Genomic DNA, 112,639 nt, shown 5'->3' on the forward strand with positions numbered 1-112,639 from the left:
CTAGGATAAGCAGCCGCCTCGTCGTCCCCGGCCCACGCAAAGCCGAGGACGGGCCGAGTCCGGCTGCGTACGATTAAGGGCCTCGATCGGCCGCTATTTTCGAGCCAGATCACTTTTCGGTGGTCGAGGGAATGGCCCGGTCTCAGGTGTCGTAGATTACTGGCGAGTAAAACCACGTGGAAGGGCACTGATGCGAGAGTTCGAAGTCCCGGCTTCCTACACCATTCCGGAAGACGCGAACAATTCCGATAACGTCTTTCGGCACGCCGAGCAGTCGCCGGGCGCGGTGCTCTTCAACATTCCGAACGGCAACGGCGGATTCGCCGATGTGACCGCCGCGGAATTCGCGAAGACCGTCACCAGCGTCGCCAAGGGCTTCATTGCCTCGGGTATCGAACTCGGCGACCGCGTCGCCATCATGGCCCCGACCCGCTACGAGTGGGCCGTGCTCGACTTCGCCATCTGGGCTGCCGGTGGCTGCACCGTCGCCATCTACGACAGCTCCGCGCCCGAGCAGGCCAAGTGGATCCTGCAGGACTCCGCCACCAAGCTGCTCGTGCTCGACAGCGACAAGCACCGCGCGGTCATCGACGAGATCGACGCGGGCGCACTGACCGATCTGAAGGAGACTCTGCAGATCGACAAGGGTGCAATCGAGGAGCTCACCACTCGCGGCGCCGACCTGGACGACGAGGCCGTGCACGCGCGCCGCGCACAGGTCAACGCGGCCTCGCCCGCGACCCTGATCTACACCTCCGGCACCACCGGTCGCCCCAAGGGCGTCATGCTCTCGCACTCGAATCTCTACGCCGAGTCGAAGTCCGACCGTATCGCGCTGAGCAAGTACGTCACCGCCGGCAAGAAGACGCTGATGTTCCTGCCGCTTGCGCACGTCTTCGCGCGCGGCGTCACGCTGGCCGCCTTCGACGCCAAGGTCATCGTCGCCTTCACCTCCGACTGGTCCACCCTGGTCGACCAGTTCGGCAGCTACCGCCCGCACTTCATCCTCGCGGTGCCGCGCGTGTTCGAGAAGGTGTTCAACAGCGCGAAGCAGAAGGCGCACGACGGCGGCAAGGGCAAGATCTTCGACGCAGCCGCCGAGACCGCCATCGCCTGGAGCGAGTCGCTGGACAACGGTGGCCCCGGCCTGGTGCTGAAGCTCAAGCACACGCTGTTCGACAAGCTGGTCTACAGCAAGCTTCGCGTCGCGCTCGGCGGACAGTGTGAGGCCGCGGTATCCGGCGGTGGACCGCTCGGCGCACGTCTGGGCCACTTCTTCCGCGGCGTCGGCGTCACCATCTACGAGGGCTACGGGCTCACCGAGACCACCGCGGCGATCACCGTGAACACGCCGGAGAACATCCGGGTCGGCACCGTCGGCAAGCCGACCGAGGGCCACGCCGTCAAGATCGCCGAGGACGGCGAGCTGCTGCTGCGCGGTTCGGTGGTGTTCAACGGCTACTGGGGCAATGCCACGGCCACCGAGGAAGCGTTCGCCGACGGCTGGTTCAAGACCGGTGACCTCGGCGCGATCGATGCCGACGGCTACGTCACCATCACCGGCCGCAAGAAGGAAATCATCGTCACCGCGGGCGGCAAGAACGTCTCCCCTGGGCTGATGGAGGATTCGCTGCGGGCGCATCCGCTGATCAGCCAGGTGATGGTCGTCGGTGACGGCCAGCCGTTCATCGGCGCGCTGATCACCCTCGATCCGGAGGCGCTTCCGGGCTGGAAGGAACGCCACAACCTGCCCGCGGACACCCCGATCGAGAAGCTGATCGAGAACCCCGAGCTGGTCGCGGAGGTCGATGCCGCGATCGCCGACACCAACAAGAAGGTGTCGCACGCCGAGGCGATCAAGAAGATCCGCATCCTGCCCGTCGACTGGACCCAGGAGACCGGCGAACTGACCCCGAAGATGTCGCTCAAGCGCGCGGTGGTCATGAAGCAGTACGCCTCCGAGGTGGAGAAGATCTACAGCTGAGGTAGTTCCAGACGAAGCGTGGCCCGCGACAGATACCTGTCGCGGGCCACGCTTTTTGTGCGGCGTCAGCGGTGTGGCGGCCGGCTGGAGTCGAATGCCTCGGCGGCCTTGTCGAGCGGCACCGAGACAGCTGCGTCGAGACACCGCTCGCGACGGTGAGATAGGCCGGGTGTGTGAGCTGCTCGCGGAGCGCTGCCGTGGCGCTGCTGGGCGCGTTGGGCCGGGCGGCAGCGTCTTTCGCCCAGGGAAGGCACTGGCCCACACATCTGTGTGGGTGAAACCGGCCCGAGTGGCGCGGAGACCGGCACTCACCCTGAACTGGTGTGAGTGGAGGACGTCCGAGAAGGACGGTGTCCACCGATCTCACCGATCGGGAGACACGCTGTAGTCGGGGAGCTTGTCGAGGAAGTCGGCGATCAGCGGCGCGATGTCACCCAGGTGCGTTTCCAACGCGAAGTGACCGGTGTCGAAGAGGTACAACTCGGCATCCGGGAGATCGGCGAGGTAGGCGTGCGCCCCGGGAGCGGGAAAGAAGGGGTCGTGCGCGCCCCAGGTGATCAGGGCCGGTGGGGTGTACTTGCGCAGCCAGGCCTGCCATTCCGGATAGGCGGCGACGTTGGACTTGTAGTCGAAGGCCAGGGCAACCTGTGCTGCCTTGCGGCCGGGCAGGTCTAGGAAGTGCTGATCGAGGGTCCAGGACTCCGGCGAGATCACGGCGGGGTCTGCGACGCCGTGCTCGTACTGGCCGCGGGTGCCTTCCAGCGTGAGCAAGCCGCGAATGGTGTCCTCGGCGCCCGCCTGCTCCGGTGTCAATGCGGTGAATTCCTTTGCGCCATCGGACAAACCTGCCTCGTAGGCATTGCCGTTCTGCACCACGAGGCCCGCGATCCACTCCGGGTGGCGGGTAGCGATGCGGAAGCCGACGGGAGCGCCGAAGTCGAAGACATACATCGCGAAACGGCGCAGGCCGAGGCGTTCGACGAAGCCCTCCACCACGTCGGCAAGCCGATCGAAGGTGTACTCGAAATCGGATGGGGAGACGGTGTTGCCGAAACCGGGGTAGTCGGGGGCGATCAGCCGGTATCGGCTGCCGAGCACGTCGATCAGCCTGCGGAACTGGTGTGAGGCGGAGGGAAAGCCGTGCAGTAGCAACAGCACCTGCGCGTCGGCGTGGTCCGGGATCGACTCCCGGTAGAAGACCTGGACTCCGGCGACATCGGTGCTGCGGTACTCGACTCGAGGCAAGGCGTTCATCTGTTCACATGCTTTCTTGATGAGATGTTGCATTAGTTTTAGCTCGAGGCATACTAATGTGTCAATCCATTGGAGTAGCATTAGAATCATGAGCGATTCCACCCCGCTGATCGGCGAGCCGCTGGCACTGGACTTGGTCAACACCGCACCGGACGGGCCCGACCTGCTCGGCACGGCGGAGCAGCTGGCGAAGTGGCTTGCGCGGCAAGCAGATCGGTTGCACGGCGTCGGGATCGAGCGGCCGACCGCGGCCGACCTGATTGCCGTCCGCGCAGTCCGCGAAGACACTGCCGCCGCGCTGGAGGCCATATTGGCGGGGCAGCAGCCGCCCACCACCGCCCTGCGTGGATTGGAAAAAGCCCAGGCCGGGGCGCCGCTCATCCGAGAGCTGACCTGGAACGGCGACGCCGTGGTCGCGACCGCTCGCCGCGACGGCCCACTCGGCGCTGCCGCCGCGGCGGCGCTGGCCGAGTCCGCCATCGACCTGCTCACCGACCCATCGATCGACAAACTCAAGCGCTGCGAAGCCGACGACTGCGTGCTGCTGTTCCTGCCCACCCACCCTCGTCGGCGCTGGTGTTCGGCACAGCGATGCGGCAATCGGGTGCGTGTCGCCCGCTACTACCAGCGGCACAAGCCTGAGGGCTCGGCGAACTGAATCCACTCGGGCCTCGCGAAACACGGGGTGTACAGCGGCACGGCCGGCCGGGATACGTCACCAAGTGGTCATACTTTTGCCCTAAATCCGGCAGTAGGCTCGCTTCATGGCCGACCTGCGGGTACAGCGTGTAATAGCGGGGATCGTTTCGGCCGGGCTGGCACTCGGCGTCGCCGAACTGCTCGCCGCCTTCATGGGCCCCGAACGCGCACCGCTGGCCGCCCTCGGCAACACCGTCGTCGACCACACTCCCGATGGCCTGCGCGAATGGGCGATCTCCACCTTCGGAACCAACGACAAGACGGTGCTGTATCTCTGCATGGCGGCGGTCGCGATCATGGTCGCCGCAGGCGCGGGCGCGATCGAGCGCACCACCCGGGCCGCAGGCTCCATCCTGCTTGCCCTCTTCGGTCTCCTTGCCGCCGTAATCGCCGCCGATCGCACCGGCTTCGCGGGCGCTATTCCCACCGTAATCGGCGTCGCCGCAGGCATTTACGCATTGCGAGCGCTGACCCGGCGCATCGACGAGGCCGCCGAATCGATGGCCCCCGAATCTTCCTCGGCCGCCATCGGCGCCTCCGGACGCACCCCGGGCGCCGGTAGCCCAACCAGTTCGGCAGATCCCGCCTCAACCGAGCAAAATGACCACGCCGCAACACAATCCACAGATCTCACCGGCGCAGCTACTCCGCCCGGATCCAGCGTGCGGTCGGTGAATGCGCGCACAGACGATGCCGGACGCACCGGGCTGGGTGCAGCGACGACCTCGGAGCGGCGGCAGGTATTGCGCGGGCTTGCCATGACCGGCGGGTTGGCGGTGCTCGCCGGAGTGGGTGGGCGGTTGCTCGGTGCTCAGCGACACGACGTTTCGGGTGAGCGGGCCGGGGTGCAATTGCCGGAACCGATCGAGCCGCAAGCGCCGCTCGCGCCAGGTGTGGATCTACGCTTGCCGGGGCTGACACCGTATGTGACGTCGAATACCGACTTCTACCGCATCGACACCGCGCTGATCGTTCCACAGGTGTCCATCGATGATTGGTCGCTGCGCATCCACGGCATGGTGGATCGCGAAATCCACATCACCTGGGCCGATCTTGCGAATCGGACGGCTGTCGAAAGCCTGGTGACCTTGGCCTGCGTCTCGAATCCGGTCGGTGGCGATCTGATCGGCAATGCCCGCTGGCGCGGTTACCGCCTCGACGCGCTGCTCGCCGAGGCAAGCCCGCATCCCGATGCCGACATGGTGCTCTCGCACAGCATCGACGGCTTCACCGCGGGCAGCCCGCTTGCCCTCCTCACCGACGGCCGCGATGCCCTGCTCGCGGTCGGCATGAACGGCGAACCACTACCGGTCGCGCACGGCTATCCGGCCCGGCTCGTGGTACCCGGCCTCTACGGCTACGTCTCCGCCACCAAATGGGTCACCGAACTCGAGGTCACCCGATTCGACCGCGCCACCGCCTACTGGACCCGCCGCGGCTGGTCGGCCTACGGCCCGATCAAGACCGAGTCTCGCATCGATGCCCCGCGATCCCGAGCCCGTATCAAGGCGGGCCCCACCCCGATTGCCGGCGTCGCCTGGGCCCAGCACCGCGGCATCAGAGCCGTGGAGATCCAAATAGACAACGGCGACTGGCAACCCGCCCGCCTGTCCACCGAACAGTCCTTCGACACCTGGCGCCAATGGGTCTACGACTGGAACGCCACCCCCGGCACCCACACCCTCCGCGCCCGCGCCACCGACGGCACCGGCGAAACCCAAACCGCCGACCGCCGCGACGTAGTCCCCGACGGCGCCACCGGCTACCCCACCATCACCGTCCAGGTGAGCTGATCGCGACTCACTCTGCCGCTGAGCACCGCGAGTACGCCTCCCCGATCCGCGCGCGCTTTCCGTCGGCGTGCCACTACAGACCTCATGCCCAGTTGACGCCAGGCGGGCCTCGAACGACTATCGACCTGCCGATTCGAATGTCGATCGACTGGGATCGACTTACTGGGCTCGCGCGCTGACATAGCGGTGCCCCGTGCGCGAATTGCTCACGGGGCACACGCAAATCAGGCCGCGACGGTGTCGGCTTCGGCGGGTGCGGACTTGGGGCCCGCGGTGGCGCCGTCACCGTGGCGGATGAACAGCGCCGAGGCGATGACGCCGATCAGCAGGATGCCCGCGGGGAGCAGGATGGATTGGCCGAGGGCGGTGCTGAAGGCGTCCTTGACCACCTCGGGGACCGGGCCGCCGGCACCCTCGGTGACCTTGCCGCCGTGCAGGCCGTTGGCGGTCATTCGCGCGGCGATCAGAGCGCTGATCGCGGCGCTGCCGAGCACCGAGCCCACCTGGCGGGTGGTGTTATAGACGCCCGCGCCCGCGCCCGCCAACTGCACCGGCAGGTTGTGGGTCGCGGTCGAGGCCAGGGGCGCCCAGATGCAGGCATTGGCGACGCCTGCGAGTGCGGCCGACAGCAGGAACCACACGATCGACGAGTGCGGTGTCATGACGGCCGCGAACCAGAAGACCGAGGCCGCGAAACCGATGAAGCCGATGGTCGGCACGATGCGCGGATGGAACCTGTCGGAGTACTTGCCGATCACCGGCGCGAAGATACCGGTGACGATGGCCATCGGCGCAAACACCAAGGCGGACCTGGTCGGTGACATCTCGCGCACCGCCTGCAAGTAGAAGTACAACGGCACCATCATCGAGGTGACCGCGGCGCCCATCGAGGCGATGGCCAGGTTGGACAGCCCGAAGTTACGGTCGCGGAACAGGCGCAACGGCAGCAGCGGCTCACCGGTATTGCGCGCCTGGTTCACCAAGAAGGCCACCAGCACCAGCACACCGGCACCGATCATCAGCCAGATGCGCAACGACCAGTCGTAGGTATTGCCCTCCTGGATTCCGAACACCAGCAGGAACAGACCGACTCCACTGAGCAGCACGCCGGGAATGTCGAACTTGTGCTCGTTCGTCGGCAGCGCGGGCACCAGCCAGACCGCCAGCGCAAAGGCGACGATGCCGACCGGGACGTTGACGATGAAGATCCACTCCCAGCCGAGGCCGTCGACCAGCACGCCACCGAGGATCGGACCGACGAGAGTAGCGAGTCCGGCGACACCGCCCCACAGGCCCATGGCCGCGCCGCGCTTGTCCGGCGGGAAGGTCCTGGTGATCACGGCCATGGTTTGCGGCGTCATCAGCGCGGCGCCGAGGCCCTGCACGGCGCGCGCGGCGATCAGCATGGTGATGGTTCCGGACAGACCGCACCACAGCGACGCGGCAGTGAAGACCGCGAGTCCGATGAGATACATGTTCTTGGGACCGTATCGATCACCGAGACGGCCGGTGACCAGCAGCGGCACCGCGTAGGTGAGCAGGTAGGCGCTGGTGACCCAGATGACCTGGGAGATATCGGCGCCGAGGTCGACCATGATGGCCGGGTTGGCGACCGCGACGATCGTCATGTCCAGCAGGATCATGAAGAAGCCGACGACGAGCGCGAAGAGCGCCAGCCACGGATTACGTTGGGTGGACATGGTTTTCGTTCCTATCTCGGAAGTCTCTGGATGACGAACCTTCGATGAAATGACTGGTTCACGGCGACGGGCTCGTCCGCGCCGCGGGCCGCGGCATCGGCGGCAGGGCGGCTTCCGCGCCTTCGGACCAGGCGTGCTGATGGTCGGAGATCCGGGCGCCGGTCGCCGGATCGAATTCCTCCCATTCCATCTCCCCGCTGTCGAGCTCGGCGGTGAGGTCGTTGACCCAGGCGATCTCGGCGGCGACGGTGGCGCGCAGGTACGGGAGCACGATCCAATAGCGGCGCGGCACCGCGTTCATGCCTGCCCATCGGCCGATCATCTCGATGTCGGCCAGGTCGTGTTCCAGGTGCTCCACGCGCTCCCGCAGCAGCGCGAGCACGTCCGCCTTCGGCAGGTTGTGCGCCTCCGCGAGCGCGACGGGGAACATCGGATACTCCGGTGCGGGATTGCGCAGAATCTCGGTGATCCTGGTGCGCAACGCCGTTCGGCCGCTATCGCTGATTCGATAGGTGGTTCGTTCCGGTCGATTACCCGCTCGGTCGACGCCTTCCGCCGACACCAGTTCCTGATCGGCCAGCCGCGCGACCGTGTGATAGAGCGAGCCCGGTCGCACCTTCACCAGCCGGTCTTCGCGACGGGCGATCAGCAATTGGTACATCTCGTAGGGATGCATGGGCCGCTCTTCGAGCAGTGCGAGCACGGCGATCGCCAGGGGCGTCACCGCGGAGCGCGCCTGCTGACCCATCCGTTACCTCCTACTGATTCTCGAGACCACGCACGGTAGTCGCCGCTACCGACATGCTCCCTGTTGCAATATTCCACGTGGAATATACGGCGCGGAACAGCGCAGTCGCAAGACGCCTCGGTCGATCGGAAATGTGATCGGCGACATAGCGGATACGGCGACAGTCAGGCCCAAGCCGAACCAGGTGGTCCGGTGCGGGTGTCCGCTCCGAGTGGGCGGCAATAGTCGAGCGGTGGCAATCCACCGAACGCGATCCGGGAGCTACACCGGACGGAAATTACAGAGCGTGGCTATCGAGCCAGTCGCGCGCCACATCGGCGGGGACCGCACCACCGCGGATCCGGCCGATCATGGCGACGAGGTCATCGGTGGTCAGCTCGCCCGCAACATAGTTCAGCTTCCGAATCTGACGGTCGCCGAGCTCGCCCTTGCGGTACACGGCCAGCACATTCTCCGCGCGAAATGCGTAGTCGTCGTCGGAAAGGACAGCCAGGCCGTCGGTCGCTCCAGGAACGAGTGCGGGCGGCCCGCCCAGGATTCCGGCCTGGACCTCGCCGTCCAGCAAGGCCTTTCGCAGGGCGGCGGCATCGTGGAACAGCTTGGTCCGGGCGAAGCCGCAGCCCGAAACCCGCAGCGTATCGGTGGACGCGCGCAACACCTCCGGCACCGGAGCCACTCCGACCTCGAGTTCGCCGCAGCGGGCCGCGAGATCGCCGATCGACCGGACTCGATCGCGGGTCGCCGCCTCGGTCAGCAGCATTCGCGGTCGCATGTCCGTGCCGTCGGCAGGATCCGACACCGCGAGCCCCTCGGGCAGCGACCCGTTCACCGCCTTGGGCACCGACGGTTCGGTCACCCCGCCGGTCGCCACCTCGGTGGCATCCGCCGGCTTGCGCGCCTTCGAATTGGCATCGAGAAATGCGAGCAATTCGCCGGTGTGTTCACCGACCACCGTGACGGTGCCCGCGTCCAATGCGGCGAAATAGTCGGGGCGATTGCCGAGATGCGGTGCGACGGAGGTGGACACGCCGGTACGGGAGAGCGCTCCGGAATAGATTTGCGCAAGCAGATTTGATTCCATCGAATCGCCCGCGCCGACCACTATTGTGGGGCCCTGGTCATCGTTTCCACAGGAAACAGCCAGCGTGACGGCCGCGACGACCAAACCTCGAGCCAACACTCGCCTCGACACGGCCAGCAACATCCGGCGACACCAACTCTCCGTAGCCAACAGGAACACCACGAACCGGGCAGTATGAACAACAAACCAGAATGTACCGGTGGCCGTTGAGGCACGGCCCGTCGCACCGCTCGCCCTTGCCGGAAGGACCCCAGTGAAAACCACGATCTCCCCCGATGCCGCGCGGCACGGGCGGTCGGCGCTGCGCATGGCGCTGCGCGCGACCCGGTTCCTCGTCGCCGCCGCAGCGCTGGCCGCCGCCATGATCCTGTCCGCATGTGGCAATTCCGACCCGCTCGCGGCAACGGGCAGCTGCGAGGGGGACGGGCTGACCGTCGGCTCCGCCAACTTCCCCGAGTCCGAGACTGTCGCCAATATATATGCGGAAGTGCTGCGGGCCAACGGATTCAAGGTGGACACCCGGCTCAATATCGGCAGCCGCGAGGCCTACATCCCGGCGCTGCGCCAGTGCGCCATCTCGGTGATCCCGGAGTACAACGGCAACCTGCTGCAATACCTGGACAAGGGCGCGGCCGCGACCAGTTCCACCGACATCGACACCGCACTCACCAAGGCGCTCGGCTCCGATCTGGCCATCGGCACCCCGGCGCCCGGCCAGGATTCCGACGCCGTCGTCGTCACCAAGGCGACCGCCGAGCGTTGGAACCTGCGCACCATCGCCGATCTGGCCGCGCATTCGGCCGAGGTGAAGTTCGGTGCGCCCGCCGAGTTCCAGGAGCGCGCAGGCGGACTGCCCGGATTGAAGAAGAACTACAACCTCGACATCGCCGCGAACAACTTCGTGCCGATCGCCGACGGCGGCGGGCCCGCCACGGTGCGCGCGCTGGTCGACGGCCAGGTGACCGCGGCCAACGTTTTCACCACCTCGCCCGCGATCGCGCAGAACAACCTTGTGGTGCTCGAGGATCCGAAGCACAACTTCCCGGCCCAGAACGTGGTCCCGCTGTTCAATGCGGCCAAGAAATCGGACAAGTCGCTCGCCGCGCTCAACGCCGTTTCCGCGAAGTTGACCACCGACGAACTGATCAAACTCAACGAAGCGGTCTCCGGTAGCAGCAAGACCGAGCCCAAGGCCGCCGCCGCGGCATGGGTCGCCGCCCAGGGACTGAATAAGCCGACCGGATAAGCGGTGGCCGCGCCTGTGCTCGTCCGTGTGCGGGGCAGGCCCCGCCGCGCCGAACACAGGAGTACGCGTGTCCGATATCGAATTCAGCGGTATCAGCAAGACCTATCCGGACGGCACCCATGCCGTCACCAATCTCGACCTGCGCATCGAATCGGGATCGTTCACCGTGTTCGTCGGTCCGTCCGGCTGCGGTAAGACGACTTCGATGCGGATGATCAACCGGATGATCCGCCCGACCGGTGGCACGATCACCATTGCCGGGCAAGATATTTCGACAGTCGATCCGGTCGAGCTCCGACTCGGTATCGGGTACGTCATCCAGAGCGGCGGGCTGCTGCCGCACCGGACCGTTGTCGACAATGTCGCGACGGTGCCGGTGCTGCGTGGCGATTCGCGCCGCGCCGCGCGTGCGGCGGCGCTCGACGTGCTGGACCGGGTGGGTCTGGACCGCTCGCTGGCCGGGCGGTATCCGGCCCAGCTCTCCGGTGGGCAACAGCAGCGCGTCGGGGTGGCGCGGGCGTTAGCCGCCGACCCGCCGGTGCTGCTGATGGACGAGCCGTTCAGCGCCGTCGACCCGGTGGTGCGTGCCGAACTGCAAGTCGAAATGCAAAGGCTGCAGGCCGAATTGCACAAGACCATCGTGTTCGTCACCCACGACATCGACGAGGCGATCACCCTCGGCGATCGGGTCGCGGTCTTCGGTCGCGGCGGCGTGCTGCAGCAATACAATCCGCCGCAACACGTCCTCGCCCAGCCCGCCACCGACTTCGTCGCCGACTTCGTCGGCCGCGATCGCGGCTATCGCGGCCTGTCCTTCCGCACCGCGAACAACGTTCCGCTGCACGAGATCCGGACCGCGACCGCCGATGACGTGGTGAAACTGCGGCTGGAACGCGGCGACTGGGTGCTGGTGATCGACACGGACAAGCGGCCGGTCGGCTGGGTCGATGTGACAGGGGTCGAGGCGGTGCGCGCCGGCAGGGAACTACACAACAGCATGTCGGCGGGGGGCTCGCTGTTCACGCCGTCGGGAGACCTGCGCCAAGCGCTCGACGCGGCCATCTCCTCACCGGCTGGAGTCGGTGTCGCCGTGGATGATTCGGGGGCGGTCCGCGGCGGGGTGCTCGCCACCGAGGTCCTCGAGCAACTGGCAGGCCAACGGGCCGCCGAAGACGCCGAACGCAACCGGCACTACTTCGAACAAGAAGCCGCGCAATGAGTACCGCACCGAACGTCACGTCGGTCTCGTCCCGCCGGCGGGAGGCGATCTCGTGAAGTACTTGATCGACAACTTTTCGGAGATCATGGGGTTCACCAAGACTCACCTGTACTTGGCGCTGGTACCGCTGGCGCTGGGTTTGGTGATCGCGATTCCGGTGGGGGCGTTGGTCCGTCGGGTGTCCTGGCTGCGGCGTGTCACTGTGACGGTGTCGAGCCTGGCCTACACGGTGCCATCGTTGGCATTGTTCGTGATCATCCCGCCGCTGGCCGGGATTTCCACCATCGATCCGATGAATGTGATCATCGCACTCACGGTGTATTCGACTGCGCTGCTGGTGATTGCGGTGCCGACGGCACTGGATTCGGTGCCGGCCAACGTGATCGATGCCGCGGATGCCGTCGGATTCGGTCCGCTGCGACGGACCTTGACCGTCGATATGCCGCTTGCCGTACCGGTTTTCATATCCAGTCTCCGAGTGGTGGTCGTCTCCAATATCGCCATGGTTTCGGTCGGCGCCCTGATCGGTGTCGGCGGCCTCGGCAAGCTGTTCACCCAGGGCTACCAGCGCGACTATCCGGACGAGATCATCGCGGGCATCATCGTGACCCTCGCGCTGGCCTTGATCTTCGACCGGCTGGTGTACGCGCTCGGCCGCTGGTGGACGCCATGGGCGCGCGCCGACGCCAGGGCCTCGAAAGCGAAAGGCGCTGCCTCATGAACCTTTTCCTCGACGCCTGGCACTACCTCACCGACGGCGCGAACTGGAGCGGGCCGACCGGCATTCAGCACCGTATCGCCGAACATCTGTGGTACAGCTTCCTCGCGGTCGCCGCGTCGGCCGTCGTCGCCGTGCCGCTCGGTTTGATCATCGGCCACACCAAGCGCGGTGCGGCCGTGCTCGTCGGCTTCGCCAACGCCATGCGCGCCCTGCCGACCCTCGGCCTGCTCACCTTCCTGGTGCTGCTGATGGGCCTCGGCCTTGTCCCACCGCTGCTGGCCCTCGTCACCGTCGGCATCCCGCCGCTGCTCGCCGGCGCCTACGCCGGAATCGCCAATGTGGCTACGGATGTGGTCGACGCTTCCCGCGCCATGGGGATGACCGAAACCCAGATCCTGTTCCGGGTGGAAGTCCCCAACGCACTGCCGATCCTGCTCACCGGTCTGCGCGGCGCGACCCTCCAGGTGGTGGCCACCGCGACCATCGCCGCCTACGTCAACCTCGGCGGCCTCGGTCGCTACATTTTCGACGGCATCGGTCTCTACCGCTACGACCGCGTTCTCGTCGGGGCCCTGCTGGTGGCTGTGCTCGCCATGTTCCTCGACGGCCTGCTCGCCTTCACGGTCTGGGCAAGCGCGCCGGGAACCGGCCGCCTGCGCCGCTCGAATCAGGTCACGGTGACACCGGCGGGCATCCTGCAGACCGCGGACTGAGTTTCTTTCCCCGAACACATGCGAAGGCGCCCCGCTCGAGATGAGCGGGGCGCCTTCGTATCTGTCTCGACTACACCTGGATCAGGCGACACCCTCGGCGCGCGCGGCGGCGGCGACGGCTTCGGCCACTGCCGGTGCCACACGCGGGTCGAGCGGGCTCGGGACGATCTTCTCCGGGCCCAGTTCGTCGGCGACCACGCTGAGGATGGCGTCCGCGGCGGCGATCTTCATGCCCTCGGTGATGCGGCGCGCACCCGCGTCGAGAGCGCCCTTGAAGACACCGGGGAAGGCGAGCACGTTGTTGATCTGGTTCGGGAAATCGCTGCGGCCGGTGGCCACGATCGAGGCGTACTTGCGAGCCACCTCGGGGTGGATCTCCGGATCCGGGTTGGACATGGCGAACACGATCGACTCCGGCGCCATCGAAGCGATGAGCTCCTCGGCGATCAGTCCGGCCGACAGGCCGAGGAACACGTCGGCGCCGGCCAGCGCCTCAGCGGCGCCACCGGTCAGCCCGCGCGGGTTGGTGCGCTGGGCCAGTTCGGCCTTCACGTCGTTGAGGTCGCTGCGATCCCGGCTCACGATGCCCTTGGAGTCGAGCACGGTCACGTCCCGCACACCCGCGGCGAGCAGGATGTTCGTGCACGCGACACCCGCGGCACCGGCGCCCGACACCACGACCTTCAGGCCCGCGATGCTGCGACCCTGCACCTTGGCCGCGCCGTTGAGGGCGGCGAGCACCACGATGGCGGTGCCGTGCTGGTCGTCGTGCATGACCGGGCAGTCGAGCGCCTCGATCAGCCGCTTCTCGATCTCGAAGCAGCGCGGGGCGGAGATGTCTTCCAGGTTCACCGCACCGAAGCTCGGGCGCAGCCGGATGATCGTCTCGACGATCTCGTCGGAATCCTTGGTGTCCAGCACGATCGGGATCGAGTCGAGCCCGGCGAACTTCTTGAACAGCGCCGCCTTGCCCTCCATCACCGGCAGCGAGGCGCGCGGGCCGATGTCACCGAGACCGAGCACCGCGGTGCCGTCGCTGACCACGACCACTAGCCGGTCGGTCCAGGTGTAGCGCTTGGCCAGCGCCTCATCGTTTGCGATGGCGCGGCTGACCTGAGCCACGCCGGGGGTGTAGGCGATCGAAAGGTCGCGCTGAGTCTCCAGCGGCGCGGCGAGTTCGACCGAGAGCTTACCGCCGAGGTGACCCGCGAAGATCTCTTCGTGAGTGATCTCAGAAAGGCTGGCAGTGGCATTCGGTGCGTCAGTCACAGGTGACACGATTTCACTCCTGCTCGGGTCGGGCACAACCGGGAAACGGTTACCGCCGGGTATTTAGGTAATAGGTGACTCATACCGCTCATCGAGTGCGCTGACCGGTCCGTATCGCGGCGGCTTACACAGAAGCAAGGGATGCCGATATCTCGATCACGTGGCGCGGCACTGATCCGCAGAGCGGGAGCCGGACGGGTAGGTCCGGACAGAACATGCGGAGAGATCTTCGAGTCGCAACGGTGCGTTACGAGGCGTAGATCTCCATTATTCCCGAACCCGGCGGTGGCATAGGCGGGTAATCCGACACATTCTGCCAGCCGGGTCGACGACTTGCCAAACCGGTGTGTCGGAATCCGGTCGAGCGCCATATAGCCAGGATAGGTCGGCGGAATTACCCCGACGTAAGGGGAAACTCGCACGTCCCAGTGGCGCGGCGGTGAGCTGTCACAAGGGCAGCGGGTCACCTGCGGTGAGGTCGGGGTCGGCCACCACCGACGGTGGCACGACCGGGGTCGCCGCCCGCGTGCCGGGTACCGCCGCGCGCACGCCTGCCGTCACCTCCCTGACGATCGATGCTTCGTCCGGTGTGATGATCTGCTCCCGCCGCGCGGGCGTCGCCGGCACGGTCGGAGTCGATTCGTCGGACGCCGACCGACGGGCGTCCGCGCGCACCCACACCGTGTCGAGGCCGCCCGAGGTCAATCGCACGCGCCAATCGGCGGCGACGTCCGGGTGGTCGGTGCGCCGATGCATGCCCCGGCTCTCGGTGCGCGCCAGCGCGCTGTACTTGGTCCACCGCGCCACCGCGAGCAGTGCTGCCGCCTGTCTGGCCCGCAGTCGATCCGCACCGACGCCGCCGAGGCCGAATTCCGCGCCCGGCCACATGCCGTCGAGTTCGCCGATGCTGTCGCGCAGGCTGCCTGCGCTACGCCAGTAGCTGCGCCGCAGCGGCAGCGTGTGTTCCTGCACCAGTCCGACGACCGCGCGCGGGTCGATCCGCGCCTCCGGGTTGAGCCCGGCCCCTGGCACCGCGTGGGCCTGGCCAACCCTGCCTCTGGCGCGCGCGAAGCAGGCAGCGCCCGCGCCTGCCCATACACCCGAGGCGATGGCCCACGCGCCGCCCTGGCCACCGAATCCGCTCACCGCTCCGGTGATCGGCTCCCGCGTTGTCACGTCACCGGCGCCGTACAGTCCGGCCACCGTGGTCGCGCAGTCGGCGCCGGCGATGCGGAGGCCGCCGGTCCCCCGCACGGTGCCCTCGAGCACCGCGCGCAACGGGACCCGCTTGGTGTTGTCAACCACGCCTTGCTGCGACAGCCTGCACCGCACGGCGTAGGGCACGTCTTCGAGTGCGGCGTACACGCGGCGGCCGTCGGCGATCGCCGCGAAGGCCGCAGCGCGATGACCGGTGATGGCCGCGCCGGATTCGTCGTAGAGCGTGGCGAAGTGCAGCGCGAAGCCGGAAGTGAACGCCGAGTTCAGCACCGGCTCCAGCCCGTAGGCGCTCGAGAACTCCATGCCGGACAATTGCGCGCCCACCTCGGCGGCCAACAACAGTCCGTCGCCGGTGTCGACGTCGGTGCCCGCGCCGCCGGACAGGAAGGCGCAGCCGCCGGTGGCCACCACCACCGCGCTCGCACGGACCGTCCAACTGCGAAACCTATTGTGCTGCTGGACGCCGATGGCTCCGGATACCACACCGTCGCGATCGACGAGCAGTTGCAGCGCGGGATGGTGATCGAGAATGCGGACACCGGCGTCGAGCAGGCTGCGGCGCATCCGGCGCAGGTAGCTCGCGCCGTCCAGGCACACCCGCAGCGAGGTTCGTCTTTCCGCCGGCGCGCCGCCGCGCGGCTCGCCGGGTATCAGTCCACGGTCACCGGCATTGCGGCCCTCGCCGGGAAACCGATACCCCCATTGCACCAACTGCTCGACACGCAGATGGGTCTCCTCGAGCACCCGATGCATCCAGTCCGGGTCGCCGAGGTAACCACCATGCGCGTAGGCGTGCCGCACCGCCTCGTCCCTGGCCGGTCCCGGCGGGATATTCCACAGCGAGGTCGTCCCGAAGGCGGTAGGACCGCTGGTGCCGCAGCGTCCCTTGTCGACGAGCACGGTGCGGGCTCCCGTTGCTGCGGCCGAGACGGCGGCCCAGGCGCCGGCGGGGCCGCCGCCCAGAACCAGTACGTCCGTCTCGATTTCACCCACAAAGAGAAATGTTCGACCACAATTCACCCGGCCGCAACCATTCCCGGAAATTCAGCTCCACCACTGTGACCACAGCAATAATCCGGCAGCCAGAAAAACAACCATCGATCCGGAAAAAGCGGCAAAACCCCGATGCCTGTCCGAAAAAATCTGTGCCGCAATGGCAGTCACGGACGCGGTCAGATGCCAGGTCACCGATACACCGCCCGGACCGGGAAACTCCCGCCTGGCAGCAATGATCGCAGTGCCGATGACAACGAGCGTGAGCACAAACGTCCCGGCGGCCACCACACCGCTCAGCCCGCGCACCAGTCTCACGAGGCGATCACCGGCACTCCCGTGGCTTTGCCCGCAAGTTCCTCGAATTGTGCTGGGTCGGTGGTGAATTCACCGAGCCGGATGGTTTTGTTCGCGCCGTGGTAGTCCGACGAGCCGGTGGTGAGCAGACCGAGTTCGGCGGCCAGCCCACCGAGCAGCGCACGGTCGGCCGCGGAATGGTCGGGATGGTCGATCTCGAGCCCGCCGAGACCGAGCGTGGCGAGTTCTCGAATATCGTCCAGCGCCAATAGCCGTCCGCGCTTGCGCGCCCTTGTATGCGCGAGCACGCTCACGCCACCGGCGGTGGCAATCATTTCGACCGCGCGACGCAACGGCGTGTCGGCCTTTTCCGCGTAATACGGCCCGTGTGGCGCCAGCAATTCGATGAAGGCCGCGTCGACGCTCGGCACCACACCCGCCTCGACCAGCGCCCGTGCCAGATGCGGCCGTCCGGCCGACGGTCCGGCCGAGGCCAGCACCGCGTCGGGATCGATGGGTAGGCCGTCGGCCCGCATGCGCTCGGCCATCGCGCGCAGCCGATCGACACGTTCGGCACGCAGCCGCTCCCGCTCGTCGGCGAAACACCGATCGGCCGGGTCGAAGAGGTACGCGAGCAGATGCACAGGAACGGGCCAGCCGTCCTCACCCAGACCGATGCACGACATCTCCATGCCGCGCACCAGCGTCATGCCCTTCGGCAGCGCGTCCACCGCTTCGGACCACCCCGCGGTGGTGTCGTGGTCGGTGATCGCGACGACGTCCAGGCCTGCGGCAGCGGCGTTCCGAACAAGTTCGGCAGGGCTGTCGGTACCGTCGGACGCGGTCGAGTGGGTATGCAGGTCGATGCGCACGCCTTCCAGTCTTACAGTGCGCTCGTCGCGGCCCCGCACGCGACGTAGCATCGACCGGTGCCATCCATTCCGCCGCTGCCGTCCTTCCGCGGCCAGGGTCGAGCGCGTACACCGCTGCCCCGTATTCCCGTTCCCACCGCACGTGCGGTGGTCGACTGCGCGATCTACCTCGACGGCAAGCGGCTGCCCGGCCGGTTCAGCCATGCCGATGCGATGGCCGAGGTCCGCAATCGCGGCAATGGGTTCGTGTGGGTCGGGCTGCACGAACCGGACGAGTATCAGATGGCTGATATCGCCAAGACCTTCGACTTGCACCCGTTGGCCGTCGAAGACGCGGTCAAAGCACATCAACGACCGAAATTGGAACGCTACGACGACACCCTGTTCCTCGTGCTGCGCACCGTCAGCTATGTCGAGCACGAACTGCACAGCATCAGTGAGATCGTCGAGACCGGCGACATCATGGTCTTCACCGGACCCAATTTCGCGGTGACCGTCCGACACGGCGAGCACACCGGACTCGCCGGCGTCCGAAAGGAACTGGAGGGCCATCCCGAACAGCTCATGTTCGGCCCCGGCGCGGTGCTGCACGCGGTCGCGGACCATGTTGTGGATTCCTACATCGAGGTGGCCCATGCCGTCGAGAACGATATCGACGAGATGGAGGAGGAGGTCTTCACACCGCGCACCCAGGTCACGATCGAATCGATCTACCAGCTCAAGCGCGAGGTGGTAGAGCTGCGGCGCGCGGTCAATCCGCTACAGATCCCGCTCCAACTGCTCGGCCACAAGCCGGATCTACCGCTCCCCAAGGAAATTCGGCGCTACCTGCGCGACGTCGCCGACCATCACACCACCGTCGCCGAACGCATCACCGACTTCGACGAGTCGTTGAGCGAACTGATCAGCGCCGCGCTGGCCAAGATAGGCGTGCAGCAGAACACCGATATGCGCAAGATATCGTCCTGGGTCGCCATCGCCGCGGTGCCGACGATGATCGCCGGAATCTACGGAATGAACTTCGACACCATGCCAGAGCTGCGGCAGGTCTGGGGGTACCCCGTCGTTCTCGTCGTCATCGCCACCATCTGCACCGGCCTGTTCGTCACTTTCCGCCGCAACAACTGGCTCTGACCCGCCCCGCGTTTATCCGCACCAGCGCCCGCCGTCCACCTACAGCGATGCGGCACCGCGCGCGGGATCGTGCACATCGATCCCCGCTTCGGTCCACGCATCGCGCAACGCCTGTGCACCACGCACCCGCACCCACGCCGCCTCGGTCGCGGTCACCGGAACGACCGTCAGATACCTGACCGGCTCGGCGGGCTCGGGCAACACCACCGCGGGAATGTCGCTCTCGCCCAACAGAACCGCGGTGAACGGCGCATCCCGCCACATCGGCTCACCCAGGTCGAGCAGCGCATCCGCCTGCAGCACAACACCTTCCACAACGGGCGTCGCGGCGAGCACACCGAGCGTCTTGGCCAGGCCCGCACTCGTCCCCGACCCGGCGCGCAAGGCGAGCACCAGCTCGGCCCGCGGCCCGCGCACCGGATCCGCGAGCAGGTCGGTCGGATCACCCATCGGATGGCGCGATCCGCCCAACGTCACGTAATGCACCAGATCATCGCCGGGAATCCGCAGTATTTCGATGGGCTCCAAGCCGAGGAACGTCACCGACGCGGAATCCACACCCGCGGTGTCCACACCGAAATGGTCCAGCACCTCGGTGCGGACCTTATCCACTACCTCCATGCGATCAGATCGCCAGCCGCGCCAGCATGTCGCGCGCCTGCTCGGCCGACTTGGGGTCGCACAGCACGTCGTAGCGGCCGGCCACCAACTGCATGGTGGAGGCGAAATCGCGCTGGCCCCTGGTCGCCGCGTACGGGATCGAGGTCGAGATGACACCGAAGATGATGCCGCCGACCAGACCGACGATCAGCGGGCCGAGCGCGCCGCTGGTGGTGAACAGGCTCAGCAGCAGACCGAGGAACAGCCCGAGCCACGCGCCGGACACGACGCCGCCCCCGATGACCTTGCCCCAGGTCAGTCGATATAGGACCCGCTCGACCTGCATGAGATCGACGCCGACGATGGTCACGTCCTGTACCGGGAACTGCCCGTCGGCCAGAAAATCGACCGCCTTCTGCGCCTCGGCATAGGTCGGATACGAGCCCACCGGCCAGCCGGTCGGCGGCGTCGGCAGACCCTGCCGGGCGCGATTCGCGTTCCCCATGGGATTCGTCATACCTCTATTGTGCTATTCCGACTGATCGTTCGGTGGTGTGAAACGCCCCGCTGCCCGTCATTGAGACGAACGCTGCATTCCCGCGGCCCGGCCCTTGTCGGCGATCACCTGCGCCATTTTCGCGCTCGCCTCATCGATCATCTCGTCACCGAGCATGACCGCCCCACGCGCTCCGCCCGCCGCGGAGGTATGGAAGGCGTAGGCGTCCAAAATCTGCTCGGCGCGGTCGTAATCGGTCTGACGCGGGCTGAAAATCTCGTTGGCGGCGTCGATTTGACCGGGATGCAGCACCCATTTGCCGTCGAAGCCGAGCGCCGCGGTGCGTGCCGCTGCCCTTCGGAACCCATCGACGTCGCGGATCTGCAGGTACGGGCCATCGATCGCCTGCAGACCGTGCGCGCGGGCCGCGAGCAGGATGGTCATCAGGATGTGGTGGTAGGCGTCACCGGTGTCGTAACCCTCCGGCTGTTCGCCGACCACCAGGGTGCGCATGTTGATGCTCGCCATGAAATCGGCGGGGCCGAAGACCAGCGTCTGCACTCGCTCGCTCGCGGTGGCGATCTCGTCGATATTGCGCAGCCCCAACGCATTTTCGATCTGCGGTTCGATGCCGATGCGGCCGACCTCGAGTCCGCTGGCCTTCTCCAGCTGGGTGAGCAGCAGATCGAGGGCCCTGACCTGACCGGCGTCGGTGACCTTCGGCAGCAGGATCGCATCCAGCGCCGCGCCTGCCCCCTCGACGACGGTAATGACGTCGGCGTAGGTCCATTCGGTGGTCCAGTCGTTGACTCGCACCACCCGCAGCTGCGCACCCCAGCCCGGTTCGTTCAGCGCCGCCACGATATTCGCGCGGGCGGCGGCCTTGGCCACCGGCGCGACCGCGTCCTCGAGATCGAGAAACACCTCGTCCACGGGCAGACCCTTGGCCTTCTCGATCATTTTCGGGTTACTGCCCGGACAGGCGAGCACCGAACGGCGCGGCTTCATGATCACTCCCGTCGATCGTGGCGTGGCGGGTACACCCGCCCGCGAACATCTAGCCTGGCAGCCATGGCAGCAACCAGGGTGTACGTCGCCAGGCTGGCCGGCCTGGTGGTGCTCGGCCCGGACGGCGAGTCTATCGGCCGCATCCGCGACGTCGTCGTGGCCATCCGGTACGACGGCCAACAGCCGCGCATCCATGGCCTCGTCGTCGAATTGCCGACCCGGCGGCGGATTTTCGTGCCGATGCTGCGGGTCACCGCGATCGAGCCCGGTGTGGTGACGCTCAATACCGGCACGGTCAGCCTGCGCCGATTCGCGCAGCGACCCGGCGAACTGCTCGCGATCGCCCAGATCGTGGATTCCACGGTGCGCGTGCACGATCCTGGTCTGCCCGACCTCGCCGAGGTCGACGTCTTCGTCGCCGATCTCGGGATCGAGCAGACCAGGACACGGGACTGGGTGGTGACCAGGGTTGCGGTGCGCGGGCACCGGCGTATCGGCCGCCGCCGCACCGTGCACGTGGTGGATTGGACGCAGGTCAGCGGCCTGACCCCCTACGAGGTCGGCAGGCCGGGCCAGGACGTCACCCAATTGCTTGCCCAGTTCGAGGGCATGCGACCCGCCGACGTCGCACACTTGCTTCGGGAACTTCCGGAGAAGCGGCGCATCGAGGTCGCCGAGGCACTCGACGACGAACGGCTCGCCGACGTCGTGCAGGAAATGCCCGACGACGACCAGGTCGAACTGCTCGGACACCTGGAGGTGCGCAGGGCCGCCGACGTGCTGGAGGCCATGGACCCCGACGACGCCGCCGACCTGCTCGGCGAGCTGTCCACCGGGGAGCGCGAATCGCTGCTCGCGCTGATGGATCCGGAGGAGTCCGAGCCGGTGCGTAGGTTGCTGGAGCACTCCCCCGACACCGCTGGCGGTCTGATGACACCGAAGCCGATCATCCTGACACCGGCGACTACGGTCGCCGAAGCGCTTGCCCGGGTCCGCAATCCGGACCTGACGCCCGCACTCGCCTCGATGGTGTTCGTGGTCCGCCCGCCGACAGCCACCCCGACGGGCCGCTACCTGGGTTGTGTGCACATTCAGCAACTGCTGCGCGAACCGCCCGCGCATCTGGTCGGCGGCATCCTGGACACCGACCTCGCCCCGCTGCGGCCCGATGTCCCGCTCGGTGCGGTGACGCGCTATTTCGCCACCTACAACCTGGTCTGTGGGCCGGTGGTGGACGCCCAGAATCATCTGCTCGGCGCGGTGAGCGTCGACGATGTCCTCGATCACCTGCTGCCGGAAGACTGGCGCGACCAGGAAGAATCGCACGTGGGAGTACCCGGACATGAGTGACAAATCCACGAGCGGCCGGGCCGGGCCGAGTTCGGCGCGCCAACGCCTCGAAACGCCGGTCGAATCCAGGTTCCGCATCGATTGGGACGCCGAGGCATTGGCGCGCAGTAGCGAGCGGGTCGCCCGATTCCTCGGCACCGGGCGATACCTGGCGATCCAGACCATCCTCGTGATCGTCTGGATTGCGTTGAACGTGTTCGTGATCGCGCTGCGCTGGGACCCGTATCCGTTCATCCTGCTCAATCTGGCGTTCTCCACCCAGGCCGCCTACGCGGCGCCGCTGATCCTGCTTGCCCAGAACCGGCAGGACAACCGCGACCGAGTGTCGTTGGAGGAGGACCGAACTCGCGCCGCACAGACCAAAGCCGACACCGAATTCCTCGCCCGCGAACTCGCGGCATTGCGCATCGCGGTCGGTGAAGTGGCCACCCGCGACTATCTGCGTCGGGAGTTGGACGAAATGCGTGAAGTGCTCGATCGCATCGAAGCCGCTGCGGGGTCTTCGGATCGAGTCACGCAGGCTGAAAAACCCGCAAAGGCGAATCGCAAGAAAAGCTCCGGGCGAAAGCCGACGCAGGGCCCGGAATGGCCGCCACTAACTCATGATTGACCGGAAATGCTCAACAACTCACCTGACTGGTGGGTAACCTGGAGCACGTTGTCCCGAGCGGACGGGCAGGGGATGCGCGAGTCGGGCCTTCGCCTGGGCCGCGCCCCACCGGACAAGCATGCTCTCACGACGTAGAGGATTGGTGTGGCCGAATGCGAATATCTGCTCCGATAACCGTGTCGGCCCTCGTGGTCGCGGGTCTTGTCTCTGCTGGATCGGCAACACACACCACCCAATCGACCACGCCGCCCAAGGCGCCGGAGGCTTTGCTCGCGGCGTCCAGAGGTCCCGTGGTGGGCAGCGGCGCGGCGGGCATAGCCGCCGATGCGCCATTGTCCAGGACAGTCGGCCTGCTTCCGGTCACTCCGGATGCACCACGCAAACTTCGAGCAATGACTCCGTCCGCCGATGGATTGCCGATGTTCGCGGGCTCCGTTCCGCTGCACGATATCGCGCTGCCCAGGACGGGCGGCGCTCTCGGAATTCCGGAAATGGTGCTCGCGGCCTACCGCAATGCCGAACTGGCCCTGGAATCCTCGATGCCCGGGTGCGGTCTGTCCTGGAGCCTGCTCGCAGGCATCGGCCGGATCGAATCGGCGCACGCGAGCAGTGGGCGCACCGACGCCGCGGGCACTACTGTCACCCCCATTTTCGGGCCCGCGCTCGACGGGACTCTGCCCGGCAACGAGGTGATCAGGGCCGCCGACGGCAGCGCGGTGCGCGCCATCGGCCCGATGCAGTTCCTACCCGGCACCTGGAGGCTGTACGCCGCCGACGGCAACGGTGACGGAGTCGCCGACCCACACAACGTTTTCGACGCCGCACTCGCCGCGGGCAAATATCTCTGCTCCGGCGGCTTGAACCTGCGCGATCCGGCGCAGGAACTGCGCTCGGTGCTGCGCTACAACAACTCGATGGCCTACGCGGCCAATGTGCTGAGCTGGTCGGCGGCCTACCGCACCGGTGGCACACCGAGCCAGGTGAGTATCTCCCCCGGTTTGATTCCGCCGGGCACCGCGCCGATCCAGGCGGGACCGGACATGCTGGCCGCCAATTCGGTCGCGCCGTCCACGGCTGCCGAGCACCCGCCGACCGCGTCGACCACCGTCACCCCGGCGGCGCCGGCCCAGGTGATGATCACCATCCCGGGGCTGCCGCCGATCCCGTGCGGCATCTTCTGCCCAGCACCGCCCAAGCCCGTGAATCCGTGCGACCCGCCGGTGGTCGCGGCGCCGATCCCGATGTCGATCCAGTTCCCGATCCCGATCCCGATCCAGATTCCGATCCCCGGCCAACCGGCGCCTGCCCCGGTCACACCAGGACAGACCTACGGCACGGCGGGCGAACCGAACGCTGCGGGCGAACCGGTCGACCCCGAGCACCCGAAGCCGCCACAGCTACCCGCCTCGTGCACACAGCCGGGCGCCGCTCCGAACGAACAGGCGCCCGCGCAATCCGCTCCGAACGAGCAGGCGCCCGCGCAATCGCCTGGCGAAACACAGCAGGTCCAGCCGACCGAGGAGCCGGAGGTCACCAATACACCGGAGTCGGGCCCTGCCGAACCCGCCCCGGCCGTCGCCCCGACGACAACTCCACAGCCGGGCATCACGTTGCCGTTCGGCATCGTGATCCCGCTGCTGCCACAGGGCTGAGACCAAACCCCGAAGCAGATCACGAAGTAGTAACAAAAAGATCTCGAATGCGGTACCCTCAACTTCGTCCATCACGAAGGGCTCGTCATCGAGTCAATTGGAGGGTCACCGCACAGTGGGGCGTCACCGAAAACCACCGGCTGCCAACGTAAGACGCAGCTCTGTTATCGCATTGACAGGATTGGTTCCCGCTGGGCTCGCGGCAGTGGCTGCCGCGTCCAATGTGGGCATTGCCAATGAGACCGTGGCGTCGGTCTTGGAACACCTGCCGGGGGACGAACAAGACGACCAGGTTCCCAGATCCGCGGCCGTCGCCGAACCACCAGCGACGGCCGACTTCGTCGCTCACACCATGGCCAGGCAGGCGCATGCTACGCCTCCCGTCGTGAAAACCGTTGCGCTGCCGGATGGTAGACAACCCGCCGCCATGACACCTGGTCCGCTGGGTATCCCCGGCGTCGCGATCGCCGCGTATCAATCCGCCGAACACACCCTCGCCGCCGAGAATCCCGCCTGCGGGATGCCCTGGTACCTGCTCGCCGGAATCGGCCGCGTCGAATCCACCCATGCCTTCGGCGGCAAGGCCGATGCGGACGGCAACCCGTTGACACCCGTCTACGGACCGGTGCTCGACGGCAGCCTGTCGGGCAACAATGTCATCCACGATTCCGACGGCGGCACCCTGGACGGTCTGGCCGGCTACGACCGCGCCATCGGGCCGATGCAGTTTCTGCCGGAGACGTGGAAGCATTACGCCGCCGACGGCAACGGTGACGGCATCGCCGACCCGCAGAACCTCTTCGACGCGGCGCTGACCACAGGAAAGTACCTCTGCGACGGCGGATTGAACATGCACGATCTCGCCCAGCAGTCCCGGGCGATCCTGCGCTACAACAACTCGATGGCCTACGTCGCCAACGTCATGGCGTGGGCGACTTCCTACAGCAGCGGCGTCGCACCACAGCCCGGACAGCTGCCGCGGATCTGACGCAACGTAAAATTACTGCCATGTCAGTGGTAACGGAAGCGGATGTGCGGGGAGCCCTCGCGAAGGTCGACGACCCGGAGATCCGCAAGCCGATCACCGAACTCGGCATGGTGAAGAGCATTGCGATCGGCGTGGACAGCAATGTCCACATCGAGATCTTCTTGACGACCGCGGGCTGCCCGCTGCGCACCGAGATCACGCAGCGGGTCACCAAGGCGGTGGCCGACGTCGCCGGCGTCGGCGCCATCACGGTCGAGCTCGATGTGATGAACGACGAGCAGCGCACCAACCTGCGCAAGCAGCTGCGCGGCGATTCGGCCGATCCGGTGATCCCGTTCGCCCAGCCCGGCTCGCTCACCCGCGTGTACGCGGTCGCCTCCGGCAAGGGCGGCGTCGGAAAGTCCAGTGTCACCGTCAATCTCGCGGCCGCCATGGCCGCGCGCGGCCTCTCGGTCGGCGTGCTGGACGCGGACATCTACGGCCACTCCATCCCACGCATGCTCGGCACCGACGCCCGCCCGACCCAGGTCGAGCGAATGATCATGCCGCCGCAGGCCCACGGCGTGAAGATGATCTCGATCGCACAATTCACCCAGGGCAATACGCCTGTGGTGTGGCGCGGCCCGATGCTGCACCGCGCGCTGCAACAGTTCCTCGCCGATGTTTTCTGGGGCGACCTGGACGTGCTGCTGCTCGACCTGCCGCCCGGCACCGGCGATATCGCCATCTCCATCGCCCAGCTCATTCCCGGCGCCGAGATCCTGGTCGTCACCACCCCGCAGATCGCCGCCGCGGAGGTCGCCGAGCGCGCGGGCGCCATCGCACTGCAGACCCGGCAGCGCATCGCGGGCGTCATCGAAAACATGTCCTGGCTCGACCTGCCCGACGGCAGCCGGATGGAGCTCTACGGCTCCGGCGGCGGCCAGATCGTTTCCGAACGGCTCACCCGCGCCGTCGGCGCCGATGTCCCACTGCTCGGTCAGATCCCGATCGAACAGGCGGTGCGGGAAGCGGGCGACGAAGGCATCCCCATCGTGCTCAGCGCTCCGGAGAGCGCGGCAGGCAAGGCGCTGCTCGACGTCGCCGACAAGCTCGCCGTCCGCCGCCGCGGCCTTGCGGGCATGTCCCTCGGCATCGACACCACCCGGCACCTGTAGTTCCCTGCTTGCCGGGCGAACGGATGTAACTCGGACCGTGAGTCCGAGCTGATCGTTACTCGGGTTCGTACGCGGCTCACGCTGGTACCACCACCCCCGGACCACGGACACACTGTCGATGCAATCGCGCAGCCCCTGCGCCGAGCGTAGTCAAATGGTGGTTCGTAGACCTCGCCTGATCTCGACGACTGATTTCCGCGGGACGAGATGTGACCGCTGTCGGGGGGTGCCAATAAGCTCGGTGGCATGCTCACGCTGCTGTTGTATGTGCTGATCGTCGGCTTGGTCGCCGCGGTGCTATTTCTTGTCGCCAGTGCGGTGTTCGGACGGTCGGAGGAGCTCGGACCGTTGCCGGAGGGGACGACGGCGACCGTGCTTCCGGTGGAGGGGATCTCCGGAGCGGACGTGCGGGCGTTGCGCTTTCAGCAGGTGGTGCGCGGCTACAAGGCCGGTGAGGTGGACTGGGCGTTGACCAGGCTGGCCGCCAGGATCGATGAGTTGCAGATACAGCTTGCGGAGGCGCGCAGCCTCCCGCGGCAGGTTTCGGTCACGCCGGAGTCGAAGTGAGTGCCGGTGGCGATACGGCAGGCGACGGCCTGATCCGCTGCCCGTGGTCGGAGGCCTCCCAGCTCTACCGTGACTACCACGATCACGAATGGGGCAGGCCGCTGCACGGCGCGGACGCGATGTTCGAACGGGTCTGCCTCGAAGCGTTCCAATCGGGGCTCTCGTGGATCACCATCCTGCGCAAACGACCCGCCTTCCGGACCGCATTCGCCGGGTTCGAGATCAGTAAGGTCGCCGCGTTCGGCGATGACGATGTGGCGCGGTTGCTCGCCGACGCCGGCATCGTGCGCAACCGGTCCAAGATCGTCGCCGCCATCGCCAACGCGCGCGTGGCCCTCGACCTCGATATCGGTCTCGACGAGTTGATCTGGTCGTTCGCACCGCCGCCGCGCCCGCGCCCGCGGCAGGTCGCCGATGTGCCCGCGATCACCACCGAATCCGTAGCTCTGGCAAAAGAATTGAAGCGACGTGGGTTCCGTTTCGTCGGCCCGACAACCGCCTACGCACTGATGCAGGCGACCGGAATGGTCGACGATCACCTGGCCGATTGCTGGGTCGATGGTGACCTGTCCAACACAGGTCGAGCGGTCACATTTCGAACTCAGGTATCCGTCCACAACAGCGATAGGGAAGAATAGGACCGGTGTAGCTCGCCAAATGCCGGCGAGCTCACTGGTTGGTGACAACTGGAGTTCCAAGAAAGTGCGCAGCATACCGCGCAGATCTGGAGGGAGCAGAGGATGGCGGCCATGAAGCCCCGCACCGGGGACGGTCCCCTCGAGGCAACCAAGGAAGGGCGTGGAATCGTCATGCGGGTTCCACTCGAGGGTGGCGGGCGTTTGGTCGTAGAGCTCACGCCGGATGAGGCAGCAGCGCTTGGTGACGAATTGAAGAGTGTCACCAGCTAGTCGCTCGGCGCTTGCTGATGTGGCCGGTCTATTGGCCTGCCCCGAATGCGGTCTCGGATTCGAGCCGCAGGATCGAGTGCTGCGCTGCGGAGCCGGGCACAGCTTCGACATAGCCCGGCAGGGTTACGTCAGTCTGTTGACCGGCGCGTCGACCAAGATGACCGGTGATACCGCGGCGATGCTCGACGCGCGTGCCGCATTTCAAGGTAAGGGACATTTCGCGCCGATCGCCGTTGCGGTCGCCGCGGCGATCGGTTCGACGTCCGGCACAGTGCTGGAGGTCGGCGCAGGCACCGGCTATTACCTTGCCGGTGTGCTCGACGGCGCGCCGGACGCCCGCGGGGTCGCGCTGGACGTGGCCAAGCCCGCGGCTCGGCGCAACGCTCGTGCGCATCCGCGCGCCGCGTCGGTGCTCGCCGACGCCTGGCGCGGACTGCCGATCCGGGACGGCGCGCTGAGCCGGGTGCTCTCGGTATTCGCGCCACGCAATCCCGGTGAGGTCGCCCGAGTGCTCGGCGTGGACGGCAGTTTTATTGTCGCCACCCCCACCGAACGCCATCTGGCCGAGTTGATCCAGCCGCTCGGCATGCTGACGGTGGACCCGGACAAGGATCGTAGGCTCGGCGCGGCCATGTCCGGCCATTTCGATGCCATCGACCGCACGCTCGTCGAGTACTCGATGAAACTCGATCGGGCCGACGTGGCCGATGTGGTCGCGATGGGCCCGTCCGGTCACCATGCCGACCACGCCGACGACCCGCGCATCGCTGCCATGCCCGAGACCGTTGAGGTCACCGCGTCCGTTCTGGTGTCCAGCTACCGCAAACCGCTCGGCTAGCCGTGCCTCACGATTTACGGACCTGTTCGTAGACCTCGACCGTGTAGGCGGCGATCTGGAGCCAGTCGAATTCGGCGATCGCCCGCGCGCGGCCGGCAGCCCCGAATTCCGCGGCGAGAACCGGATCGCCCGCGACCTCGTTCACTGTCGCTGCCAATGCCCGCTCGTAATCCGGCGTGGTGCTGGGGTCATAGTGCACCAAGCGTCCGGTCGCACCGTCGGCGACGACCTCGGGGATGCCGCCGACGTTGGAGGCGACCACCGCCGTCGCGCATGCCATCGCCTCCAGGTTCACGATGCCGAGCGGCTCGTACACCGAAGGACAGACGAAGACCGTCGCGGCCGCGAGTATCTGCCGGATCTGCTCGGTGGGCAGCATCTCGCGCACCCAGAACACATTGCCGCGGTTGTGCTGCAACTCGGCGACGGCCGCGGACACCTCTGCTTCCAGCTCCCTGGTGTCGGCTGCGCCCGCACATAACACCAGCTGGATTTCCGGATCGAAATCCCGTGCCGCCGCGAGCAGATGACCGACGCCCTTCTGCCGGGTGATCCGGCCGACAAAGGCCGCGATCGGCCGGTCGGTACGCACCCCCAGCTCGGTCAGGATCGACGGGGAACCGGTCGCGGGCGGTCCGGGATGCCAGACCGCGGCGTCGATGCCGTTGTGCACCACATGAACCCGGTCCGGGTCGATCGCCGGATAGGCGTCGAGCACGTCGTGGCGCATGCCCTCGCTCACCGCGATGATGGCGTCGGCATGTTCGACCGCATTGCGTTCCGACCACGACGAGAGCCGGTAGCCGCCGCCGAGCTGTTCGGCCTTCCACGGCCTACGCGGCTCCAGCGAATGAGCGGTCACCACGTGCGGAATCCCGTACAGCGTGGCGGCGAGATGCCCGGCGAGCCCGGTGTACCAGGTGTGCGAATGCACCACGTCCACCTGCCCTGCGGCGTCGGCCATCCGCAGCTGGGCCGACATCATCTGCAATGCGGCATTGGCGGCGTAGAGCATCGGATCCGGTTGGTGCACCACCGCTTCGGTGCGCGGCACACCCATGCAGTGCACGGTCACCTCGCACAACTGCCGCAATTGTGCGGCCAACTGAGTGACGTGCACGCCCGCACCGCCGTACACCTCCGGCGGGTACTCGCGCGTCAACATCGCGACCCGAAGCCGGTCCTGCGCAAGGCCGTGGTCGGTTCGCTCCTGCCCGGATCCTGCCGCCGAGCGCGCGCCCTCCGTGCCGAAACTCACCGGTTCAAACTAGACGCTCGGGTCGCAGGGGGCCACTCTCGCCCGCCCGGCGCGGTAGTTTGGCAGGTGTGAGGAGCCAGCCGCACGTACTCGGGATCGTGCTCGCCGGTGGCGAGGGCAAGCGCCTGTTTCCACTCACCGCGGACCGGGCAAAGCCTGCCGTTCCTTTCGGGGGCGCCTACCGACTCATCGACTTCGTCCTCAGCAACCTGGTCAATGCGGGTTTTCTGCGACTGTGTGTGCTCACGCAGTACAAGTCGCACTCGCTGGACCGGCATATCTCGCAGACCTGGCGACTATCGGGCTTCGGTGGCGAATACATCACCCCGGTCCCGGCTCAGCAGCGCCTCGGTCCACGCTGGTACACCGGCAGCGCCGACGCGATCATGCAGTCGCTGAACCTGATCTACGACGAGGACCCCGACTACATCGTGGTGTTCGGCGCCGACCACGTGTACCGGATGGACCCGGAGCAAATGCTTGCCGCACATATCGATTCCGGCGCGGGCGTCACCGTGGCCGGCATCCGGGTGCCGCGCAGCGAGGCAAGCGCGTTCGGCTGCATCGACTCCGACGAGTCCGGCCGGATCACCCAGTTCCTGGAGAAGCCCGCGCATCCGCCCGGCACCCCCGACGACCCGAACATGACCTTCGCCTCCATGGGCAATTATGTGTTCACCACCAAGGTGCTGGTGGATTCGATCCGCGCGGACGCCGATAACTCCGACTCCGACCACGATATGGGCGGCGACATCATTCCCTCGCTGGTCGCAGCGAGCGAGGCCGCCGTCTACGACTTCGCGGACAACGATGTCCCCGGCGCCACCGACCGCGACCGTGGCTACTGGCGCGATGTCGGCACCATTGATGCCTTCTACGAGGCGCATATGGATCTGGTTTCGGTGCATCCGGTGTTCAACCTCTACAACAAGCACTGGCCGATCCGCGGTGCCGCCGAGAACCTGCCGCCCGCGAAGTTCGCGCAAGGCGGTCTGGCACAGGAGTGCATCATCGGCTCCGGCTGCATTCTCTCGGCCGCCACTGTCCGCAACTCGGTGCTCAGCTCCAATGTGATGATCGATGACGGCGCAACCATCGAGGGCAGCGTCCTGATGCCCGGTGTACGCGTCGGTCGCGGCGCGGTTGTGCGCCGCGCCATCCTGGACAAGAACGTGGTGGTCGGCGAGGGCGAAATCATCGGCGTCGATCTGGATCGCGACCGCGAACGCTTCGCGGTGAGCCACGGCGGCGTCGTCACCGTGGGCAAGGGCGTGTGGGTCTAGCCGACTCGGTCCGCATCCCGGGACTCGCCGGTGATCATGCCGCGCTCGGCTACCTCGGTCAGTCGAACCAGCGCCGCCGCAGCCGCCGACGCGCCCAGGCCGGCGCTGAGCAGTCCGACCCACAGGGCGTGCACAGAGACCGCGCGGACCACGGCGACCACCTCGTCGTCGAGCGGTGTGCCCCACAGCTTCTCGACGGAGTCCGAATGTACGTCGCCGCTGACGTAATCCAGCACCGCTCGCCGTTGATGCTCACGGTGACCGGTGGCCTCGACGCGCTCGAATCCGAGCGACTCGGCGACCTGCGCCGCGGCTGCCTCCCCGATATCCGAGGCCGACCTGTGGTGGCGCATTCGTACCCCTCCCGCCTCATGAATGACACCCAGGCAATGGCGACGGGCCCCTCGGGGGCCGTTCCCCACTACCCGACCTATTCAGGATACGAACGGCCCAGCCGAACATCCGGACCTTTCGGCGCGGTGATGCACGAACGACGCAGACGGCCGAATCTCATTGCGACGCCGCTGGACATCCGCCACAGAAGGCCCGAGGATTGGGGGCATGATCAGGCGGGCCAGGCGCGATCACGCGGGTGAGCAGGTGCACCGCTTGGCCGCATCATTACAGGTACCGCGCCCGTGGCGACTGGAGACGTTCATCGAACACGTCTGCGAGCGAGTGGGAAAGCCGATCGTGCTCATCCCCCAGCCGGATCTGGCCGACGGCAGCTTTCCGTGCGGGCTCGTTCTCGAACGCGCGGACAACATCGTCGTCACCTACGACGCGACGAGCTCGGGCTATCACGCCGACCACATCGTGCTGCACGAGATCGCTCACCTGCTGCTCGACCACGCGGGCTTGGTCTCACCGCAATCGAAAAGCCGTACCTTGCAGACGTTGTTCCCCGATATCGATGCCGACAGCGTGCTACGGGTGCTCGCGCGAACCGATTACGACGACGCCCACGAAAGCCAGGCGGAATTGTTCGCCTCGCTGATCCTGTCCGACACCGTCGGCGCCAGGTCGACGTCGTTCCTTGCTCGCGCGATCTTCCGCGACTGACGCGACGACCGGGATGAACTGGCTGCCCGCGATCGTCGACGGATATGCGTGGCTGACATTCGGCATTCGGACGCTCTGGTTCCGCTCGACCCTCGCCGACCGTCGGTTGAACAGGATCGTCTTTCTCAGCGCACTCGCGACCACACTGCGCCTTTCGGTAGTGCAGCATGTACTGACGACCTGGTCCGACGGCGTTCTCGCCAGCGCATTGCTGTACCAACTGGCCACCATCGCGGGCATGTACAACATGGCGACCGCCATGCTGCTGGCGCAGGCGCTGCACAACACCACCTCCCGGCCCCGGCTCGTCTATGCCACGGCAACGGTATGCGCGATTGCCATGCTCAGCTGCGGCACCAGTGCACGCAGCATGGGGATCCCCGTGCACGATCAGGCCGGCTGGGCTCCGCTCGCCTTCTGGTTGTTCGTTCTGCCGGTGCCGATCTGGTCCACGGTCACGGTGCTGCGTCTCGGCATCGCCGAATTACGCACGCCATTGCGCAGGCGGGAGAGCGCGCTGTACCTGATGCTCGGCGCATTGCTGTTCATCCTGGTCGCGGATGCGGTGTGGCTCACGGTGTCCGCGGCCTTCCAGGTCCACAGCACCAGCGATTGGCATCAGACGCACGCCGTGCACAATTCGGCACGGACCAACGACACCATCCTGTTGCTGCTGCTCTGTGTCATCGCGACCATTCCCGGGCTCTCCCGGCTCGTCGAATTGCTGTCGCTGGACAGTTGGTCGCGCAGGCGCAAACGACTGCTGCCGATGTGGTCGGATCTGACGGCCGCGTGCCCGGAGATCGTCCATCACGCACCCGCGCCCCCGGTCGCCCGCCGCAGCCGATACCTGGTGCATCGCACGGTGATCGAGGTCCGTGACAGTGTGCGGACCCTCGCGCAGTACGCGATGCCGAATCCGCCGCGGCTGGCGGCGGCCGTGGCCGACGGGACGCCGCCCGGTCCCGAACGCGAGGCCTTCGACCTTGCCGTGTGCCTCGCCATGGCGTGCACCGCGAAGCAACGTGGCGTCTCCGCAGCCGGAGTGGGTGCGCTGCGCCTGCCCCCGGCCCGCGATCTACTCGACGAGGTCGACCAACTCACCGCGATCGCCGCGCACTGGCCGCGCGCCCGCGTCCTCGCCCACCGATACAGCGGGCACCCGCAGCAGACCCCGCCGGCTAGCCGAACCCGCGGAAACTAGCCGCGTGAAGCACAGAGCAGGCCGTCACCGACCGGGATGAGCACACTGGTGAGCTCGGGGTCCTCGGCGATCGCCCGCGTGGCGGCACGCACAGCCTGGGTGGCGGGGTCGCGGTGGGTGGCATCGGGAACGCGACCGCCCAGCAGCGCATTGTGTAGCAGTATGGCGCCGCCTGCGCGTAGCAACCGCACGGCCTGGGCGACATACTGCGGATGCTCGAGCGGGGCCGCGTCGATGAAAACCAGGTCGTAGGCGCCGTCGGCGAGGCGAGGCAGTACATCGAGGGCACGACCGTTGATGAGCCTGGTGCGGGCGGGCAGGATCTCGGCCGTCCGGAACGCTTCCTTGGCGGCGCGCTGGTGTTCCGGCTCGGAATCGATGGTGGTCAGCGTCCCGTCCTCACGCATACCGTCCAGCAGCCACAATCCACTGATACCCGCGCCGGTGCCCACCTCGACGACCGTCCGCGCGCCGAGCAATTGCGCGTACATACTCAGCAGCGCCCCCACCGACGGTGCGACCGGCGAAGCACCGAGCTCGGTGGCCCGTTCGCGCGCACTGACGAGAATCTCGTCTTCCACGACGGATTCCTCCACGTAGGAGAGATTTCGCTCCAGGTTCGATGCCACCTAAGCAGGCTATCTCGCGAGTACGTATGTCCGCGTTTCCAGCACACAACTGCGTGCGTCGAATCTTGCCGCCACACCGCGGCGGGCAATTGCGCACTTTCGGGCTTATGTACCGCACACCTGGCAACAACGACGGTGTACGACGCGATAACCGATTAAGAAGTGCCGCTCCCGGCAGATTCTCAGGTGTCCCTCAGGGTCTCCATATCCGTGGCATATCGGAGCAAAGGAGAGTGAGCCTACGCAAGACCAGCTGACCGCCCGGTGCGGGACGCGGGAACAAGGACATACCGGTTGTCTGTTGTACCCGTCAGCAACGATCCGCAGATGCGGATCGGCGCCGAGTTCCAGAGCCAGCGGTCCCTAGTAGGAGGTAGCCCCATCCACATGGTCGATGCGGCGCGCGAATACGCCACCCTGCCAGAGCAAGCACTGCCGATCGAGCTCGAGACGGCAGCAGAGTCGATAGACGAACTGAGCGGCACTGCCGCGTTCGATGCCACCGGTGACAGATCGGTGATGCCGTCGTGGGACGAACTGGTCCGCGAACATGCCGATCGGGTATACCGGCTGGCCTACCGCCTGTCCGGCGATGCCCAAGATGCAGACGATCTCACCCAGGAGACCTTCATCCGGGTGTTCCGTTCACTGTCGAACTACCAACCGGGCACCTTCGAGGGCTGGTTGCATCGCATCACCACGAACCTGTTCCTGGACATGGTGCGCAGGCGCAACCGGATCCGGATGGAGGCGCTGCCCGAGGACTACGACCGGGTGCCCGCTGATGGCCCGAGCCCCGAGCAGGCCTATCACGATGCCCGGCTCGACCCTGACCTGCAGTCCGCCCTCGACTCGCTGGCTCCCGAGTTCCGTGCCGCGGTGGTGCTGTGTGACATCGAAGGGTTGTCCTACGAGGAGATCGGCGCCACCCTCGGCGTCAAACTCGGCACCGTGCGCAGTCGAATCCACCGTGGCCGTCAGGCACTGCGTGACTACCTTGCGCATAATGGAACTGAGGAGCGGTTCGCCGCTGACACGAACGTAGGGTGATCGGTCGGGTGCCGACGTCACCCATGTCCTGGATGATGTCGGTTGGAAGGGTGAGCACCGAATGAGTGGCGACTCCAGCACGTCAGGTCGTCCGTCGCACGAGGAGCCCGGGCGCGCGCAAGCCAGGCCGCAGCGTTTTCAGCCCACCGAGCATCTGGCGAGTGAGGCGATCGCAGCGTATGTCGACGGCGAGCTGCGAATGAACGCGTACCTGCGCGCTGCTCAGCATCTTTCTCTCTGCCCGGAATGCGCGGCGGAGGTCGACGCGCAGCAGCAGGCCAGGATCGCGCTGCGCCGGGCCGGTCAGGTGTCGATTCCCACCGGCCTGCACGACAGCTTGACCCGTATTCCGCTGGCCGAACTGCCCGGCGGCGCGTCCAACGGAACCTCGCGGCCCCCTACCGGGACCCCGCGCACCGAGGCGGTTTTCGGCTTTCTGACAGATTCGTTCACCGCGACCCGGTGGACAACCTGGTGGCGCAAGTAGAGTTTGGCGAGTGACCACCGAATCGACGAACTCCGGATCGGCCGACACCCCGGATTCGGCGGCCAACCGGGGGAACCTGAGGCCGTCGGACGCGCCTGTGCTCGGGCCGCGCCCGGTCTACCGCCCCCATGTCGACACCCACACGGCGCGTGCCTTCCGCCGCCCTTCGGGCCAGACCGGCTCGTTCGCCGAGTACACCGCGCCGCAGTCCGGTTCTGCCGCACCGCATCTGGGCCCCGACCTGCAGAACCGCCCGCCGGACGCGGTGCTGTCCGAGGCCTTCGGACGCCCGGAAGGCTCCACCGAACTCCTGCAGCGTGACCCCGACGCGGCCGACGCCACCGCACCTGTCGCCGGCCCTGCCGATCCATGGCGCGATCCGGCGACCGGCGCCCGGCTCGGCGCGCCCGCCCTGCCGACGCCGCAACCCGCACCGCTACCGCAGGCGAAGAAGCTCTCCGCCCGCGAAGTGCTGTTCGGTTCCCGCGTCGCACCGAAGGCGCTTGCGCTGCTCGCCGTGGTCGCGCTGGCGGTCGGCGTGCTCGGTGGACTGGTCGGCAGGCTCACCGCCGAGGCCGCAGCGCCGCTGACCTCCCGCAAGGTCGCGCTGGAGCAGACCGATGACACCGAGCGGCCGCACGGTCAGATCGCCAAGGTCGCCAATGCGGTGCTGCCGTCGGTGGTGTCGATTCGCGTCACCGTCGGCGACAACGGCGCGACCGGCTCCGGCGTGGTGATCGACGGCGCGGGCTATATCGCGACGAACAACCACGTGATCTCGATGGCGGCCCAGGACAAGTCCAATCGGGCGGCCATTCAGGTAACCTTCTCCGACGGCACCCGGGTCCCCGCACATATTGTCGGGCGCGACCCGAAGACCGACCTAGCGGTGCTGAAGGTCGATGTGAAAAATCTCACGGTGGCGCAATTGGGCAAGTCCAAAGACGTCCAGGTCGGTGACGACGTGCTGGCCATCGGTTCGCCGCTCGGCCTCAGCAAGACTGTTACCTACGGCATCGTCAGTGCGCTGCACCGTCCGGTCGCACTCTCCGGCGAGGGCAGCGACACCAAGGCCGTGATCGATGCGGTGCAGACCGACGCGTCGATCAACCCCGGCAACTCCGGTGGCGCGCTTGTCGACCTGCAGGGCCGGGTCATCGGCATCAACACCGCGATCCGCAGCGAGACCGGCGGTTCGGTCGGTCTGGGCTTCGCCATTCCGGTCGACATGGTCACCGAGGTCGCGCAGACCCTCATCCGTGACGGCCAGATGCACCACCCGATGATCGGCCTCAGCGCCCGCAGCAAACAGGTGGCGAATGAGGTGATGAGCGGCGCCGCTGTCGCCGACATCGTGCCCAACGGGCCTGCGGCGAAGGCCGGAATCGTCGAGGGCGATGTGATCGTGAAGATCGGCGATCGCGAGGTGACCGGGCCGGACGAGCTGGTCGTCGCGGTGCAGTCGAGCAAGATCGGCCAGACGGTGAACGTGCAGTTGATCCGGGACGGCAGGCAGGTGGACGTGCCGGTCACGCTGGAATCCGACTGAGCTGCGCCGAGGGTCCCCGGGTAGCCTGGATCTGTGTTCAGCAACATCGGCTGGAGCGAGATGGTCATCCTGCTCGTCGCCGCCCTCGTAATCCTCGGCCCGGAGCGACTGCCCGGCGCGGTTCGCTGGACCACGCGTAGCCTGCGCCAGGTGCGCGACTATGCCAGTGGCGCCACGCAGCAACTGCAGCAGGAGCTCGGGCCCGAATTCGAGGAGCTGCGCAAGCCGCTCGCCGACCTGAACGAGTTGCGCCAGATGTCGCCGCGCTCGATGGTGACCAAACACCTTCTCAACGGCGACGATTCGCTGCTGCGCAATTTGGCGAGCGCGGTGCCGGACCAGAAGGACCTGTTGGGCACGGCGAGTGGGATGCCGGATTACCCGATGCCGAAGCTGGAAAAGCCGTTGGACCGCAACGAACGTCCGCCGATCGACACCGACGCGACCTGAAAAGGGACGCCGAATTATTGAAACGGGCAAGGTTCTGTCAAGCAGACTAGACACAGGGGCTTGTCGAGCTGTCTAGACTTCGCACATGTCGGCCGATGACGTGGCGCGCGTTTTCGCAATCGAAAACAAGGTCGAGCGACTGAAAGCGGCCACCGATGGTGTGGCGGCGGCCCAGCAGACCATCAACGAACTCACCCGGATTCGGCGCGCGGTAATCAGGGAACTCCATGCCGAAGGCTGGACATTCGCCAGAATCGGTGCGGCCGCGGGACTTTCCCGCGCCCGCATTCATCAGGTCAGCACCCAGGGTCCGGCGCCGGAGGGATTGTTCTTCGGGCATGGCTCGATCACCGTGCTGGCCCCCGAGGTTCGCAGTGGCCGGGTGCTCGGCGCACCGGATCCCACGGCGGCACAGCGACTTGTCGAGCTGCTGCACGAGCTCGGTTTCGCTGCCGCGGTCGAGCACTTCCTCCCGGGCCGCCCCGTCGATCTGAACCGGGACGGGCTGATCGTGCTCGGCGGTCCAGAGCTGTCCCCCAGTGTGCGCCAATTGATCACGGCCGACCCGCGCCTGCGCCGCGCGGTTGCTCGGGCAGGCGACGCCCGCCGCGGTATCGAGGATCGCGCGGCTCGGCGGGTGTACCGGCCCGGCGGCCCCGAACCGCACGACATCGCCTACCTGGCGCGCCTGCCCCGCCCAGACGGTCGTGGCACCGTGCTGATCATCGATGGCCTGCATCCGCCCGGTTCACTCGGCGCCATCCGTCTGCTCGCCACACGCCTGGCCACGCTGCACGAACGTGCGGCCGCCCACCTGTTTTCGGTGCTCGTTGCGGTGCGCTACGACCGCTCAACCGGCGAACCGCAGGAAGCCGAATTGCTCACTCCCGTCTACCGGCACGACCACGATCCGAGATCGACACTGCCCGGCAGCAGGCGCTGAGTCGTAGCCGAGGCCGTTTCTGGACACCACGATTCAGCTCGTGGTCGTCGAACATGATGTGCCGGTTCGGAGCCCGGCCCGTGGCGGCCTACCTGCGCGGGTCGTGCCGCCGAGCCGGCACGGACTCGACAGGTCGACCCGGCGCCGGGATCGGTTGCAGGTCTCGACCATCCGCTGTCGGCCCGAACTCGAAGGCCCTGTGCCACACGTCACGGGCGTGTCCCGTTACGGAAATTACTACACCGATGCTTCAATAGCTGAAAGATAACTAATCGTCGGTAGGTGGGCCTGGTGAATGTTCGACGTTCGATGACAGCGCATACCGCATCCCCGGCCGAGGCGGCCCCGACAGAGCTCGTGGCGACCGGCCCGACGACCCGTGTACAGCCGACGGTCGCCACGCACCGCGTCACTTACAGCGACCGGCTGAAGGTGTTCATCCGACCCGACGAGACGGTCGACAATTTCCTCCGCCCGCTGTGCAGGCTGGACGGCTACCACCGCTACTCGGTGAACATGAGCAGGCTGCCGTCACCGATTCCGGCCACCGACATCACCACGGCCGTCGGCTCGGCGCGCGGCGCCAGCGCCGTCCAGTGCACAGGCTCGACGAACGCGCTGGTCATCGAGATCTGGACAGCCGTCGATGGAGTACCGCAACACTTCATCATCGGCCTGCCCGGCAGTCGCGACAGCGAGCCGACCGTCTGCATCCCGGACGGGACCGACTTCCTGCGCGTGTATGCGGACGAAGTCTTCACCGCCGAACGCGCCGCGGAGGTATTCGCGACCTACTTCCATACCGACGACATCCCGCCCGGCTTCCAACTCCGCGAGGTGCTCGGCTGATGCGGATGCACCGTGCCATAACAGCAAGCGGCCACCCGCGGCGGCATCGGTGAACATGCTCATCGTCGGTGCTGTCGTCATCGTGCTCGGACTGCTCATCATGCTGACCGCTGTCCTGTTGCGGACCCGCTCCCCGCGTACTCACTTGACCGTGGCGGACCTGCAGGCACGCCTGGCCGAGGAAGGCGGCGCCGACCACGCCGAGCCGACCCGCGAGTGAGGACGGCCGAGCGCCGCGACGAGTAGCCGTTGCGTAGCTAGTCTGGTTCCGTGCGCACCGTGCTCCAGCAGTTGATCACGCTGACCCGTCGTGGGCCGGTGGCACTGGCGCGGATCGTGGATGCCACCGGCGCCGCACCGCGCGACCCTGGGGCCGCCATGGTGGTCACCGCGGCAGGTGAGGTATTCGGATCGCTGTCGGGCGGCTGCATCGAATCTGCCGTCGTCGAGTCGGCGCGGCAGGTGCTCGCCACCGGGCATGCGATGAGCGACCGATTCGGTTACGCCGACGGCGACGGTCTCGAGGTGGGGTTGACCTGCGGCGGCGAGATCGAGGTCTTCGTCGAACGGGTCGACAGCGATCGCCTTTCGGTGCTGGAAGCGCTGCGACAACAGATCGGCGCGGGTAGTCCAGTGGCGCTTATGACAACGCTGGACTCGGCCGCGGAGTGGAAACTCCTGCGGCCCGGCAATTCCGAGCCGTGGCGTGGCATGGATAAGGACGCGCAGGCCCTGCTCACCGCCGGAGGCAGCGGGGTGGTCGGCGCGCAGGAGCGCGAAACGGCGCAGACGCCGCGACCCCGAGTCTTCGTGCAGACCTTCGGTGTTCGGGCCCGCATGATTCTGGCGGGCGCCAACGATTTCGTGCGCGCACTCGCCAGGACCGGTCGCCAACTCGGCTACCGGGTCACCGTGGTCGATGCCCGCGAAACCTTCGCGACCACAGCGCGATTCCCCGCCGCCGACGAAGTGGTCGTCGACTGGCCGCACCGATATCTGGAGGCGCAGCGGGCGGCAGGGCGGATCGACCGGCGCACCGTGGTCTGCGTCCTCACCCACGACACCAAGTTCGATGTGCCCGCGATCGCGGCCGCACTGAACATGGACGACATCGCCTTCGTCGGTGCATTGGGTTCGCGCCGCACCCATGCCGAGCGCACCGAGCGACTACGCGCCGCAGGCGTCACCGACACCCAATTGTCGCGACTGAAAAGCCCACTCGGCCTAGATCTCAACGCCCGCACGCCCGACGAAACAGCGATCTCCATCGCCGCCCAAATCCTCGCCGAACGCGGGCGCACCTCGGCACGCCCTCTCAACCAGCTCGCCGGCCCCATCCACCACTGACCGCCGTTCAGCCGAGCTCATGGGAATGGTCGACAAGCAGCCGCCAGCAACCGTTTCTATGCGGTTGACCTGAAAGCCCGACAGCGCCATCACAGCCAGTCGACCATGCTGGACCTCATGCCTGAGCTGCGGAAGCAGCAAAGCGGTTAGCCGGCCTGACGCGCCCAGCACGGCCCAGGCAATCCACTGGATGGCAACCCTCTTCGGGACCGCCAAGGCCTGGAGACTCCTCGATAGGCGCTCCTACCAGTGGTTTCCCGAGCAGCGCTGGGCACGTTGGGTGCCGTACCCGACTTGATCTTCCGCAGACCGGTCAACAGGCACACAGCTCACAGCGTGAGGACTGGCTGTGGTTGCGTCACAAGCACTTCAGGTATCGAGCGTAGTAAAGGTAATCCACTGGTAGGCACAGCTCCTCGGACAGACCAACCCCGGAGCACGTCCCCGACACAACTCTCCGTCGGCGAACGTTCGATAGAACTCGGTGAATGCACAACAGAACTCGGTGAGCGGCACATAGCTGCGGCACACGCCGAATAGCACTCACGCTGATGTGCCACTCGCCGTTGCCGTTGCCGTTGCCGTTGCACGGCTACGGAGCCGGGCTCCACGCTCGAAGCAGGTGTTCGATCCGCAGCGGGATCTCACGAATGCGGCGGCGGATGGCGTGGTGCACGGCGTTCACAATGACGGCATTGAGCACGCTCTTGGCTGCGAACATGCCGACCCGGTACGGACTGCGACCCAGGCTAGCGATCCAGCAGCAAACTCGACAGGACTTGCCGAGCCGACGATCGATCAGGCGGCCGCGCGAGCCGGGCGCAGCGTGTTCATAGGCGGGCGATCGGCCAGCGACACCTCGGTGCTGTGCGCGGTGAAGGCGTCACCGACCAGCGGGAACTGGGTGAGCGCTGCGCCGGAATCCTGCACGCCGCTGCGGCCGAGCACAGTGCCGAGAATCTGGCGGCTCATTACGCCGAGATCGGCGAGCGGGCGATTGCGGTGGGTGCGCACGCCGAGGTTCACCTGACCGATCGCGGGCATGCCGAGCTGGTCGTAGGTGTCGAGCAGCAGCCCGATCTCGACGCCGTAGCCGGGGGCGAACGGCACCGATGTCAGCAGTTCCCGGGTGCCCGCGTATTCGCCGCCCAGCGGCTGCAGCACATCCGACAGCTCGGGGCGCAGCGCGGCCAGCAGCGGGCGGGCGACGAGTTCGGTGACCCGGCCGCCGCCGTGCGCGTCCACTGCGGCGCCCTGGCGCAGTGGCCTGCGGTAGTAAGCCTTGACCAGATGCATGTCCTCGACCGTCAACAGTGGGCCGAGCAACTTCGGCACGAAGGCCGGATCCGGGTCGATCAGATCCGAGTCGACGAAGGCGACCAGGTCACCGCTGGTTACCGCCAGCGAGCGCCACAGCACCTCGCCCTTGCCCGGCAGCGGATCGAGTTCGGGAACGGCCTCTTCGCGGCTGATCACGTCGGCGCCCGCGGCGCGCGCGCGTTCGGCGGTCGCGTCGGTCGACCCGGAATCGAGCACCACCAGTTCGTCCACCAGCGTGCCGAGCAGGGGCCGGATACTGGCCACCACGTCGGCGACGGTGCGTTCTTCGTTCAGCGCGGGCAGCACCACGGAAACGGTGCGCCCGTTCTTGGCGGCGACGAGTTCGTCCACCGTCCACTCGGGTGTGTCCCAGGTATTGGTCGTCGCCCATGCGGGCTCGCGGTGTTGGATTTTCATACCAGACCTCGCAGGGTTCGTGCGGGGGGCCGGATGCCCTGAATCGCGGCGATCATGTCCACGACGCGCCGGGTTTCGGCAACCTCGTGTACTCGGAAGACTCGGGCGCCTGCCGCTGCCGACCATGCTGTTGCCGCCAATGTGCCCTCCAACCGTTCGGAAAGACCGACACCTAGAGTCTCCCCAATAAAATCCTTGTTGCTGAGTGCCATCAAGACTGGCCATCCGGTATTTACAAGAATGTCTATTCCCCGCAATAACTCGAGCCCGTGGTAAGTGTTCTTGCCGAAATCGTGGGTCGGATCGATCAGAATCGAATCCTTGCGCACCCCCGCCGCGACCGCATTCTCTGCGGCCGCGACCACGGTATCGGTCACTTCGGGCACCACATCGGCGTAGCGCACCCGATGCGGCCTGGTCCGCGGAATCGCGCCGCCTGTGTGGCTGCACACGATGCCGACACCCAATTCCGCCGCGATCCGCACCAGATCCGGGTCGGCGCCCGACCAGGTGTCGTTGATCAGATCAGCGCCCTCGCCGACCGCCTCGGCGGCCACCTCGGCCCGCCAGGTGTCGATGCTGATCAGCAATTCCGGGTACTTCGCCCGGATCGCCGCGACGAACGGGACCACTCGTCTGGCTTCCTCGGCCGCATCGACCAGCGTTCCTGGACCCGCTTTGACCCCGCCGATATCGACAAGGTCGGCACCTTCGTCGACCGCACGCGCGACGGCGTCCATGGCCGCCTCGTCGGTGAAGGTTGCGCCCTTGTCGTAGAAGGAATCGGGCGTGCGATTGACGATCGCCATGACGAGCGCGCGATCCGTCGCCACCGGCTTGCCGCACAAAGTCGGGAGCGGCGCTACGGGGCTGAACATGCCCCCGACTGTAGCTAACCCACCTCGCTGTCCGCCTGACTGTCCGCTGCACAGCCCGCGTCCGGCGCGTATTGGGGCCGTACAAATCGAGCATCACAAAGGTCGAACTCAGGTCCGGCGTTGGGTACGGATCAGTTTTGGGCGTACCCGACGAGTTACCCGGGTGCTGACGAAACCGGTTGTCGCGTTCAGCTCACTTCGGTGCGCGCCCCGCGGCCACGTCGATGGCGTAATCGTCGTAGGCGGGCACGTAGCCCTCGGCACGACCGGCCAGGACGTACAGGGTGCTGTCGGCGTCGGGTTGGTAGCCCTGCTTGCGTAAGTCCACTTTGCGGCTCTTGAAGGTGGAGGTCTGCTCGAGCTCCGGCACCACCCGGATGAACAGTGGCACGGCATACCCGGGCAACTGCGCGTAGACCTGCTCGGCGAGCGCAGGCCCGTCGAATTCGGCGTCGGGGTACAGCGTCACCGCACCCATGCCCGCTTTGCCGTCGGCGCCCGGAATATCTACGCCGTAGACAACGGCCTGCGAGATCGCGGCGGTCGCGGCAAGGGCCCCTTCGACCTCGGTGGTCGCGACGTTCTCGCCCTTCCAGCGGAAGGTGTCGCCGAGCCGGTCGACGAAGGCGATGTGATGCATACCCTGATCGCGGACCAGGTCGCCGGTGTCGAACCAGAGGTCGCCGTCCTTGAAGCCGTCGCGGACCAGCTTGGCCTCGGAGGCGGCCTTGTCGGTATAACCGTCGGCGGGCGAGCGGCTGGTGACCTTGGCGAGCAGCAGTCCGACCCCGCCCGAGGGGACGCGCCGCAGCCGTCCGTTCTTGCCGCGCTCGGCTTTTCCGGTGGTGTCGTCGTATTCGACGATCGCGTACGGCAGTGGCCCGAAGCCTGCGGTACGGTCCACTCCGAACGCATTGACGAAGGCGATGTTCACCTCGCTCGCGCCGTAGAACTCGACAATCCTGTCGATGCCGAAACGCTTCTTGAATTCGTCCCACAGCTCCGGCCGCAGCCCGTTGCCGACGGCGAGCCGGATCTTGTGGCGGTGCTCGACCGGCTTCGCGGGTTGGTTGAGCAAATACCGGCACAGCTCACCGATGTAGATGAACGCGGTGGCCTTCTCCCGGATGATCTCGTCCCAGAACCCGGACACGGAGAACTTCCGGCCGAGCGCGAACGTGCCCCCCGCGGCCAGCACCGACGACAACGCGACGGTCAGCGCGTTGTTGTGGTAAAGCGGCAGGCAGCAATACAGAGTGTCGGTGCTGCGCAGGCGAATTCCGAGCCCGCCGAGTCCGGCCATGCTCTTGGTCCAGCGCAGGTGTGTCATCACACTGGCCTTCGGCAACCCGGTGGTGCCGGAGGTGAAGATCAGGAAAGCCCGCTCCTTCGCGGTGACCTGCGCGCAACTGGGCGGATCGGTGGCGTCGGCGGACTCGGCGGCGGCGTGCAGTTCTTGCGCGTCGAGCACATTGGCGAGTGGCCCCGGCAGCGAGTCCAACGCCGCTGCGCATTCCGCGCCGACGACATTCAGCACACTGTCGAGCAGGCCGAAGCTGTGGGCGAGCACCGTGTCGCGCTGATGATGGTTGAGCAGTCCGACGGTCGCGCCCAGCTTCACCGTCGCCAGCACCACGAACAGCGTTTCCGGCCGGTTGGTCATCAGCACGCCGACCACGTCGCCGCGCCGAACACCGCGCTGGGCGAGCACATTCGCGTATCTGTTCACCTGTGCGTTGGCGTCGCGGTAGCTGAAGGTCTTGCCCTCGAACCGCAGGAAAGGGCGGTCCGGATGACGGTGCGCGTTGCGCTGGAAGTACAGCCCGACCGAGGATCTGTCGCCGGGTCGGACCAGCATGCTCATCGCGCCCCGAAGCATGGAGGGAGCGTCGACCGCCATGCCCGGCAGTCGTTTCGCCACATCGAGCAAGCTGACGGTCGGGCGAGCGTCGGTGCTCACGCGTCAATTCTCCTTGTCCGGGGTGGCACTGTCGTCCAGTGCCGCAAGGGGTTCCAGCGCTGCGAAGGCCGACCGCAGATCGGTGACCACGGTGATGCGGTCCCTGGCGAACTGGGACACGAACTTTCGGTCGTAGAGCTCGTCGAGCCAGCGGAACAGACCCGTGTAGAAGCCGTCCTGGTCGAGAATGACCACGGGCTTGTCGTGCTGCCCGAGATAGCCACCGGTCCAGGTCTCGAAGAATTCCTCCAGCGTGCCGATACCGCCGGGCAGCGTGAGGAACGCATCGGCGCGATCCTCCATGACCTGCTTACGCTGACGCATGGTGTCGGTGACAACGAGTTCGTCGGCGTCGACATCGGCGACTTCCTTGTGCACCAGGTGCTTCGGGATCACGCCGACCGTATTCGCGCCACCGGCGCGCGCCGCGGTAGCGACCGCGCCCATCATCGAGACGTGCCCACCACCGGAAACCAATTGCCAACCGCGCCTGGCGATTTCGGTACCAACCCGGGCGGCGAGCCTGATGTGGGCCGGGTCGGCAGTGCTGGCCGAGCAGTAGACACAGACGGAGTACCCCGCAGCCGCGCTCACCACTGATCCTCCGTCCCGACCGCATCCAGGCTCCCACCGTTCTCGGCCGCGGCGAGGACGATCTCACAGACCTCGTCGACGTTGTCGGTGACATGGAGCAGCCCGAGATCACCCGGCGATATCTTGCCGGAGCCCGCTAGGGAATCGCGCAGCCAATCCACCAGCCCCGCCCAGTATTTGGTGCCGAACAGGATGATCGGGAAGCGGGTGATCTTGCGGGTCTGCACCAGGGTGAGCGCCTCGAACAGCTCGTCGAGAGTGCCGAATCCGCCGGGCAGGCAAACGAAGGCCTGCGAGTACTTCACGAACATGGTCTTGCGGGCGAAGAAGTACCGGAAGTTGATCCCCAGGTCGACCCACTCGTTGAGGCTCTGCTCGAACGGCAGCTCGATACCGAGGCCGATCGAATATCCGCCTGCCTCCGATGCGCCGCGATTGGCCGCCTCCATGGCGCCGGGTCCGCCGCCGGTGATCACCGCGAAACCGGACTGCGCGAGCGCGCCGCCGATGGCGCGTGCGGCCTTGTACTCCGGGTGGTCGGCATGGGTGCGCGCGGAACCGAAAACCGTCACCGCGCGCGGCACCTCGGCCAGGGCGCCGAAGCCCTCGACGAATTCGGCTTGGATGCGCAGCACCCGCCACGGGTCGGTGTGCACCCAGTCGCTCGGCCCGTGCTGATCCAGCAGATTCTGATCGGCGGTGCCGCCCGGTTTGCGATCGCGGCGGAACATGATCGGTCCGCGGTACTTGGGTGTCGACTTCGGCGTGCTTACGACCTCGTTATCGGCGGCTTCGGTGGACATGGCGCCCACGGTACCGGGCCGGGGCGCAGCACAGGGTTGCACCGCCGTCCCGTGCCGAATCTCGATCAGACTGCGCCGGTCAGATAGCTGCGCAGCATGGCGGCGACCGCCGTGATCTGCGCGACGGGGACGTGTTCGTCGCGCTTGTGGGCGAGGTTCGGATCGCCGGGGCCGAAGTTCACGGCGGGGATGCCGCGGGCGGCGAAGCGGGAGACGTCGGTCCAGCCGTATTTGGCGCGCACGCCGCCGCCACCATGGGAGTTCACCGAGGCGATGAGGTCCACGGACGCGGGGGCGGTGAGGCCGGGCAGTGCACCGGCCGCGGAATCGGTCACCTCGAAGGCCAGATCGAGCCCGGCGAAGACCTCGCGGACATGGTCGACGGCCTGCTCGACCGAACGGTCGGGGGCGAAGCGAAAGTTCACATCCACCTCGGCGGCATCGGGGACGACATTGCCCGCGACGCCGCCGACGACGCGTACCGCGGACAGGCCCTCGCGGTAGACGCAGCCGTCGATATCGACCTCGCGCGCTTTGTAGTCGGCGAGGCGTTGGAGAACCGGTGCGAGTCGATGAATGGCGTTGTCGCCGAGCCACGCTCGCGCCGAATGCGCCCGCACGCCCGCCGTGGTGAGCCGAACACGCAGCGTGCCTTGGCAACCCGCCTCGATCCAGCCGCCGGAAGGTTCGCCGAGAATCGCCATATCGCCGTCGAGCCAGTGCGGGAGCTCGCGTTCGATGCGACCGAGCCCGTTGAATTCGGCCGCGATCTCCTCGCAGTCGTAGAAGATCAGGGTCAGGTCGTGCACCGGTTCGGCGACGGTGGCCGCCAGGTGCAGGAACACCGCGTCACCGGACTTCATGTCGACGGTGCCGCAGCCGTGGAGCACCTGCTCCCCTGCCTCGTTCACCTCGAATCGGCTCGGCACGTTGTCGGCGATGGGCACGGTGTCCAGGTGCCCGGCCAGGATCACTCTGGTCGGCAGGCCACGATCGGTGCGGGCGAGCACCACGTTGCCGTGCCGGAGCACCTCGAATCCCACGGTCTGCTCGCGCAGCGCCCCTTCGACGATATCGGCGATCCTCGCCTCGTCGCGGGACACACTCTCGATATCGACGAGGGCGGCGGTGAGCTGGATCGGGTCGGCGCGCAGATCGAGGGTCACCGCCTCAGCCTAGGTCCGTGCCCATCGCGATCGGCACCGAGGACGGGCACCCGGCCGTCGACCGCGCGCCCGGCTCGCAGCGGCGAACGCCCGCCGGCCGGTCCACTCCGATAGCCGGACCGCACCGTGCGCTCGACGTCACAGACGTGCGGTCCGGCCACAGGACCGCGGTCGGTATTCTCTCTTGACGTGAGCATTCAGGGAGCAACAGCAGTCGGCATCGCCAATGTGACCGCGGACGGAACCGTCCTGGACACCTGGTACCCGAACCCGCAACTGGGCGAGTTCGCCGAGACCGGCACCAAGCGGCTGGACCAGGCTCCCGATGAGCTCGCGGCGCTCGTCGGCTTCGACGATGCCCGCGGCGTCGAGGCGATCGCGGTGCAGACCACCATCGCCGATCTCGCCGCAGCCCCGGTCGACGCGCACGACGTCTACCTGCGCCTGCACCTGCTCTCGCACCGCCTGGTTCACCCGCATGGGCTGAACCTCGACGGCCAGTTCCGTCTGCTCAGCAATGTGGTGTGGACCAACCACGGCCCCGCGGCGGTGGAGGGCTTCGAGCTGACCCGCGCCAAGCTGCGCGCCCGCGGGCCCGTCACCGTCTACAGCGTGGACAAGTTCCCGCGGATGGTGGATTACGTGCTCCCCTCCGGCGTCCGCATCGGCGACGCCGACCGGGTCCGCCTCGGCGCGCATCTGGCCTCGGGCACCACGGTCATGCACGAGGGCTTCGTGAACTTCAACGCGGGCACCCTCGGCACCTCGATGGTCGAGGGTCGCATTTCCGCGGGCGTTGTCGTCGGCGACGGCTCCGACGTCGGCGGCGGCGCCTCCATCATGGGGACCCTCTCCGGTGGCGGCACCACTGTCATCTCCGTCGGCGAGCGTTCGCTGCTCGGCGCGAACGCCGGCCTCGGCATCCCGCTCGGTGACGACTGCGTGCTGGAAGCGGGCCTGTACCTCACCGCGGGCACCAAGGTCGCCACCCCCGACGGCACCGTCGTCAAGGCTTCGGAGCTGGCAGGCCAGAACAACCTCCTCTTCCGCCGCAACTCCCTGACCGGTGCCGTCGAAGTGGTGCCACGCAAGGGAACCGGCATCGAGCTCAACGCCGCCCTGCACGCCAACGACTGACCCCGCGCCAGCAGCGAGGGTAGTGACATGGTGGCCGATACTGCGGCCCGGAACCACCATCTCACTGCCCTCGACACCGACAGCGTTCAGTTGCTTTCGACGAGCCCGAAGGCAATGATTCGGTGCGGGTGGATTCGTATCAACTCGCCGATTTCACCGTCGATGTAGGACTGCACACCGGTCAGAGCCTCTGCGGTGCCGCGGATTTCGAGGCACCGCACCCGCCAGGGCTGCACCGAGACGACATCGTCGACAACGAAGGCCACCCGATCGTTGTCGGCGAGGTTGCGAAACTTCTTCGAGGCGCCCATATTCCAGCCGCCGATGTCGATCGTGCCGAGTTCGGCGTTATAGCGGAAGCCGACGGGGCTGTTCTGCGGCGATCCATCCGGACGCACCGTCGCCAAGCGGCCGAGCCGCTGCGTGTTCAGGTATTCGAGCTGTTCCGGCGTCAGAGTTGCGGTCATGCCGCGACTGTAAGACCTCGACCTAAGTAGAGGTCAATACCGAAATGCCCCCGGTTCACCCGCTGGACCTGCTCGACGACGACACCGATATCGCGAGCATGTCCGCAAGTGTGGGTCTGTCGGCCCGGCGCCCGCGGCAACTGTCGGTCCAGACGATCGGCGGACCGCTGACCGCACTGCGGCGCTGGCATCGGCTGCGCGAGGCCGGACTACAACTGCCCTTCCGCCCGGCCGCCGAGGTGGCCGCGCACGCCGGGTTCGCCGATCAGCCGCACCTGATCCACACCATGGTCGCGCTGTGGGGACGCACCCCCGGGTCGTCGGAGGCCCGATTGGCCTGAGGCGTAGACGGCGCTCACCCGAGCAGTTTCTTCTGCACCTTGCCCATGGCATTGCGCGGGAGCGCCGCCACCACGCGGACCTCGCGTGGCCGCTTGTGCACCGAAAGCTGCTCGGCCACGTGCTCGATGAGCGCCTTCTCGATAGAATCCGTTGCCGCGCTGCGCAGTACGACATAGGCGACGATACGCTGACCGAGGTCGGCGTCAGGGAGTCCGACGACGGCGGCCTCCGCGACCTCGGGATGCCCGAGCAGCGCGGTCTCCACTTCGCCCGCGCCGATGCGGTAGCCGCCGGACTTGATGAGGTCGACCGATTCCCGGCCGACGATGCGGTGGAAGCCGTCGGCGTCGATGGCCGCGACGTCGCCGGTCTTGAACCAGCCGTCGGCGGTCCAGCATTCGGCGGTCGCCTCGGGCCGGTCGAGGTAGCCGTCGAAGACCATCGGCCCCTGCACCTGGAGCCCGCCGATGCTTTCGCCGTCGTGCGGGACGGGCACACCCGATTCGTCACGGATTCGGGTTCGCACGCCCGCGACCGGGACGCCGACCCAACCGGGTCGGCGCTCGCCGTCGGCCCGCGTGGACAGCGTGATCATTGTTTCGCTCATGCCGTACCGTTCGATCGGTGCGTGGCCGGTGAGCTCGCGCAGCCGCTCGAACACCGGCACCGGCAATGGCGCACTGCCGGAGACGAGCAGGCGTGCCTTCGCCAATTGCCGTGCGGCATCAGGATCCTCGGCGATGCGAGACCACACCGTCGGTACACCGAAGTACAGCGTGCCCGGCGCGTCCGCGTATGCCTGCGGGGTCGGCTTGCCGGTGTGGATCAGCGGGCTGCCCACGCGCAGTGGGCCCAGCACCCCGAGTATCAGTCCGTGCACGTGGAACAGCGGAAGCCCGTGCACCAGAACGTCGTTCGCGGTCCACGACCAGGCGTCGGCGAGGGCATCGAGCCCGGCCGCAATGGCGGCGCGGCTGAGCACAACACCCTTGGGGAGGCCGGTCGTCCCTGAGGTGTAGAGCACGAATGCCGCTGCGGCAGGATCGGGTTCGGGGTAGGTGTGCCACGAGCGGGCATGGACGCGGACCGGGACCACCGGCAGCATCGTCCCCGCAGGCGCCTCCCCCAGCCACGCCTGGGCTCCCGAATCGTTCAGCATGTGCTCGAGCTCGGCGATCCCGGCGTCCGGTGGCACCGGAACGACGGTGACCCCGGCGATGAGGCAGCCGACCACCGCGAGCACGGTGCCGATGGTCGGCTTGGCCAGCACCGCGACTCGCTCCGCACGGGCGATACGTTCGGCCACCGAGGTCGCCGCACCGAGTAGGTCGCTGCGTGACAGCGTCACGCCGTCGATAGTGACCGCATCGGGGATGTCCTCCCCGGCGGCGACCGCGAGCGGATTCAGGGACCGAAGCAGCAGGGGCGCACCGAACGACATTCGCTCACGCTACTTCGGCGGCGCACGAACCTGTCGCACCGCCCGAGGCGTGGCCGCGCCGATCACAGCTCGATGAACCTGCGCGCGGCTGTTGACACGCCCATGAGGCAGTGAGAACGTTGATCCATATCCTTCTCAGCAACGAGAACGGGGTCGATGATGACCAGCCCGCTTGGCGCACCCACCCACCCGTCGACGCAGCCCGAGGAGTTCGACGTCGGGCAGTATCTCGACGGGTCCGCCGCGTTCTTCGGCGCCGCCGCGAACGTCATCATGCAGCTCAGCACGCGACCGGTCGGCTATGGCGTAGTCGAGAGCACCGTCGACAGCGGCAAGATCATGCTGCACCCGATCAAACGGACCAGAACCACGCTCACCTACCTCGCCGTCGCCATGCTCGGCGATGACGACGAGCGCGCGGCCTATCGCGACGCCATCAACCGCTCGCACAAACCGGTGCGCTCGACCGCGAACAGCCCGGTGAAGTACAACGCCTTCGACCCGAAACTGCAGTTGTGGGTGGCCGCCTGCCTGTATTGGGGGGCTCGCGACCTCTACGAGCGCATGCACGGCCCGATGGACGACACTGTCGCCGACGCGTTCTATCGGCACGCCGAACGACTGGGCAGCACGTTGCAGATGCGTTCGGACCTGTGGCCCGCCGACCGGTCCGCGTTCGATTCCTACTGGACCGAGAACTTGGCGAAGACGACCATCGATCCCCCGATCCGCGAATACTTCTGGGAGATCGTCGATCTGAAGATGTTCCCGCGCCCGGTGCAGCTGACCTTCGGCCGATTGCACCGCTGGGTGACCACCGGACTACTGCCCCCACATCTGCGCACTGAAATGGGTATGACCTGGAGTGCGCGCGACGACATAGCGCTGGCCAGGCTGCTGCACACGGTCGGCGCCATCGAAGGCCGAATGCCGAAGCAGATCAAGACTTTTCCGGTCAACGCCTTCCTATGGGACATGCGCATCCGGCGACGGCTCGGCCTGCGCCTGGCCTGAGTCCCGGGTGGCCGGACGATCTAGGCGGCTGCCTCGCCTTCGCTCGGCCCGGCGCGGGCTGCGGTCGGACTACATCCGGCTGCGCCTATTAGGCGGCTGCCTCGCCTTCGCTCGGCCCGGCGCGGGCTGCGGTCGGACTACATCCGGCTGCGCCTATTAGGCGGCTGCCTCGCCTTCGCTCGGCCCGGCGCGGGCTGCGGTCGGACTACATCCGGCTGCGCCTATTAGGCGGCTGCCTCGCCTTCGCTCGGCCCGGCGCGGGCTGCGGTCGGACTACGCCCGGCTGCGCCTATTAGGCGGCTGCCTCGCATTCGCTCGGCCCGGCGCGGGCTGCGGTCGCCTCGCATTCGCTCGGCCCGGCGCGGCTGTCGGCGGACTTCGTCCGACAGGCCATCAGGTGACACGGAACGAGACTACGACGTGGTCGCGCGCGAACTTCCGCGCCGCCACATCGTCACCCAGCGGAATGACCGTCTGCGGCGTGAGCGCCAGCGAAACCGCCGTCCGCGCAATCATTTCGGCGAGCGGCTCCGGGTCATAGTCGGGCAGCTTGCCTTCGCCCTGGAGCCGGGTGATGAATTCGGCGAGATAGTCGCGACCCATTTCGATGACCGGAGCACCCTTGACCGTGAGGTACGGCAGCACGATCTCCGGCTCGGTCTTCAGCAGCCGGTCCAGTAATTTGTTGCCGCGCAACCCATTCAGGAAGGCGACGAACAGCTCGACGATCTGATCCTCGGCGCTCGCGTCCCGATCGACCTGCCGCTGCAGGGTGGCGTCCACCTCGTCGATGAACTGACGCGCTTGGCGCAACCCGACCGCTTGGATGAGATCGGACTTGCTGGCAAAACGCCGATAGAGGGTCGCGAGCGAGAGCCCGCAGCGCCGGGCTACCTCGACCATGCTGGTGCGCTTGATGCCGAAATCAAGGAATGCCAGCAGGGCGGCGTCGAGCACCCGCGCTTGATTGCGGTCCTCGGGGCCGGTACTGCGCACCAACGCCAACAGTCTGGTCAGCCTCGCCATGTCCCCACCCCTATCCACGTCGGTGAAACGATGACACCAACAGCATTGCATGCCATCATCGGCGATTGGGTACTAACTCGTCATCGCGCGCGGGCAGTGATCGACACCACGTCGAGGCAATGAGAAGGTTTAAGACAAATCTTTTCATAAGTTCGCTCGCAGCAGTGCGGATGGACACAGAAAGACGAGGTCAACAATGACCGCCCCCTTGCGCAACGACGGCCACGGGTCGGACCCGGATCGCGCCCGATCGTCGGTTCCGCCATTCACTCCAAAGACCATCGGCGCACACCTGGACGGCATCGCCGCCTTTCTCGGCGGCACCGCCAACGTGATCATGCAGCTGAGCCTGCGCCCCGTCGGGCGCGGCGTACTGGAGAGCACGGTCGACAGCGGCAAGGTCACGCTGCACCCGATCAAACGCCTGCGCACCACCCTGAGCTATCTCGCCGTCGCACTCATGGGCACCGACGAGGAACGCGCACGCTATCGGGCCGCAATCGACGAATCGCATCGACCGGTCCGGTCGGGCGCGTCGAGCCCGGTGGCATACAACGCCTTCGACCCGACGCTGCAACTCTGGGTGGCCGCCAGCCTCTACTGGGGCATCGACGATCTCTACACGCGCATGCGCGGGCCGATGGATCCCGACACCGCCGAGGCGTTCTATCAATACTGCGCCCGACTCGGCACCACGCTGCAGCTGCGGCCGGAAATGTGGCCGGCCAACCGCTCGGCATTTCAGAAGTACTGGGACGAGAACCTGGCCACCCGCTCGATCGAGCCCGAGCTGCGCGACTATTTCAACGACCTGATCGATCTGAAGATGATGCCGCGACCGGTTCAGCGCAGCTTCGCCGGACTGCAGCGCTTCCTCGTCGCGGGCCTGCTACCGCAGCACCTGCGCGACGAGATGCACCTGACCTGGTCCGACCGTGATCAGCGCCGATTCGACCGGTTGCTGCGGGGGATCTCGGCGGTACAGACCCGACTGCCGAAGCCGGCACGGCTGTTCCCACTGAACATCTACCTCTACGACCTGCGCAGACGGATGCGCCGAGGCACACCACTGGTATGAGACCACCCGGACTACCGATTGACACTCTCCGCGAGTCGATGAGAAGGTGAGCACTCAAAGCTCTCACCGTTCAACCATCGCACCACGATCAGGAAAGACGAGGCCAACGATGACCGCGCCCCTTCCCGCAACGACGCCCGAACCGGCCCTGCGCTGCCGCTACGGCACGGCCGACGACTTCGCCGTCGACGAGATGTGGAGCGGCGTCGCGGCCTTTCTCGGGGGCACCGCAAACGTCATCATGCAGCTGAGCCTGAAGCCCGTCGCCTACGGCGTCATGGACAGCACGGTCGAGACCGGCCGGGTCGATCTGCACCCATGGAAGCGACTGCGCACCACGCTCACCTATCTGGCGGTCGCGATGATGGGTACCGAGGAGGACCGCGCGGTTTATCGAGAGGCCGTCAACCAGTCGCACCGCCCGATCCACTCCGAGCCGGGCGCGGCGGTCGAATACAACGCCTTCGACCCGAAACTGCAGCTGTGGGTGGCCGCCTGCCTCTACTGGGGCGTCGTCGATCTCGAGGAACGACTGCACGGCCCGATGGACGAGGACACCGCGGAGGTGTTCTATCAGTACGCCGCCCGGTTCGGGACCACGCTGCAGATGCGCAGGGAGATGTGGCCCGCCGACCGAAAGGCGTTCGCGGAGTACTGGAACACCAATCTGGCAACCAAGACCATCGACGCACGCACCCGCGCCTATTTCGACCATCTCATCGACCTGAAGATGGCCCCCCGGCCGCTGCGGGTCTTCGCACCGTTCCAGCGGTTCGTGGTCACCGCCCTACTGCCACCGCAGCTGCGCGACCAGATGCGCATGACCTGGACCGCACGGCACAACCGGCTCGCGGTCGCGCTGCTGGGCGCCATCGGGGCCGTACACGGCCGACTTCCGAAGCAGGCCAGGCTCTTTCCGATGAATGCCTTTCTCTATGACATGCGCAGGCGGCATCGTCTCGGTAAGCCGCTGCTCTGATCGACCGATCTCCCGCGGCGCGACCGAGTGACCCGAGCACTGCGTCAGGAATCACCGGCCAGCGCGCGGAGGAAGAACGCCAGGTTCGCCGGACGCTCGGCAAGGCGGCGGGTGAGATAGCCGTACCACTGGTCGCCATAGGGCACATACACCCGCATCGCGGTGCCCGCGGCGGCCAACCGCCGCTGCTCGGCGTCGCGAATGCCGTACAGCATCTGCTGCTCGAATCGGCCTGTGCCCCGACCGGTTTCGGCAGCGAGCTGCTGGGCAGCGGTGATGAGCACCGGATCGTGTGAAGCCACCATCGGGTAACCGGCGCCGCGCATCAAGGTGTCGAGGCAGCGTAGGTAGGAGTCGGTGACCTCGGAAGCGCGTTGGAAGGCGACGGCACGCGGTTCACGATAAGCGCCCTTGCACAGCCGGATTCGCACCTCGGCACCCGACAGCTCCCGGCAGTCGGCCTCGGTGCGGTACAGGTAGGCCTGCAATACCGCTCCGAGCCAGGGAAATTCGGCACGCACGGCATGTACTGTCGCCAAGGTCGCATCGGTGGTGGTGTGGTCCTCGGCGTCGACGGTGACCCACACGCCCGCCTGCACGGCCTTGGCACACAGGATGCGCAGATTTTCGGTGGCGGTCGCGGGTCCGTCGTCCGGCAACGCCTGACCGAGCGCGGACAGTTTCACCGAAACCTCGATCCGCGCGGCCGCGCCGCCGCTGCGGCCGTCGTCCAAGACCGCGAGATCATTGATCAACGAAAGATATTCCGCGAGCGTGGCATCCGCCTGAGCACGGTCGGTGGTGTTCTCACCGAGGAAGTCGACACTGATCATCCGACCACTGCCCAGTAGTCCCCGCACCACCGGGATCAGCTCGTCGCGGGTTTCCCCGGTCACGAACCGACGCACGATGTTCGCCGTGACGGGAATCCCGGTGAGCATTCGCTTCATCCGCGGCGACCCCGCCACGGCGAGAATGGCAGGCCGCAGCGGATTCATCACGCTACGCCTCCTCCATGTGCGGGTACCTATAGTCCGTCGGCGGCACGAAGGTCTCCTTGACGGTGCGCGGCGACACCCACCGCAGCAGGTTCAGTGGCGACCCGGCCTTGTCGTCGGTGCCGGAGGCGCGGGCGCCACCGAAGGGCTGCTGGCCGACCACCGCACCAGTGGGCTTGTCATTGACATAGAAATTGCCCGCCGCGAATCGCAGTGCGGCGGAGGCCTGTTCGATGGCGTGCCGGTCCTGGGCGAACACCGCACCGGTCAGCGCGTAGGGCGCAGCCGATTCCACCTCGGCGAGGATGGCCGGATAAGCCCCGGGTTCGGTGTCGTCGTAGACATGCACCGACAGGATCGGCCCGAAATATTCGGTGGCGAACGACTCGTCGCGCGGATCGTCCACCAGCAGCACCGTCGGCCGCACGAACCACCCTTCACTGTCGTCGTATGCACCGCCCGCCGGGATGGCGATCCCTGCCGCCCGTGCTCGCTCGATGGCGGCCACGTTCTTGTCATAGGCGCGTCGATCGATCAGCGCGCCACCGAAGTTCGACAGGTCGGTCACATCGCCGTAGGTCAGTTCCCTGGTCAGCGTCAGGAAGTCGTCACCCATCATGCGCCACACGGATCGGGCGATATACGCGCGTGAGGCGGCCGAACACTTCTGTCCCTGATACTCGTAGGCACCTCGAATCAGCGCGGTGCGCAATGCCTCCGGATCGGCAGACGGGTGCGCGACGATGAAGTCCTTGCCGCCGGTCTCACCGACCAGCCGCGGATACCCGTGGTAACGGCCGATATTGGCGCCCACCTGTCCCCACAGGTGCTGAAAGGTCTTGGTGGATCCGGTGAAGTGGATGCCGGCCAGCCGCGGATCGGCCAGCGCCACTTCGGAGAGCTCGACGCCGCTGCCGGTCAGCATATTGATCACCCCAGGCGGCAGGCCCGCCGCCTCGAGCAGCCGCATCGTGTAGAACGCCGACAGTGTCTGCGCCGACGACGGTTTCCACACCACGGTATTGCCCATCAGCGCGGGCGCGGTCGGCAGATTCCCGGCGATCGCGGTGAAATTGAACGGGGTTATCGCGTAGACGAAACCTTCCAGCGGCCGGTAGTCGAGCCGATTCCACACCCCCGCACTCGACTCCGGCTGCTGCTGCAGAATCCCGCGCGCGAATGCCACATTGAACCGCCAGAAGTCGACCAGTTCGCACGGCGCGTCGATCTCGGCCTGCTGGACCGTCTTCGACTGACCGAGCATGGTCGCGGCGGCGACGGTTTCCCGCCACGGCCCCGCGAGCAGATCGGCGGCTCGCAGGAAGATGGCGGCCCGCTCGTCGAACGGCAACCTGCGCCAGCCGGGCGCGGCGGCCATTGCCGCTTCGATCGCACCGCGCGCTTCGGAGTGAGTGGTATCGGTATAGGTCCCCAGCACCTGGCGGTGTCGATGCGGCGCGACGATCGGGTGCCGCTGCCCGATGCCAGGTCGATGTTTACCCCCGATCACCAGCGGCACATCCACGGAGTCCGCGGAGATCTCGGCGAGTTCGGCAACCAGCGACTCCCGCTCACGACTACCCGGTGCGTAGGAATGCACCGGCTCATTGCCGGGGGTGGGGACAACCGTGACAGCGTCCATAAACCAGGCTAACGCCGTTCGTCGATGATCGCGCGTGACCGCGAGCCGTGTCGGCGAGCCGCGATGGCCGTCAGAACGGCGCCCGCTCCCACCACTGTTCGCTGGCCTGCTCGAAGGTGTGGTTCGGCCAGGAGACCTCCACCGACACCGTGTCGGGAAACTTCGTGCCCCGCGCCCGCGCGGCCAAGGTGAACGGGGCCGCGGCATCGAGCGGCCGGAACACCAGCACACTGGCGTGGTCCTCGATCGGCCGCGCACCGACCTGCGTCGTCTTGGCGGCGAGGTAGGCGCCGACCGCATCGCCGCTCGCGTATTCGGAGAACCACACGATCAGTCCGTCCTGGTGGGTGCAGGTGATCTGCCGCAGCGGGACCGGATCACCCGGTTCGGCAGTGGGCACTGCCACCGCGGAACAGCGCGCACCCCGCCAGGCCGTTCCATTCGGGTTCGGCGGTATCAGCTGGGGGAATGCCTGCACGATGGACTGCTCGGCACCCCACACCGGCGGCGCGGGCAACCGGTGCGGGCGCACGTACTTCCAGTAGACAGCCGCGGCGCCGGCCACGCCGACGATGGCGACTACGGCCAGCACCAACAGCGCTACGGCCAGCGCACGCCAACGCGAGGACACTGTTCGCCGCTGCCGGTCCCGCTCATGCTGCCCACCAGACGACGGCGGGTCTGCCGCGAGCGACTGGGGTGCGAGGTGCCCTTGTGGCACATCAGGATGCGGCGGTGTGTATGCCCGAAGCGTCGGTGCGGTCTGTGGCGCCGGAGGCGGAGTGTGCGCCAACGCATGCGTAGTCTGCGTCGCGGCTCGCGGAGTTTGCGGCATCGTGTGCGGAGGCTGTGGCAGCGCCTGCGGAGACTGCGGCGCGGCCGGCGAAATGTCCGGCGTTTGCGGCGTCGCATAGGTCGGAGTCACAACCGACGCCACAGCTCTCGCGGACGACATCACCTCGACACTGCGCGGTCCGTTCGACGGACGGACACCGGTCACCGCCGCATAGGCCGCCTCGGCGAACTCGGTGCAATCACCGAACCGATCCCGTGGATCCTTGGCCATCGCGCGGGCGATCACCGCATCGATCGCGCTGGGAAGATGCGCCGCGACTCGGCTCGCCTGCGGCACCGGGCTGGTCAGGTGCGCGGCGACTACGGCACCGGGATTGGTTGCGGCAAAAGGCGCTTCGCCGGTGAGTAGGGCGAACAGAGTGCATCCGAGTGCGTATTGATCGGCTCGATGATCGACCGGCTGCCCCGAAAGCTGTTCCGGGGCGGCGTAAGCCAGCGTCGCAAGGAACTCCCCGGTGCGGGTCAGCTGGTGCGCGTCGTCGCGGAGTCGAGCGATGCCGAAGTCCGTCAGCAACACCCGGTCACCGCCGGTGCGCGCGGCGGTCAACAGAATGTTCGCCGGCTTCACATCGCGGTGCAGGACACCGGATTCGTGCGCATGGTCGAGGGCGTCCGCGGTCTGCCCGAGGATGTGCAGCGCTCGCCGCGGATCCAGTGACGCGCCTCGGAACGCCGCGGCATCGCTGCCGTCGACATACTGCATCGAGATCCACAGCTGATGGTCCTCGGCGCCGCGGTCGAAAACCGACACCACATTCGGATGATCGAGCCGCGCTGCCACATCGGCCTCCCGCTCGAACCGCGCTCTGACCTCCTCGTCGGCATACAGCTCCCGGCTGAGCAGCTTGAGGGCGATCTGCCGCGGCAACCGAGGGTGCGCCGCCAGATACACCGTCCCCATTCCGCCACGGCCGAGCACACGTTCGATTCGGTAGCCGGCGAACAGCTCACCGGCGACGAGTCCCGCCCTCTGCATCGACGAACCTTTCCACCCCGATCGAACCACTAGTCGGCGGAGCCTATCGAATTCGACTCCGGCCGGCCCACACCGAAGTTCCGGTCGACCGGAATCCCGTGCAGCAGAGGATGTTTCAGGCAGCCAGTCGCTGCGCCGCCGCGGCGACCCGCTCGTCGGTAGCGGTGAGCGCGATCCGCACGTGTTCGGCCCCGGAGGGTCCGTAGAAGTCGCCGGGTGCGGCGAGGATGCCACGGTCGGCCAACCAGTCCAGGGTGGCGCGGCACGATTCACCGCGAGTCGACCACAGGTACAGACCCGCCTCCGAGTGATCGATACGGAAACCCGCCGCCAGCAAGGCATTCCGCAATACCGCACGCCGTGCGCGGTAGCGCTCGCGCTGCTGCGCCTCGTGGGTGTCGTCACCGAGTGCGGCGGTCATCGCCGCTTGGATCGGGAAGGGGACCATCATGCCCGAATGCTTGCGCACCTCGAGCAGTTCGGCGACCAGTGCGGGATCGCCCGCCACGAAACCGGCGCGGTAACTGGCCAGGTTCGAGGTCTTCGACAACGAGTGGATGGCGAGCAAGCCGGTGTGGTCGCCGTCGCACACCTCGTGGTCGAGCAGGGACACCGCCCGGCCCTCCCAGGTCAGACCGAGGTAGCACTCGTCGGAGGCCACGATCGCACCGCGCTCGCGGGCATAGGCCACCACCTTGCGCAGGTGCTCGACGCCGAGCACGCGTCCGGTCGGATTCGACGGTGAGTTCACATAGATCAGCGCGGGTGATTGCGGGCCGAGCTGCGTCAGCCCGTCCGCCCGGGCGATCTGCGCACCGGCCAGCAGCGCACCCACCTCATAGGTCGGGTAGGCGACCTCCGGAATAACGACGAGATCGTCGCCACCGAGACCGAGCAGCCGCGGCAGTCCCGCGATCAATTCCTTGGTGCCGATCGCGGGCAGCACGGCCGCCGGATCGATGCCGGTGATGCCGAAGCGTCGTTTGAGTGCATCGACCGCGGCGGTGCGCAGCTCGAGCGTGCCGTGGGTGGTCGGGTAGCCGGGGACCTCGGCCACCGAGCTCAGCGCGGCGCGGATCAGCGGGTCGACCGGATCGACCGGAGTTCCGACCGAAAGGTCGACGATCCCGCCGGGATACGCCGCCGCCTTCGCTTTTACCGAAGCAATGGTGTCCCAAGGGAAATCCGGCAGCAGACTGCTGACCCGGCCACGCGATGACACGTTACGAACTCACTCACTCGCCATGGGGGGCAGTTCTTTGATGAACGCCGGGTCGTAATCCACCTTGCCGACCTTCGTCGCACCCCCGGGCGAACCGAGCTCGTCGAAGAAGTCGACGTTGGCGTTCACGTAGCCGACCCACTGGTCCGGAGTGTCGTCTTCGTAGAAGATCGCCTCCACCGGGCACACCGGTTCACATGCACCACAGTCCACGCACTCGTCGGGATGGATGTACAGCATGCGACCACCCTCGTAGATGCAATCCACGGGGCATTCCTCGATGCATGCCTTGTCCTTCACGTCAACGCACGGTTCAGCGATGATGTACGGCACTGCCGCTCTCCTAGTCTGTCCTCACCTGCGGGGATAGTCCGCCCAGCGTCACACTATCCCGGCAGCCCAGGTTACTCCGGGTCAGTCTGCCCTAACTAACTTGGTTCCGCACACCACGGAACCCAAGTTGCGTCCGCGTCGTTGCGGCTCCTCAGAACTATCCCACCGACAGCGGCAGGACCGACATCTTGTGTTGCGGGACACCATAGGTGGTGGTGCGCTCGCGGACCGGGCGGCCGATGCCTTCGGCGATCTCGGTGAGTTCCGCGACCGTTTTGGCCGAGCCGTGCTGGGAGCCGGCCATGCGAGAGATTGTCTCCTCCATCAACGTACCCCCCAAATCGTTCGCCCCACCGTTGAGCATCATTCTGGTGCCCGCTGTGCCGAGTTTCACCCAGCTGGTCTGGATGTTATCGATCCGGCCGTGCAGCATGATCCGAGCCAATGCGTGGGCGGCGCGGTTGTCCCGAATCGTCGGTCCCGGCCGCGCCGCACCCGCCAGGTACAGCGGTGAGCTCTGGTGCACGAAGGGCAACAGCACGAATTCGGTGAAACCGCCTGTCTCGTCCTGGATTCCGCGCAGCACCCGCAGGTGCCCGACCCAGTGCTTCGGGTTGTCGACGTGGCCGTACATCATCGTGGAGCTGGAACGCAGGCCCACCTGGTGGGCGGTTGTGATCACCTCGATCCACGCCGAGGTCGGCAGTTTGCCCTTGGTGAGCACCCAGCGCACCTCGTCGTCGAGGATTTCCGCGGCCGTGCCGGGAATGGTGTCGAGCCCGGCCTCCTTCAGCGCGACCAGCCAGTCACGAATGCTCTGCCCACCTCGGGAAGCGCCGTTGACGATCTCCATCGGACTGAAGGCGTGCACATGCATCGACGGCACCCGCTGCTTGATCGCCCGCACCAGATCGGCATAACCGGTGACCGGCAGTTCGGGGTCGATGCCGCCCTGCATGCAGATCTCGGTGGCGCCGTCGACGTGCGCCTCCCAGGCCCGGTCGGCAACCTCGTCCATGCTCAGGGTAAACGCATCGGCATCCCCCTTACGCTGGGCGAACGCGCAGAAACGGCAGCCGGTGTAGCAGATATTGGTGAAGTTGATGTTCCGGTTCACCACGTAGGTGACCTCGTCGCCGTTGACATCACGGCGCAGCTGATCGGCCAGTGCCGCCACCGCCTCGAGCGCGGGTCCCTCGGCGGTCGCCAGCGCCAGATACTCGGCGTCGGTGAGGCCGGCCGGGTCGTGCTCCGCCGAACGCAACGCGGCGAGCACCTCGGAATCGAGTCGCTCCGGCGCCGTGACCGCGAGATCGCGGGCCTGCTCCCGAATGGTGTCCCAATCGCCGAAAGCGCCGACGACATCGGTGTCGGATCCGCGGCCTTCACGGGTCCCTTCGTGGTTGCGCGGGCTGCCGCCTCCGGGCCCCTCGCTCACGCCGCCGCCGAGCGCGGAATCGCTTCGGCTCTCGGTGATACGCCCGTCGGTGTCGATCGAGGTGTTCAGATCCACCCGTCCGGCCGACTCCCAGGACTCGTCCGGCTCCTGCCATGGCAGTCCGACCGGCATCGCATCCGGCTTCGCCAGGCCGGTGGCCGGATCGGTCAGCGCGGCAACGTGCGCACCGATGCGCGGGTCGACCCACGGGTTGCCCGCCCGCACATACTTCGGGTGCGCCGAGGTGCGTTCGACGAGCTGGTAACCGGCGGCCTCGGTGATCTCGCGCAGGGTGTCCAGGTTCGGCCACGGCCGCTCCGGGTTCACGTGGTCCGGGGTGACCGGCGATACGCCGCCCCAGTCGTCGATGCCCGCATCGATCAGCGCCAGGCATTCCTCGTGCGACACCAGATTGGGCGGCGCCTGCACCGGAACGTCGGGGCCGAGCAGCAGCCGCGTCACCGCGATGGTGGCCCGGAACTCCTCGAACCCCGCGTCGGGGACATCGCGCATGGCGGTGTCGTCCTTGGCGCGGAAGTTCTGGATGATCACTTCCTGGATGTGCCCGAAAGCCTTGTGCTGCTTACGGATCGCCATGATCGACTCGGCCCGCTCGGACAGCGTCTCGCCGATGCCGACCAGGATGCCGGTGGTGTAGGGCACCGAGAGCCTGCCCGCATCGGTGATGGCGCGCAGCCGGACGGCGGGATCTTTGTCCGGACTTCCGTAGTGGCACTGGCCTTTTTCGGTGAACAGCCGGGTGGAGGTGGTCTCCAGCATCATGCCCATCGACTGCGCGACCGGCTTGAGCCTGGAGATTTCCTCCCACGACATGACGCCGGGGTTCAGATGCGGCAGCAGCCCGGTCTCCTCCAGCACCATGATCGATACGGCGCGCAGATAGTCCAGGGTGGAGTCGTAGCCGCGCTCATCGAGCCACTGCGCGGCCTCCGGCCAGCGGTCTTCCGGACGATCACCGAGGGTGAACAACGCCTCTTTGCAACCGAGCGCAGCACCCTGGCGAGCGATGTCGAGAACCTCGTCGGGCTCCAGGAACATGCCCTTGCCCTCGGCGCGCAGCTTGCCGGGCACGGTGACGAAGGTGCAGTAGTGACACTTGTCCCGACACAACCGGGTCAGCGGAATGAACACGTTGCGCGAATAGCTGATGGTCTTCGGCCGACCCGCCGACTCCAGCCCGGCGTCGCGAACCCTGGCCGCACTCCGGCTCAGATCGACCAGGTCCGCGCCGCGCGCGTGCAACAGCACAGCGGCTTCGTCGACATTGAGCGTCACGCCGTCGCGAGCCCGCCGCAGCGCGCGGCGCATGGCCGACGGCGTTGGCGGTGCGGGCGGGACACTCGGGGTCGCTAGCTCGATCACGCCCTCGATCATGCGCTAATCATCCCGGACTGTCTCCCTCCAGTGCTTGTGACCGTTGCCAACTGCACGATGGAGCGCACTATTCCTTTGCTGCGCCGCGGGTTTATTCCCGCAGGCCGAAGCGCTTCGGGACGAGTTCATGCAACCATGTCAAGCATGTCGCAGCCGCGCACGATCATGGCCGATCCGGCCTGGCGCCCGAGCCCCAAAGCGAAACTCTTGTGGACCCTCCAGGCCGCGATGGCCTGGATCATTCCGGTGGTCGCTCTGGTCGTCTGGGTGCTCGTCGACTCGGGACACCGCGCGGCACAGCTTGCGGTGTTCGCCGTGACAGCGGTGCTCGTACTGGTCAGCATCGGTGTGGTGCCGCTATGGAGGTATGCGGTGCATCGGTGGGAGGTCACCGACGAGGCCGTCTACACCCGGGTCGGTTGGCTGACCCAGGAGAGCCGGGTCGCGCCGATCTCCAGAGTGCAGACGGTGGACACCGAGCGCGGGCCGTTGGAGCGGCTGCTCGGCCTTGCCACAGTGACTGTGACGACCGCCTCATCGGCGGGAGCGGTGCAGATCTCCGCACTCGACCTGCCGGTGGCCGAGCAGACCGTCACACGGCTGGCCGAAATCGCGGCACTACACCGCGGCGACGCGACATGACCGAGCCGGTGCTGCCCGCGGCGGCCGGACCCGAGCCACACCCGGATCAACCGTGGCTGCGGCTCGACAAGCGAATGCTGCTGGTGCACCCCGTCACCGAGGTGGTCAAGTTCATCCCGGTATTGATCGGTTCGGTGATCCTCGGCACAAGCAGCGGCAATCACGGGTGGAGCGTCATCACGCTGGCGCTGATCGTCGGATTCGCGCTCACCCGCTGGTTCACCACTACCTACCGGGTCGGCCCGACCCATATCGAGTTGCGGACCGGATTGATTCAACGCAAGAAGCTCTCGGTGCCGCGCTCACGGATCCGCTCGGTCGATATCGAGGCCGACCTGCTGCACCGGGCCCTCGGGTTGGCGGTACTCGCGATCGGCACCGGTCAGCACGCAGAATCGCGGGAGAAATTCAAACTCGACGCGTTGGACGCACGGGTGGTGCCGGGGCTGCGCGCCGCCCTGCTTGCACATACCGCCACCGCAAACGCTGTTGCCGGATCGCCGGTTCTACACTCCGCGTACCCGGCGGACATCCTCCGAAAGTGCCTGCCGGAGAACGTATCCGAAGACCTGCCGACACCGCGCAGCGCCAGGGAGATCGGACACTGGCACGCGAGTTGGGTGCGCTATGCACCGCTGTCGCTGACCGGGTTCGCGATCATCGCACCCGTCGTGGGTCTGGCGTTCCAGTTCGGCCTCGGCCAGACGCTGTTCAATTCGAATGCGGTGCACAATATCGAGCACGGCAGCGCCGTCTTCCTCGCGGTCGCCGGTGTGCTGCTGTTGGTCGCGATCGTCATCGTGGTCAGCCTCACCTCCTGCGCCCGTTATCTCACAACATATTTCGGCCTGCGGGTGCTCGATGACGGTCGCACCCTGCAGCTGCGCCGCGGCCTGTTCACCACCCGCCAGACCACCTTGGACCGCGCCCGCTTCCGCGGCGCCACTGTCAACGAGCCGCTGCTGCTGCGCCTGGCGGGAGCCGGCGAACTCGAAGCCATCATGGTCGGCGACAACCCGCGTCAGAAGATCCTGCCGCAGGCTCCGCGCGCGGCCGTCGAGCACACGCTGGCGCAACTGCTCGCGCCCCGCGCCGCCGGGGCCGAGGTCGGACCGAGCGAGCTCGGCACCACACCGCTGGCCGCGCACGGACCGGTCGCCCATCGGCGCAGGCACTCACGGGCCTTGCTGCCGGTCCTGCTCGTCGTGATCGCCCTGCTCATTGTTTCTCTTGCGGGAGTGGAGTATTCGGCGTGGTGGTGGCTACTGCCCGCCGTCATGGCGATCATCGCCCCCGCCTTGGCCGAGGACCGGTACCGCGGCCTCGGCCACGCTGTCCTGCCGGCCGCCGACAGCAGCCCCACCTGGCTGATCACCCGTGCGGGTTCACTCGACCGGGACCGCGACTGCCTGGAAGCCCCCGGTGTCATCGGCTGGACCGTCCGCCAATCCTTTTGGCAACGCCGTGCGGGGGTGGCCAGCGTTGTCGCCGCATCCGCCGCAGGCAAGAAGCGCTACCTCGTGATCGATATCCCTCTCGACCGAGCCTGGTCCCTCATCGATTCGGTCACCCCGGGTCTCCTCGGCGCCCGCTGAAGCCGGTCGGTGCCGCACGGCGCCCGGGCTGTCAGGTTACTTCGGCGCGGTTTCGGTGGTGTCGCTGAGCGGTTGCCGCGTGTGCTCCGCGTTGAATGGGTCGTGTGGTCGAGACGGTGCGGTCGGAGTCGCAGGAGCCTCGGATAGTCGATCGCCGAATGCGGCGGCACCAGCGCGGCGACAAGTATCGGCTGACCGCGATCGGCGGGCTGGCGGCGTTGTCGCTGGATGCGTTGTCCAGTGTGGCTTACGGGCCGGAAGCGATCGTGCTGGTGCTCATCGCTGCGGGCGCGGCGGCGGTCTCGTGGACGCTGCCGGTTTCGCTGGCGATCGCGGCGCTGTTGCTGGTGCTGGTTGTTTCTTACCGCCAGGTGATCGCGGTGCATCCGGACGGCGGTGGTTCCTATGCGGTGGCGAAAAAGGATCTCGGTCGTAGCGCCAGCCTGCTCGCGGCGGCCGGCCTGGTCATCGACTATGTGCTCACTGTCGCGGTGAGCCTCGCCGCCGGTGCCGCCAGCCTGGCGAGCGCGTTTCCGGTGCTGGCGGATCATCTGCTGCTGATCACGCTGATCGGGCTCGCGGTGCTGACTGTGATCAACCTGGTTGGGGTGGCCGAATCGGCGAAAGTGCTGGTGGGGCCGACGCTGCTGTTCATCGTCGCGATCTTCGCGGTGATCGTGGTCGGACTGGCGCGCCCGGAGCCGGTAGCCGTCATCGGCGTCGACCGCGGACCGATCGTGCCGATCGACGCCATCGGGATTGTGCTGTTGCTCAAGGCATTCTCCGCAGGCTGCTCGGCACTGACCGGGGTGGAGGCGATCGCCAACGCGGTGCCGGCGTTCCGTACGCCGGCGGTGCAACGAGCCCAGCGCACCGAGGTCGGCTTGGGCGTGCTGCTGTGCGGGATGCTGCTCGGTCTCGCCGTGCTGATCCGCCGGCATCACACGGTTCCGCGCGAAGACGTCACCCTGCTCGCGCAGCTGTCGGCAGCGGCGTTCGGCACCGGCTGGCCGTTCTACGTCACCAACCTTGCCGTCACCCTGGCGCTGTGCCTCGCCGCGAACACCAGCTTCGGCGGCCTGCCGGTGCTGCTTTCGCTGCTGGCGAAGGACCACCGAGTCGCGCACTTGTTCGCCTTGCGCTCGGAACGGCCGGTGTTCCGTTACGGTGTCGGTGCGCTTGCGGTGGTGGCCGCAACCGTGCTGATCATTGTGGATGCCGAAACCCACCGGCTGCTGCCGGTGTATGCGGTCGGCGTCTTCATCGGCTTCACCATCAGCCAAACCGGGCTGGTCCGGCATTGGCGCACACAACGCGGAACCGGGTGGATTGCGCGCGCCGCACTCAATGGCTTCGGCGCCATTCTCACCGCGGTGGCCGCCGTGGTGCTGCTTGCCGAGAAATTCACCGAGGGCGCGTGGCTGCTGGTGATCATCGTGCCCGCGTTGATCATTCTGTTCGCCCGCACCGAAAGCTATTACGGCAGTGTCGCAGAACAACTCAGCCTCGGCCGAATTCCCGCGCTCCCACCGCAATCCCCCGACCCGGAGCCCATGCTGATCGTGATCCCGGTGGTCGCGGTCAGCGAGGTCGCCGCACGCGCGCTGCGCACCGCCCAAGCAATGAACGGCGAAATCGTCGCCGTCGCAGCGGAAATCGACTCGGCCTCCATCCGTCGCCTCAGCCGCCAATGGAAAGAGTGGGACCCCGGCGTCCCCCTCACTGTGCTGCCGTGCCCACACCGCAGCCTGGTCACCACACTCGTCGGGTACGTCCGCAACCAAACCCGGTACGGCCGCCAGGTGATGGTCCTACTGGCCCAGGTGGAGGCCCACCGCTGGTGGCAGCGACCACTGCACAACCCGCGCGGCCCTGTCCTCGCCGCCGCTCTGCGCGCCCGCACCGACGCCGTCATAGCCACCCTCGCGGTGCGACTGGATTGACGGGTCCGACAACGCGCCCTCGGTCGGCGAGCCGAGGTCGGCCGAAGCGTGACTCGTATCGCCAACGGCGCCAGCGATACTCAGCGACTACCGAACAGCCCCGCATTGAGCCGGACGTACAGATACCCGAGCGGCGGCACCAATCCGCAGAACAAGAGAAGTGCTGTGCGCCAATCGCTTCCGAGCATAATGTCGCCGCCGGGCCCGGTCACCGAGCACAGCAGGAAGCCGAAAGTCCATGCGGCAATGGGCAGAATCGCGAACCCGACGCGGGTGGTCACCGTGCGAACGCCCATGACGAGCAGCACGTTGATCACACCGGCCAGCACGGCGGAGAGCGGGAACGCCACCGAGTCGAGGTAGGCCGGCAGGTAGAGCACCTCGAGTGCGAGGGTGATCAACGCATCGAGCACCAGCAGGGTGATGATCACCGGCGCCAGGGACTCCAGGCCCCACTGCGGCTTGCCATGGCCCGACTGTGCCGCGGCACGATCGTCGGCACTGTTGTGGTCGACGGCTGCCCTCACGCGACGGGAGGGAAGCCGAGGAGGGTCAACAGATGGCTCTGCATATCGACGAACGCGTACAGCACCGACATATAGATGTCGTGCTGTTGCTGCGCGCCGGGACGCAGGCTGTCCACGAAGCCCGCGATCGCGTTCTGCAGGTCCCAGTTGTACATAGATATCGAGTCTATTCCGGCCGCGTCGGTTCAGTCACCGTCGATCGGAATGTTGGCCACGACCGGATATTCACCGGTGTAGCCCCTGCGTTCCTCGGCGATCGCGAGCACTCGCTTGCGGGCCGCGAACCAGCCGATGATCAGCGCCGGAATGATCAGCACCAGCGAGGCGACGGTCCACGTGCCCACCGGATAGTCGCAGCCGGTGAGGACCACCACGAAGAACAGGAAGGCCAGCGTGGCCAGGCCGGTATAGGGCGCGCCGAACATCTGGAACGACGGCCGCTGCAGCTTGCCCTGCTTGGACCAGCGCCACAGTTGCAGCTGGGCGAGCACGATGGTGGCCCAGGAGGCGATGATGCCGAGCGAGGCCAGGTTCAGCACGATCTCGAAGGCACTGTCGGGCACGATCCCGTTCAACGCGATGCCGCACAGCGCAATCAGGCTGGTGAGCAGGATGCCGCCGTAGGGAACGCCGTTGCGGCCCATCACACCGGTGAATTTCGGGGCACTGCCGTTCATCGACATCGACCGCAGAATGCGCCCTGTCGAATACAGGCCCGCGTTCAGGCTGGAGAAGGCCGCGGTGAGCACGACGAGGTTCATCACGCTGCCGATGCCCGGCACGCCGAGCAAGGTGAAGAAGGTGACGAACGGGCTCTCCTTGGCGGTGTAGCTGGTGTAGGGCAGCAGCAGCCCGAGCAGCACCAGCGAACCGACGTAGAAGATGGCGATGCGCAGGATCACCGAGTTGATGGCGCGGGGCATGATCTCGGCCGGGTTCTCGGTCTCCCCCGCCGCGGTGCCGACCAGCTCGACGGCGGCGTAAGCGAACACGACGCCGGAGGTGACCACGACCAGCGGCAGGATCCCGGTCGGGAACAGGCCACCGCTTTCGGTGATCACGCTCGTTCCGGTCGGGTTGCCCTGCACGGTGAACCGGCCGAGCAGGAAGATCGTGCCGACGATCAGGAAGGCGCTCAGCGCGAATACCTTCACCAGCGCGGCCCAGAATTCCATCTCGCCGAACCACTTCACCGACATCAAATTGACGCCGAGCACGAGCACCAGCGCGATGAGCGCGAGCAGCCACTGCGGGATATGTGAAAATCCTGCCCAATAGTGAAAATACTGAGCAATCGCCGTGGTGTCGGCGATCCCGGTCATGGACCAGTTCAGAAAGTACATCCAGCCCGCGACGAATGCGGCCTTCTCACCGAAGAACTCGCGCGCGTAGGAAACGAAAGAGCCCGACGAGGGCCGGTGCAGCACCAGCTCACCGAGCGCGCGCAGAATGAAGAATACGAAGACCCCGCACACCGCGTACACCAGAAAAAGACCTGGTCCCGCGCTCTCGAGCCGCCCGCCCGCACCCAGAAACAGGCCGGTGCCGATGGCGCCACCGATGGCGATCATCTGGAGCTGACGTGGCTTGAGACTCTTGTGGTAACCGTCGTCTTCGATGTTGAGGTGAGCCTTGTCACCGACCGCTGTCATGAACTGCTGAGCCTCCACGTCAATGTCCGAAATCACGAAGACGGTACCCGGCGCATCAATCTCGCGTTACAGCAACCCTCAGGCAATACCGGTGAACAGGTCGTGTTCGCGCCCGTCGGGGCCGACGACACCGCGTTGCCCGCGCACGAGCACGTAGTGCTCCTCCGGCAGCACCGGCTGCGCGACATTATTGGACAGCGCGAATTCCCGACCCGTCGGCGCCACCATCACTTGCGTTGCATGTGCCCGCAGCGCGGCGCGCTTGGCCGCGAGCGAATCGGACACGTCGATAGTCGTGGTCACCGTGTGGCTCGGCACGCTGGCGAGCTCCCCAACCGAGGGAAGCAGCCAGCCGGGCGGCAACGCGCCAGGCAACCCCTCGACCGTGCGTCGCGCGAGGACTTCGGTATGCAGGCGCAGCATCTCGTCATCGGTGACGGTCCAATAGAACTTCGGAGTGTCCCAACCTCGGTCAGCAGCCGCATGCACCGCTGCTGTGGTGATCTGGTGGGCCCGAATGTGGTCGGGGTGGCCATAGCCGCCTCGGGGGTCGTAGCCGATCACCACCCGCGGCCGCAGCTCGAGCAGCACCTCGGTCAGCGCGTCCACCGCTTCGACGCCGGAGTGGATGAAGGCGCGTGGATTCTCCGCCGCCGCAGTGCCCGCCATGCCGGAGTCACGCCAGCGGCCTGCGCCGCCCAGGAAACGCGGCGGTCCCGCACCCAGCGCGGCGAGCGCCCCGGTGAGTTCCAGCACCCGGTAGCCACCGAGCTGGTCGGCGCGGTCGGCAGTCAGCTGCGCCCACTGGTCGCCGATCACTTCGCCCTCTTCACCGAGGGTGCAGGTCACCACCGTGACCGGCACCCCCCGTCGGCGGTAGTGCGCGATCGTGCCTCCGGTGGTGATGGATTCGTCGTCCGGGTGGGCGTGGACAAGCAGCAACCCACCGGTCACGGGATCCTGCGCCACATCGCCGCGTCACCGAAGATGCCGACTTGGATGGCGCCACTGAGGGAAGCGCCGTCGACCCGAGGACCCGAGGCGGCAACCACGTTGTCCTGCACGATCGGCAGCACCGTGGCCAGACCCCACAACTTGGGCTCGGCGTCGGCGAGCACTCGGCCCACTTCGATGCCACGCAGCGCCTCGTCGATCGCGGGCTGCAGCGTGGGGTCGCAGACACCCGACACATTGCTCGGCGCCTTCTTGGCCGCTTCGGCGGTGGCCTGCGAATTCCCGTTGCTTGCGGGATTTTCCACGGGCGGGCAGCCGTAGCGGGAGGCGAGCACGGTGGCCGGGTCCGAGCCCGCAACCTCCCAGCCGACGATCGCGTCGACCGCACCTTCCGTCAGATCCTTGCCGTAGAGGGTGTCCGGGGCGAGGCTGCGCACGCTGGCATCTATTCCGGCACTGCGTAATTGATCTGCCGCTGTATTTGCCACCGCGATGGCGGTGGCGTCACCGGTGGCCGCGCCGATTCGAATCGCCAGCGCTTTACCGTTTTTCGCGAGCGGACGCGGACGCGGCGCTGGTGAGGTCGGCGATATGACCGGCGGTGGTTCCGGCGCCCGACCGTAGCCGACCTCGCCGAGCAGCGCGAAGGCTTCGTCCGCGGTGGGCCGCGGTGGCGCGGTGGGTGTGTAGCCAGGGTCCGACGGGGTAAGGATCTGCGCGCGCACCGGCTCAACCCAGCCGCCGGTCTGTGCGCCCACAGTGGCGAGCAGCGCCGGATCGAGCAGCGCGAGCACTCCGCGACGGACCCGGGGATCACCGAGATCGCCACTGCGCCCGTTCAATACGAACTGCAGCTCGCGCGACTGGGGCATGATCGCGGTGCGCACTGAAGCGATCGCCGCCAGCTGCGCCTGGGTCGCGACACCGCCGTGCACCAGCGTCATCTGGGCGTCGCCGGTGCGCAGCGAATCGGCGAGCTGTGCGGGAGTTCCGCCGCGGCGCAACAGGATCTGATCAGGAGCAGCGGGCGTGCCCCAGTACCTGTCATTGCGTTCGAGGAGGATCTCGTCGCGACCCCGGTCGACCGATTTGATGTCGAAGTTCCCGCCCGACACCGGGATTCGCTCGACAAGTCCGTTGGCGAAGCCACCGGGCACATCCTTGACCAGATGCGAGGGCAGCAGGTTCGAGAACAGCTCACGCCAGGCCGGATACGGCGCGGTCAACGTCACGGTGACGGTTTTGCCGCCACCAGAGGAACTCACATCCGAGATGAGCCGATAGCCCGCGGGATCGACGACGCCGGGCTGGGTGATCATCTGCTGCCAGAGGAACCGGAAGTCCTCTGCGGCGATCGGCGCACCATCCGACCAGTTCGCTTGATTGCGCAGCTGATAGGTGATGGTGAACGGCTCCTGCGTGGTGACATCGGCCGACACCACCAGCGCCGTGTCCGGCACCCACTCGGTGGCACCGGGCACAGCAGGATTCGGCACCGGACGAAACGGACTCGGCAGCACCATCGAACTCACCGCCGCTGTGGCAGGTGACTGATCGGACCGCAGGTGCGGGTTGAAACCGATCCCGATGTCGTCGATCGCCACCACGACAGTGTTCTTACCAGGTTTCGCCGGTGTCGTCTTGGGACTGTCGGTGCTTTCGATCGGAGGTGGCGGATTCGCGGTGCAACCAGCGCCCACCGTGATGGAGATGGCCGCGATAACCAGCGCTGCGCGCACCCTTGCACGTCGTCTTGCCGCCAAGCTCACGATCCGCACTCTACCTTGACGACAAGGCGGCCAGATCCTGTGCCTTTCGCAAGGTTCAGTGCCGGCCGGGACGGGCAGTAATCAAGTCGTACAACGGAATGACGGAAGTCTGGTCCCCGGCCGGTACTGCGGCTAGCGGCGATAATCACCTGGCGCTGTATTTCGCTGATGCTCGACTGTTAGCTACAGGTCGACTGTTCGAAATCCACTGCGCGACGAGCGTCGCGATCACCGAATAGAACTGGGGAGCGAATCATTCTCATGATTCGCTCCCCAGTTTCGTTTCGGTACATCGCCGTGAGTACGCGAAAGCCGAATCATCCTCAGGCCCGGCCAGGCGGTCCGGCAATTACAACGCTGCCCGGTCCCGAGCCTTGCGTCGCGACAGTTCGCGTCCGCGTTCGGTGGCGCCGAGGATGACCTTGCGGACCCGGACCACCTCCGGTGTGACCTCGACGCACTCGTCGTCCGCGCAGAACTCCATCGCGGCCTCGAGATCGAGCTGCAGCGGCTTGGCGAGGGTTTCGAACACATCCGCGGTGGAGCTGCGCATGTTGGTCAGCTTCTTCTCGCGGGTGACGTTGATGTCGAGATCCTCGGCGCGTGGGTTGATGCCCACAACCATGCCCTCGTAAGTGTCCGCGCCCGGTTCGACGAAGAACTGGCCGCGGTCGGCGAGCTGGATCATGGCGAACGGAGTCACCGAGCCTGCGCGGTCGGAGACCAGCGCACCGGTGTGCCGGGCCCGGATCTCACCGGCCCACGGCGCGTAGCCGTGGGAGACGGCGTTGGCGATGCCGGTGCCGCGGGTTTCGGTGAGGAAGTCGGTGCGGAAGCCGATCAGACCACGCGACGGGACGATGAACTCCATCCGCACCCAACCCGCGCTGTGGTTGGTCATCTGGACCATCTTGCCCTTGCGGGCGGCCAGCAGCTGGGTGATCGCGCCGAGATACTCGTCCGGGCAGTCGACGGTCAGCTCTTCGAACGGCTCGTGAATCTTGCCGTCGACCTGCTTGGTGACCACCTGCGGCTTGCCGACGGTCAGCTCGAAGCCCTCGCGGCGCATCTGCTCGACCAGGATGGCCAGCGCCAGCTCACCACGACCCTGCACCTCCCAGGCGTCCGGACGGCCGATGTCGAGGACACGCAGCGAGACGTTGCCGACCAGTTCCTGGTCCAGGCGCGACTTCACCATGCGTGCAGTCAGCTTGTGGCCCTGCACCCGGCCGACGAGCGGCGAGGTGTTGGTGCCGATTGTGACCGAGATCGCAGGCTCGTCGACGGTGATGCGCGGCAGCGCGACCGGATTGTCCGGATCGGCGAGCGTGTCGCCGATCATGATCTCCGGGATGCCCGCGATCGCGACGATGTCACCGGCCACGGCGACCTCGCCGGGCTGACGCTCGACACCGATCGTCTGCAACAGTTCGGTGATCTTGACGGTCTTGACACCGTCGGCGTGCATCCACGCGACGTTCTGCCCCTTGCGCAGTTCACCGCTGTAGATGCGGACCAGCGCGAGGCGGCCGAGGAAGGCCGAGGCGTCGAGGTTGGTGACGTGCGCCTGCAGCGGTGCTGTCGGGTCACCCTTCGGCGCCGGGATGTTCTCCATCAGCACGTCGAAGAGCGCGTCGAGGTTCTCGGCATCGGGCGCGTTCCCGTTCTCCGGACGCTCCTTGGACGCCTTGCCCTCACGGCCCGACGCGTACAGAACCGGCAGGTCCAGCGCGAGTTCGGCGGCCTCGGCGGCGGCGTCGTCGAGATCGGAGGCCAGATCGAGCAACAGATCGTGGCTCTCCTCGACAACCTCCTCGATGCGAGCGTCGGGGCGGTCGGTCTTGTTGACGACCAGAATCACCGGAAGCGACGCGGCGAGTGCCTTACGCAGCACGAACCGGGTCTGTGGCAGTGGCCCTTCGGACGCGTCGACCAGCAGCACGACGCCGTCGACCATGGAGAGGCCGCGTTCGACCTCACCACCGAAGTCGGCGTGGCCGGGCGTGTCGATGACGTTGATCACGGTCACCGAGCCATCCGGGTGGTGCCGGTGGACAGCGGTGTTCTTGGCGAGAATGGTGATGCCCTTCTCGCGCTCCAGGTCGCCGGAGTCCATCACCCTGTCGACGAGCTCGGCTCGCTCGGCAAAGGCTCCTGACTGGCGCAGCATGGCGTCGACCAGCGTCGTCTTACCGTGGTCGACGTGGGCCACGATGGCGACGTTGCGAAAATCGCGTGCAGACGACACGCCTAATCCTCCTGCTGTTGGTGTTGGTGCGGGCCGACCCCTGCAAACAGGTGGAGAATCGATACTCACCGGGCATTGCGGCCAGTAACAGACTACCGGTATCCAGGCGCGCCGCAGACCACGCGCCCCACTAAGGGTATGCTAACCAACTATGGGCAAGGTCAAGGCAAGGAAGGTTTCGAGTCTGAAACCCAAGAAGAAGTGCTGTCGCAAGAAGACGCGCTGCTTGAAATGCCCTGTGGTCATTATGCGGATGAAACGCCTCGAAGCCGCTGGTTGCTGCGGTAAAGAGCTGAAGAAGGGCCTCAAGAAAGCCCGCGCCGCCTGATCCGCGCGGATACTTGGACCATGGCTACCGAACTCCTGTCCGACGCCGATATCGACGACGCGCTGTCCGACCTGCCCGACTGGCAACGCTCCGGCGACACCATCACCCGCACGATCCAGGCGCCGACCTTCCTCGACGGTATCGAGCTGGTGCGGCGGGTTGCCGACGCCGCAGAGGCCGCCGACCACCACCCGGATATCGATATTCGCTGGCGCCGGGTCACTTTCGCACTGTCGACCCACTCCGCGGGCGGGCTCACCGGCCGCGACATGCTGCTGGCCCATCAGATCGATCGTTTGGCCGCAGGCTGAACGTCGGCCACTAGTCGACGGCGGTGCGACGCAGCGCCCGCTCACCGATGGCGTTTCGGTCCGCCGACAACGCCTTCGGGAACGTCCGCAGCCGCTGCCGCACGGACCCGACATCCGAACGCAGCACCGCGCGGCCGTGCCAGATCATCCAGCCGAACAGCACGAGCACGCCGAGCGCGTCGACCGCGCCGAGCCAGGACAACACGCCCGGCCGTGAAATGGTCCAAATCGACTTCTGGGCAAACGACAGCACCCACGGCACGCCGATCAACATCGTCACCAGCCAGTAGCCCGCGATGAGCCGGGCGCCCGCGACCGCACTCAGCGGACCGTAGACCAGCCACAGCACCGTCGGCAGCAGCCAGACGAAATGGTGTGACCAGGAGATGGGTGAGACCATCAGCCCGAACAGCTGCACCATGATCAGAGTGCCCATCCGGTCGTCGGAACCCAGTGTGCGCCAAGCGAGGAACGCGAGCACGGCGACGACCAGCACGGCCGCCATCCACCACGGCCCGGATTCGACGTCGTAGCCGAGGATGCGGCTCAGGGTGCCACGTAGCGACTGGTTCCATACCGAGCCGACCGGCCCGATCCGGCTCGCGTCGCCGAGCAACGTGCCGAAGTAGCGCTTCGCCTCGGTGTGTGCAATCAGGAAGCTGACCCCGACCGTCGCGCCGAAGGCCACCGCCGAGCAGATCACGGTGACCCAGCGACGGCGGGCGACGAAGTACAACCCGGTGATCGCCGGAGTCAGCTTGATGCCCGCGATGACGCCGACGAGTAGACCCGACAACCACCACCGCGCACTACGCACCGCGATCATGGCGCCGAGCACCAGGAAGACGTTGACCTGCCCGTAATCGATGGTGGTTCGCACCGGTTCCAGCCACACGCCGACCGCGGTCCAGGCGACGGCCGCAGTCTGCCGGCCCGGTTCGCGGACCCGCTGCTCGCCGAGAATCAGCTCGAGGCTTATCCACACCACGCCGTAGAGCGCCGCGACCGTAGCGAGCAGCCACAGCACCGCGACAACCGTGAACGGCAGGTAGTGCAGCGGGAAGAACACCAGGGCCGCGAACGGCGGATAGGTGAAGGGCAGCGGGAAGTCCGGCGTTTTCTCGGCGTAGGTGAAGTCGTAGAGCCCATGAGTGAGTAACGAGGCCGACCCGTCGACATAGACGTGCAGGTCGACGAGATTCATGCCGTTCGTCGACAGCAACATCCATAACAGCCTGGCCAGCACGGACAGACCCAGCGCTGACACAGCCAGCTGTAGGCGTCGGTTCAATTCGCAGGCTTTCGAGTCGGGGCGGCAGGTCGTCGGCCTGCGACCCGCGGACGTTCGGGCGTTCGGCGACAAGATCTGAAGACTCCGATTAGATTAGCCGCAGCCGGGAGTGGGGCGGTGATGCCCTCGAATCACTGATAACATTTGCATCACCATTCACTTCTGTAACACCATTTGGCGCTAACGTCTGATAACACTGTTCGTCCAACGCACCTGTCGGGATATTGCGGCTGTACAACATGCAACCGTGTCCCTAGAGTGACCCCCGAAACGATGGCTTTTCAGCATCGAACTCCAGATGTACCCGAGGTAAGGACGGCTAGACCAGTGCTTCGCACCCGAGGATCGCGGATCGTATTGTCCGCACTCGCCATCACGGCGAGCGCTTCGCTTGCTGCGCCGATGGCAGCTGTCGCGGCCCCGGCACCCGTGCCCGCGGCGGTTCCGAACAATGTCCCGATGGTGCCCGAGGGCGTCCCGATCGATGCGCTCGCCGCGCTGGCCCCGGCCATCGTCGGCGCAATCGCGGGCCCGGCCGACGCCAAGCCGATCGCAGGCGGCCTGCAGGGCATGCTGCTCGATGCGGCCCGCAAGCTGCTCGCCACCCTCAACCTGCCACCGCAGATCAAGTCCACCTTGGAAAAGATCATCACCTTCCTGGACGGCAGTGGCGGTGGCGGACCGGAGATTCCGAAGGACGGCGGACCGGTCATCGCCCAGTTCCTGTACCCGACCATCGGCAAGGGCTGCATCGGCCCGACCGCTGATTCCATCGGCACCGCGCTGGCTGTGCCCGGCCCGGCCCAGCTGCCGCCGCCGGGACCGCAGGCCGGTCAGGCCGGGTTCGTGTTCACCGCGCTCGGCACCAAGTCGCCGACGCCGGTGCAGAACCCGCCGATGACCGTCCAGTGGATGAACCTGGACACCCGCAAGTCGGGCATCCTGCCGCTGACCGACGAGGCAAAGATCAACCCCGATGGTCCGGCGACCCTGTCCGCGATCGCCGACACCGGCTTCGGCCGCGTCGTCGCGGTGGTCTCCGGCTCGCTGACCACCCAGGCGCCGGACGCCGCTCCGCGCACCTGCTCGTTCCTGCCGACGCTGGGTTTCTTCACCGTCGCATGATGCTCCGAAGCCCGGCGCGTCCATCCGGACCGCCGGGCTTCGTTGTATCCACGGCCAGATTCCCGCAGGTCGACACATCCGGGTGAATCGCCTGCGATAGTGCATAACCGCACCACACTGTGGTAGACCGAAGCCATGGCTACCGTCGAAGTGTCGCTACGGCGCAATAATTCGATAGAGAGCACGAATTCCAAGCAGCGCGGGCGCTCGATTCGAAGCAGGCGCTCGCGGCGATCGATACTGTCTTTCCGCTCCGAGGGCTCGATCCTGTCCATCGGCTCCGCGTACTCGATCCTCTCGATCGGCAGCGTCGGTTCGGTGCTGTCGATCGGTTCGGTCGGATCGTTCGGGTCGGTGATTTCATCGGGCTCGTTCGCCAGCGTCGGCTCGGCCTTCTCCGGCCTGTCGCGCTGGTCGCTGTTCTCCTGGCTCGGCGATCACCAGGCGCCGGAGAGTCGGCCCACGCTGCGCGTCGTCCCCGATGACGAGCCCGAGCTGCGCCTGGCGCCCACCTGCCACTGCCAGACCTGAGCGAGCCGCCGTCGGCGGTCCCGGCGCAAGCGGGCAGCGGTCAGTTCACCACTGCCCGTACTCCGGCCGCAGCACATTGTTGACGTCGACCCCGACACCATCAATGGACCGCTTGTCGATCTCGATCTGATGCAGATGCGCCGCCGGGTGCACGAAACCCTTCGGGGTGCCCCAATTGTGCTGCCAGTACCAGGCACCGAGGCCCGCGGCGCGCGCCAGTTCGATGATCGGCGCGTTCGCGTAGACGCCGGTGTTCTGCTTGCCGACCACCGACTGCCAGCCGAGCAGATACGGCGCGATCATGGTGGCGAAGTCGACGGGTGTCGGGTTGTCGTCGATCGAGGCGTAGATCGGCCGGTTCTCCGGTCCGCCGGCGGCGAGGTGCAGCTCCAGCCCACGCGCCGCGTGCTTCTTACCCGCCTCCAGCCCGCCGCGCCAATCTGCGGTCTGGGCTTTGCCGTATTGGTAGTTCGAGACGATGGTCAGGCCCGCGGCGTGCAGCTGATCGACTTCGCCCGCCAGCAGCGGCTTGCCCTCCATCCATTCGGCGCCGGGACGGCGATCCGACACGTACCTGATCACACCGATATGGCCGGCATTCCGGATCGCCGTGGCCGACGGAACCCCACCCGCATAGTCGACCATGGTGCCGATGACTCCACTTGCCGCGGCATTCGGCGCGCCGACGGTCGCTCCGAGAGCGGCGGTGGCAGCGGCATAGACGAACAGCTCGCGGCGGGACACAGAAAAGGAACGCATCGCAGGACTCCTTCGCGCAACCCCGATATGGAATAGCAGCGTGCCCGGCGCACCTTCCCCAGAAGTCACTCACGCGCCGGGAGCCTCGAACGTGCACTCATTTCACCATATTCACATGGGAACCGCTAGACCCATCGGAAACACAAACCACACTCGCCACAGGAGTTGTCTGCGGGCTCCGTTCCTTGGTGCCGGGGATCGGTTCAGGCCACGCCGTCGATGCGCGCGGCGACATCGATCGTCCGGCCCGAACTGTCGGCCAGTTCCTTGCGCACGACGTCGGCCACCTGGGCGACAACCTGCTTCCTGATCCCCGCGAGCGCACCGAGGGTGGCTGCCCGCATGCCGCTGGCCTTGAACTCCAGCCGGATGTCCGACGAGTCCGGCGGCGGGACGTCGATGACTACCAACAGCGGATCGGCCGCCCGCGCGGTCAGCACCAGCGGAATCTCGACGTCGGCGCGATAGTGATTCGCCTTCAGCACATCGACGGTGATGTCGAGGCTCACCGGCACCACCAGATCGAAGGAGACCGCGTCGTCCGACCGATCCGCCAGCTGCGGCACCCGCACCGACCCACGCACCGTGACGGTGGCCGAGTTGCGCGGACCGGTCCGCAGCGGTCCGATCTCGATCGGGCGGCCCGCCAGCCGCTCCACCACATCGAAGACGCGCTCCCTGGTCACGATGCGGGCGAAGAACCGGTGGCCGAATTCGCCGTAGTCGATCCAGTCGAACGTCGTCTGCATCGCATGCTCGGAGCGCATTCCGTCGACCATCGCCTCGATGTCGAAGACCCGGCCGCGCCGCCCCTGCGGATCGGCCAGCATCGCATTCACCCGATTGGCGACCTCACGCTGCACCACTCCGGCGATCGGGTCGAGCAGCCATTCCCAGGCCGTCTCGATGGCGCGAGCCCGCAGCACGAAGCTGACATCGCGCGAGGTGATCGGCGGGACGTCGATGACGATGAGCAACGGATCCGCGGTGTGCGCGTGCAGTGTGAGATCGATCTCGACAACCGCCTCCAGCCGTAGCTTCCTGCCGCCGAGCAGTACCTGCACCGATAGCGACACCGGCACCGTGACTTCGAAAGTCACGTTCGGGCCACTGCGCAGCACCACCGGCTGGCCGACCTTGCCTTCGGCGACGAATCCGGCCAGACCGGCGGGGCCGACCGAGAACGGCCCGATCGTCATCCCACGTCCCGCCATACCGGACACCGCGGCCACGATCCTGGCCTCCGTCACCGCATGGGTGAGGAAACGTTCCCCGAAATCGGCGTACTCGATCCAGACGGGATCTGCGCTCGTGTGGTCGGTCGGCTGCATCAGATGTTCCGAAACCCTCACCTTGTCAACGGACACCCGACACGGTACGCGACGCGCTACACCTGGCCCCCGACCGCTGGGGCCGCTCATCCAGCGGCTGCCTGGCCCCGTTTACCCCGGCGCTCCTGCGGCTGCCTCGCTTCCGCTCACCCCAGCGCTCCAGCGGGCGCCTCACGTCGACCCTCGGGGGACAACGCGGCCGCTACGGCGGCAACCGCTAACCCCGCACGCGCGCTCGGCGCCGACCGGCCCGGCGCGGCTATCGGACTCCGGCCGACAGTGTCATTAGGCGGCTGCCTCGCCTCCGCTCGGCCCGGCGCGGCTGTCGGCGGACTGTGTCCGACAGTGTCATTAGGCGGCTGCCTCGCCTCCGCTCGGCCCGGCGCGGCTGTCGGCGGACTGTGTCCGACAGTGTCATTAGGCGGCTGCCTCGCCTTCGCTCAGCCCGGCGCGGCTGTCGGCGGACTGCGTCCGACGGTGCCATTAGGTGGTCCCTGTCCTGCTGATGAGGGGGTAGCAGGACAGGGGCCGGGCGGCGCTGCCGGGCGCCGCCGGATCTATTTTAGGTGGTACCCCCAGACCCGCCGACCGCGCACACGCGCCGGGACGGTCACAGCATGCCGAATCCGACAATATCGGGCACTTCGGCCAGGTCGAAACGGTGTATGCGGATGTTGCCGAACTCGTTTCCACCCATCGTGGTGACGACTCCGTCGCTCGCCGTCAGCACGATGTTGGTGTGCTGGGAGAACGGGCTGGCCGGGCCGTAGAGCAGCACGTCACCGGTGAGCGGCTGGTATCCGGCTCCGATCGGTGTGAATCGTCCGGTGCTCTGGTAATACTCCTGCAGTGTGTACACCCCGGGGATCCGCCACGATCCCGAGTTCGGGTTGGCCAGCGGCACACCCGATTCGCGCATCACCCAACTGACGAAGTCCGCGCACCAGGGCTCGTTGTTTCCCTCCGCGTACTTCGGCCCATCGCCGGGAGCGCCGAACTCTCGCTCGAGCACCGCGACCACCTTGGATTGCGTCGGGTCGAGCGTGGATTTGTCGATCGCCGGGAACGTCCGCACACCGACACCGGCGATGGCCTCGCCCTTGCCGTGTTCCAGCCACAGGCGCACGCCCACCACACCCCCAGCGACCAGCACCGATACCACCAAGCCGAGCACGAGCCAGCGGTAACGCAGCCGCCGACGCGCCGTCCTTTGTTCCGCCATGCTCCCCCGGGCTCCTGTCGATCGCGACCGACTCGCGGCCCTGATCAGTTAGACGAACAGTCCGCCCGATCGGTTCCCGGCACCGCCAGGACGCACCGCAGGGCCTGGTTTCGGACGGCACCGTGTGGGCATTCTCCGCGAGAAGTCTGTCGGCTCCGGCGGACTCCGGGCCGCCGGAATCCTCTCCGGCCGAGCGCAAGTCGAGATAGTCTCCCAGTACACCGGGCGACGGGGAGGTGCGACCTGGACACATTGTGGACGTTCGTGGTGAACCGACGGACGCAATTGCTCACGGACTCCTATCTGCATGTTTCGGCGGTTGTCCAGTCGGTGCTGCTTGCCACGATCGTCGCGGTGGCGATCGGCACGCTGGTCTATCGCAGCCCGCTGGGCTCCTCGATGGCGACGGCGACGGCAAGCGCCATCCTGACTGTTCCTTCGTTCGCGCTGCTCGGCTTGCTGATCCCGTTCCTCGGCCTCGGTGTCGGGCCGACGATTACCGCGCTGGTGCTCTACGCGCTGCTGCCGATTCTCCGGAACACCATCGTCGGCCTGGCCTCGGTGGATCCGGCGATCGTCGATGCCGCGCGCGGTGTCGGAATGAATCGGCTGCGGGTGCTGGCCCGCATCGAGATCCCGCTGGCGTGGCCGTCGATCCTGACCGGCATCCGGGTCAGCACCCAGATGATCATGGGCATTCTTGCGATCGCCGCCTACGCGAAGGGCCCGGGGCTCGGCAATCTGATCTTTTCCGGCCTGGCCAGGCTCGGTAGTCCGAATGCCGTGCCGCAGGCCCTGGTCGGCACGATCCTCATCGTCGTCCTTGCCCTGGTTCTCGATGGATTCTTCGTGATCATCGGCCGTCTCACCACCTCGAGGGGAATTCGTGACTGAGACCGAAATCCGAAGCGACACTGCGGAGTCGGCGGTTTCCGGCGTCGATATCGTGCTCGACTCGGTGACCAAACGCTATGCCGGACAACAGGATCCGTCTGTCGACAATGTGTCTTTGACTATTCCGGCAGGCGAAATCGTCGTCCTCGTCGGGCCTTCCGGCTGCGGCAAGACGACCACCATGCGCATGATCAACCGCCTCATCGAACCGACCTCGGGCGCCATCACCATCGGTGGCCGCGACGTCACAGCCGTCGACCCCGACCGGCTGCGGCGCGGCATCGGTTACTCGATTCAGCAGGCCGGCCTGTTTCCGCACATGACGGTCGCCAAGAACATCGCGACCGTCCCCGGCCTCATCGGCTGGGATCGCAAGAAGATCGCCGCCCGCACCGACGAGATGCTCGACCTGGTCGGCCTGACGCCCGACACCTACCGCCACCGCTATCCCCGGCAGCTCTCGGGCGGCCAGCAGCAGCGGGTCGGGGTGGCTCGCGCACTGGCCGCCGATCCCCCGGTGCTGTTGATGGACGAACCATTCGGCGCCGTCGATCCGATCACCCGCGGCCTGCTGCAGGACGAACTGCTGCGACTACAGGCCGAGCTCGGCAAGACCATTGTGTTCGTCACCCACGATTTCAACGAGGCGGTCAAGCTCGGCGATCGAATCGCGGTGCTCGGCAACCGATCCCGCATTCTGCAATACGACACCCCCGCAGCCATCCTCGCCGATCCCGCGGACGAGACCGTCGCCGGTTTCGTCGGCGCGGATGCCTCGCTCAAGCAGCTCACCCTCACCAGGGTCCGGGATGTCACCCTCGGCCAGTGCCCGACCGCGGCCGAGGACGAACCGGTCGAGGCTTTGCGCACCGCACTCGCGGGCCGGAAGTGGCCGTGGGCGCTGGTGCTCGACAATCATCGGCGCCCGGTGCGGTGGGTGTCGACCGAGCACCTCGCGCACGCGACGTCGTTGCGCGACATCGGATCTCCGGTCGGCGCGCCGCTGTCGCTGCAGTCGACATTGCAGGAGGCGCTGGAATCGCTACTGGCCGAGCAGACGGCTACCGCGGTCGTCACCGGGCGACGCGGTGAGTACGCCGGGCTGATCACGATCGACACGCTCGTCGAACATCTGTCGGCGTTACGCGCCACCCACAGCACCACAGGTGCGGACGAGACAGTATGACTCCGTCCACAAAGCCCGCAACGCCACCCGGCACCACCGAGCCGGGACGCACGCTGACGACAGAGCGTCGCGCAGAACGCATTCGACTGCTCGTCCAGCCGGTCCTGGTACTCGCACTCACCGCGGGGGTGCTGGTGTGGGCGTTCCGACGTGACCTCACCGCTACCCAGCAGGCAAGCATCAGCGTGGCCAATATCGCGACGCTTACCTGGCAGCATGTGCTCATCACCGCGACGGTCGTGCTGATCGTCGTCGCGGTGGCGGTGCCGGTCGGCACACTGCTCACCCGACCCGGATATCGGCGTCTGGCACCGGTTTTCATCGGCATCGCCAATATCGGCGCGGCCGCGCCCGCGATCGGGCTCATCGTGCTGTGTTATCTCGCCACCCGGACTACCGGCTTCTGGATCGGTGTCGCACCGATTGCCTTCTATTCGTTGCTTCCGGTACTGCGCAATACGATCCTCGGCTACCAGCAGGTGAACGGTACCCTCATCGACGCAGGCCGCGGGCAGGGCATGTCGACACTGACGGTGTTGCGCCGCATCGAGTTTCCGCTCGCAATGCCCTACATCCTCGCCGGACTGCGCACCTCGCTGGTGCTGGCGGTCGGCACCGCGACACTATCGTTCCTGGTCAGTGCGGGCGGTCTCGGCATCCTGATCGACACCGGCTACAAGCTGCGCGACAACGTCACGCTGGTCGTCGGCGCGGTCCTCGCCGCCGCGCTCGCGTTGCTTGTCGACTGGCTCGGCGCGCTGGCCGAACAGTTCCTCGGCCCCCGGGGTTTGACATGAGGTGCGGATGGCGTGGGCGCGCCGCGGCGTCCGCCGCCGGCGCGGTACTCCTGGTGATCACCGCCTGCGGTCTGCAATCCGGTGGCGCGGTGCCGCTGCGGGTAGGTCCCGGCAGTATCCGTCCGGTGCCCGAGCTCGACGGGGTCGCGATCACCGTCGGATCCAAGGACTTCACCGAACAGAACATCCTCGGCTATCTCATCGAGTTCGCTTTGTCCGCGGCCGGGGCGCAGGTGCGGGATCTGACGAATATCCATGGCTCCAACAGCGTGCGCGATGCCCAGCTGCACGGGCAGATCGATCTCTCCTACGAATACACCGGCACCGGCTGGATCAATTACCTCGGCAACGAGACCCCGATACCGGACGAGATCGCCCAGTACGAGGCGGTCCGCGACGCCGACCTGGCCGCGCACAACATCGTGTGGACGGATATGGCGCCGATGAACAACACCTACGCGTTGGTGATGAGCAGGCAGACCGCCCAGCAGACCGGCGTGACAACGCTGTCGGACTACGCACGGCTCAGCAATACCGATCCGGACGCGGCGGCCACCTGCGTGGGCACGGAATTCAATGTGCGCCAGGACGGTTTCCCGGGATTGGCCCGCAAGTACGGCATCGATACCGGCAAGGTCCACAAACAGATCGTGCAGGACGCTCTGGTGTATCAGGCCACCGCCGACAGCAAGCAATGCCGATTCGGCTCCGTCGCCGCCACCGACGGCCGCATCCCCGCCCTCGATCTCGTGTTGCTGAAGGACGATCTCGGCTTCTTCCCGAAATACAATGCGGCACTGGTGATGCGCAAATCCTTCGCCGACGCGCACCCCCAGGTCGCCGCCATTATGGCGCCCATCTCGAAACTACTGACCAATGAGGCCATCACCGAACTGAACCGTCAGGTCGATGTGGACGGGCGGGAGCCCGCCGAGGTCGCGCGGGACTGGATGGTTGCCCGGGGGTTCGTCACCGCGCGCTGACCGCACCGCCGATTCGTCGCATCGGGTAGGACGCTGCGCTATCCACCACCCGGGGATAGTCACCGATTGCGATGTAAGGCAGCACGACTCGACTGCTGGGTGCGCGGGTGCGACGGTACACACCCGCACACCCCGGTTCATGCGCGCGGGTCGCGGCCAAGGTAGCGCAGCAGCTCGGCGACCGTGGTGTCGTCCGCGCCACCGTCGACCACCGCGGCATAGGCACCCCACTGACGGAGCGGCTCAATGATTTCCGCCTCCACACCGCTACCCGGTGCCGGATGCGCGGTCCGTGCGGCGGTCAGCAGGTAGCCAGCCAGTTCGTCGGTCAGTGGCGATGGCTGACCGGTCGCGATCGCGATATCCCAGGCGTGCACGGCGGCATCCAACGCGCACATCACGGCAGCGACCGGGGTCGCCAAGGCGCCGTGCGGCAGCGGAGTCGGGACGGCCTCGGTGTCGTCGGCGACGGTCGCCCAGGCGGCGGCGGTCTGCTCGATCGCGTCGCGCACCAGAGCGGCGGCCGAGCCGTCGATGGCTCCGGAGGGGTCGAAGGGGTTGTAGGCGGGTCCGACGCCGACACCGAGTGCCTTGGCGAAGGCGAGCTGGTCACCCGCGGCGTGCTGAATCACCTGCGTGACATTCCATTCCGAGCACGGGGTCGGCAGCTGCCACTGCTCGTCACCGATGCCTGCGACGGTGTTTTCCAGCGCCGTGTAGGAGGTCGAGAGCACCTCGCGCCACACGGGGCGCAGTGTCGCGGTGGCGTCGGCGGCGGTGGTGATGTTCATGATCGACCTTTCGTTGTGCTTCTTGGTGATGACCTAAGCCTATGAGGCCATTAGGCTGGATTCGTTCCTAATAATTCGGGAGGCGAATGTGGCGCCCACCACAACGCGAGTAATGCGTTTGCTCTCGCTGCTGCAGGATCGCGCGTACACCGGCCGGGAGCTGGCCGAACGGCTCGACATCACCGACCGGACCCTGCGCAATGACATCCAGCGACTGCGCGAACTCGGCTACCCGGTGCACGCCGAACGCGGTGCGATCGGTGGCTACCGGCTCGGTCGCGGCTCGACGATGCCGCCGCTGCTACTGGATGACGACGAGGCGGTGGCGATGGCCGTGGCAGTCGGCCTTGCCGAGGACGGCGCCACCGGCATCGCCGACATCAGCGAGAACGTCTCGCGAGCTCTGGCGAAGCTGGAACAGATCCTGCCGAAGCGATTGCAGCGCAAGGTATTAGCACTGCGCAACGCCACCGCCATCGGACCGGCAACCACCGGCTCGCGCGAACCGGACGCCCCGGTGCCCGCCGTGGTCCTGACCAGCCTGGCCGGAGCTATCCGGGACACGACCGCGGTGTCGATCGAGCTGGGCAGCGGCACAACAGACGTCGAGCCCTACCGCCTGATCAACTGGCAGCGGCGCTGGTACCTGGTCGCCTACGATCTCGAAACCCATTCCTGGCGTGCGATTCCCGTCGCACAGGTGCACCGGGCGGCCGTCAGCACCCGCCACTTCGGACCGCGCCCGCTGCCCGACGAGGACCTGATCGCGTTCGTCATGCGCCACATCGCCAGCACCGGCTGGAAGGTGCACGCCCGCGTCACCGTGCTCGCACCGGCCGAAACAGTGATCGCCCGCATCAATCCCGCCGTCGGCGTGGTGGAGGCCGTCGACGCGGACACCTGCATTCTGCTGACCGGTGCGGATGCGTTGGAGACCATTGCCATCTACCTCAGCATGCTGATGATGGATTTCCGTGTCGACGGCCCACCGGAGCTGGTCGCGCATCTGCGGACGCTGGCCCGCCGCTACACCGACTCGGTGGAATCCGCACCGTAGCGTTGCCGCACGCCATGGCAAGCAGCGGCACTGCCGCCAAAGCCTGCGGCCAAAGTCGGATACTTCGCGAGCCGTGCGGACTTCGATCGGTTCGCGGCGGGCATTTCACAGCGTCATACCAACGACAACGGGGCCGATCCTCGCCGTTGAGGATCGGCCCCGTGGCCGTTCGAGCGCGACGGCCCGATGATCAGGCGTGCCCGGCCTTGTCCGCGGCATCCGGCGCCTTGCGCATCGGAATGCAGACTGTGAGCACGATCGCGACGAGCGCTGCCGTCGTGGCGATGAGGAAGGTGGTGTGGAATCCGTCGCGCGACGGCAGCACGTGCGAGCCGAGTTGCATTGTCATGTGCGCGAGCACCACGCTCATCACGGCCGACGAGGTGGACGTGCCGATCGAGCGCATCAGCGAGTTGAGACCGTTGGCCGCCGCGGTTTCGGTGATCGGGACCGCACCCATGATCAGGGCGGGCATCGCGGCGTAGGCAAGGCCGACACCGGCGGCAACAATCATCGCCGCGACCATGATTTCCCAAACGCTGTTCATCAGCACCACGGCGCACAGGTAGCCCGCCGCAATCACCGCCGAACCGAGCGCAAGGGTGACCTTCGGCCCTCGGGCCGCCGACAGCCGCGCCGACACCGGCGAGAGCAGGATCATCACGAATCCGGTAGGGGCAAGCGCCAATCCGGCGTTGACCATGGACAAGCCGAACCCGTATCCGGTCTGCTCAGGGGCCATCAGTAGCTGCGGGAACGTCAACGACATGCCGTAGAGTGCGAAGCCGACAGCGATGGAGGCGAAGTTGGTGAACAGCACCCGGGGCCGCGCCGAGACCCGCAGGTCGACCAGCGGCGAACGCTGCCGGAGCTCGAAGGCGCCCCAGCCGACGAACACCACCACCGCGATCGCGAAGAGGGTGAGGATGCTCGCGCTGCCCCAGCCCCAGTCCGCGCCCTTGGTGATCGCGATCAGCAGGGCGAGCAGTGCGATGGAAAGCCCGACCGCACCACCGAAGTCGAAGCGCGCGGGGGTGCGCACCGGCGACTCCGGCACGAAGACGAAAACCAGTGCGGCACAGACAACACCGAGGCCGGCCGCGGTCCAGAACAGCATGTGCCAGTCGGCGTTCTGCGCGATCGCCGCCGCGAGCGGCAGCCCGAGGGCGCCGCCGACCCCGAGCGTTGCGCTCATGATCGCCATTGCCGAACCCACCTTCTCGGCGGGCAGCTCGTCACGCATGATGCTGATGCCGAGCGGGATCGCGCCGACCGCGGCGCCCTGCAGCGAGCGGCCGATGATCTCCGGAACGAGCGAGGAGAACAGCGCGCAGACCACCGAGCCTGCGACCAGCAAAAGGATGTTCGCGAACAGCACCCGGCGCTTGCCGAACATGTCGCCGAGCCTGCCACTGATCGGGGTTGCCACCGCGCCTGCGAGCAGCGTCGCGGTGATCACCCACGATGCGTTGGACGCCGAGGTATTCAGCAGCGATGGGAGGGTGGGGATGATCGGGATAACCAGCGTCTGCATAAGCGAGACGACGACACCGACCGTGCCGAGGGTCGCGATGAGTAGGGCCGACGCGGGCCTGCGCCGGTCGTCGGTACCAGAGACGGTCGAGGACGCGTCGGCAGCAACAGTCACAAATGTGCACGCTACACACGATGTGCATCGTGCACAATTTGCTATCACCGTGATTCAGGCGACATAGTGTGGTCCATGCCAGCATCAGGTCCCGCGGAAAGCGCCGCGCTCTCGCGCCTCGTCTTCGAGCTGACCCTGCTCTCCCGGCAGTTCCCCGCATCCCTGCTGCGCCGCCCCGGGTTCCACCTGGACCGCTCGGCCTACCTCATCCTCAGCAGGCTCGAGATCGACTCCCCGCTCAGCCTGCGCGAACTGTCGGAGGCCTTCCAGCTGGACATCTCCACGATCAACCGTCAGGTCGGCGCCATGTTGAAGCATGACCTGGTCGAGCGGGTGCCCGATCCGGACGGCGGTATCGCGCGCAAGGTCCGGGCCAGCCGAAAGGGCCTGGAACAGGTCGCCGCCGATCGGGACCGAAGCCAGGAAGGCATCGGCGCGGTGGTCGCCGACTGGGCCGACGCCGATGTCGAACAACTGAGCACACTGATCGCACGCTTCAACGAGTCCATCGAGCACATCGAAGACAACCCCTGGCCGCGTCCGCCGCACGCCCGTTAGGCGGCGGCCTGGTCGAGACCCGGCCCAGCGCGCTGCTGCGCAATCCGGCTGCGCCCTCGGTAGATGGCATAGGCAAACCCTGCTGGGCGGCAACGCATTCCGCCCAGCAGGGCCACTTCCGGTTCGCTACAGATGCGAACTCGGCTGCTGGACCTGTGGTGCCTGATGGGTCACGCGCACCAGCTCATCCAACTCGGTGCGCCACTGGCGGTGGACATTGAGCCGCTCCACCATCGCAGTTCCCGGCAGTCGATAGAACACCTTCGACCACAGCGAATTGATCTCCAGACCGGAGAACTCGGCGGTCTGGAAGTGCTCCGCCGACACCAGATTCGTCGGCCGACCTGTCCATTTGCTGGCCTCGATCAGCACAACAGAGGTGTTGGTCAGCACCACGAAGTAGTACTTCCGCAGAAACACCATTACCAACCGCACATACGGCAGGCTGTCGACCCACGGACTCGGACCCGTGATGGCAAGAAAAGCGGTATTGAACTGCTCCCCCGGCGGACCGACCTCGGCCAGCTTCTGCGTCACCTGTTCCAGAATCTTCTTCTTACGAAATGCCATACGGCCCTCCCCATTTCAAAGCCCGTCGCGAACATCGACGGACTGCCGCCAGACCATATCGGGTTCGGTCCGTTGCCGCCACCCGTGATCACGAGTCACCGGCTGCGCACGGGAGCGCTACTGCGACCTACTCATCCCGCATCCGCGTATCTTTCCGTGTACGAGCCAGATCCAGCAGGCCATATACGGCGAAAAATGGCTTGGCCCAAGACTTCTCACCGAACCGATAGTCGGAAGCACGCCGAACCCTGCGCGCCAGATCCGGCCGCTGCCGCCGCAGATACAGACGGCCACGTAACGCATGCAAGGGATTCGAAACTATCTTGATCGACTCGGCATCGTTCATGAACGGAATCGAGTACTGGATGTTCTCCCATGTCGTGCGAGACCGGCCCTCCAACTGGATCCGCGCACTCGACACCCCCCACTCCCGCACCGCATATCGCGCCATGAGCTCGGCTTCCGAAACAGACCCACCAGGCCGCGTCGTCCCGGAAAAGACCAGCCGACTATCGGGCACCTTGTCATCCACCGACCGGAGCGCAGCCCGAACCCGCCACCGATTGAGCGCATTCGCCCGATCCGCACTCCGATTGGCGAACCCGAGCACTACCAGCACTTCCGATGCCGGAACCCCCGACCGTGGCTCCCCCAATACGGCCCGCGAAGCCCACCAATGCCCGATCTCTCCCCACACCAGCACAGCCACGACAACACCACCCATCGCCCCGACCGACGCCCCTCGCCGCACCGCACCCTCCTCCGCGCATCACCCCCGCACCGAGGCTAGCCCCGTCCCCCCATCCCCCGATACCATCGGGAAACGAACATCCACCGCACGTCGGTACGGGGTGCCACCCCGCCGATCACGGCGTGCACCGGATCGGCAGGGTGGGTGCCCGTTCATGGGCGAAGACGTTGTCAGCCCAGCCTCCGACGGCTAGTTTTCTGCGCCGAAGTTCATGCCGCCGCTGCTGCCGGCACTCGGCATTTCGCTATCGGCGTCGCCGTTTCCCTTGCCTTTGCCTTTGCCCCCGCCTTTACCCCTGCCCTTGCCTTTCCCTTTGCCGTCCCCGCCCTTGCCATCCCCGTCTTCGCCATTCACGTCACTCTTTCCGATGTCGCCGGCAAGACCCCCGTCGTCATCGGGAGCGAACTGGGCCATGACCACGGCAGCCTCGGCGCACTCGGAGGGATGCGCAGCCGCGGCGCCACCGGCCGTGAAAACGATGGCTGATGCGGTAAGAACTCCGACCGCACCGACCGTCGCGAACCTGTAAATCATGTGTAGCCCCTTCTCGAATGGGAAGTGGTACGTCCTGATCAACAGGAATCAGCGTAGAAGGCACCGACGGAATACCGTCGTAGCACGTATTCCACGGCCGGTCGCCGAACCAGACCGGCCCTAACCGACCTTCGACCGCAGGATTGCCACGCCCTCACCGGTCAGGGCGGAGAGTCCGGCGGTTCGACCACTGGCAAGCAGCAGTAGGGCGGCAATGGGGCCTTCGATGGTGGGGCCGGTGCCGGCTGTCCAGTTCGTGTCGGTGGCAGTCAGACGATAGGGGGACAGTCTTTTCTTGGCGTGAAACACCCAGTCGGCCGACCAGACCCGGTCGAGTGCCAGGCGCGCGGCAGCAGTCGGCATTTCGCGGGAGAGACCGAGCGGGATCGCAATGTCTTGAATGTGGACGAGGGTGTCCATCAGGCGGTCGGTGGGAGTCGTGGGGGGCGGGGTCATGCGCAGCGGGATCGTGGCGCGAAGTTCGGCCAGGAGTTGCTGGGACGTGGTGCGGTCGGCGTGACGTATGGCCGTATCGAGGCTCATGCGATCGATGCTGCCGCGCGCTCGGATGAGTTTGACCAGGACAGCGCCCAATGTTGCACTGCTGGACAAAATTACGTGAGCGACCACCTCACGGACCCGCCAGCCATCGCAGAGGGTGGGATGATTCCAGTCGGCCTCGGAGAGGTTTTCGAGGAGATCGACCAGGGTGGCGCGTTCGGTGGCTACGGCTTGCCAGATCTCGTCGGATGTCGTGGTCATCGGGGATTCCTTCCGTGTCGGGCGCTAGTACGGTAGGAACTCCACCCGGGTGGAGGTTCAAGAGATTGTGACCGACGGCACATTACATGGATTGGTGAGCATCGGGGAGCTGTCGCGGCTGACCGGTGTTCCGGTTCGGACGATTCGCTTCTATTGCGACAGCGGCATTGTGGTGTCCACACGCACCACGGGCGGCCATCGGATGTTCGACAAGGGCACGGCGGTGGATCGGTTGCTGCTGGTTCGTCGACTACGCGCACTCGGGTTGGGGTTGGCGGCAATCGCCGCGGTGCTCACCGGCGAGCAGTCGATGGCGGAAGCGATAGCCGCCGAACGGGCTGTGGTCGATGTCGAATTAGGGGCATTGGCGTGGCGGCGAGCGTCGTTGCGAGCCATCGAAAACGCGGTGCCTGCGGAGCGGGCAACCAGGCTGGAGCTGCTGGCCGGGGTATCGGATGGTTGGTCCGCTCACGACGCGGTAGTCGGGTTCTGGCGGCGGATCTTGACACCGATGCCCTCGGACATGTTCGAGGGTTTCATCTCGATGAACGTGCCCGATCCGCTGCGCGACCCGACGCCGGAACAGGTCGTCGGCTACGCCGAGCTGGTCACCCTTGTCGCCGAGCCCCGCTTCGCTGCCGTTGTTTCCCAACAGCTCTGGCGCCCTGGACCCACGCCGATCCGCGACAAGGTCGGTCTGCTCGCCGGAGTCGCCGAAGCCTGCGGCATGGCAGAGTCGCAGATCCACGCGGGATGCGCGCCCTCCTCCGGTCGGGCACTGGACCGTTTCGTCGATGCCCACGCCACCGCCCGCGGCGAACACGATACCCCGGGATTCCGCGAACGCCTCCGCGCCGGCAGGCACGATGACCCTCGCACACAACGCTATTGGCGTCTCACCGGTGAAATCACCGGCGCAACCATAACGGTGGGCGCAGGCCAACTCTGGCTGTACAACGCCCTCGACCGGTCGACAGGCACACCGGTCTCGCGTTGAGGCTGCCCACTGAACGCGGCACTCGTGCCGACACCGGCGACCATGACGTGCCGACGACCTCGAGGTGCGCCTCGCGCAACCGCGACGATACCCATAGGCTGGCGCGGTGATTTCCGAGCGGACAGTGGTCGACGGGCGTTTCGAGTTGCTCGAACCGCTCGGCAGCGGCGGGATGGGGACGGTGTGGCGCGCCTACGATCTCGCCCTGCATCGCGAGGTGGCGTTGAAGGAGGTGCGGGCGGCCGAGCCGGACGGCGGTGCGAGCCTGCCCGAGGTACAGCGGGAACGCGTGCTGCGGGAAGCCAGGGCGCTGGCCAGGATCGCGCATCCGAATGTGGTGACGGTCCATCACATCGTTGATTCCGATGCTGCCGCTCATCCGTGGATCGTCATGGAGCTGATTCGTGGCCGCACGCTCGCTGAACATCTCGCCGACGGCCCGATGCACCCGGCACGTGCGGCGCAGATCGGCCGCGGCATACTCGGCGCGCTGCGTGCCGCCCATGTGGTCGGCGTGCTACATCGCGACATCAAGCCGGCGAATGTGATCCTGCGTGAAGACGGCACGCCGGTGCTGACCGATTTCGGCATCGCGGCGATCACCGGTTTGAACGGGCTCACCTCCACCGGCAGTGTGGTCGGCTCGCTGGATTACGTTGCGCCGGAACGACTCGGCGGCCAGGAGGGCAACCCCGCCTCCGACCTGTGGTCGCTCGGTCTGGTGCTCTACGTGGCGGTGGAGGGCTATCACCCGATGCGCCGCGACACCACAGTCGCAACACTTGCGGCCGTCCTGAAGGGCGAGGTCCCGCCGCCGCAACGTTCCGGGCCGCTGACCCCGGCGCTGCAGGCGCTGCTGGTGGCGGAACCGAGCCATCGGCCCTCGCCCGAGCAGGTCGATTGGATGCTCGCCCAGGCGACCGCGCCGATGGGAACTGCGCCCGCCGCGCAGGCCCACCCGCACCTGGCACAGGTTCATGCGCACGTGCCACCTGCGCCGGCAGCGCCGACCCCGGTGCCATCGAGCGGGATTCCCGGCCACCATCCGGCGGCGTCCGCACAGCGGCAACGCTGGATCCTGTCGGGAATCGCGGCCGCCGCCATTGCCGCCGCGATAGTCGTGGCGGTGGCGATGCAGCCCGATTCGTCGACGAATCGAACCGGCTCGAGTCAGCCTCCCGGCACCAGCCAACGACCCGGCAGCACCCAACTCCCCGGCGCGCCTGCCTCCGTCGCGCCCGTGACCGAAGAGGCCGGCGACCTCCTCACCCCCGACGGCATCCGCACGGCGATCGCCGCCCTGGAAAAAGTCACCGGTGGAACGGCATTCACCGACGCGACATTCTACCCGACCTACGCCAACGTCGCCGCACCCGTCGCCGGCCAGCCGAAAATCTACGATGAGTTCAGCTACCGAAACGGCATTGCCGCCCGCGAGGGCGCGGGTGGCCAGATGTCGGGAAAAGCCACCGTAAATCTGAGCTCGATCAACTGGGACATCCTGCCGACCCTGATGCGCGCCGCAGAGGACCAGCTCAATGTCCCCACCCCGACCCTCCGTTATGTGATCATCGACCCCGCATGGACTTTCAATGACGATCGCCCGACCATCATGGTGTACCTGACCGACGACTACGGCAGCGCATACCTGGCGGCGGACGTCGACGGCACGGTGGTGAAGGTGTATTCCCGCGAGCGGTGACGGCTCCATCGACTTGTCGGTGCTCACCCCTGATATTCGTGACCAACGAGCGAAGGAAGCGGCTGATGACTGTCGTGCGAACCTATCCAGCGGGTGTGACGTCATGGATCGATGTGGAACAGCACGATGTCGAGGCTGCAAAGGCCTTCTACGGGAGCCTGTTCGGCTGGAGCTTCACGGAGGCGACCGCGCAGGACGCGGAGTTCTCGACCAACTGGACTACTTCGGCGACACCGCCGGTACCGCGCTGCCGAGCCTGCTCGATGAGCTGGGTATCCGATACACCCTCGACTACAAGACCTTCCGTGGCATCAATGACGCGGGGGACTATCGAGAGAGTTGGTACCGAGAGGAATTGGAGCGAATAGCCGCCTGCACTCGCGGACTGATCACCATCACCGAGGTACAGCTCGTGAGCGACGAGGAAGATCAGAAACCCACCTTCCTGTGCAACGGCCGACCCGTCGATCGGCCGGTCCACCCGGGCGACGACGAAGCCGTCGAAGCCTCACTCACCTTCGCCACCTACATCTCCGACCTCACCCCCGACGACTCCGCCGAACGCTGGTGCGACATCGACCCATACGATCCCGACTACAGCGCGGAAGCCTTCTTCGCCGACCCGCAGGCCCTCCGGCAACTGGGCGAGCGTTTCGGCGTGACCTTCACGGATTGACATCCCATGCCACACCTGCACTCAAATCCTCCATCACGACCACCATCGTCATGGTCGAAGCGCGTCAAGATGCGCCTTCGGGTGGAAGCGGATGTTCTGCGCCGCAACGAATCTGGCTCGCAGTCACCTCATCGACTCCCACCCGCCATTCGACTGAAGCCCAGATGATCAGCCGCAGTGGGCGGTTTGTTGTCCAACCCAATTCCAGTCTCCCCTGATCTGGCCGTACCAGTCGATGCACCTGTGTGCCGCCGAAACGTACACCGGTCCCGCATACGTTGTGTAATTGCCTTGGTCGACATCCGTCGACTGGAGGTCGCCTGAGCGTCCGACTCGGGCGACCATGAACAACTCGTCTCCAGGCTCATCGCGAACCGTGACAACACAGTTCTTCCCAGTAGCATTGCTGTATGTGAGAAATGCGGTGCCGCCAATCAAATTGGCCTGCTCGATCACGGCGTATCCGCCACCGCATTGCCCGCCATAGCTTGCCGCCGATGCGTTCGCCGGTACGAATACCGCCGTTCCGACGACGATTCCGGCCGAGGCGGCACAGGCGCCGACCAGAGCCCGCACGTTGATCATTCGAAACTCCCGCCATCGTAGGGACTTTGTTCGAGTACACGCACCATTTTCACATCCTTTTCCGTCCGACGAACAACAAAGACCTCCATGCGCCGACCACATGCCAAGCGCTGGTGTCGCCGTTGGTCGGAATCTGGAGCGACCCGATCGACAGGAACCGCTCTCAGGACCGAAGCCGATCATGTCAAATGCTGATCCCAACTCGAAGCGGCACATTTCTACACGCGAGAGTTCTTGCGGTGTAACAGTTTTGGCGTTGCCGAGGAGCGTGGTGCTACTAGCCTCGATTTTTCGAGAAGACCTGCATGAAGTGAGTTGCGCCGATGCCGTCGCCACCGCCACTCGGGCATGACAACATCGGCCTTCGAACGGAACGGGCCGTCCCTCGAAGGCACATTCCATAAGTGATGATTATCAGTGAACCGATCAGTTGGACATGGCCGTCGATAAGGATGGATTATCGAATTATGTTATGGCATCGATAGTTTCGCCTGCCACGGAAACCCAGTAAAGTTCTGCCGATATCGGACAATCGGGAGAATAAGTGACACAGATCAGGTTCGCCATAAGCGCTCTCGCTTCTCTGGCAATGGCAGGCTCCACACTGGCGGGCACCGCCGCCTTCACCAGCACCCCAGCATCGGCTGATGCGCTTCCCAACCTGACGGGTCCTGCGGTACCCGCGGTCGCCGATCTCAACGATGACGGCTACACCGACGTCGTGTTCAGCGACTTCGTGCTCGGGTTCGGCGTGTCGGTGTTCCTGGGCAAGCCAGGCGGTGGCTTCCAGCCCGCCGTCCGATACACCACCGGCGGCCAGGCCGACTACGTCGCCATCGCGGATTTCGACCACGACAGCAAGCTCGATATGGCCGTCACCAATTTCACCTCACACAACGTCTCCATCTTGATGGGCAAGGGCGACGGCACCTTCGCCAAGGCCGTCAACTACGACACCGACCTCGCTCCCGGCGCGGTGGTCGTCGGTGACTACAACCACGACGGCAACCCTGACTTGGCTACCTCCAACCAGGCCCCGTCGTGGTCGATACTCCTCGGCAAGGGTGACGGCACCTTCACCGATGCCGTCACCGTCTCCAGCAACCTCGGCGTCGGCTCCGGATCCGCCGACGCCGCGGACTTCGATGGGGACGGCAACCTCGACCTGCTGCGCGGCAACTACGTCAACAGCACCATCCAGATCTACCGCGGCCACGGTGACGGCACCTTCGCCGCGCCGGCCACGTTCAGCGAGGGCGCCCTGACCGCCTGGTACGGCATGGCGCGCGACATCAACGGCGACGGCAAGGCGGACATCCTCTTCTCCAACCTCGTCAGCGGCACCGTTTCCACGCTGTTCAACAAGGGCGACGGCACCTTCGGCGCGCTGCGGACCTATCAGACCGGCGGCCTGTTCCCGCAGTGCTTCGACGTGGCCGACATCAATGGCGACGGCAAGCTCGACATGGTGGTCGCCAACGGCGGCACCTCGAGCATCAGCGTGCTGCTCGGAACCGGCAACGGCACCTTCGGCCCGCCGAGCCACACCTACCCCTCCGGCGGGCTCGTCCCCCTGTCGACCCCGATTCTCGCCGACTTCAACGCTGACGGAAAGACCGACACCGTCATCGGCAACACCGGCACCGGCAACATCACCCTGCGCTACGGCAACGGTGACGGCACCTTCGGCCCCGCCATCGACTACTCGGCCTGATCGACCTGGACAGGCCCCGCCTCCGCCGGGGCCTGTCACCGGTTTGCCCGCATCACACGGTTTGACGTCGACCCTACGATGTCCTGAATCGACTGGAACCCAACCGCTTTCGCTGATCGGCGCGAAGGCTCGGCCCGGTGCCGAAGCGCTACATCCGTGTCTGTGCGTACTCGTGCAGCGCGTCGCGGACAAATGCCGCGCCTTCGGCACCGTCGTATGTGGCTGCGAAGCGAGGGGTCCTCGACGTACATCTGGCCGAGGCCGTTCACCAGCTGGATCGAGCGGTCCCGATCGCCCTCGGTCATAGGGGCGCCGGGAATCTCGCTCAGCCACTGGACATGTCGAGCGGCCAGTGCTTGCGCACGCTCCGAGGTCGGCGACACCCCGGCCTTCCATGCGGCGATCCAAGCGGCGACGAGGTCGTCGGTGGCCCGCTTCCAGGCCTGCTGCTCGAAACTCTTGGCGTGCCACCAGTCGTCGCTCGCCCGGAATGCGTGCTCACCCCAACGCGAAATAACCTCGTCCCGGTAGCGATCGTTGAACCCTTCCAGCATGATGTTCATGCACGGTTCGGTCCCGGCCGCCGCGGCGTCGAAAGTGTGACGCACGGACCGGATCTGCTGCTCGATGCGATCGCGTTAGGTGTCGAGAACAGTGATGGTCATATCCGCCGACGCTAAACATTGACGCAGGGACAAGGTCGAGCCGCGTGCTGACCGAACGCCATCTCCCCGCCTCGGGGTGCTGCCGACTGATCGCCCTTCCGCGCGGCCACGATGATCAGCGCCCCGGAGACAACCCCGGCGAAGAACGGCGACGGCACCAGCAGGATGCCGCCCAGCACACACCACGCCGCGAGGCCCCAGCCGACCCCGGCGGGCACGGCCACTCCGCGTCCAGCGAGGTGCCATATCAGGCAACCCAAGAGAATCAGGGGCACGGCGAAGCTTCCCGGACCGGCCCAGAAGGTGACCCTATTCTGCAGGGATTCCACTGTCTGAACAGCGGCGCCCTCGGTGAGATCGAGCGGGACCGCTGCCCACATCCCCCGATCCACCCAGTCGGTGACGTCCGTCCAAGCAACGAGCGCCAGCAGCAACAGGTGCCCTGTTCCCAGCACGAGCATGATCCCGCTCGCCCAGCGGAGCAACCGCTTTCCGGAGTTCATCGTGACCTTCTTTCCCAGGCGCGTTCCCATTGCCGCGTCAGAGCCGGATAGACGATGAGGTATCTGAAAGGCGCGATGGCGGCCATGTAGAGCCGCCCGAACCATCCGTTGGGCTTGACGAGGACGGCCATGCGCAGCTCATAGTCGCCGTTCGCGCCTCGGACCCAGCCGAGATGCATCACGGTGTGCACGGTCTTGTTCGCCAGCTCGCGAGCGGACTCCATGTCGAGCTCGTAGACCGCCTTCAGGGGCATGTCGTCGTCGTCCGGGCCGCGACAAGCCGCGTGCATGTCGCTGGGCAGGCGGTCGCGCAGCGAGGCAACCCGCTCCCCCACCCCCGCGGACGTTTTGTCCCAGCCGAGGAGTGCACCGAGCTTCCATCGAATAGCGAACAAGAACCGCACCGGCAAGGTCTGCCTCGCGGGTCCACCGGCCGCTCGCAGGGCTGCGAGCAGCACCGGGAAGTCGTCGGGTCCAGCTCCGGGAGTGCGAAACGACCACACGTCCTCGACTGCGAACTCCCTCGCGAGTTCGTGGATGCGCCAGGGCTGCTCGGTGTAGGCGGCGGCTGCGAGTCGGGGCACGGTTCACCTCTCATTTATACGGTACCGTACAGTTAGTGCATACGGTACCGTATAGATTCGACTCGATCAATGGAGGTGGCCGAATTCCCGCTGTGGCCCGCACAACACGAGCCCGCTGGATAGCGGCGGGCCTCGAAGCCCTCGGCCGGGGCGGACCCGACGCCGTCCGCGTCGAGACCCTCGCCACCGAGCTCGGCGTGACGAAGGGCGGGTTCTATGGACACTTCGACAGCCGCCCCGCGTTCCTCACGGAGATGCTCGACGAGTGGGAACTCCGCTGTACCAAAGAAGTCATCGCCCAGGCCGACACGGAAGGTGGCGATGCCGCCGACAGGATCCGGCTCGCCGGTCAACTGACTTTCTCAGAGGACCTGCACCGGATTGATCTCGCGATCCGGTCTTGGGCCCGCCACGATCAGTCGGTCGCGACCCGCCTGCGGCGTATCGATAACGAGCGAATGCAGTTCCTGCGGAAGATGTTCGGCACCTTCATCACCGACCCCGATGAGATCGAGGCACGCAGCACCCTGGCGTTCGCACTCGCGATCGGCCGCCACTTCATCGTCGCGGACCACCCTGGCTACACCAAACGCGAAGCCGTCCAGCTTGCCGGCGAATACCTCTTGCGCCCGCCACCGTGAACACCCGATTCGCGCGTCAGCTGGAATTCCTACAGGCTTCCGAGTTTCCGCAGCGCCTGCTCGGATGCCGAGCCCGGCTCAGCAGCGAACAGGTCCAGCCCGCAGCACGACGGCAGGTCGGGCAGCGCGACGAGCTCGCCGTGCAGGGTCAGTTCACCCACGACCGGGTGGTGCAACACATACGCCCGGTACCGGACCTGCGCGACCGGGTGCTCCGCCCACATCTGCGCGAATTCCGCGCTCAGATCACGCATTTGATCGATGTGCGCCATGAGTGCGGGGTCTCCGCGATACCGTCCGAGCAGAACACGCAGATGCGCCACTTGCTCGCGTGCCGCCCGCGGCCAGTCGCTGCCGTGCAGCTCACGCAGGTAGGGCTCGGTGAACAGCAGGTGTGAGAGCGTGCGGCGGTTCTCCGGCAGGGCGGGGAAGTCGCCGAACACCGCCACGGCGAGCTGGTTCCAGCCGATAATCTGGGTGTGCCGACCGACCAGCAGCGCCGGCGTCATCACGAACGACTCCAGCAGGTAGCGCAAGCTCGCAGGCGCATCCGACGAGGCGGTGGCCGCCGCACACGGCGGGGGACGCCGTGCGATCCGGTGCAGGTAAGCCAATTCGTCGGTGTCCAGGCGTAGCGCCGCCCCGATGGCGTCGAGCACCTCATCCGAGACGCTGTCGCTTTTGCCCTGTTCCAGACGTGTGCAGTGGGCGATGCTCACGCCCGCCAGCTGCGCCAACTCCTCACGCCGCAGGCCCGCGACCCGGCGTGCTCTGCCGTAGTCGCGCAGCCCGACGTGCTCCGGGCGCAGGCGGGCACGGCGTGATTTGAGGAAGCCGCTGAGCTCGGTCCGGTCGTCCACGCGACCAACGCTACGCCGGAGCCTGCGGTGGGTGATCACGCCGTGAGTACGCAGCACACGGACCTGGTCGGGTGGTCGCGGCGGTTTCATGCTGACAGCGAGCCACCCGCGACCGGCACACCCTGGCCGCGCTCCCCGGCTCCTATCGCGCACTCACACGAACGAACGGAGAGAAGTCGTGCCCCAAACGCTCGGACTCATCGGCAGCGGAATGATCGGCACTTCCATTGCCCGCCTGGCCGTTGCGGCAGACCTCGAGGTTGTCCTCAGCAATTCGCGAGACCCCGAGACACTTGCCGATCTTGTCGCCGAATTGGGCGGGCGCGCTCGAGCGGCCACACCGGAGGCGGCAGCACGCGCCGCGGACCTGGTGGTGGCCGCCATCCCGCTGCATGCCTATGAAAAGCTCCCCGCCGAAGCTCTGGCCGGGAAGACGGTGCTGGACACGGCGAACTACTACCCCGAGCGGGACGGCCACGTGGCCGAGCTGGATGCGGGCGAACTGACCTCTGCCGCCCTGCTACAGCGCCACCTCGCGGGCTCCCGGGTAATCAAGGCATTCAACAACATCACCCCACACCAGCTGTTGTCTCTCGCGCGGCCCGCAGGCGCGCCGGACCGCAGCGCCCTACCCGTCGCAGGCGACGACGCGGAAGCCAAGGCACGAGCCACCCGGCTGTTGAACATCCTCGGATATGACGCGGTGGACACCGGCACCCTTGCCACCAGTTGGCGCAGTGAACCGAGCACACCGGTGTACATCCAGCCCTACCTCGGCGAAACGCCCGCAATGAACGTCGAGGACTTCCTGCGCTGGACTCTCCGGACGCCTGGCATCGTCGTCCCCGCCGCGCAGGTCCGCAAGCTCGTCGAGACCGCGGTCCGCCAGCAGGCGGGCGAGGCCAGGCTCCCGAGCGATGACTGACCCGGAACCTTGTGCGCTCTCCTGGCCGGCGGCAGACTGGGTGGCCGCCGAAACCCCCGCGCACGAACGGACTATGCGACGAGTGTGAGGTGAACGCCCTCGACCCGGCCGGTACCGCCTGCTCGCGTCATCAGGCGAGCGATGGCCTCGACGACCCCACTCGGCTGCTCGAGAATCACCGAGTGACCGGCGCCCTCGACCATCACGAAATCCGAGTACTCGACGACCGCTGCCATCGTGACGGAATGCGACAGCGGCGTCATCAGGTCGGCGGAGCCGCACAGCACCAAGGTGGGGATCTTCGAGAGGATAGGAAGCGCGTCGGTTTGGTCATAGACCATGAAGGCGCTCAAGAAGCTCGCCATCGTCACGATCGGCGTGTCGTTGTGCATCGCGTTGGCAAGGGTGAGCACGCGAGCGCTGACTCTGCGATTGCCGAATTCCGCGGTACGGATGACCGGGGCGAAGACCTTGCAGACCATTGCCTTCGCATGATGCATCATGCCCGGAGCACGTCGGACGGCAGCCTGGAATGCCGAAACGACCGGGTTGCGTAGGAGGCGGCCGAAGCCTGCGTCGGCGAGCCCGTTCGCGGCGGTCGCGATGAGTGCGACGCCGACGATGCGAGTGCCGATCTCGTGGGGGTTCTGGCTGGCGTAGGTCAGCACGGTCATGCCGCCCATCGAGTGGCCGACGAGGACGACCGGTCCGGTGGGGGCGACGGCGTCGAGAACGTTGCGCAGGTCGTAGCCGAGCTGCTCGAGGTTGTAGGTCTGTCGGGACGCCGCGGCGGAGTCGCCGTGGCCGCGGTGGTCGTAGCAGACGACCCGGGCGTCGGCGTATCGGCGCAACAGCGCGTCCCGGACGTAGGTCCAGGACTCGGTGCGCTGGCAATGTCCGTGCAAGAGGACGACGGTGAGGTCGGCATTTCGTGGGCCGTATTCGCGAACCGCAAGTGCCACACCGTCTTCGGTCGAGACCGTGGCACGCCGTTCTGCCGAGGTGGCGATGGTGCTGGTGATCGACATCGGAGGCTCCGGTTCGCTTGTGGTGACTTGTCCAACTGTCCATCGCATTCGTCGCCGGTATCAGGACCCCGAGTGCTGGGGTCCTCCCCCCAAGGTGGAGCAGAACCACCACCAAGGTGATGCTCCGCCGCTGCATCGACGGAGACGAACGCTCCTCCGCAGGGTTGGACGACTACAGAAGGCCAACCTCCTTGACTAATTTTTTAGTCAGGATTTAGAGTGCTTGGTAGCCAGACGGTCGCCCATTCATCACGCGGGCCTCCGCAGCAAGAGTGAGGCTGCCTGCTTTCGACACGCCGCGAGGGACTCGCAGCACGAAGGCGCGGAGCGAAGAGGAGAAGCAGGATGCGGCGGCGCACGTTCGTCCAGACCACGATGGCCGCGATCGGCAGTTTGCTGCTGGCCGGTTGTGACGACAACACCACCCCGATCGGTAGCGACAGCCGTAGCAACCACAACGACGGAAGGACATGGCTGATGCCCGAGGAAGGGCAGCCGCACAAGCGGACCTGGATGGCCTTCGCCGCCGCCGAACGTATCTGGGGCGCGAAGCTGGTGCCGGAGGTGCAGCGCAACCTGGCCACCATCGCCACCACCATCGCCCGCTTCGAACCGGTGTCGATGCTCGTGCGCCCCGACCAGATGGCGCAGGCCAAGAGCCTGATCGGCGACGCGGACGTGGAGCTGATCGCCACCGACCTCGACGATCTGTGGATGCGCGACACCGGCCCGGTGTTCGTGCAGAGCGGAAACACCAAGGCCGGTGTGGATTTCAACTTCAACGGATGGGGCAACAAGCAGGAACACCGCCGCGATGCGAAGGTCGCGCAGTTCGTCACCGGCCGCGCCGAAGTCGAAACCCGGCATACGGATCTGGTGCTCGAGGGTGGCGCGCTCGAGGTCGACGGCGAAGGCACCGCGATCATCACCGAGAGCTGCGTGCTCAACAAAAACCGCAATCCGGGCTGGAAGAAGAAGGACGTCGAGGAGGAGCTCGACTACCTACTCGGGATCAAGAAGGTGATCTGGCTGCCCGGCATCGCCGGCGAGGACATCACCGACGGCCACACCGACTTCTACGCGCGCTTCGCCGGCCCGGGTGTGGTGGTCGCCGGACTCGACACCGACCCGGATTCGTTCGACTACGACGTCACCCGCCGCCACCTCGACATTCTGCACTCGGCGACCGACGTGTACGACCGCCCGCTGCAGGTGGCGGTACTCGAGGGCCCGTCGATGGTGCGGGCGAAGTTCGAGAACGACGACTTCGCCGCCGGCTACATCAACTTCTATGTCTGCAACGGCGCGGTCATCGGTCCCGAGTTCGGCGATCCGGACACCGACAGCGCCGCGAAATCCACCCTCGAGCGACTGTTCCCCGGCCGGGAAGTCGTGCAGATCAATATCGATGGCATCGCCGCGGGTGGCGGCGGCATCCACTGCACCACCCAGCAGGAGCCCGCGGACTGACCCGCACTGTCGCGCGGCGAGCCCGAACCTCGCCGGGGTGCGGCGCACCGCTTGCCGGACCTGCCGGATTCGCCTCTACTGTGAGGAATCGTGTCAGACCGTCGAACCCAGATCCTGGAAGCCGCCGTCCGTGTCATCGCCCAGGACGGCGTGCGAGGGCTGCGTATCGAGAAACTCGCCGCCGCGGCCGAGGTGTCCACGGCACTGATCTACTACCACTTCAAGGACCGCGCCGGTGTCCTGCACGCCGCGCTCGAACATATCAACCACCGCGCTCAGGCGTACACCGACCGCACCGACACCGCCGACCCCCGCAGCCGGGTCGGGCAAATGCTGCTGCTCGAACTCCAGGACACCGACGAAGTTCGCGAAACCAGCATCGCATGGGGCGAATTGCGCGCCAGCGCCGTCTTCCACCCCGACCTGCGCGACCCCCTGCAAGCCACCACCGGGAGCTGGAACACCGACGTCGAAGCCCTCATCCGGCAGGCCCAACAGACCGGCACCGTCCACCCCGCCCTCGACGCCACCGCCACCGCCGAACGCCTCACCGCCCTCGTCGAAGGACTCAGCGAACGCTGGCACAGCGGCTCCCTCACCCTCGACCGCGCCCGCCAACTCCTCACCAGCGCAATCGAACTCGAACTCGACGCAAAACCCTGAACTGGCCACCGACATCTCCGCCTACTTCCGCGACCACACTCGCCCTGGCAACGCGGCTCCAACGAGAACACGAATGGTCTTCTGCCCCAATACTTTCCCAAGGGGCAGCGACCTGTCAGTCCACAGCCGCGACCAGCTCGTCCAGCTAGGCTCTTGCCCCCACCAGCTAGCAGCGCAGTTGCAACGACCCCTCGAATTCGCCGACACCGGGTGGGGCTCAGCTCTGCGAAGCGCGCGGTCAGCCAATGCGCGAGCCGAAAGTGCCTGTGCCCGTGTAAGCCGGAGGCTCGGCGTAGGAGCGACAGCGGTCGGACCAGTCGCGCCGAGGTTTCGAACATCATTCGACTTTTGCCGAACCTAGGGCCGAAACTGTCCTAGGTGGTTCCTACGATGGATTTCATGACCGAACAGATTCGACCGTTTCGCATCGACGTCCCCCAGGAGCAGCTCGACGACTTGCATCGGCGACTGGACGCCAACCGCTGGCCCGACGAGGTTCCCGGCGCGGGGTGGACACAGGGCATCCCGCTGGACTACACCAGGGAACTGGCCGACTACTGGCGCACTACCTACGACTGGCGAGCGCAGGAGGCTCGACTCAACTCCTTCCCGCAGTTCCGCACCGAGATCGACGGCCACGACCTGCATTTCATCCACGTCCGCTCGGCAGAATCCGACGCATTGCCGCTGGTGCTCACGCACGGCTGGCCTGGATCGATCGTGGAATTCCTCGAGGTGATCGGGCCATTGACCGACCCGGTGACGCACGGCGGCAACGCAAAGGACGCGTTCCACGTCATCGTGCCGACCATCCCCGGATACGGGTTCTCCGGACCCGCCATCGGCTGGTCGACCACACGGGCCGCGCGCGCATGGGCCGAACTGATGCGTCGCCTCGGCTACGACCGTTACGCCGCGCACGGCGAAGACACCGGCGCAGCCATCACCCGCCAGCTGGCGGTCATCGATGCCGAGCACCTGGTCGCGATGCACCTGACGGATATCGCCTCGGCCACCGTCACCGCCGAGACCGCCGACCTAGACGATCCCGCCGAACGGCGCGCCGTCGAGCTTGCCGGCCGCTTCCAGTACCAACTCGGCGCGTACGCGATGCTGCAAGCCAGTAGGCCGCAAACGCTGTCCTACGCGCTCACCGACTCGCCGGTGGGTCAATTGGCCTGGATCGTCGAACGGTTCAAGGATTGGACCGACTCCACCGACGCACCCGAGGATGCCGTCGACCGCGACGCGATGCTGACCAACGTCATGATCTACTGGCTCAACGGCACCGCGGGCTCGTCGGCGCGCTACTACTACGAAGGCGCCGCCACCTGGGGCAAACCCGAACCCGACACCAACGTGCCGGTCGCCGTAGCAGTCCTGCCCCACGACATCGGCGCCCCGATCCGCCGTATCGCCGAACAGAACCACAACATCGTGCGCTGGACCGAATTCGACCGAGGCGGCCACTTCGCCGCTATGGAAGAACCCGACCTCATCATCGACGATCTGCGCGCCACGTTCCGCGATTACCGCACATAGGCACGCAATCCCCCGGCGATCTGCGGCAGCGGACTTGTCTTCGTCATGCGCCATCAGCAAGACAGGTGGCCGCGGATCGCCGGAATCGAGCGTGCCACGGTCCTGAGCTGATCCCTTGGCGCCACTTGGCGGCTCGTTCCCCGCTGGCGCCCGAGCCGGGCCGCTCATAGGGTGCGCACGTGGGCGATCGGCGATACATGCGACGCGGTGACGGGCGACGACGAAACCCAGCAGACTCCATCCAGCGGGAACCGCGGGACGTCATCGCCGGTGCCGACGTAGTGGTCGCGGGCCTGTTCTCGGCCAAGCGCACGGACTGCCTCGATGTGATGGCTGATGTTTCGGCAGGTGTTGCCCGTCTCGGAGGTCGAGTGGTCGAGTGTTTCGTGCAGCGCCGCGGGGTCTCGGGCGGCAAGAAAGGTGACAAGCCGGGCGGCACAGCGACGATGGCCGAACCCTACTCGGCCAGAACGTTGATGAGCACGGGCAAAGTCGGCGAGATCGCGGGCGCGTGTGCTCGGGTGCATGCCGGGGCCGTTGTCTTCTCCAACGAGCTGACCGACCGACAGCGAACAGTTCTTGCGAGGATCTGTGGTTGTCCGGTGTTCAGCTACAGCGACCTGACGCAGGGTACTGATCGGTCCGTCGTATGACGCGCGGCAATGGGACGCGAACGTCTTGTACGACGGGCGGGTGGTTTGCTTCTACAGATGCGCTTGTACGCCAATGTATTCCGGAGTTGATCAGCACAGTGGCGGGCAAACGGGAGTATCGCTCGAACACCACTGCAAACGCTATCGATGTGCGCTGCCGATGTGAGTGGTAGTCGGCGTCCGGACCGGCTGGACAAATCTGCGCGCGCCGCTGTAGGCGCCGCTGCGGCATCCGATAGCTTTTCTGCATGCGGTGGCGGCTTCAGCCGTCGTGCCCGGCGGTTCGGCGCTGCTCGGCGCGGTGGGTGAGGGCGTCGACGATGCGTTGCCATGCTGGTGTTTCCTCGGAGATCCGGGAAAAGACCAGCTTCAGGTGCCCGGACCGGCCGCTGTCTCGTTCGTGGTCGATCTTCCATGCGTCCAGCTCGTCGATGAGCCGGTCCAGGCGTGGATCGTTCGGGTCCCAGTCCACTGATTGATCGCAGGCGAGATACAGGCGCACCGTCTCGGGGTCGTCGAAGGCGGCGTTCTTGTCCCGTATCCGCTGCCGCATGACGCCCGGTTCCAGTGCCTGCATCAGGATCCAGGAGTCACGCTCGAGTTGTACTCGTCGTTCGCTGACCCCGAGGCTGCGCATCCGGTTCAGGATGGCGACCACCTCGGGGGGCAGGACAAGCCTTTCGCCGCCGGCCAATTCGGCGATGCGGCGGCGGTATTCGGTGAGCTCGTCGATTCTGCGCTGCAGTTCGGCGTCGATGTCGGTGATGGACGAAGCGAATTCGGTCGGCTGTGCGTGCAGCAGCGCGTCGATGCGGGCCAGCGGAACTCCGGCATCGGCGAGGGTCCTGATCCGGATGAGGTCCACCGCCGCTTGCGCACTGTAGCGGCGGTAGCCGGAGGCATCGCGCTCGGGCTCGGGCAACAGCCCGACGTGATGGTAGTGGCGGACGGTGCGCACAGTGACGCCGGCGGTCGCGGCGAGTTGGCCGATCGTGAGCACCGTCCTCCTCGGGTCGTCGTGACAGGCGATCGTGCCGAGTCTAGGGGCGAGCGGCTCGGCCGACGACATCGCGGATCGCCTGGACGACGGCATCGGGGCGGTCGAAGCAGAGCCGGTGGTGGAGGGTGTCGGACAGGATGCGTTGTTCCCCCTGCGAGACCGCGTTCACCACTGCGGCGTCCATTCGCGTTCTACCGTCGCGCATCTCCTGCAGCGTCTGCTCCGACGTCAGCGCCTGCTGGGCGAGGTCGATGCCGACCGCGGTGAGTGCGACCACCGGGACATCGGGCATGTCGGGCCCGGCCCGCAGTTCGGTGGCGAGTTCGGCCAAATTGCTGCGCTCAGCGATGCCGACCCGAATCCATTCGTCGCTCAACTTGGCATCGAGCAGCGGTTGCCGCATGTGCTCCGGGTAGTCCGCGAGCAACTCGGCGCCCCACTCGCGCAGCGCCGGGCGCAGCTGTTCGAGCTGCTCCAGATCAGGCGCCATCTGCTCGGCCGCCGCCAGGCTCGCCGCGGGCGGCATGAACTCGTCCCACTCGGGGTGCAGGGCGTCCAGCCAGACCAGCCCGGCCACGTCCTGCGGGTACAGCTGGGCAAATCGGTGCGCGTAGAAGCCGCCGAGGGAGTGCGGTGCGAGTACGTAGGGGCCGACGATGTTCTGGGCGCGCAGCAGCTCGTGCAGTTCCGTGGCGACCGCGGCGGCGGTGCGTGGCAGTGGGAGGGGATCGCTGTAGCCCGTGCCGCCGCGGTCGTACACCACAGCGGTGGTGAACTGCGAAACCCCTTGCTGGACACCGAAATAGTCCAGGCCTACCGCGCTCGCGCCCGGCAGAAACACGACGGCCGGTCCGCCGCTGCCCAACCGATGCACGAAAATGCGGCGGCCGTCGATCTCCTGAAATCCTCCGACCGGCGGAGCGAGCCGAGCCGGGGAAGCGCTGTTGTTGGTCATGCGACAAGGCTGCAACCCTGACGCAGGGTCAAGGTCAACCCCTTCCACCGCAGTACCCGAAGCGTACGCAGCTGTTCAACGCGCTGCCGTGCGGCTGATCGGAAGTTCATCGCGACGCACGCTCACGCCATAACTCGGGCGACCGATTCGACGCACTGGGCTCATCCTGCTCCGACGCAGCGCGGACATCCAAGCAAGTGAGCATCCGGTAGTGCCGACGACCGCGCAGTTCGGGTCTGGCCAAAGACGATCTGCGACAGCGGTGTTGCCGTCCGGCTCGACGCCGGACGCCAACACCCCTTGGGTCAGGCCGGTGACGGTTCGGCCCGGCCGAGATGGCGGGCGAAGAACCGGGTTGCGCTGTCGACCTCGAATCTGGGCACGCCACCATGGCCGCCCGCGTTGGCGTGCAACGTCTTTTCCTTCGAGGCGAAGGCGTCGAACAACGCGAGTCCGGATTGGCGGTCGATGTGCTCGTCGTCCCACTGGAGCAGGAATTCGATCGGGACGGTGATCTGTGCCGCCGCCTCGGCCAGGGATTCATGTCCGAGACAACCGAAGATCGCCGCGGTGATCCTGGGTTCGACCGCCGTCAACGGCACCCCGATCCCGGTGCCCTGCATGATGCCCCAGAAACCGACCGACCCTTCGGCGCCGATCTGCGGCAGCTTCTGCAGGGCGTCCAGGGTCGCCTGCCATTCCGGCACGGCACGCGCTGCCAGGTCGATGTGGATCCCCACGACAGCCGGACCGAGCGGCTGGCCCGCCGCCTGCGCCTGCCGTAGGACGGTGATGCGCTGCTCGTCGGCCGCCGTGCGGGGCCGGTCACCGTGTCCGGGCGCGTCGATGGCGGCGACATGGAAACCGCAGCCGGTCACGAAGCGGTGTGCGCGGCCGATGATTCCCGGTGCTCGCTTATGCTGGCCGCCACTGTGCGCCATCAGCACCAGGGGCGCGGGATCGGAGCCGGATGCGGGCGACCAGAGCACGCCGGGCACCTCACCCAGCGTGAAATCGCGTTCGACGACACCATTCGACGATGTCTCCGTAGTGAAATGCATAGGTTGTTGCCTTTCGGGATTGCCTTATCGAGGCGCTCCCGGCGACACCTACGTCAATCGCCGACCGTGAACAAGCGGGAGAGCACCCACAGGGATACAGCGTTCATGGGTCTCACCTCCTCACGCGATGTCACGGTCTCCCGGCACGCTATCAGCCCGAACATCGTCCCACCCAACCCTTTTTCTACCGATGGGATATCTCCAGTGGGAGAGTGCCGGAGTTCAGCCTGCTGTCCAGGGCCGAAGTTTCTCCGGATTGCGGATCGCCCAGATCCGGGTGATCCGGCCGTCGGCGATATCGAAGGCGTAGACCGACACGATGGTGTCGGCGAGCTGCGCCACCAGGCCTGGTTGGCCGTTCACCGTGCGCTCGAGCAGCGTCACCTCGGGGGCTCGGGCGGCGATTTCGATCCAGGCGCGGGCGATCTGCTCGCCGCCGTTGATCGGGCGGATGAAGGCTGGAGCCAGGCCGCCGCTGTCGGCGGTCGCGGTCGCCTGCGGATCGAGCAAACCGATCAGGGCCTCGATATCCCCTGTCTCCCAGGCCCGTTTGAAGTCCCGGACCACCTCCGCGCGCTGGGTGCCCGACGGACCCCGCGATGTACGGATGCGGCGGCGGGCGGAGGAGGCGAGCTGGCGGCAGGCCGCGGGGGTGCGCCCGACAATGTCGCCGACCTCGGCGAAGGAGTAGCGGAAGACGTCGTGCAGGACGAACGCCACCCGCTCGGCCGGCGTCATGGAATCCAGCACGACGAGGAAGGCCATACCGATCGACTCGTCGAGGGTGACCCGGTCGGCGGGATCGGCGGGGGCGGGACCACCGAGCCATTCGGAACGATCGGGTACCGGCTCCGGAATCCATTCGCCCACGTAGCGTTCCCGCCTGGCTCGCGCCGAGCCGAGTAGATCGAGACAGATGCGGCTGGCGACCGTCGTCAACCAAGCACCG

113 protein-coding genes (2 of these 113 running past the window's edge) are annotated in these 112,639 nt (G+C 66.6%); 57 read left to right on the forward strand and 56 right to left on the reverse strand.

The features are described 5' to 3' along the window. Positions 1-9 carry the final stretch of an alpha/beta hydrolase gene (locus OHQ90_RS36870; RefSeq protein WP_328405611.1) on the forward strand. The gene continues 924 nt to the left of window position 1, outside the view, so 9 of the gene's 933 nt are visible here — the last part of the coding sequence; its start codon lies beyond the left edge, outside the window; the stop codon is at positions 7-9. A 181-nt stretch (positions 10-190) separates the two neighbouring features. Next, entirely contained in the window at positions 191-1,984 is a 1,794-nt protein-coding gene (locus OHQ90_RS36875) for an AMP-dependent synthetase/ligase (RefSeq protein WP_328405613.1), read from the forward strand. A gap of 363 nt (positions 1,985-2,347) precedes the next feature. Here the strand turns inward: OHQ90_RS36875 and OHQ90_RS36880 are convergent, their stop codons facing one another. Then, positions 2,348-3,238, reverse strand: coding sequence for an alpha/beta fold hydrolase (locus OHQ90_RS36880; protein ID WP_328405615.1), 891 nt, complete (start codon positions 3,236-3,238; stop codon positions 2,348-2,350). A gap of 88 nt (positions 3,239-3,326) precedes the next feature. On the opposite strand from OHQ90_RS36880, the gene OHQ90_RS36885 reads away from it, so the two are divergent. Then, on the forward strand, positions 3,327-3,896 hold the full coding sequence (locus OHQ90_RS36885) for a CGNR zinc finger domain-containing protein (protein ID WP_328405617.1): 570 nt from the start codon (positions 3,327-3,329) through the stop codon (positions 3,894-3,896). Between the two features lie 106 nt (positions 3,897-4,002). Next, on the forward strand, positions 4,003-5,730 hold the full coding sequence (locus OHQ90_RS36890; RefSeq protein WP_328405619.1) for a molybdopterin-dependent oxidoreductase: 1,728 nt from the start codon (positions 4,003-4,005) through the stop codon (positions 5,728-5,730). A 224-nt stretch (positions 5,731-5,954) separates the two neighbouring features. Here the strand turns inward: OHQ90_RS36890 and OHQ90_RS36895 are convergent, their stop codons facing one another. From OHQ90_RS36895 to OHQ90_RS36905, 3 genes are all read right to left on the reverse strand, one after another. Then, positions 5,955-7,430 (reverse strand): DHA2 family efflux MFS transporter permease subunit, encoded by a 1,476-nt coding sequence (locus OHQ90_RS36895; protein WP_328405621.1) that lies wholly within the window; start codon positions 7,428-7,430, stop codon positions 5,955-5,957. A gap of 58 nt (positions 7,431-7,488) precedes the next feature. Beyond that, complete coding sequence (locus OHQ90_RS36900) at positions 7,489-8,178, reverse strand: PadR family transcriptional regulator (RefSeq protein ID WP_328405623.1); 690 nt, start codon at positions 8,176-8,178, stop codon at positions 7,489-7,491. A gap of 277 nt (positions 8,179-8,455) precedes the next feature. Then, the gene (locus OHQ90_RS36905; RefSeq protein WP_328405625.1) at positions 8,456-9,382 is read right to left on the reverse strand and encodes a glycine betaine ABC transporter substrate-binding protein; all 927 of its coding nucleotides are present in this window, start codon (positions 9,380-9,382) and stop codon (positions 8,456-8,458) included. Positions 9,383-9,566: 184 nt separating this feature from the next. Here OHQ90_RS36905 and OHQ90_RS36910 point away from each other — a divergent pair, with 184 nt between their 5' ends. From OHQ90_RS36910 to OHQ90_RS36925, 4 genes are all read left to right on the forward strand, one after another. After that, positions 9,567-10,505 (forward strand): ABC transporter substrate-binding protein, encoded by a 939-nt coding sequence (locus OHQ90_RS36910; protein WP_328413373.1) that lies wholly within the window; start codon positions 9,567-9,569, stop codon positions 10,503-10,505. Positions 10,506-10,572: 67 nt separating this feature from the next. Beyond that, positions 10,573-11,724, forward strand: a complete 1,152-nt coding sequence (locus tag OHQ90_RS36915) for an ABC transporter ATP-binding protein (RefSeq protein ID WP_328405627.1) — start codon at positions 10,573-10,575, stop codon at positions 11,722-11,724. Positions 11,725-11,776: 52 nt separating this feature from the next. Beyond that, positions 11,777-12,445, forward strand: a complete 669-nt coding sequence (locus OHQ90_RS36920) for an ABC transporter permease (RefSeq protein WP_328405629.1) — start codon at positions 11,777-11,779, stop codon at positions 12,443-12,445. Further along, positions 12,442-13,158: an ABC transporter permease gene (locus OHQ90_RS36925; protein ID WP_328405631.1), complete on the forward strand. Its 717-nt coding sequence runs from the start codon at positions 12,442-12,444 to the stop codon at positions 13,156-13,158. The genes OHQ90_RS36920 and OHQ90_RS36925 overlap by 4 nt, the downstream gene beginning before the upstream one ends. An 81-nt stretch (positions 13,159-13,239) precedes the next feature. On the opposite strand, the gene OHQ90_RS36930 is transcribed toward OHQ90_RS36925, so the two are convergent. The 4 genes from OHQ90_RS36930 to OHQ90_RS36945 form a co-directional block, all read right to left on the reverse strand. Beyond that, positions 13,240-14,436, reverse strand: a complete 1,197-nt coding sequence (locus OHQ90_RS36930; RefSeq protein ID WP_442941261.1) for an NAD(P)-dependent malic enzyme — start codon at positions 14,434-14,436, stop codon at positions 13,240-13,242. Positions 14,437-14,874: 438 nt separating this feature from the next. Continuing rightward, the gene (locus tag OHQ90_RS36935; RefSeq protein ID WP_328405633.1) at positions 14,875-16,638 is read right to left on the reverse strand and encodes an FAD-binding protein; all 1,764 of its coding nucleotides are present in this window, start codon (positions 16,636-16,638) and stop codon (positions 14,875-14,877) included. A gap of 51 nt (positions 16,639-16,689) precedes the next feature. Beyond that, entirely contained in the window at positions 16,690-16,956 is a 267-nt protein-coding gene (locus tag OHQ90_RS36940; protein WP_328405635.1) for a hypothetical protein, read from the reverse strand. Beyond that, positions 16,953-17,807, reverse strand: coding sequence for a PHP domain-containing protein (locus OHQ90_RS36945; RefSeq protein ID WP_328405637.1), 855 nt, complete (start codon positions 17,805-17,807; stop codon positions 16,953-16,955). The genes OHQ90_RS36940 and OHQ90_RS36945 overlap by 4 nt, the downstream gene beginning before the upstream one ends. 57 nt (positions 17,808-17,864) lie before the next feature. On the opposite strand from OHQ90_RS36945, the gene OHQ90_RS36950 reads away from it, so the two are divergent. Beyond that, on the forward strand, positions 17,865-18,941 hold the full coding sequence (locus OHQ90_RS36950) for a magnesium and cobalt transport protein CorA (protein ID WP_328405639.1): 1,077 nt from the start codon (positions 17,865-17,867) through the stop codon (positions 18,939-18,941). A gap of 39 nt (positions 18,942-18,980) precedes the next feature. Here OHQ90_RS36950 and OHQ90_RS36955 read toward each other — a convergent pair whose 3' ends face one another. From OHQ90_RS36955 to OHQ90_RS36965, 3 genes are read right to left on the reverse strand one after another with little or no spacing between them, the layout of a single operon-like run. Continuing rightward, a complete protein-coding gene (locus OHQ90_RS36955) occupies positions 18,981-19,562 on the reverse strand; it encodes a suppressor of fused domain protein (RefSeq protein ID WP_328405641.1) in 582 nt (193 codons plus the stop codon). A gap of 4 nt (positions 19,563-19,566) precedes the next feature. Continuing rightward, a complete protein-coding gene (locus OHQ90_RS36960; RefSeq protein ID WP_328405643.1) occupies positions 19,567-20,058 on the reverse strand; it encodes a general stress protein in 492 nt (163 codons plus the stop codon). Positions 20,059-20,115: 57 nt separating this feature from the next. Then, the gene (locus OHQ90_RS36965; protein ID WP_328405645.1) at positions 20,116-21,045 is read right to left on the reverse strand and encodes an HpcH/HpaI aldolase/citrate lyase family protein; all 930 of its coding nucleotides are present in this window, start codon (positions 21,043-21,045) and stop codon (positions 20,116-20,118) included. Positions 21,046-21,108: 63 nt separating this feature from the next. On the opposite strand from OHQ90_RS36965, the gene OHQ90_RS36970 reads away from it, so the two are divergent. The 9 genes from OHQ90_RS36970 (at position 21,109) to OHQ90_RS37010 (ending at position 29,115) form a co-directional block, all read left to right on the forward strand. Then, on the forward strand, positions 21,109-22,395 hold the full coding sequence (locus OHQ90_RS36970; RefSeq protein ID WP_328405647.1) for a magnesium transporter MgtE N-terminal domain-containing protein: 1,287 nt from the start codon (positions 21,109-21,111) through the stop codon (positions 22,393-22,395). After that, positions 22,388-23,005, forward strand: a complete 618-nt coding sequence (locus tag OHQ90_RS36975) for a DUF1003 domain-containing protein (RefSeq protein ID WP_328405649.1) — start codon at positions 22,388-22,390, stop codon at positions 23,003-23,005. Before OHQ90_RS36970 ends, OHQ90_RS36975 begins: the two co-directional genes overlap by 8 nt. A gap of 152 nt (positions 23,006-23,157) precedes the next feature. Next, positions 23,158-24,657, forward strand: a complete 1,500-nt coding sequence (locus OHQ90_RS36980; RefSeq protein ID WP_328405651.1) for a lytic transglycosylase domain-containing protein — start codon at positions 23,158-23,160, stop codon at positions 24,655-24,657. A 115-nt stretch (positions 24,658-24,772) separates the two neighbouring features. After that, positions 24,773-25,645, forward strand: a complete 873-nt coding sequence (locus OHQ90_RS36985) for a lytic transglycosylase domain-containing protein (protein WP_328405654.1) — start codon at positions 24,773-24,775, stop codon at positions 25,643-25,645. Between the two features lie 20 nt (positions 25,646-25,665). After that, positions 25,666-26,802, forward strand: coding sequence for an Mrp/NBP35 family ATP-binding protein (locus tag OHQ90_RS36990; protein WP_328405656.1), 1,137 nt, complete (start codon positions 25,666-25,668; stop codon positions 26,800-26,802). 246 nt (positions 26,803-27,048) lie between these two features. Then, positions 27,049-27,369 (forward strand): DivIVA domain-containing protein, encoded by a 321-nt coding sequence (locus OHQ90_RS36995; RefSeq protein ID WP_328405658.1) that lies wholly within the window; start codon positions 27,049-27,051, stop codon positions 27,367-27,369. Beyond that, positions 27,366-28,007, forward strand: coding sequence for a DNA-3-methyladenine glycosylase I (locus OHQ90_RS37000; protein WP_328405660.1), 642 nt, complete (start codon positions 27,366-27,368; stop codon positions 28,005-28,007). The genes OHQ90_RS36995 and OHQ90_RS37000 overlap by 4 nt, the downstream gene beginning before the upstream one ends. Before the next feature lie 102 nt (positions 28,008-28,109). Beyond that, positions 28,110-28,277, forward strand: coding sequence for a DUF3117 domain-containing protein (locus tag OHQ90_RS37005; protein WP_011211259.1), 168 nt, complete (start codon positions 28,110-28,112; stop codon positions 28,275-28,277). Next, the gene (locus tag OHQ90_RS37010) at positions 28,264-29,115 is read left to right on the forward strand and encodes a putative RNA methyltransferase (RefSeq protein ID WP_328405662.1); all 852 of its coding nucleotides are present in this window, start codon (positions 28,264-28,266) and stop codon (positions 29,113-29,115) included. Before OHQ90_RS37005 ends, OHQ90_RS37010 begins: the two co-directional genes overlap by 14 nt. Positions 29,116-29,122: 7 nt before the next feature. On the opposite strand, the gene glgA is transcribed toward OHQ90_RS37010, so the two are convergent. Continuing rightward, positions 29,123-30,280 (reverse strand): glycogen synthase, encoded by a 1,158-nt coding sequence (gene glgA, locus OHQ90_RS37015; protein ID WP_328413377.1) that lies wholly within the window; start codon positions 30,278-30,280, stop codon positions 29,123-29,125. A gap of 161 nt (positions 30,281-30,441) precedes the next feature. On the opposite strand from glgA, the gene glgC reads away from it, so the two are divergent. Further along, positions 30,442-31,656, forward strand: a complete 1,215-nt coding sequence (glgC, locus tag OHQ90_RS37020) for a glucose-1-phosphate adenylyltransferase (protein ID WP_328405664.1) — start codon at positions 30,442-30,444, stop codon at positions 31,654-31,656. Here glgC and OHQ90_RS37025 read toward each other — a convergent pair. After that, positions 31,653-32,009, reverse strand: coding sequence for a hypothetical protein (locus OHQ90_RS37025; protein ID WP_328405665.1), 357 nt, complete (start codon positions 32,007-32,009; stop codon positions 31,653-31,655). The two genes, glgC and OHQ90_RS37025, sit on opposite strands and share 4 nt — an antisense overlap. Positions 32,010-32,217: 208 nt before the next feature. On the opposite strand from OHQ90_RS37025, the gene OHQ90_RS37030 reads away from it, so the two are divergent. Both OHQ90_RS37030 and OHQ90_RS37035 read left to right on the forward strand, forming a co-directional pair. Continuing rightward, positions 32,218-32,718, forward strand: a complete 501-nt coding sequence (locus tag OHQ90_RS37030) for a CUE domain-containing protein (RefSeq protein ID WP_328405667.1) — start codon at positions 32,218-32,220, stop codon at positions 32,716-32,718. Between the two features lie 13 nt (positions 32,719-32,731). Then, on the forward strand, positions 32,732-33,922 hold the full coding sequence (locus OHQ90_RS37035) for an MAB_1171c family putative transporter (protein ID WP_328405669.1): 1,191 nt from the start codon (positions 32,732-32,734) through the stop codon (positions 33,920-33,922). Here the strand turns inward: OHQ90_RS37035 and OHQ90_RS37040 are convergent. Then, entirely contained in the window at positions 33,919-34,551 is a 633-nt protein-coding gene (locus tag OHQ90_RS37040) for an O-methyltransferase (protein WP_328405671.1), read from the reverse strand. The genes OHQ90_RS37035 and OHQ90_RS37040 overlap by 4 nt on opposite strands. 387 nt (positions 34,552-34,938) lie before the next feature. Here OHQ90_RS37040 and sigE point away from each other — a divergent pair, with 387 nt between their 5' ends. The 8 genes from sigE (at position 34,939) to OHQ90_RS37080 (ending at position 41,226) form a co-directional block, all read left to right on the forward strand. Next, a complete protein-coding gene (sigE, locus tag OHQ90_RS37045; protein ID WP_328413379.1) occupies positions 34,939-35,601 on the forward strand; it encodes an RNA polymerase sigma factor SigE in 663 nt (220 codons plus the stop codon). Positions 35,602-35,662: 61 nt separating this feature from the next. Continuing rightward, on the forward strand, positions 35,663-36,088 hold the full coding sequence (locus OHQ90_RS37050) for a hypothetical protein (protein ID WP_328405673.1): 426 nt from the start codon (positions 35,663-35,665) through the stop codon (positions 36,086-36,088). A 10-nt stretch (positions 36,089-36,098) separates the two neighbouring features. Then, positions 36,099-37,637, forward strand: a complete 1,539-nt coding sequence (locus OHQ90_RS37055; protein ID WP_328405675.1) for a S1C family serine protease — start codon at positions 36,099-36,101, stop codon at positions 37,635-37,637. Between the two features lie 33 nt (positions 37,638-37,670). Continuing rightward, positions 37,671-38,087 carry a Sec-independent protein translocase protein TatB gene (gene tatB, locus OHQ90_RS37060; RefSeq protein ID WP_328405677.1) on the forward strand — a complete coding sequence of 139 codons (417 nt, stop codon included), beginning with the start codon at positions 37,671-37,673 and terminating at the stop codon, positions 38,085-38,087. Positions 38,088-38,172: 85 nt separating this feature from the next. After that, positions 38,173-39,030, forward strand: coding sequence for a hypothetical protein (locus OHQ90_RS37065; protein WP_328405679.1), 858 nt, complete (start codon positions 38,173-38,175; stop codon positions 39,028-39,030). 291 nt (positions 39,031-39,321) lie between these two features. Further along, complete coding sequence (locus OHQ90_RS37070; protein WP_328405681.1) at positions 39,322-39,879, forward strand: hypothetical protein; 558 nt, start codon at positions 39,322-39,324, stop codon at positions 39,877-39,879. Positions 39,880-39,928: 49 nt separating this feature from the next. Further along, positions 39,929-40,099, forward strand: a complete 171-nt coding sequence (locus OHQ90_RS37075; RefSeq protein ID WP_328405683.1) for a hypothetical protein — start codon at positions 39,929-39,931, stop codon at positions 40,097-40,099. A 50-nt stretch (positions 40,100-40,149) separates the two neighbouring features. Continuing rightward, complete coding sequence (locus OHQ90_RS37080) at positions 40,150-41,226, forward strand: XdhC family protein (RefSeq protein ID WP_328405685.1); 1,077 nt, start codon at positions 40,150-40,152, stop codon at positions 41,224-41,226. Between the two features lie 592 nt (positions 41,227-41,818). Here OHQ90_RS37080 and OHQ90_RS37085 read toward each other — a convergent pair. From OHQ90_RS37085 to dapE, 7 genes are all read right to left on the reverse strand, one after another. Beyond that, a complete protein-coding gene (locus OHQ90_RS37085) occupies positions 41,819-41,947 on the reverse strand; it encodes a hypothetical protein (protein WP_328405687.1) in 129 nt (42 codons plus the stop codon). 77 nt (positions 41,948-42,024) lie between these two features. Next, entirely contained in the window at positions 42,025-42,963 is a 939-nt protein-coding gene (locus tag OHQ90_RS37090) for a glucosyl-3-phosphoglycerate synthase (RefSeq protein ID WP_328405689.1), read from the reverse strand. Then, the gene (gene folP / locus OHQ90_RS37095) at positions 42,960-43,841 is read right to left on the reverse strand and encodes a dihydropteroate synthase (protein WP_328405691.1); all 882 of its coding nucleotides are present in this window, start codon (positions 43,839-43,841) and stop codon (positions 42,960-42,962) included. Before folP ends, OHQ90_RS37090 begins: the two co-directional genes overlap by 4 nt. 193 nt (positions 43,842-44,034) lie before the next feature. After that, entirely contained in the window at positions 44,035-45,801 is a 1,767-nt protein-coding gene (locus tag OHQ90_RS37100) for a long-chain-acyl-CoA synthetase (protein ID WP_328405693.1), read from the reverse strand. Positions 45,802-45,804: 3 nt separating this feature from the next. Then, on the reverse strand, positions 45,805-46,395 hold the full coding sequence (locus OHQ90_RS37105) for a TIGR00730 family Rossman fold protein (protein ID WP_328405695.1): 591 nt from the start codon (positions 46,393-46,395) through the stop codon (positions 45,805-45,807). Then, positions 46,392-47,198, reverse strand: a complete 807-nt coding sequence (locus OHQ90_RS37110; protein WP_328405697.1) for a TIGR00730 family Rossman fold protein — start codon at positions 47,196-47,198, stop codon at positions 46,392-46,394. The genes OHQ90_RS37105 and OHQ90_RS37110 overlap by 4 nt, the downstream gene beginning before the upstream one ends. 65 nt (positions 47,199-47,263) lie before the next feature. Beyond that, positions 47,264-48,364, reverse strand: coding sequence for a succinyl-diaminopimelate desuccinylase (dapE, locus tag OHQ90_RS37115; protein WP_328405699.1), 1,101 nt, complete (start codon positions 48,362-48,364; stop codon positions 47,264-47,266). A gap of 189 nt (positions 48,365-48,553) precedes the next feature. Between dapE and dapD the strand changes: the two genes are divergently transcribed. After that, the gene (gene dapD, locus OHQ90_RS37120; RefSeq protein ID WP_328405701.1) at positions 48,554-49,501 is read left to right on the forward strand and encodes a 2,3,4,5-tetrahydropyridine-2,6-dicarboxylate N-succinyltransferase; all 948 of its coding nucleotides are present in this window, start codon (positions 48,554-48,556) and stop codon (positions 49,499-49,501) included. 86 nt (positions 49,502-49,587) lie between these two features. Here the strand turns inward: dapD and OHQ90_RS37125 are convergent, their stop codons facing one another. After that, positions 49,588-49,968 (reverse strand): PPOX class F420-dependent oxidoreductase, encoded by a 381-nt coding sequence (locus OHQ90_RS37125; protein WP_328405703.1) that lies wholly within the window; start codon positions 49,966-49,968, stop codon positions 49,588-49,590. 44 nt (positions 49,969-50,012) lie between these two features. On the opposite strand from OHQ90_RS37125, the gene OHQ90_RS37130 reads away from it, so the two are divergent. Beyond that, positions 50,013-50,309, forward strand: coding sequence for a helix-turn-helix domain-containing protein (locus tag OHQ90_RS37130; RefSeq protein WP_328405705.1), 297 nt, complete (start codon positions 50,013-50,015; stop codon positions 50,307-50,309). Between the two features lie 14 nt (positions 50,310-50,323). Here OHQ90_RS37130 and OHQ90_RS37135 read toward each other — a convergent pair whose 3' ends face one another. Next, positions 50,324-51,751: an acyl-CoA synthetase gene (locus OHQ90_RS37135; protein WP_328405707.1), complete on the reverse strand. Its 1,428-nt coding sequence runs from the start codon at positions 51,749-51,751 to the stop codon at positions 50,324-50,326. A gap of 159 nt (positions 51,752-51,910) precedes the next feature. Between OHQ90_RS37135 and OHQ90_RS37140 the strand changes: the two genes are divergently transcribed. Continuing rightward, positions 51,911-52,765: an oxygenase MpaB family protein gene (locus tag OHQ90_RS37140; protein WP_442941524.1), complete on the forward strand. Its 855-nt coding sequence runs from the start codon at positions 51,911-51,913 to the stop codon at positions 52,763-52,765. Between the two features lie 393 nt (positions 52,766-53,158). On the opposite strand, the gene OHQ90_RS37145 is transcribed toward OHQ90_RS37140, so the two are convergent. After that, the gene (locus OHQ90_RS37145; protein ID WP_328405711.1) at positions 53,159-53,791 is read right to left on the reverse strand and encodes a TetR/AcrR family transcriptional regulator; all 633 of its coding nucleotides are present in this window, start codon (positions 53,789-53,791) and stop codon (positions 53,159-53,161) included. A gap of 196 nt (positions 53,792-53,987) precedes the next feature. Here OHQ90_RS37145 and OHQ90_RS37150 point away from each other — a divergent pair, with 196 nt between their 5' ends. Together OHQ90_RS37150 and OHQ90_RS37155 are read left to right on the forward strand one after the other, a co-directional pair. After that, on the forward strand, positions 53,988-54,869 hold the full coding sequence (locus OHQ90_RS37150) for an oxygenase MpaB family protein (RefSeq protein ID WP_328405713.1): 882 nt from the start codon (positions 53,988-53,990) through the stop codon (positions 54,867-54,869). Between the two features lie 109 nt (positions 54,870-54,978). Next, a complete protein-coding gene (locus tag OHQ90_RS37155) occupies positions 54,979-55,848 on the forward strand; it encodes an oxygenase MpaB family protein (protein WP_328405715.1) in 870 nt (289 codons plus the stop codon). 44 nt (positions 55,849-55,892) lie between these two features. Here the strand turns inward: OHQ90_RS37155 and OHQ90_RS37160 are convergent, their stop codons facing one another. The 6 genes from OHQ90_RS37160 to cofH all read right to left on the reverse strand — a co-directional run bounded on the left by OHQ90_RS37160 (position 55,893) and on the right by cofH (position 64,707). Next, positions 55,893-56,846 (reverse strand): proline dehydrogenase family protein, encoded by a 954-nt coding sequence (locus tag OHQ90_RS37160; RefSeq protein WP_328413381.1) that lies wholly within the window; start codon positions 56,844-56,846, stop codon positions 55,893-55,895. 4 nt (positions 56,847-56,850) lie between these two features. Beyond that, positions 56,851-58,488 (reverse strand): L-glutamate gamma-semialdehyde dehydrogenase, encoded by a 1,638-nt coding sequence (gene pruA / locus OHQ90_RS37165; protein WP_328405717.1) that lies wholly within the window; start codon positions 58,486-58,488, stop codon positions 56,851-56,853. 70 nt (positions 58,489-58,558) lie between these two features. Next, a complete protein-coding gene (locus OHQ90_RS37170) occupies positions 58,559-60,319 on the reverse strand; it encodes a serine/threonine-protein kinase (protein ID WP_328405719.1) in 1,761 nt (586 codons plus the stop codon). Between the two features lie 115 nt (positions 60,320-60,434). Further along, entirely contained in the window at positions 60,435-61,541 is a 1,107-nt protein-coding gene (dapC, locus tag OHQ90_RS37175) for a succinyldiaminopimelate transaminase (protein ID WP_328405722.1), read from the reverse strand. Between the two features lie 9 nt (positions 61,542-61,550). Further along, on the reverse strand, positions 61,551-61,874 hold the full coding sequence (gene fdxA / locus OHQ90_RS37180) for a ferredoxin (protein ID WP_328405725.1): 324 nt from the start codon (positions 61,872-61,874) through the stop codon (positions 61,551-61,553). A gap of 157 nt (positions 61,875-62,031) precedes the next feature. Further along, positions 62,032-64,707 (reverse strand): 5-amino-6-(D-ribitylamino)uracil--L-tyrosine 4-hydroxyphenyl transferase CofH, encoded by a 2,676-nt coding sequence (cofH, locus tag OHQ90_RS37185; RefSeq protein ID WP_328405727.1) that lies wholly within the window; start codon positions 64,705-64,707, stop codon positions 62,032-62,034. Between the two features lie 144 nt (positions 64,708-64,851). On the opposite strand from cofH, the gene OHQ90_RS37190 reads away from it, so the two are divergent. The 3 genes from OHQ90_RS37190 (at position 64,852) to OHQ90_RS37200 (ending at position 68,887) form a co-directional block, all read left to right on the forward strand. Beyond that, complete coding sequence (locus OHQ90_RS37190; RefSeq protein ID WP_328405729.1) at positions 64,852-65,349, forward strand: PH domain-containing protein; 498 nt, start codon at positions 64,852-64,854, stop codon at positions 65,347-65,349. After that, positions 65,346-66,944 carry a PH domain-containing protein gene (locus tag OHQ90_RS37195; RefSeq protein ID WP_328405731.1) on the forward strand — a complete coding sequence of 533 codons (1,599 nt, stop codon included), beginning with the start codon at positions 65,346-65,348 and terminating at the stop codon, positions 66,942-66,944. The genes OHQ90_RS37190 and OHQ90_RS37195 overlap by 4 nt, the downstream gene beginning before the upstream one ends. Positions 66,945-67,048: 104 nt before the next feature. Then, on the forward strand, positions 67,049-68,887 hold the full coding sequence (locus OHQ90_RS37200; protein WP_442941262.1) for an APC family permease: 1,839 nt from the start codon (positions 67,049-67,051) through the stop codon (positions 68,885-68,887). A gap of 80 nt (positions 68,888-68,967) precedes the next feature. On the opposite strand, the gene OHQ90_RS37205 is transcribed toward OHQ90_RS37200, so the two are convergent. From OHQ90_RS37205 to typA, 6 genes are all read right to left on the reverse strand, one after another. After that, entirely contained in the window at positions 68,968-69,414 is a 447-nt protein-coding gene (locus tag OHQ90_RS37205) for a hypothetical protein (RefSeq protein WP_328405735.1), read from the reverse strand. Continuing rightward, positions 69,411-69,569: a hypothetical protein gene (locus tag OHQ90_RS37210; RefSeq protein ID WP_328405737.1), complete on the reverse strand. Its 159-nt coding sequence runs from the start codon at positions 69,567-69,569 to the stop codon at positions 69,411-69,413. The genes OHQ90_RS37205 and OHQ90_RS37210 overlap by 4 nt, the downstream gene beginning before the upstream one ends. 30 nt (positions 69,570-69,599) lie before the next feature. Then, a complete protein-coding gene (locus OHQ90_RS37215; protein ID WP_328413382.1) occupies positions 69,600-71,066 on the reverse strand; it encodes an amino acid permease in 1,467 nt (488 codons plus the stop codon). A gap of 78 nt (positions 71,067-71,144) precedes the next feature. Beyond that, the gene (gene mshB / locus OHQ90_RS37220; protein WP_328405738.1) at positions 71,145-72,020 is read right to left on the reverse strand and encodes an N-acetyl-1-D-myo-inositol-2-amino-2-deoxy-alpha-D-glucopyranoside deacetylase; all 876 of its coding nucleotides are present in this window, start codon (positions 72,018-72,020) and stop codon (positions 71,145-71,147) included. Continuing rightward, positions 72,017-73,783 (reverse strand): ABC transporter family substrate-binding protein, encoded by a 1,767-nt coding sequence (locus OHQ90_RS37225; protein ID WP_442941525.1) that lies wholly within the window; start codon positions 73,781-73,783, stop codon positions 72,017-72,019. The genes mshB and OHQ90_RS37225 overlap by 4 nt, the downstream gene beginning before the upstream one ends. 355 nt (positions 73,784-74,138) lie before the next feature. Then, a complete protein-coding gene (gene typA, locus OHQ90_RS37230; RefSeq protein WP_328405739.1) occupies positions 74,139-76,037 on the reverse strand; it encodes a translational GTPase TypA in 1,899 nt (632 codons plus the stop codon). 151 nt (positions 76,038-76,188) lie between these two features. On the opposite strand from typA, the gene OHQ90_RS37235 reads away from it, so the two are divergent. Both OHQ90_RS37235 and OHQ90_RS37240 read left to right on the forward strand, forming a co-directional pair. Beyond that, the gene (locus tag OHQ90_RS37235) at positions 76,189-76,365 is read left to right on the forward strand and encodes a hypothetical protein (RefSeq protein WP_328405741.1); all 177 of its coding nucleotides are present in this window, start codon (positions 76,189-76,191) and stop codon (positions 76,363-76,365) included. A gap of 20 nt (positions 76,366-76,385) precedes the next feature. Then, positions 76,386-76,676, forward strand: coding sequence for a 4a-hydroxytetrahydrobiopterin dehydratase (locus tag OHQ90_RS37240; RefSeq protein WP_328405743.1), 291 nt, complete (start codon positions 76,386-76,388; stop codon positions 76,674-76,676). A 10-nt stretch (positions 76,677-76,686) separates the two neighbouring features. On the opposite strand, the gene OHQ90_RS37245 is transcribed toward OHQ90_RS37240, so the two are convergent. Beyond that, a complete protein-coding gene (locus tag OHQ90_RS37245; protein ID WP_442941526.1) occupies positions 76,687-78,042 on the reverse strand; it encodes a mannosyltransferase in 1,356 nt (451 codons plus the stop codon). 252 nt (positions 78,043-78,294) lie between these two features. Here OHQ90_RS37245 and OHQ90_RS37250 point away from each other — a divergent pair, with 252 nt between their 5' ends. Together OHQ90_RS37250 and OHQ90_RS37255 are read left to right on the forward strand one after the other, a co-directional pair. After that, a complete protein-coding gene (locus OHQ90_RS37250; protein ID WP_328405747.1) occupies positions 78,295-79,092 on the forward strand; it encodes an Rv1157c family protein in 798 nt (265 codons plus the stop codon). A 135-nt stretch (positions 79,093-79,227) separates the two neighbouring features. After that, the gene (locus OHQ90_RS37255) at positions 79,228-79,623 is read left to right on the forward strand and encodes a hypothetical protein (protein WP_328405749.1); all 396 of its coding nucleotides are present in this window, start codon (positions 79,228-79,230) and stop codon (positions 79,621-79,623) included. A gap of 45 nt (positions 79,624-79,668) precedes the next feature. Here the strand turns inward: OHQ90_RS37255 and OHQ90_RS37260 are convergent, their stop codons facing one another. From OHQ90_RS37260 to OHQ90_RS37270, 3 genes are all read right to left on the reverse strand, one after another. Then, positions 79,669-80,382, reverse strand: a complete 714-nt coding sequence (locus OHQ90_RS37260) for a DUF1906 domain-containing protein (protein WP_328405751.1) — start codon at positions 80,380-80,382, stop codon at positions 79,669-79,671. A gap of 203 nt (positions 80,383-80,585) precedes the next feature. Continuing rightward, positions 80,586-81,734 carry a hypothetical protein gene (locus OHQ90_RS37265; RefSeq protein WP_328405753.1) on the reverse strand — a complete coding sequence of 383 codons (1,149 nt, stop codon included), beginning with the start codon at positions 81,732-81,734 and terminating at the stop codon, positions 80,586-80,588. Between the two features lie 589 nt (positions 81,735-82,323). Then, on the reverse strand, positions 82,324-82,935 hold the full coding sequence (locus tag OHQ90_RS37270) for a CHAP domain-containing protein (RefSeq protein ID WP_328405755.1): 612 nt from the start codon (positions 82,933-82,935) through the stop codon (positions 82,324-82,326). 243 nt (positions 82,936-83,178) lie between these two features. On the opposite strand from OHQ90_RS37270, the gene OHQ90_RS37275 reads away from it, so the two are divergent. From OHQ90_RS37275 to OHQ90_RS37290, 4 genes are read left to right on the forward strand one after another with little or no spacing between them, the layout of a single operon-like run. Beyond that, positions 83,179-83,829, forward strand: a complete 651-nt coding sequence (locus OHQ90_RS37275) for an ABC transporter permease (RefSeq protein WP_328413386.1) — start codon at positions 83,179-83,181, stop codon at positions 83,827-83,829. Beyond that, positions 83,822-85,015 (forward strand): ABC transporter ATP-binding protein, encoded by a 1,194-nt coding sequence (locus OHQ90_RS37280; protein WP_328405757.1) that lies wholly within the window; start codon positions 83,822-83,824, stop codon positions 85,013-85,015. Before OHQ90_RS37275 ends, OHQ90_RS37280 begins: the two co-directional genes overlap by 8 nt. Next, entirely contained in the window at positions 85,012-85,812 is an 801-nt protein-coding gene (locus tag OHQ90_RS37285; RefSeq protein WP_328405759.1) for an ABC transporter permease, read from the forward strand. Before OHQ90_RS37280 ends, OHQ90_RS37285 begins: the two co-directional genes overlap by 4 nt. Continuing rightward, complete coding sequence (locus OHQ90_RS37290) at positions 85,809-86,795, forward strand: glycine betaine ABC transporter substrate-binding protein (protein ID WP_328405761.1); 987 nt, start codon at positions 85,809-85,811, stop codon at positions 86,793-86,795. Before OHQ90_RS37285 ends, OHQ90_RS37290 begins: the two co-directional genes overlap by 4 nt. Before the next feature lie 137 nt (positions 86,796-86,932). On the opposite strand, the gene OHQ90_RS37295 is transcribed toward OHQ90_RS37290, so the two are convergent. Beyond that, entirely contained in the window at positions 86,933-87,586 is a 654-nt protein-coding gene (locus tag OHQ90_RS37295) for a TIGR03086 family metal-binding protein (protein WP_328405763.1), read from the reverse strand. Positions 87,587-87,698: 112 nt separating this feature from the next. Here OHQ90_RS37295 and OHQ90_RS37300 point away from each other — a divergent pair, with 112 nt between their 5' ends. After that, positions 87,699-88,643 (forward strand): helix-turn-helix transcriptional regulator, encoded by a 945-nt coding sequence (locus OHQ90_RS37300; RefSeq protein ID WP_328405765.1) that lies wholly within the window; start codon positions 87,699-87,701, stop codon positions 88,641-88,643. Positions 88,644-88,833: 190 nt separating this feature from the next. Here the strand turns inward: OHQ90_RS37300 and OHQ90_RS37305 are convergent, their stop codons facing one another. Further along, complete coding sequence (locus OHQ90_RS37305) at positions 88,834-90,291, reverse strand: MFS transporter (RefSeq protein WP_328405767.1); 1,458 nt, start codon at positions 90,289-90,291, stop codon at positions 88,834-88,836. Between the two features lie 75 nt (positions 90,292-90,366). Here OHQ90_RS37305 and OHQ90_RS37310 point away from each other — a divergent pair, with 75 nt between their 5' ends. Next, a complete protein-coding gene (locus OHQ90_RS37310; protein WP_328405769.1) occupies positions 90,367-90,849 on the forward strand; it encodes a MarR family winged helix-turn-helix transcriptional regulator in 483 nt (160 codons plus the stop codon). A gap of 126 nt (positions 90,850-90,975) precedes the next feature. Here the strand turns inward: OHQ90_RS37310 and OHQ90_RS37315 are convergent, their stop codons facing one another. The 4 genes from OHQ90_RS37315 to OHQ90_RS37330 all read right to left on the reverse strand — a co-directional run bounded on the left by OHQ90_RS37315 (position 90,976) and on the right by OHQ90_RS37330 (position 93,466). Beyond that, entirely contained in the window at positions 90,976-91,419 is a 444-nt protein-coding gene (locus OHQ90_RS37315) for a hypothetical protein (protein ID WP_328405771.1), read from the reverse strand. A 127-nt stretch (positions 91,420-91,546) separates the two neighbouring features. Then, positions 91,547-92,170 carry a YdcF family protein gene (locus OHQ90_RS37320; RefSeq protein WP_328405773.1) on the reverse strand — a complete coding sequence of 208 codons (624 nt, stop codon included), beginning with the start codon at positions 92,168-92,170 and terminating at the stop codon, positions 91,547-91,549. 189 nt (positions 92,171-92,359) lie between these two features. Then, positions 92,360-92,704: a hypothetical protein gene (locus tag OHQ90_RS37325; RefSeq protein WP_328405775.1), complete on the reverse strand. Its 345-nt coding sequence runs from the start codon at positions 92,702-92,704 to the stop codon at positions 92,360-92,362. A 120-nt stretch (positions 92,705-92,824) separates the two neighbouring features. After that, positions 92,825-93,466 (reverse strand): maleylpyruvate isomerase family mycothiol-dependent enzyme, encoded by a 642-nt coding sequence (locus OHQ90_RS37330; RefSeq protein WP_328405777.1) that lies wholly within the window; start codon positions 93,464-93,466, stop codon positions 92,825-92,827. Between the two features lie 94 nt (positions 93,467-93,560). Between OHQ90_RS37330 and OHQ90_RS37335 the strand changes: the two genes are divergently transcribed. The 3 genes from OHQ90_RS37335 to OHQ90_RS37345 all read left to right on the forward strand — a co-directional run bounded on the left by OHQ90_RS37335 (position 93,561) and on the right by OHQ90_RS37345 (position 96,841). Then, positions 93,561-94,463, forward strand: a complete 903-nt coding sequence (locus OHQ90_RS37335; RefSeq protein WP_328405779.1) for a MerR family transcriptional regulator — start codon at positions 93,561-93,563, stop codon at positions 94,461-94,463. Positions 94,464-94,569: 106 nt separating this feature from the next. Beyond that, positions 94,570-96,165 carry a serine/threonine-protein kinase gene (locus tag OHQ90_RS37340; RefSeq protein WP_328405782.1) on the forward strand — a complete coding sequence of 532 codons (1,596 nt, stop codon included), beginning with the start codon at positions 94,570-94,572 and terminating at the stop codon, positions 96,163-96,165. A gap of 103 nt (positions 96,166-96,268) precedes the next feature. Then, positions 96,269-96,841 carry a hypothetical protein gene (locus tag OHQ90_RS37345; RefSeq protein ID WP_328405784.1) on the forward strand — a complete coding sequence of 191 codons (573 nt, stop codon included), beginning with the start codon at positions 96,269-96,271 and terminating at the stop codon, positions 96,839-96,841. Between the two features lie 168 nt (positions 96,842-97,009). Here the strand turns inward: OHQ90_RS37345 and OHQ90_RS37350 are convergent, their stop codons facing one another. Then, the gene (locus tag OHQ90_RS37350) at positions 97,010-97,426 is read right to left on the reverse strand and encodes a hypothetical protein (protein WP_328405786.1); all 417 of its coding nucleotides are present in this window, start codon (positions 97,424-97,426) and stop codon (positions 97,010-97,012) included. Between the two features lie 544 nt (positions 97,427-97,970). Here OHQ90_RS37350 and OHQ90_RS37355 point away from each other — a divergent pair. Continuing rightward, positions 97,971-99,140 (forward strand): FG-GAP repeat domain-containing protein, encoded by a 1,170-nt coding sequence (locus OHQ90_RS37355; RefSeq protein ID WP_328405788.1) that lies wholly within the window; start codon positions 97,971-97,973, stop codon positions 99,138-99,140. Between the two features lie 35 nt (positions 99,141-99,175). Here the strand turns inward: OHQ90_RS37355 and OHQ90_RS37360 are convergent, their stop codons facing one another. The 3 genes from OHQ90_RS37360 to OHQ90_RS37370 all read right to left on the reverse strand — a co-directional run bounded on the left by OHQ90_RS37360 (position 99,176) and on the right by OHQ90_RS37370 (position 100,892). Continuing rightward, complete coding sequence (locus OHQ90_RS37360) at positions 99,176-99,703, reverse strand: TipAS antibiotic-recognition domain-containing protein (protein ID WP_328405790.1); 528 nt, start codon at positions 99,701-99,703, stop codon at positions 99,176-99,178. A gap of 113 nt (positions 99,704-99,816) precedes the next feature. Next, on the reverse strand, positions 99,817-100,308 hold the full coding sequence (locus OHQ90_RS37365; RefSeq protein WP_328405792.1) for a DUF6463 family protein: 492 nt from the start codon (positions 100,306-100,308) through the stop codon (positions 99,817-99,819). Next, entirely contained in the window at positions 100,305-100,892 is a 588-nt protein-coding gene (locus OHQ90_RS37370; RefSeq protein ID WP_328405794.1) for a DUF2867 domain-containing protein, read from the reverse strand. Before OHQ90_RS37370 ends, OHQ90_RS37365 begins: the two co-directional genes overlap by 4 nt. Positions 100,893-100,975: 83 nt before the next feature. Here OHQ90_RS37370 and OHQ90_RS37375 point away from each other — a divergent pair, with 83 nt between their 5' ends. After that, positions 100,976-101,533, forward strand: a complete 558-nt coding sequence (locus OHQ90_RS37375) for a TetR/AcrR family transcriptional regulator (RefSeq protein ID WP_328413387.1) — start codon at positions 100,976-100,978, stop codon at positions 101,531-101,533. Between the two features lie 29 nt (positions 101,534-101,562). On the opposite strand, the gene OHQ90_RS37380 is transcribed toward OHQ90_RS37375, so the two are convergent. Continuing rightward, positions 101,563-102,393 carry a helix-turn-helix domain-containing protein gene (locus OHQ90_RS37380; protein WP_328405796.1) on the reverse strand — a complete coding sequence of 277 codons (831 nt, stop codon included), beginning with the start codon at positions 102,391-102,393 and terminating at the stop codon, positions 101,563-101,565. Positions 102,394-102,571: 178 nt separating this feature from the next. Here OHQ90_RS37380 and OHQ90_RS37385 point away from each other — a divergent pair, with 178 nt between their 5' ends. Further along, positions 102,572-103,318, forward strand: coding sequence for an NADPH-dependent F420 reductase (locus OHQ90_RS37385; RefSeq protein ID WP_328405798.1), 747 nt, complete (start codon positions 102,572-102,574; stop codon positions 103,316-103,318). A 71-nt stretch (positions 103,319-103,389) separates the two neighbouring features. Here OHQ90_RS37385 and OHQ90_RS37390 read toward each other — a convergent pair whose 3' ends face one another. Continuing rightward, positions 103,390-104,346 (reverse strand): alpha/beta fold hydrolase, encoded by a 957-nt coding sequence (locus OHQ90_RS37390; protein ID WP_328405800.1) that lies wholly within the window; start codon positions 104,344-104,346, stop codon positions 103,390-103,392. Between the two features lie 345 nt (positions 104,347-104,691). On the opposite strand from OHQ90_RS37390, the gene OHQ90_RS37395 reads away from it, so the two are divergent. The 4 genes from OHQ90_RS37395 (at position 104,692) to OHQ90_RS37410 (ending at position 108,674) form a co-directional block, all read left to right on the forward strand. Then, the gene (locus OHQ90_RS37395; protein ID WP_328405803.1) at positions 104,692-105,816 is read left to right on the forward strand and encodes an agmatine deiminase family protein; all 1,125 of its coding nucleotides are present in this window, start codon (positions 104,692-104,694) and stop codon (positions 105,814-105,816) included. 90 nt (positions 105,817-105,906) lie between these two features. Then, positions 105,907-106,479, forward strand: coding sequence for a TetR/AcrR family transcriptional regulator (locus OHQ90_RS37400; RefSeq protein ID WP_328405805.1), 573 nt, complete (start codon positions 105,907-105,909; stop codon positions 106,477-106,479). Positions 106,480-106,878: 399 nt separating this feature from the next. Then, positions 106,879-108,021, forward strand: a complete 1,143-nt coding sequence (locus OHQ90_RS37405) for an epoxide hydrolase family protein (RefSeq protein WP_328405807.1) — start codon at positions 106,879-106,881, stop codon at positions 108,019-108,021. A gap of 179 nt (positions 108,022-108,200) precedes the next feature. Next, positions 108,201-108,674 carry a hypothetical protein gene (locus OHQ90_RS37410; protein WP_328405809.1) on the forward strand — a complete coding sequence of 158 codons (474 nt, stop codon included), beginning with the start codon at positions 108,201-108,203 and terminating at the stop codon, positions 108,672-108,674. 262 nt (positions 108,675-108,936) lie between these two features. On the opposite strand, the gene OHQ90_RS37415 is transcribed toward OHQ90_RS37410, so the two are convergent. The 4 genes from OHQ90_RS37415 to sigJ all read right to left on the reverse strand — a co-directional run. Further along, positions 108,937-109,674: a MerR family transcriptional regulator gene (locus OHQ90_RS37415; RefSeq protein ID WP_328405811.1), complete on the reverse strand. Its 738-nt coding sequence runs from the start codon at positions 109,672-109,674 to the stop codon at positions 108,937-108,939. 40 nt (positions 109,675-109,714) lie between these two features. Continuing rightward, positions 109,715-110,629 (reverse strand): alpha/beta fold hydrolase, encoded by a 915-nt coding sequence (locus tag OHQ90_RS37420; RefSeq protein ID WP_328405813.1) that lies wholly within the window; start codon positions 110,627-110,629, stop codon positions 109,715-109,717. 305 nt (positions 110,630-110,934) lie between these two features. Beyond that, positions 110,935-111,690 carry an alpha/beta hydrolase gene (locus OHQ90_RS37425; protein ID WP_328405815.1) on the reverse strand — a complete coding sequence of 252 codons (756 nt, stop codon included), beginning with the start codon at positions 111,688-111,690 and terminating at the stop codon, positions 110,935-110,937. A gap of 222 nt (positions 111,691-111,912) precedes the next feature. Further along, on the reverse strand, positions 111,913-112,639 hold the 3' portion of the coding sequence (sigJ, locus tag OHQ90_RS37430) for an RNA polymerase sigma factor SigJ (protein WP_328405817.1). It continues 164 nt past the right edge of the window; the window shows 727 of its 891 coding nt (coding positions 165-891); its start codon lies beyond the right edge, outside the window — the gene reads right to left on this strand; its stop codon occupies positions 111,913-111,915.

Origin of the sequence: Nocardia sp. NBC_00403 (genome assembly GCF_036046055.1) — a bacterium.
Lineage (GTDB): Bacteria > Actinomycetota > Actinomycetes > Mycobacteriales > Mycobacteriaceae > Nocardia.

What these genes read in the sequence shown, in the direction of transcription:
- OHQ90_RS36875 (WP_328405613.1), top strand. Translation starts at nt 191, where the DNA reads ATGCGAGAGTTCGAAGTCCCGGCTTCCTACACCATTCCGGAAGACGCG.
- OHQ90_RS36880 (WP_328405615.1), bottom strand. Translation starts at nt 3,238, where the DNA reads ATGAACGCCTTGCCTCGAGTCGAGTACCGCAGCACCGATGTCGCCGGA.
- OHQ90_RS36885 (WP_328405617.1), top strand. Translation starts at nt 3,327, where the DNA reads ATGAGCGATTCCACCCCGCTGATCGGCGAGCCGCTGGCACTGGACTTG.
- OHQ90_RS36890 (WP_328405619.1), top strand. Translation starts at nt 4,003, where the DNA reads ATGGCCGACCTGCGGGTACAGCGTGTAATAGCGGGGATCGTTTCGGCC.
- OHQ90_RS36895 (WP_328405621.1), bottom strand. Translation starts at nt 7,430, where the DNA reads ATGTCCACCCAACGTAATCCGTGGCTGGCGCTCTTCGCGCTCGTCGTC.
- OHQ90_RS36900 (WP_328405623.1), bottom strand. Translation starts at nt 8,178, where the DNA reads ATGGGTCAGCAGGCGCGCTCCGCGGTGACGCCCCTGGCGATCGCCGTG.
- OHQ90_RS36905 (WP_328405625.1), bottom strand. Translation starts at nt 9,382, where the DNA reads ATGTTGCTGGCCGTGTCGAGGCGAGTGTTGGCTCGAGGTTTGGTCGTC.
- OHQ90_RS36910 (WP_328413373.1), top strand. Translation starts at nt 9,567, where the DNA reads ATGGCGCTGCGCGCGACCCGGTTCCTCGTCGCCGCCGCAGCGCTGGCC.
- OHQ90_RS36925 (WP_328405631.1), top strand. Translation starts at nt 12,442, where the DNA reads ATGAACCTTTTCCTCGACGCCTGGCACTACCTCACCGACGGCGCGAAC.
- OHQ90_RS36955 (WP_328405641.1), bottom strand. Translation starts at nt 19,562, where the DNA reads ATGGAGGTAGTGGATAAGGTCCGCACCGAGGTGCTGGACCATTTCGGT.
- OHQ90_RS36960 (WP_328405643.1), bottom strand. Translation starts at nt 20,058, where the DNA reads ATGACGAATCCCATGGGGAACGCGAATCGCGCCCGGCAGGGTCTGCCG.
- OHQ90_RS36965 (WP_328405645.1), bottom strand. Translation starts at nt 21,045, where the DNA reads ATGAAGCCGCGCCGTTCGGTGCTCGCCTGTCCGGGCAGTAACCCGAAA.
- OHQ90_RS36970 (WP_328405647.1), top strand. Translation starts at nt 21,109, where the DNA reads ATGGCAGCAACCAGGGTGTACGTCGCCAGGCTGGCCGGCCTGGTGGTG.
- OHQ90_RS36975 (WP_328405649.1), top strand. Translation starts at nt 22,388, where the DNA reads ATGAGTGACAAATCCACGAGCGGCCGGGCCGGGCCGAGTTCGGCGCGC.
- OHQ90_RS36980 (WP_328405651.1), top strand. Translation starts at nt 23,158, where the DNA reads ATGCGAATATCTGCTCCGATAACCGTGTCGGCCCTCGTGGTCGCGGGT.
- OHQ90_RS36990 (WP_328405656.1), top strand. Translation starts at nt 25,666, where the DNA reads ATGTCAGTGGTAACGGAAGCGGATGTGCGGGGAGCCCTCGCGAAGGTC.
- OHQ90_RS36995 (WP_328405658.1), top strand. Translation starts at nt 27,049, where the DNA reads ATGCTCACGCTGCTGTTGTATGTGCTGATCGTCGGCTTGGTCGCCGCG.
- OHQ90_RS37005 (WP_011211259.1), top strand. Translation starts at nt 28,110, where the DNA reads ATGGCGGCCATGAAGCCCCGCACCGGGGACGGTCCCCTCGAGGCAACC.
- glgA (WP_328413377.1), bottom strand. Translation starts at nt 30,280, where the DNA reads ATGTTGACGCGCGAGTACCCGCCGGAGGTGTACGGCGGTGCGGGCGTG.
- OHQ90_RS37025 (WP_328405665.1), bottom strand. Translation starts at nt 32,009, where the DNA reads ATGCGCCACCACAGGTCGGCCTCGGATATCGGGGAGGCAGCCGCGGCG.
- OHQ90_RS37030 (WP_328405667.1), top strand. Translation starts at nt 32,218, where the DNA reads ATGATCAGGCGGGCCAGGCGCGATCACGCGGGTGAGCAGGTGCACCGC.
- OHQ90_RS37035 (WP_328405669.1), top strand. Translation starts at nt 32,732, where the DNA reads ATGAACTGGCTGCCCGCGATCGTCGACGGATATGCGTGGCTGACATTC.
- sigE (WP_328413379.1), top strand. Translation starts at nt 34,939, where the DNA reads ATGGTCGATGCGGCGCGCGAATACGCCACCCTGCCAGAGCAAGCACTG.
- OHQ90_RS37050 (WP_328405673.1), top strand. Translation starts at nt 35,663, where the DNA reads ATGAGTGGCGACTCCAGCACGTCAGGTCGTCCGTCGCACGAGGAGCCC.
- OHQ90_RS37065 (WP_328405679.1), top strand. Translation starts at nt 38,173, where the DNA reads ATGTCGGCCGATGACGTGGCGCGCGTTTTCGCAATCGAAAACAAGGTC.
- OHQ90_RS37085 (WP_328405687.1), bottom strand. Translation starts at nt 41,947, where the DNA reads ATGTTCGCAGCCAAGAGCGTGCTCAATGCCGTCATTGTGAACGCCGTG.
- OHQ90_RS37090 (WP_328405689.1), bottom strand. Translation starts at nt 42,963, where the DNA reads ATGAAAATCCAACACCGCGAGCCCGCATGGGCGACGACCAATACCTGG.
- folP (WP_328405691.1), bottom strand. Translation starts at nt 43,841, where the DNA reads ATGTTCAGCCCCGTAGCGCCGCTCCCGACTTTGTGCGGCAAGCCGGTG.
- OHQ90_RS37110 (WP_328405697.1), bottom strand. Translation starts at nt 47,198, where the DNA reads ATGTCCACCGAAGCCGCCGATAACGAGGTCGTAAGCACGCCGAAGTCG.
- OHQ90_RS37125 (WP_328405703.1), bottom strand. Translation starts at nt 49,968, where the DNA reads ATGACCGCAACTCTGACGCCGGAACAGCTCGAATACCTGAACACGCAG.
- OHQ90_RS37130 (WP_328405705.1), top strand. Translation starts at nt 50,013, where the DNA reads ATGCCCCCGGTTCACCCGCTGGACCTGCTCGACGACGACACCGATATC.
- OHQ90_RS37135 (WP_328405707.1), bottom strand. Translation starts at nt 51,751, where the DNA reads ATGTCGTTCGGTGCGCCCCTGCTGCTTCGGTCCCTGAATCCGCTCGCG.
- OHQ90_RS37140 (WP_442941524.1), top strand. Translation starts at nt 51,911, where the DNA reads ATGACCAGCCCGCTTGGCGCACCCACCCACCCGTCGACGCAGCCCGAG.
- OHQ90_RS37145 (WP_328405711.1), bottom strand. Translation starts at nt 53,791, where the DNA reads ATGGCGAGGCTGACCAGACTGTTGGCGTTGGTGCGCAGTACCGGCCCC.
- OHQ90_RS37150 (WP_328405713.1), top strand. Translation starts at nt 53,988, where the DNA reads ATGACCGCCCCCTTGCGCAACGACGGCCACGGGTCGGACCCGGATCGC.
- OHQ90_RS37155 (WP_328405715.1), top strand. Translation starts at nt 54,979, where the DNA reads ATGACCGCGCCCCTTCCCGCAACGACGCCCGAACCGGCCCTGCGCTGC.
- OHQ90_RS37160 (WP_328413381.1), bottom strand. Translation starts at nt 56,846, where the DNA reads ATGAATCCGCTGCGGCCTGCCATTCTCGCCGTGGCGGGGTCGCCGCGG.
- pruA (WP_328405717.1), bottom strand. Translation starts at nt 58,488, where the DNA reads ATGGACGCTGTCACGGTTGTCCCCACCCCCGGCAATGAGCCGGTGCAT.
- OHQ90_RS37170 (WP_328405719.1), bottom strand. Translation starts at nt 60,319, where the DNA reads ATGCAGAGGGCGGGACTCGTCGCCGGTGAGCTGTTCGCCGGCTACCGA.
- cofH (WP_328405727.1), bottom strand. Translation starts at nt 64,707, where the DNA reads ATGATCGAGGGCGTGATCGAGCTAGCGACCCCGAGTGTCCCGCCCGCA.
- OHQ90_RS37190 (WP_328405729.1), top strand. Translation starts at nt 64,852, where the DNA reads ATGTCGCAGCCGCGCACGATCATGGCCGATCCGGCCTGGCGCCCGAGC.
- OHQ90_RS37195 (WP_328405731.1), top strand. Translation starts at nt 65,346, where the DNA reads ATGACCGAGCCGGTGCTGCCCGCGGCGGCCGGACCCGAGCCACACCCG.
- OHQ90_RS37210 (WP_328405737.1), bottom strand. Translation starts at nt 69,569, where the DNA reads ATGTACAACTGGGACCTGCAGAACGCGATCGCGGGCTTCGTGGACAGC.
- OHQ90_RS37215 (WP_328413382.1), bottom strand. Translation starts at nt 71,066, where the DNA reads ATGACAGCGGTCGGTGACAAGGCTCACCTCAACATCGAAGACGACGGT.
- OHQ90_RS37235 (WP_328405741.1), top strand. Translation starts at nt 76,189, where the DNA reads ATGGGCAAGGTCAAGGCAAGGAAGGTTTCGAGTCTGAAACCCAAGAAG.
- OHQ90_RS37240 (WP_328405743.1), top strand. Translation starts at nt 76,386, where the DNA reads ATGGCTACCGAACTCCTGTCCGACGCCGATATCGACGACGCGCTGTCC.
- OHQ90_RS37255 (WP_328405749.1), top strand. Translation starts at nt 79,228, where the DNA reads ATGGCTACCGTCGAAGTGTCGCTACGGCGCAATAATTCGATAGAGAGC.
- OHQ90_RS37260 (WP_328405751.1), bottom strand. Translation starts at nt 80,382, where the DNA reads ATGCGTTCCTTTTCTGTGTCCCGCCGCGAGCTGTTCGTCTATGCCGCT.
- OHQ90_RS37270 (WP_328405755.1), bottom strand. Translation starts at nt 82,935, where the DNA reads ATGGCGGAACAAAGGACGGCGCGTCGGCGGCTGCGTTACCGCTGGCTC.
- OHQ90_RS37285 (WP_328405759.1), top strand. Translation starts at nt 85,012, where the DNA reads ATGACTCCGTCCACAAAGCCCGCAACGCCACCCGGCACCACCGAGCCG.
- OHQ90_RS37290 (WP_328405761.1), top strand. Translation starts at nt 85,809, where the DNA reads ATGAGGTGCGGATGGCGTGGGCGCGCCGCGGCGTCCGCCGCCGGCGCG.
- OHQ90_RS37295 (WP_328405763.1), bottom strand. Translation starts at nt 87,586, where the DNA reads ATGAACATCACCACCGCCGCCGACGCCACCGCGACACTGCGCCCCGTG.
- OHQ90_RS37300 (WP_328405765.1), top strand. Translation starts at nt 87,699, where the DNA reads ATGCGTTTGCTCTCGCTGCTGCAGGATCGCGCGTACACCGGCCGGGAG.
- OHQ90_RS37310 (WP_328405769.1), top strand. Translation starts at nt 90,367, where the DNA reads ATGCCAGCATCAGGTCCCGCGGAAAGCGCCGCGCTCTCGCGCCTCGTC.
- OHQ90_RS37315 (WP_328405771.1), bottom strand. Translation starts at nt 91,419, where the DNA reads ATGGCATTTCGTAAGAAGAAGATTCTGGAACAGGTGACGCAGAAGCTG.
- OHQ90_RS37325 (WP_328405775.1), bottom strand. Translation starts at nt 92,704, where the DNA reads ATGATTTACAGGTTCGCGACGGTCGGTGCGGTCGGAGTTCTTACCGCA.
- OHQ90_RS37330 (WP_328405777.1), bottom strand. Translation starts at nt 93,466, where the DNA reads ATGACCACGACATCCGACGAGATCTGGCAAGCCGTAGCCACCGAACGC.
- OHQ90_RS37345 (WP_328405784.1), top strand. Translation starts at nt 96,269, where the DNA reads ATGGATCGATGTGGAACAGCACGATGTCGAGGCTGCAAAGGCCTTCTA.
- OHQ90_RS37350 (WP_328405786.1), bottom strand. Translation starts at nt 97,426, where the DNA reads ATGATCAACGTGCGGGCTCTGGTCGGCGCCTGTGCCGCCTCGGCCGGA.
- OHQ90_RS37360 (WP_328405790.1), bottom strand. Translation starts at nt 99,703, where the DNA reads ATGAACATCATGCTGGAAGGGTTCAACGATCGCTACCGGGACGAGGTT.
- OHQ90_RS37365 (WP_328405792.1), bottom strand. Translation starts at nt 100,308, where the DNA reads ATGAACTCCGGAAAGCGGTTGCTCCGCTGGGCGAGCGGGATCATGCTC.
- OHQ90_RS37390 (WP_328405800.1), bottom strand. Translation starts at nt 104,346, where the DNA reads ATGTCGATCACCAGCACCATCGCCACCTCGGCAGAACGGCGTGCCACG.
- OHQ90_RS37395 (WP_328405803.1), top strand. Translation starts at nt 104,692, where the DNA reads ATGCGGCGGCGCACGTTCGTCCAGACCACGATGGCCGCGATCGGCAGT.
- OHQ90_RS37405 (WP_328405807.1), top strand. Translation starts at nt 106,879, where the DNA reads ATGACCGAACAGATTCGACCGTTTCGCATCGACGTCCCCCAGGAGCAG.
- OHQ90_RS37420 (WP_328405813.1), bottom strand. Translation starts at nt 110,629, where the DNA reads ATGACCAACAACAGCGCTTCCCCGGCTCGGCTCGCTCCGCCGGTCGGA.
- OHQ90_RS37425 (WP_328405815.1), bottom strand. Translation starts at nt 111,690, where the DNA reads ATGCATTTCACTACGGAGACATCGTCGAATGGTGTCGTCGAACGCGAT.